General features: G+C 59.4%; 100 protein-coding genes, 1 tRNA gene, 1 other RNA gene and 2 pseudogenes (1 of these 104 running past the window's edge). 37 read left to right on the top strand and 67 right to left on the bottom strand.

Features of this window, described 5'->3' with window-relative positions; genetic code table 11:
- The 4 genes in view from BN874_RS01905 to BN874_RS01890 are tightly spaced (at most 55 nt apart) and all read right to left on the bottom strand, a layout consistent with a single transcriptional unit that may run on beyond the window.
- Positions 1–281, bottom strand: partial view of a UbiH/UbiF/VisC/COQ6 family ubiquinone biosynthesis hydroxylase gene (locus tag BN874_RS01905; protein ID WP_034430477.1) — the 5' end (the start) only. 946 nt of this gene lie to the left of the window's left edge; only the first 281 of its 1227 coding nucleotides appear in the window; its start codon is at positions 279–281; its stop codon lies beyond the left edge, outside the window.
- 55 nt (positions 282–336) lie between these two features.
- The gene (ubiH, locus tag BN874_RS01900) at positions 337–1572 is read right to left on the bottom strand and encodes a 2-octaprenyl-6-methoxyphenyl hydroxylase (RefSeq protein WP_034430476.1); all 1236 of its coding nucleotides are present in this window, start codon (positions 1570–1572) and stop codon (positions 337–339) included.
- A complete protein-coding gene (gene pepP / locus BN874_RS01895) occupies positions 1569–2942 on the bottom strand; it encodes a Xaa-Pro aminopeptidase (protein WP_195912079.1) in 1374 nt (457 codons plus the stop codon). Before pepP ends, ubiH begins: the two co-directional genes overlap by 4 nt.
- A gap of 17 nt (positions 2943–2959) precedes the next feature.
- Positions 2960–3517, bottom strand: coding sequence for a UPF0149 family protein (locus BN874_RS01890; RefSeq protein WP_034430475.1), 558 nt, complete (start codon positions 3515–3517; stop codon positions 2960–2962).
- A 132-nt stretch (positions 3518–3649) separates the two neighbouring features.
- Between BN874_RS01890 and BN874_RS01885 the strand changes: the two genes are divergently transcribed.
- The 15 genes from BN874_RS01885 to BN874_RS22035 all read left to right on the top strand — a co-directional run bounded on the left by BN874_RS01885 (position 3650) and on the right by BN874_RS22035 (position 14318).
- Entirely contained in the window at positions 3650–3925 is a 276-nt protein-coding gene (locus BN874_RS01885) for a TIGR02449 family protein (protein ID WP_230314300.1), read from the top strand.
- 20 nt (positions 3926–3945) lie between these two features.
- Entirely contained in the window at positions 3946–4242 is a 297-nt protein-coding gene (locus BN874_RS01880; protein ID WP_230314299.1) for a cell division protein ZapA, read from the top strand.
- A 28-nt stretch (positions 4243–4270) separates the two neighbouring features.
- Positions 4271–4461: non-coding RNA, 6S RNA (gene ssrS / locus BN874_RS23225), on the top strand.
- An 8-nt stretch (positions 4462–4469) separates the two neighbouring features.
- Positions 4470–5207 (top strand): 5-formyltetrahydrofolate cyclo-ligase, encoded by a 738-nt coding sequence (locus BN874_RS01875; protein ID WP_051497310.1) that lies wholly within the window; start codon positions 4470–4472, stop codon positions 5205–5207.
- A 92-nt stretch (positions 5208–5299) separates the two neighbouring features.
- Positions 5300–5692, top strand: coding sequence for a hypothetical protein (locus tag BN874_RS01870; protein ID WP_051497309.1), 393 nt, complete (start codon positions 5300–5302; stop codon positions 5690–5692).
- Between the two features lie 40 nt (positions 5693–5732).
- Positions 5733–6710, top strand: a complete 978-nt coding sequence (gene thiL / locus BN874_RS01865; protein WP_034430472.1) for a thiamine-phosphate kinase — start codon at positions 5733–5735, stop codon at positions 6708–6710.
- Between the two features lie 228 nt (positions 6711–6938).
- A complete protein-coding gene (locus tag BN874_RS01860; RefSeq protein WP_320411439.1) occupies positions 6939–7388 on the top strand; it encodes a GNAT family N-acetyltransferase in 450 nt (149 codons plus the stop codon).
- Between the two features lie 423 nt (positions 7389–7811).
- Positions 7812–8261 carry a type II 3-dehydroquinate dehydratase gene (aroQ, locus tag BN874_RS01855; RefSeq protein WP_034430470.1) on the top strand — a complete coding sequence of 150 codons (450 nt, stop codon included), beginning with the start codon at positions 7812–7814 and terminating at the stop codon, positions 8259–8261.
- Positions 8262–8272: 11 nt separating this feature from the next.
- Complete coding sequence (gene accB, locus BN874_RS01850) at positions 8273–8746, top strand: acetyl-CoA carboxylase biotin carboxyl carrier protein (protein WP_034430519.1); 474 nt, start codon at positions 8273–8275, stop codon at positions 8744–8746.
- A gap of 7 nt (positions 8747–8753) precedes the next feature.
- On the top strand, positions 8754–10100 hold the full coding sequence (accC, locus tag BN874_RS01845; RefSeq protein ID WP_034430468.1) for an acetyl-CoA carboxylase biotin carboxylase subunit: 1347 nt from the start codon (positions 8754–8756) through the stop codon (positions 10098–10100).
- Positions 10101–10184: 84 nt separating this feature from the next.
- Positions 10185–11090 carry a 50S ribosomal protein L11 methyltransferase gene (gene prmA / locus BN874_RS01840; RefSeq protein ID WP_034430467.1) on the top strand — a complete coding sequence of 302 codons (906 nt, stop codon included), beginning with the start codon at positions 10185–10187 and terminating at the stop codon, positions 11088–11090.
- Between the two features lie 70 nt (positions 11091–11160).
- Positions 11161–12147 (top strand): tRNA dihydrouridine synthase DusB, encoded by a 987-nt coding sequence (gene dusB / locus BN874_RS01835; protein ID WP_034430465.1) that lies wholly within the window; start codon positions 11161–11163, stop codon positions 12145–12147.
- Complete coding sequence (gene fis, locus BN874_RS01830) at positions 12144–12413, top strand: DNA-binding transcriptional regulator Fis (RefSeq protein WP_034430464.1); 270 nt, start codon at positions 12144–12146, stop codon at positions 12411–12413. Before dusB ends, fis begins: the two co-directional genes overlap by 4 nt.
- A gap of 37 nt (positions 12414–12450) precedes the next feature.
- Entirely contained in the window at positions 12451–13110 is a 660-nt protein-coding gene (locus BN874_RS01825; protein ID WP_034430462.1) for a histidinol-phosphatase, read from the top strand.
- A gap of 56 nt (positions 13111–13166) precedes the next feature.
- Positions 13167–14318 carry a glycosyltransferase gene (locus BN874_RS22035; protein ID WP_051497308.1) on the top strand — a complete coding sequence of 384 codons (1152 nt, stop codon included), beginning with the start codon at positions 13167–13169 and terminating at the stop codon, positions 14316–14318.
- 24 nt (positions 14319–14342) lie between these two features.
- Here the strand turns inward: BN874_RS22035 and BN874_RS01815 are convergent, their stop codons facing one another.
- On the bottom strand, positions 14343–17165 hold the full coding sequence (locus BN874_RS01815) for a rhamnan synthesis F family protein (RefSeq protein WP_034430460.1): 2823 nt from the start codon (positions 17163–17165) through the stop codon (positions 14343–14345).
- 147 nt (positions 17166–17312) lie between these two features.
- On the opposite strand from BN874_RS01815, the gene BN874_RS01810 reads away from it, so the two are divergent.
- Genes BN874_RS01810 through BN874_RS01790 form a run of 5 tightly spaced genes read left to right on the top strand, consistent with a single transcriptional unit; the run spans position 17313 to position 22834 of the window.
- Positions 17313–18287 (top strand): glycosyltransferase family 2 protein, encoded by a 975-nt coding sequence (locus BN874_RS01810; protein WP_034430459.1) that lies wholly within the window; start codon positions 17313–17315, stop codon positions 18285–18287.
- Entirely contained in the window at positions 18257–19099 is an 843-nt protein-coding gene (locus BN874_RS01805; RefSeq protein ID WP_034430458.1) for a glycosyltransferase family protein, read from the top strand. The genes BN874_RS01810 and BN874_RS01805 overlap by 31 nt, the downstream gene beginning before the upstream one ends.
- Complete coding sequence (locus BN874_RS01800) at positions 19093–20100, top strand: NAD-dependent epimerase/dehydratase family protein (protein ID WP_195912078.1); 1008 nt, start codon at positions 19093–19095, stop codon at positions 20098–20100. Before BN874_RS01805 ends, BN874_RS01800 begins: the two co-directional genes overlap by 7 nt.
- The gene (locus BN874_RS01795) at positions 20088–21293 is read left to right on the top strand and encodes a hypothetical protein (RefSeq protein WP_154724701.1); all 1206 of its coding nucleotides are present in this window, start codon (positions 20088–20090) and stop codon (positions 21291–21293) included. Before BN874_RS01800 ends, BN874_RS01795 begins: the two co-directional genes overlap by 13 nt.
- Positions 21293–22834, top strand: coding sequence for a hypothetical protein (locus tag BN874_RS01790; RefSeq protein WP_051497306.1), 1542 nt, complete (start codon positions 21293–21295; stop codon positions 22832–22834). The genes BN874_RS01795 and BN874_RS01790 overlap by 1 nt, the downstream gene beginning before the upstream one ends.
- Here BN874_RS01790 and BN874_RS01785 read toward each other — a convergent pair.
- From BN874_RS01785 to BN874_RS24935, 6 genes and pseudogenes are all read right to left on the bottom strand, one after another.
- A pseudogene (locus BN874_RS01785) lies at positions 22724–24139 on the bottom strand (methyl-accepting chemotaxis protein); the annotation flags it as partial. The gene BN874_RS01790 and the pseudogene BN874_RS01785 sit on opposite strands and share 111 nt — an antisense overlap.
- Before the next feature lie 194 nt (positions 24140–24333).
- The gene (locus BN874_RS01780; protein ID WP_051497305.1) at positions 24334–27792 is read right to left on the bottom strand and encodes a trifunctional glycoside hydrolase family 18/polysaccharide deacetylase/glycosyltransferase family 2 protein; all 3459 of its coding nucleotides are present in this window, start codon (positions 27790–27792) and stop codon (positions 24334–24336) included.
- A 71-nt stretch (positions 27793–27863) separates the two neighbouring features.
- The gene (locus BN874_RS01775) at positions 27864–30026 is read right to left on the bottom strand and encodes a discoidin domain-containing protein (protein WP_051497304.1); all 2163 of its coding nucleotides are present in this window, start codon (positions 30024–30026) and stop codon (positions 27864–27866) included.
- A 196-nt stretch (positions 30027–30222) separates the two neighbouring features.
- Positions 30223–30957, bottom strand: a complete 735-nt coding sequence (locus BN874_RS01770; protein ID WP_051497303.1) for an SDR family NAD(P)-dependent oxidoreductase — start codon at positions 30955–30957, stop codon at positions 30223–30225.
- Positions 30950–31501: a 6-pyruvoyl trahydropterin synthase family protein gene (locus tag BN874_RS01765; protein ID WP_081756068.1), complete on the bottom strand. Its 552-nt coding sequence runs from the start codon at positions 31499–31501 to the stop codon at positions 30950–30952. Before BN874_RS01765 ends, BN874_RS01770 begins: the two co-directional genes overlap by 8 nt.
- On the bottom strand, positions 31498–32565 hold the full coding sequence (locus tag BN874_RS24935; protein ID WP_034430454.1) for a glycosyltransferase: 1068 nt from the start codon (positions 32563–32565) through the stop codon (positions 31498–31500). Before BN874_RS24935 ends, BN874_RS01765 begins: the two co-directional genes overlap by 4 nt.
- Positions 32566–32697: 132 nt before the next feature.
- Between BN874_RS24935 and BN874_RS24930 the strand changes: the two genes are divergently transcribed.
- The 3 genes from BN874_RS24930 to BN874_RS01745 all read left to right on the top strand — a co-directional run bounded on the left by BN874_RS24930 (position 32698) and on the right by BN874_RS01745 (position 35752).
- The gene (locus BN874_RS24930; protein WP_051497302.1) at positions 32698–34170 is read left to right on the top strand and encodes a hypothetical protein; all 1473 of its coding nucleotides are present in this window, start codon (positions 32698–32700) and stop codon (positions 34168–34170) included.
- On the top strand, positions 34167–34814 hold the full coding sequence (locus BN874_RS01750) for a DUF3047 domain-containing protein (protein WP_034430453.1): 648 nt from the start codon (positions 34167–34169) through the stop codon (positions 34812–34814). The genes BN874_RS24930 and BN874_RS01750 overlap by 4 nt, the downstream gene beginning before the upstream one ends.
- Before the next feature lie 200 nt (positions 34815–35014).
- Complete coding sequence (locus BN874_RS01745; protein ID WP_034430451.1) at positions 35015–35752, top strand: SDR family oxidoreductase; 738 nt, start codon at positions 35015–35017, stop codon at positions 35750–35752.
- Positions 35753–35765: 13 nt separating this feature from the next.
- Here BN874_RS01745 and BN874_RS01740 read toward each other — a convergent pair whose 3' ends face one another.
- The 14 genes from BN874_RS01740 to glyA all read right to left on the bottom strand — a co-directional run bounded on the left by BN874_RS01740 (position 35766) and on the right by glyA (position 49398).
- Positions 35766–36479, bottom strand: a complete 714-nt coding sequence (locus BN874_RS01740) for an HAD family hydrolase (RefSeq protein ID WP_051497301.1) — start codon at positions 36477–36479, stop codon at positions 35766–35768.
- Positions 36461–37657 (bottom strand): O-succinylhomoserine sulfhydrylase, encoded by a 1197-nt coding sequence (locus BN874_RS01735; protein ID WP_034430450.1) that lies wholly within the window; start codon positions 37655–37657, stop codon positions 36461–36463. Before BN874_RS01735 ends, BN874_RS01740 begins: the two co-directional genes overlap by 19 nt.
- Before the next feature lie 48 nt (positions 37658–37705).
- Positions 37706–39217 (bottom strand): amidophosphoribosyltransferase, encoded by a 1512-nt coding sequence (gene purF, locus BN874_RS01730; RefSeq protein ID WP_034430449.1) that lies wholly within the window; start codon positions 39215–39217, stop codon positions 37706–37708.
- A gap of 50 nt (positions 39218–39267) precedes the next feature.
- Positions 39268–39759, bottom strand: a complete 492-nt coding sequence (locus tag BN874_RS01725) for a CvpA family protein (protein WP_034430447.1) — start codon at positions 39757–39759, stop codon at positions 39268–39270.
- A gap of 118 nt (positions 39760–39877) precedes the next feature.
- Complete coding sequence (locus BN874_RS25985) at positions 39878–40981, bottom strand: hypothetical protein (protein ID WP_195912077.1); 1104 nt, start codon at positions 40979–40981, stop codon at positions 39878–39880.
- 14 nt (positions 40982–40995) lie between these two features.
- On the bottom strand, positions 40996–42318 hold the full coding sequence (gene folC, locus BN874_RS01715; RefSeq protein WP_081756065.1) for a bifunctional tetrahydrofolate synthase/dihydrofolate synthase: 1323 nt from the start codon (positions 42316–42318) through the stop codon (positions 40996–40998).
- A complete protein-coding gene (gene accD / locus BN874_RS01710) occupies positions 42302–43168 on the bottom strand; it encodes an acetyl-CoA carboxylase, carboxyltransferase subunit beta (protein WP_034430445.1) in 867 nt (288 codons plus the stop codon). Before accD ends, folC begins: the two co-directional genes overlap by 17 nt.
- A 95-nt stretch (positions 43169–43263) precedes the next feature.
- Positions 43264–43716: a DUF29 domain-containing protein gene (locus tag BN874_RS01705; protein ID WP_034430444.1), complete on the bottom strand. Its 453-nt coding sequence runs from the start codon at positions 43714–43716 to the stop codon at positions 43264–43266.
- Positions 43717–43793: 77 nt separating this feature from the next.
- Complete coding sequence (trpA, locus tag BN874_RS01700) at positions 43794–44600, bottom strand: tryptophan synthase subunit alpha (protein ID WP_034430443.1); 807 nt, start codon at positions 44598–44600, stop codon at positions 43794–43796.
- A 13-nt stretch (positions 44601–44613) separates the two neighbouring features.
- The gene (trpB, locus tag BN874_RS01695) at positions 44614–45825 is read right to left on the bottom strand and encodes a tryptophan synthase subunit beta (RefSeq protein ID WP_034430442.1); all 1212 of its coding nucleotides are present in this window, start codon (positions 45823–45825) and stop codon (positions 44614–44616) included.
- Positions 45818–46459, bottom strand: a complete 642-nt coding sequence (locus tag BN874_RS01690) for a phosphoribosylanthranilate isomerase (protein WP_034430441.1) — start codon at positions 46457–46459, stop codon at positions 45818–45820. Before BN874_RS01690 ends, trpB begins: the two co-directional genes overlap by 8 nt.
- A gap of 93 nt (positions 46460–46552) precedes the next feature.
- A complete protein-coding gene (ribD, locus tag BN874_RS01685) occupies positions 46553–47644 on the bottom strand; it encodes a bifunctional diaminohydroxyphosphoribosylaminopyrimidine deaminase/5-amino-6-(5-phosphoribosylamino)uracil reductase RibD (RefSeq protein WP_230314298.1) in 1092 nt (363 codons plus the stop codon).
- Positions 47644–48117, bottom strand: coding sequence for a transcriptional regulator NrdR (gene nrdR, locus BN874_RS01680; RefSeq protein ID WP_034430439.1), 474 nt, complete (start codon positions 48115–48117; stop codon positions 47644–47646). The genes ribD and nrdR overlap by 1 nt, the downstream gene beginning before the upstream one ends.
- A 27-nt stretch (positions 48118–48144) precedes the next feature.
- Positions 48145–49398 (bottom strand): serine hydroxymethyltransferase, encoded by a 1254-nt coding sequence (glyA, locus tag BN874_RS01675; RefSeq protein ID WP_034430438.1) that lies wholly within the window; start codon positions 49396–49398, stop codon positions 48145–48147.
- 304 nt (positions 49399–49702) lie between these two features.
- On the opposite strand from glyA, the gene acnB reads away from it, so the two are divergent.
- Positions 49703–52285: a bifunctional aconitate hydratase 2/2-methylisocitrate dehydratase gene (acnB, locus tag BN874_RS01670; RefSeq protein WP_034430437.1), complete on the top strand. Its 2583-nt coding sequence runs from the start codon at positions 49703–49705 to the stop codon at positions 52283–52285.
- A gap of 66 nt (positions 52286–52351) precedes the next feature.
- Here acnB and recC read toward each other — a convergent pair whose 3' ends face one another.
- The 9 genes from recC to ybgC form a co-directional block, all read right to left on the bottom strand.
- Complete coding sequence (gene recC, locus BN874_RS01665) at positions 52352–55576, bottom strand: exodeoxyribonuclease V subunit gamma (protein ID WP_034430436.1); 3225 nt, start codon at positions 55574–55576, stop codon at positions 52352–52354.
- A gap of 147 nt (positions 55577–55723) precedes the next feature.
- Positions 55724–55799 (bottom strand) — tRNA-Lys (locus BN874_RS01660).
- Between the two features lie 55 nt (positions 55800–55854).
- Positions 55855–56580: a tol-pal system protein YbgF gene (gene ybgF, locus BN874_RS22030; RefSeq protein ID WP_051497298.1), complete on the bottom strand. Its 726-nt coding sequence runs from the start codon at positions 56578–56580 to the stop codon at positions 55855–55857.
- A 13-nt stretch (positions 56581–56593) separates the two neighbouring features.
- Entirely contained in the window at positions 56594–57190 is a 597-nt protein-coding gene (gene pal, locus BN874_RS01650; RefSeq protein ID WP_034430434.1) for a peptidoglycan-associated lipoprotein Pal, read from the bottom strand.
- Between the two features lie 36 nt (positions 57191–57226).
- On the bottom strand, positions 57227–58393 hold the full coding sequence (tolB, locus tag BN874_RS01645) for a Tol-Pal system beta propeller repeat protein TolB (RefSeq protein WP_034430433.1): 1167 nt from the start codon (positions 58391–58393) through the stop codon (positions 57227–57229).
- Positions 58394–58477: 84 nt separating this feature from the next.
- Positions 58478–60004 carry a cell envelope integrity protein TolA gene (gene tolA / locus BN874_RS22025; protein ID WP_195912076.1) on the bottom strand — a complete coding sequence of 509 codons (1527 nt, stop codon included), beginning with the start codon at positions 60002–60004 and terminating at the stop codon, positions 58478–58480.
- 45 nt (positions 60005–60049) lie between these two features.
- Positions 60050–60502, bottom strand: coding sequence for a protein TolR (gene tolR / locus BN874_RS01630; RefSeq protein ID WP_034430431.1), 453 nt, complete (start codon positions 60500–60502; stop codon positions 60050–60052).
- A gap of 3 nt (positions 60503–60505) precedes the next feature.
- Positions 60506–61228: a protein TolQ gene (gene tolQ, locus BN874_RS01625; protein WP_051497296.1), complete on the bottom strand. Its 723-nt coding sequence runs from the start codon at positions 61226–61228 to the stop codon at positions 60506–60508.
- Complete coding sequence (ybgC, locus tag BN874_RS01620) at positions 61218–61628, bottom strand: tol-pal system-associated acyl-CoA thioesterase (protein WP_034430430.1); 411 nt, start codon at positions 61626–61628, stop codon at positions 61218–61220. The genes tolQ and ybgC overlap by 11 nt, the downstream gene beginning before the upstream one ends.
- A gap of 96 nt (positions 61629–61724) precedes the next feature.
- On the opposite strand from ybgC, the gene BN874_RS01615 reads away from it, so the two are divergent.
- Positions 61725–62069, top strand: coding sequence for an EF-hand domain-containing protein (locus BN874_RS01615; RefSeq protein ID WP_034430429.1), 345 nt, complete (start codon positions 61725–61727; stop codon positions 62067–62069).
- A gap of 6 nt (positions 62070–62075) precedes the next feature.
- On the opposite strand, the gene ruvB is transcribed toward BN874_RS01615, so the two are convergent.
- From ruvB to BN874_RS01590, 5 genes are all read right to left on the bottom strand, one after another.
- Positions 62076–63119 carry a Holliday junction branch migration DNA helicase RuvB gene (gene ruvB, locus BN874_RS01610; protein WP_034430428.1) on the bottom strand — a complete coding sequence of 348 codons (1044 nt, stop codon included), beginning with the start codon at positions 63117–63119 and terminating at the stop codon, positions 62076–62078.
- A gap of 62 nt (positions 63120–63181) precedes the next feature.
- The gene (gene ruvA, locus BN874_RS01605; RefSeq protein WP_034430427.1) at positions 63182–63790 is read right to left on the bottom strand and encodes a Holliday junction branch migration protein RuvA; all 609 of its coding nucleotides are present in this window, start codon (positions 63788–63790) and stop codon (positions 63182–63184) included.
- A complete protein-coding gene (ruvC, locus tag BN874_RS01600) occupies positions 63787–64293 on the bottom strand; it encodes a crossover junction endodeoxyribonuclease RuvC (RefSeq protein ID WP_034430503.1) in 507 nt (168 codons plus the stop codon). The genes ruvA and ruvC overlap by 4 nt, the downstream gene beginning before the upstream one ends.
- Before the next feature lie 20 nt (positions 64294–64313).
- A complete protein-coding gene (locus tag BN874_RS01595; protein ID WP_034430426.1) occupies positions 64314–65057 on the bottom strand; it encodes a YebC/PmpR family DNA-binding transcriptional regulator in 744 nt (247 codons plus the stop codon).
- Positions 65058–65122: 65 nt separating this feature from the next.
- The gene (locus tag BN874_RS01590; protein ID WP_051497295.1) at positions 65123–65767 is read right to left on the bottom strand and encodes an esterase/lipase family protein; all 645 of its coding nucleotides are present in this window, start codon (positions 65765–65767) and stop codon (positions 65123–65125) included.
- A 262-nt stretch (positions 65768–66029) separates the two neighbouring features.
- Here BN874_RS01590 and nadA point away from each other — a divergent pair, with 262 nt between their 5' ends.
- The 3 genes from nadA to BN874_RS01575 are packed head-to-tail and all read left to right on the top strand — an operon-like array spanning position 66030 to position 67814.
- Positions 66030–67079 (top strand): quinolinate synthase NadA, encoded by a 1050-nt coding sequence (gene nadA, locus BN874_RS01585; RefSeq protein ID WP_051497314.1) that lies wholly within the window; start codon positions 66030–66032, stop codon positions 67077–67079.
- A 35-nt stretch (positions 67080–67114) separates the two neighbouring features.
- Positions 67115–67636, top strand: coding sequence for a tetratricopeptide repeat protein (locus tag BN874_RS01580; protein WP_034430425.1), 522 nt, complete (start codon positions 67115–67117; stop codon positions 67634–67636).
- Positions 67614–67814, top strand: coding sequence for a hypothetical protein (locus tag BN874_RS01575; protein ID WP_154724699.1), 201 nt, complete (start codon positions 67614–67616; stop codon positions 67812–67814). The genes BN874_RS01580 and BN874_RS01575 overlap by 23 nt, the downstream gene beginning before the upstream one ends.
- Here the strand turns inward: BN874_RS01575 and BN874_RS01570 are convergent.
- From BN874_RS01570 to BN874_RS01510, 13 genes are all read right to left on the bottom strand, one after another.
- Entirely contained in the window at positions 67803–68426 is a 624-nt protein-coding gene (locus tag BN874_RS01570) for a CoA pyrophosphatase (protein WP_034430424.1), read from the bottom strand. The genes BN874_RS01575 and BN874_RS01570 overlap by 12 nt on opposite strands.
- Positions 68423–69208, bottom strand: a complete 786-nt coding sequence (locus BN874_RS01565; RefSeq protein ID WP_034430422.1) for a TatD family hydrolase — start codon at positions 69206–69208, stop codon at positions 68423–68425. Before BN874_RS01565 ends, BN874_RS01570 begins: the two co-directional genes overlap by 4 nt.
- Positions 69209–69226: 18 nt before the next feature.
- The gene (locus BN874_RS01560; RefSeq protein WP_034430421.1) at positions 69227–69571 is read right to left on the bottom strand and encodes a PilZ domain-containing protein; all 345 of its coding nucleotides are present in this window, start codon (positions 69569–69571) and stop codon (positions 69227–69229) included.
- A 43-nt stretch (positions 69572–69614) separates the two neighbouring features.
- Positions 69615–70670, bottom strand: coding sequence for a DNA polymerase III subunit delta' (gene holB / locus BN874_RS01555; protein WP_051497294.1), 1056 nt, complete (start codon positions 70668–70670; stop codon positions 69615–69617).
- Positions 70670–71299, bottom strand: coding sequence for a dTMP kinase (gene tmk / locus BN874_RS01550; RefSeq protein WP_034430419.1), 630 nt, complete (start codon positions 71297–71299; stop codon positions 70670–70672). The genes holB and tmk overlap by 1 nt, the downstream gene beginning before the upstream one ends.
- 4 nt (positions 71300–71303) lie before the next feature.
- On the bottom strand, positions 71304–72329 hold the full coding sequence (mltG, locus tag BN874_RS01545; RefSeq protein WP_230314296.1) for an endolytic transglycosylase MltG: 1026 nt from the start codon (positions 72327–72329) through the stop codon (positions 71304–71306).
- Positions 72330–72401: 72 nt separating this feature from the next.
- Positions 72402–73643, bottom strand: a complete 1242-nt coding sequence (gene fabF / locus BN874_RS01540) for a beta-ketoacyl-ACP synthase II (RefSeq protein WP_081756061.1) — start codon at positions 73641–73643, stop codon at positions 72402–72404.
- A 96-nt stretch (positions 73644–73739) separates the two neighbouring features.
- Positions 73740–73985 carry an acyl carrier protein gene (gene acpP / locus BN874_RS01535; RefSeq protein WP_420886096.1) on the bottom strand — a complete coding sequence of 82 codons (246 nt, stop codon included), beginning with the start codon at positions 73983–73985 and terminating at the stop codon, positions 73740–73742.
- A 155-nt stretch (positions 73986–74140) separates the two neighbouring features.
- Positions 74141–74887 (bottom strand): 3-oxoacyl-ACP reductase FabG, encoded by a 747-nt coding sequence (fabG, locus tag BN874_RS01530; protein ID WP_195912075.1) that lies wholly within the window; start codon positions 74885–74887, stop codon positions 74141–74143.
- A 25-nt stretch (positions 74888–74912) separates the two neighbouring features.
- Positions 74913–75881 (bottom strand): beta-ketoacyl-ACP synthase III, encoded by a 969-nt coding sequence (locus BN874_RS01525; protein WP_034430417.1) that lies wholly within the window; start codon positions 75879–75881, stop codon positions 74913–74915.
- Positions 75878–76906 carry a phosphate acyltransferase PlsX gene (gene plsX / locus BN874_RS01520; RefSeq protein ID WP_034430416.1) on the bottom strand — a complete coding sequence of 343 codons (1029 nt, stop codon included), beginning with the start codon at positions 76904–76906 and terminating at the stop codon, positions 75878–75880. The genes BN874_RS01525 and plsX overlap by 4 nt, the downstream gene beginning before the upstream one ends.
- A 64-nt stretch (positions 76907–76970) precedes the next feature.
- A complete protein-coding gene (rpmF, locus tag BN874_RS23210) occupies positions 76971–77168 on the bottom strand; it encodes a 50S ribosomal protein L32 (RefSeq protein ID WP_081756060.1) in 198 nt (65 codons plus the stop codon).
- A 2-nt stretch (positions 77169–77170) separates the two neighbouring features.
- Positions 77171–77749 (bottom strand): YceD family protein, encoded by a 579-nt coding sequence (locus BN874_RS01510; RefSeq protein WP_195912074.1) that lies wholly within the window; start codon positions 77747–77749, stop codon positions 77171–77173.
- 58 nt (positions 77750–77807) lie between these two features.
- Between BN874_RS01510 and BN874_RS01505 the strand changes: the two genes are divergently transcribed.
- The gene (locus tag BN874_RS01505; protein ID WP_034430412.1) at positions 77808–78407 is read left to right on the top strand and encodes a Maf family protein; all 600 of its coding nucleotides are present in this window, start codon (positions 77808–77810) and stop codon (positions 78405–78407) included.
- 21 nt (positions 78408–78428) lie between these two features.
- Here the strand turns inward: BN874_RS01505 and tsaE are convergent, their stop codons facing one another.
- From tsaE to BN874_RS26305, 7 genes are all read right to left on the bottom strand, one after another.
- Entirely contained in the window at positions 78429–78878 is a 450-nt protein-coding gene (gene tsaE / locus BN874_RS01500; RefSeq protein WP_034430411.1) for a tRNA (adenosine(37)-N6)-threonylcarbamoyltransferase complex ATPase subunit type 1 TsaE, read from the bottom strand.
- Between the two features lie 3 nt (positions 78879–78881).
- Positions 78882–80372: an NAD(P)H-hydrate dehydratase gene (locus BN874_RS01495; RefSeq protein WP_320411438.1), complete on the bottom strand. Its 1491-nt coding sequence runs from the start codon at positions 80370–80372 to the stop codon at positions 78882–78884.
- A gap of 59 nt (positions 80373–80431) precedes the next feature.
- Positions 80432–80902: a ribosomal protein S18-alanine N-acetyltransferase gene (rimI, locus tag BN874_RS01490; protein WP_034430408.1), complete on the bottom strand. Its 471-nt coding sequence runs from the start codon at positions 80900–80902 to the stop codon at positions 80432–80434.
- The gene (locus BN874_RS01485) at positions 80899–81735 is read right to left on the bottom strand and encodes a uracil-DNA glycosylase (protein WP_034430407.1); all 837 of its coding nucleotides are present in this window, start codon (positions 81733–81735) and stop codon (positions 80899–80901) included. The genes rimI and BN874_RS01485 overlap by 4 nt, the downstream gene beginning before the upstream one ends.
- Before the next feature lie 7 nt (positions 81736–81742).
- The gene (locus BN874_RS01480) at positions 81743–83278 is read right to left on the bottom strand and encodes a 2-isopropylmalate synthase (RefSeq protein WP_034430405.1); all 1536 of its coding nucleotides are present in this window, start codon (positions 83276–83278) and stop codon (positions 81743–81745) included.
- 103 nt (positions 83279–83381) lie between these two features.
- A complete protein-coding gene (locus BN874_RS01475; RefSeq protein WP_420886095.1) occupies positions 83382–83978 on the bottom strand; it encodes a methylated-DNA--[protein]-cysteine S-methyltransferase in 597 nt (198 codons plus the stop codon).
- Positions 83942–84250 (bottom strand): hypothetical protein, encoded by a 309-nt coding sequence (locus tag BN874_RS26305; protein WP_420886094.1) that lies wholly within the window; start codon positions 84248–84250, stop codon positions 83942–83944. The genes BN874_RS01475 and BN874_RS26305 overlap by 37 nt, the downstream gene beginning before the upstream one ends.
- A gap of 142 nt (positions 84251–84392) precedes the next feature.
- Here BN874_RS26305 and treS point away from each other — a divergent pair, with 142 nt between their 5' ends.
- From treS to treY, 5 genes are all read left to right on the top strand, one after another.
- Positions 84393–87791 (top strand): maltose alpha-D-glucosyltransferase, encoded by a 3399-nt coding sequence (gene treS, locus BN874_RS01470; RefSeq protein WP_051497292.1) that lies wholly within the window; start codon positions 84393–84395, stop codon positions 87789–87791.
- 53 nt (positions 87792–87844) lie between these two features.
- On the top strand, positions 87845–89992 hold the full coding sequence (gene glgX, locus BN874_RS01465) for a glycogen debranching protein GlgX (RefSeq protein ID WP_034430404.1): 2148 nt from the start codon (positions 87845–87847) through the stop codon (positions 89990–89992).
- A gap of 174 nt (positions 89993–90166) precedes the next feature.
- Positions 90167–92005 carry a malto-oligosyltrehalose trehalohydrolase gene (gene treZ / locus BN874_RS01460; RefSeq protein WP_034430403.1) on the top strand — a complete coding sequence of 613 codons (1839 nt, stop codon included), beginning with the start codon at positions 90167–90169 and terminating at the stop codon, positions 92003–92005.
- A 70-nt stretch (positions 92006–92075) separates the two neighbouring features.
- Complete coding sequence (locus tag BN874_RS01455; RefSeq protein ID WP_051497291.1) at positions 92076–93989, top strand: DUF389 domain-containing protein; 1914 nt, start codon at positions 92076–92078, stop codon at positions 93987–93989.
- A 123-nt stretch (positions 93990–94112) separates the two neighbouring features.
- Positions 94113–96917 carry a malto-oligosyltrehalose synthase gene (gene treY, locus BN874_RS01450; RefSeq protein ID WP_034430492.1) on the top strand — a complete coding sequence of 935 codons (2805 nt, stop codon included), beginning with the start codon at positions 94113–94115 and terminating at the stop codon, positions 96915–96917.
- Here the strand turns inward: treY and pssA are convergent.
- Both pssA and BN874_RS01440 read right to left on the bottom strand, forming a co-directional pair.
- Positions 96908–97744 (bottom strand): CDP-diacylglycerol--serine O-phosphatidyltransferase, encoded by an 837-nt coding sequence (pssA, locus tag BN874_RS01445; RefSeq protein ID WP_051497313.1) that lies wholly within the window; start codon positions 97742–97744, stop codon positions 96908–96910. The genes treY and pssA overlap by 10 nt on opposite strands.
- A gap of 72 nt (positions 97745–97816) precedes the next feature.
- Positions 97817–98944 (bottom strand): RNA-guided endonuclease InsQ/TnpB family protein, encoded by a 1128-nt coding sequence (locus tag BN874_RS01440; RefSeq protein WP_034430402.1) that lies wholly within the window; start codon positions 98942–98944, stop codon positions 97817–97819.
- 292 nt (positions 98945–99236) lie between these two features.
- On the opposite strand from BN874_RS01440, the gene BN874_RS22020 reads away from it, so the two are divergent.
- Positions 99237–103853 carry a PAS domain S-box protein gene (locus BN874_RS22020; RefSeq protein ID WP_081756059.1) on the top strand — a complete coding sequence of 1539 codons (4617 nt, stop codon included), beginning with the start codon at positions 99237–99239 and terminating at the stop codon, positions 103851–103853.
- Positions 103854–103879: 26 nt separating this feature from the next.
- Positions 103880–104668: a prolipoprotein diacylglyceryl transferase gene (gene lgt, locus BN874_RS01430; protein WP_034430401.1), complete on the top strand. Its 789-nt coding sequence runs from the start codon at positions 103880–103882 to the stop codon at positions 104666–104668.
- A 3-nt stretch (positions 104669–104671) separates the two neighbouring features.
- Here the strand turns inward: lgt and BN874_RS01425 are convergent, their stop codons facing one another.
- From BN874_RS01425 to BN874_RS01410, 4 genes are all read right to left on the bottom strand, one after another.
- Positions 104672–106066 (bottom strand): GGDEF domain-containing response regulator, encoded by a 1395-nt coding sequence (locus BN874_RS01425; protein WP_051497289.1) that lies wholly within the window; start codon positions 106064–106066, stop codon positions 104672–104674.
- Positions 106032–107840 (bottom strand): ATP-binding protein, encoded by a 1809-nt coding sequence (locus tag BN874_RS01420; protein ID WP_051497288.1) that lies wholly within the window; start codon positions 107838–107840, stop codon positions 106032–106034. The genes BN874_RS01425 and BN874_RS01420 overlap by 35 nt, the downstream gene beginning before the upstream one ends.
- Before the next feature lie 192 nt (positions 107841–108032).
- A complete protein-coding gene (locus BN874_RS01415; protein WP_154724698.1) occupies positions 108033–108779 on the bottom strand; it encodes a hypothetical protein in 747 nt (248 codons plus the stop codon).
- A 58-nt stretch (positions 108780–108837) separates the two neighbouring features.
- The gene (locus BN874_RS01410; protein ID WP_034430398.1) at positions 108838–110307 is read right to left on the bottom strand and encodes a cryptochrome/photolyase family protein; all 1470 of its coding nucleotides are present in this window, start codon (positions 110305–110307) and stop codon (positions 108838–108840) included.
- 94 nt (positions 110308–110401) lie between these two features.
- Here BN874_RS01410 and BN874_RS01405 point away from each other — a divergent pair, with 94 nt between their 5' ends.
- Positions 110402–113611: a bifunctional diguanylate cyclase/phosphodiesterase gene (locus BN874_RS01405; RefSeq protein ID WP_051497287.1), complete on the top strand. Its 3210-nt coding sequence runs from the start codon at positions 110402–110404 to the stop codon at positions 113609–113611.
- Positions 113612–113630: 19 nt separating this feature from the next.
- Here the strand turns inward: BN874_RS01405 and BN874_RS01400 are convergent, their stop codons facing one another.
- Both BN874_RS01400 and BN874_RS25300 read right to left on the bottom strand, forming a co-directional pair.
- Positions 113631–114674, bottom strand: coding sequence for an acetyl-CoA carboxylase carboxyltransferase subunit alpha (locus tag BN874_RS01400; RefSeq protein WP_081756057.1), 1044 nt, complete (start codon positions 114672–114674; stop codon positions 113631–113633).
- Between the two features lie 27 nt (positions 114675–114701).
- Positions 114702–115231 (bottom strand): annotated as a pseudogene (locus BN874_RS25300) (RNA-guided endonuclease IscB); the annotation flags it as partial.
- Positions 115232–115343 lie beyond the last annotated feature (112 nt).

Here is a 115343-nt window from a genome sequence, read left to right as displayed (position 1 = left end):
CCGGAGCCGGTGGCGTCCCACACCCGCATCTCGCGGAAGGGACTGACCCGCCAGGCGGTCATCCCGTCCCAGGCACCGACTGCGGCGAAAATGCGTTGCGAGGCGCGGCTGATAGCGGACACTCGCGCATCGAGATTATCACCCGGTCGGATGCGTTCCAGTGGCAAGCCTTCCAGCAGAGCGATTTTCAAATCACTCTGCCCCAGCGCACAGGCCAGCGCTGAGCCAACCATGCCACCACCGGCAATAATAAGATCGTAATCCATGCTATTGGTATTCATTGATTTTTCTCTCCCTCACCCCCAGTCCATCGCCCAAAGAGCGCAAGGTCTGGATTCACGCCGTCAGCGCCAGGCCCCGCGCCAGTTTTGGCAAACGGCCGTCCAATCCCATGGTCTGGCGGGCAAGTTGTCGCTTGAGCGGTGGACAGAGGTCGAAGGCCAGCAGTCCTAAATTACGGGCGGCGCGCACTGGCCATAAGGGATTGGCGAATAGCCGGTTCAACGCATCGGTAAAGGCAATGGTCCGGCGCTGATCCCAGCGTCGCCAGTCAGCGTAACGACTCAGCACCCGCAGATCACCAATATCCTCACCTGAGCGCCGCGCCTCCGCAACCACCTCCGCCAGCGCCGCCACATCGCGGACGCCAAGATTGAAGCCTTGTCCGGCGATAGGGTGCAGGGTGTGCGCAGCATTGCCAATCACCGCGACTCGGGCGCGGGCGTGTTCGCGGGCTTTCAGCAGGAACAGCGGATACGACTGCCGCCGGCCTACCCGCACAAAAGGCCCCAGCCGGTCACCAAAGCGTTCCTGCACCAAACTGAGAAAATCGGCATCGTCCAGCGCCATCACTGCCGGCACTTCGGAATCATTCACGGTGCAGACTACTGCACAGCGCTGATCACTCATCGGCAGCAACGCGATAGGACCGGCAGCGGTGAAGCGTTCATAGGCGATGTTTTCATGCGGCAGGGTCGGGGTGATATTGGCGATCACTGCGTGTTGTCCATACTCCCAGCGCACGGCGGCGATGCCGAGTTGTTCCCGCACCGGTGACTGGGCGCCGTCAGCGGCAACCAGCAGTCCGGCGCGGATTTCGACGGTTCGATCCTCGTTAAAAAAATGAACGGTGGCATAAGCAGCTTCCGGTTTAATCACAACTTGTTCCAACCGGGCGGGGCACAGCAGATCGACACCGCTCAGGGTTGGCAATTGCGCCCGCAGCGCGGCGCCGATCAAGCGCGCTTCGGCCACATAACCCAGCGCGTCCACTCCCTGGTCGCGGCTGTCGAGATGAGCAAAACCGATTCCGCCACGCTCGGAAATGTGGATCTGCCGGATTGGGGTAGCGGTTAGCGCCAGCGCATCCCACAGTCCCAGCGTCTGGAAAATGCGCCGGGTACCTTGCGCGAGAGCGATGCTGCGGTCGTCATAGCCGGGATGCTCACTGACGTTGAGCGGCGCAGCTTCGACCAGGCCAATGCGTAAATCCTGACCCGCCAGCGCACAGGCCAGGCTGGCGCCGACCATGCCTCCGCCGATAATCAGCACATCGTAATTATTTTGAGTCATGTTCCCCGGCCTTCCCGCATCAGCGCTTCGATGTCGTCGATTTCCTTGGGCGCGGCGGCGCTCAATACTTCGTTGCCGTCGGCTGTCACCAGCACGTCGTCCTCGATCCGGATGCCGATTCGCCACCAACGCTCGTCCAATTCGGTTTCGAGCTGAACCCCAAGCCGCGCCCAACCTTCATCCACTATCTTGCCACCGGCGGGGAGGTAGAGACCGGGTTCGACGGTGGTGACCATGCCCGGTTCAAACACCCGCCAGTCTTCGCCGGTTTTGTAATCACCCACGTCGTGCACATCCATCCCCAGCCAATGGCCGGTGCGGTGCATGTAAAGCTGTTTGTGCTGTTCCGCCTTAATCAAGGCTTCCACCTCGCCGTGCAGCAGGCCGAGCGCCACCAGGCCCTCAGTCAGAGTACGCACCGCCGCGTCGTGCGGTTCATTGAAATGACAGCCGGGTCGAACCTTGGCAATGGCGGCGTATTGGGCGGCTAACACCAGCTCGTAGATTGCACGCTGCTCGCCGGAGAACCGACCATTGATCGGAAAACTGCGGGTAATGTCGGAAGCGTAACCGTCTACCTCGGCCCCGGCGTCAATCAGCAGGATGTCACCGTCGCGCAGCGCTGCATTATTTTCGGTGTAATGCAGGATGCAACTGTTGTCGCCGCCGCCGACAATGGATGGATACGCCCAACCAGCGCCATTGCGCAGAAAAGTGTGGAAAATTTCCGCTTCCAGTTCATATTCCGGCATCCCCGGACGGCACACCTGCATCGCCCGGCGGTGCGCAGTCGTGGTGATCCGGGCGGCTTCACGCATTACTGCCACTTCTTCCGGTTCCTTGCGTAAACGCATGGGATGAAGTTCTCGATCCAGGGTGATGAACTCGGTAGGCGCATGAACTCCGAGGCGAGCCTTGGCGCGAACCTGATTGATCCACGCCATCACCTGCCGATCAAAATCCGGATTGTAGCCAATGGCGTAAAACACCCGCTGGCGATTTTCCAGCAGCGGCGGCAAGTGCTGGTCAAGCTCGGCAATCGGATGCGCATTGTCCACCCCGTAGCGATCCATGGCGCCCTGAGGTCCGGCGCGGCGACCGTGCCAGATTTCCATCTGCGGATCGCGCTGACGACAGAACAGCAAAAATTCCTGCTTGCCGCCGGGTACCAGTACCGCTATTGCTTCCGGTTCCGGGAAACCGGTCAGGTAGTAAAAATCGCTGTCCTGGCGGAAAGGATAATGCACATCGCGATTGCGGGGCGCAGATGGCGCAGCAGGCAGCAGAGCGATGGAGTCTGGACCCATCCGTTCCATCAGGGCGCGGCGGCGACGGGCAAAAACGGCGGCGGGAATCGTGCGGGCGAGCATGAGCGGCGGTCCCGGAATCAGTGCAAGCGGACAGAATCAGGCGTAGCGGAAGAATGCAAGTCCGAATGGATCAGCAGCAGCCCGACTCGCAGATATTCAACCACTTCAACGTAGGCGGTCTCATCGGCCTCGCCGGTTTCGTCGGTATCAAAACCGACTTGAGCGATTTCGGTCGCATCGCGCAGGAATTCCTGGCTTTCCTCGGACAAAATCCCGTGCTGTTCCGCCTGACCCAACCCCAGTCCATACAGTAACCCTTGGCACCAGGCACCGAGCGCATCGGCGCGCTGATTCAGCGGCGCATCGTCGTCAGGCAACAGCGGAGTGATCGAACCGTCGGCATCTTGCATCTGGGCGATGCCGTATTGCAGTAATTTTTCGAGTACATCACGCACTGGATCAGACAGCTCTGCACCTTCGGCCAGTACCTCCCCGGCATGGTGCAACCACTGATCGCTACTCAGACCGTCATCGGCACATAGCAGGCCACACAGCAAACCGTGCAATTCAGCAGGACTCAACGGGGTGAGCAGGCCGGTCAAGTGTTCAAATAACGGCGAGTGGGCGGTAGACATGGGCTGAACTCCAGCGCCGGGAGTGGCGCAGCGATGGATTATCGTAGCATTTGACACCCAAACCCCGAAATCGCAGTCAAAATCTCACGGTTGAAATTGACCGGGCCGGAATGGCCGCTCTATAGTATTTCCATGAAAAACGATACTTTTTACCAAGACGAACCGACGGTCGAAGCGGATGCATTCGACCGGATGCCCGATACGGCCGCGACTGGTTTGGTTCTCCTCACCGAACGGGTGGAGCAACTGGCAAGGTTATGCGAGCGGCTGCTGCGGGAAAATCAGCTTTTACGCGAGCAACAGGCCGCGCTTCAGGTCGAACGCAATCTCCTGCACGAGAAAAACGAGCAGTCACGCACCCGCATTGATGCCATGATCGTGCGCCTGAAAGGGTTGGGACCAAGTTGATGAACCAGGAACCACTGAGTATGGCTGTTCAGTTGGCCGGCTGCGAATACCGTTTCGCCTGCCAGCCCTCGGAGCGGGAAGAATTGTTGGATGCGGCCCGCTATCTTGACCTGAAAATGCGGGAGATTCGGGATCACGGCGGCAACACCCTCAATGCACAAGCGATAGCGGTGATGGCGGCGCTGAATCTCAGTCATGAGTTGCTGCGGCAGCAATGCCAATGGACGGAAGCGGAGAGCCTCGTTAAAAATCAGGTGCGGGATTTATTGCAAAAAGTTGATGCTGCCCTGAGTCTGGACACGCCAACCAGCGTATAATCTCCCTACGAGCTGAATTCAGTTCGGGCGTTCTCTGCAGTGTTCGAGTAGTGGGTCGGGTAACCCCTTGATCCTAGTTAATCTTACCCAGGGTGAGCGGTCGTCGGCGTAAATGTGCATGTCCGCCTCGTTGTGGAAAGCCTGATACGCCGCGTTGTTCCCCCACTTGAGCCTCCCGGTTCAAGGGTAACGACCCGAGACGGCACCGGCGGAGGGCGCCCCCTTCCTTGACCACGACGTTCAATGCGTCGCTTTTGTTGTTTTTCCTCTCAACCATGCATGACACCCCGCATCAACTTCGCCAGCGGCTCCGTGCCCTGCGCAGCGCTTTGCCTCCCGCCTCACAACAACAGGCTGCGCTGGCGGTTGCTGGTTGGCTGGCAGATTGGCCGGTGTTTACGGCAGCACACCGGATTGCCGGCTACTGGGCGTGTGATGGCGAGCTGAACCCGATGCCGCTGCTGGAACGCGCCTGGGCTGCAAATCAGCAGGTCTATCTGCCGGTGCTGACGGATACTCCGCTGCAATCGCTTCAGTTCGCGCCGTACCAGCCCAATACGCCTTTGCGCCGTAATCGCTTCAATATCCCTGAGCCGGATGTGCCGCCGACAAGCTGGCTGGAACCGCCAGAATTGGATCTGGTGCTAATGCCATTGGTGGCGTTCGATAGTTGTGGCAACCGCCTGGGTATGGGCGGCGGATTTTACGACCGCAGTTTTGCCTTCCAACGTGATCCGGGTCTGCACGGCCATCGACCTTATCTGCTGGGATTAGGCTACACCCTGCAAAAAGTGGCTACCTTGTTCCGGCAACCGTGGGATGTGCCGCTGGATGGAGTGGTTACGGAGGTGGCACTGGAGATGTTTTCCGTTGGTGAATCTTCGGTACTTACCCCAACTCCTTTCCCGCAGGCGAGCGAGGAGATTTTCCGACTCCCGTCAAGCGGACGGGCGGCGGGGTATTAAGAAAAACGGTAAAGTAGCAAGCCGAGGCTCCAGACCGCCGAGATCCCGAAGAATGAACGACAACATAATGAATTCACAAGAGATCAATTAAAATGATAGCCAGTATTCCGCTGCTCGTATTTGTTGTGGCTGCCTATACCGCACTGGCGCTGGTTGTGCCAATCTGGCTGGACAGCGTGTTGTTTGTTCTGCCGCTGCTGTCCGGTGCAGTGCTACCGTTCCGAGGCGGTGATTTATTGTTGGTGATGGGTCTGCTCCTGTTGTGTGTTGAAATTTATCGCGCTACCAGCAGTTCGTCGGCTGCCATTCTCAATCATGTGTTGTCGCTGGTGGTCTTCATCATCGCGCTAATCGAATTACTGGTCACTCCAAAAATGGCCAGCATGACGTTCTTTCTGATCATGCTGATGACGCTGATCGATGTGATTACTGGCTTTACCGTGACCATTTCCAGCGCCCGCCGGGATTTACAACACTCTTCATGATGGCCCACCTGAATTCGGCAGATTCTGCCGGCCTCTTGCCATGACCCTGCCCACCTCCGAGTTTTCCCTGATCGACCGCTATTTCGCCGACCATGCTCCGAATCGTCACGATGTGGCGCTGGGTATCGGCGATGACTGTGCACTGCTGATCCCGCCGGTCGGCCAGCAGTTGGCGGTGACGCTGGATACCTTGGTAGCGGACGTGCATTTCTTCGCCGCCGCCGATCCGGAAGGCATCGGTCACAAAGCGCTGGCGGTGAATCTGAGCGATCTGGCGGCGATGGGCGCGACCCCGGCTTGGGCAACGCTGGCACTGACGCTGCCCAAGGTCGATGAGGTATGGCTTGCAGCGTTCTGCCGGGGCTTGTTCGCGCTGGCGGATCAGCATGGAGTGCAACTGGTTGGCGGCGATACCACTCATGGCCCAGTGACTGTCATCACCCTGCAAGCGCACGGTTTCGTACCGCCGGACTTGGCGCTGCGCCGCGATGGGGCGAAACCTGGCGATGGGGTTTATGTGACCGGAACCTTGGGCGATGCCGGGTTGGCATTGGCAGCGGCGCTCGGTAAAGCGACTATTGCGGTCGGGCAACACAGCTATGTCCAGGCCCGATTGGAGCGGCCGGAACCGCGTCTTGCCGAAGGCGTGGCATTGCGTGCCATCGCCAGTGCCGCGATAGATATTTCTGATGGGCTGGCTCAGGACCTGGGTCATATTCTGGAACGCAGCCAGGTGGGGGCGCAGGTGGAGGTGGAGCGGTTGCCGCTATCGCCAGCGTTCAACGCCAGCCTCGACCGCGAAACGGCACTCGTGACCGCCTTGAGCAGCGGCGACGATTACGAACTGTGCTTTACCGTGCCGCCGGAGCGGGTGGCGCGGCTGGAAACCGTCGCGGCGGCTTGGGAATGTCGTTGCACCCGCATCGGCGTGATTGAAGCCGAACCGGGCTTGCGCTTGTTCCGCGCTGACGGTTACGCCTTTCGTCTGGAACGGCAGGGCTATGACCACTTCGGCTGAGGGGTTCTGGATTACCTCTCAGCGAAGCCAACACTCGCGCTAAACTCACCGATCCCGTGTTGTGGGCACAGGGCTGGATCGAGGAGCTGATCCGCCGCAAGAAAACTGCCGCCGCGATTGAAATCATCAGCGACAAAAGGACTGCCCGGCGTTTGTTTGCACTTGCTGCACGATTAACGGCGCAAATTCCTTATCCAATCTGCTGAAAGAGAGACTCCCGTGTCGGACATGCTGGTTAAGCTATACGATTTACCGGAGAAAGCGCCCGTTCTGCACCGCATGGCCGCTCAGAACATTGTCATCCGACCGCCCACCGTTTGGGATCAGCGGATGCTTGTCCAGTGGGTGAAGCGCCATTTCGGCCACGGGTGGGTTCCCGAATGCGAATATGCGTTTCGAACCTTGCCACCATCGTGCTTCATCGCCGTTCGGGAACAGGCTCTGTTGGGTTTTGCCTGTTATGACTGTACCGCCAAGAACTTTTTTGGCCCGACCGGCGTGGCGGAATCCGCTCGCGGCAACGGTATCGGCACGGCGCTGCTGCTGACCGCGCTGGCCCGGATGAGAACTGATGGGTACGGCTATGCAATTATCGGTGGAGTGGGACCTACCGCGTTTTACACCCAGACTGTGGGGGCTTGCGTGATTGAGGGGTCGTCGCCGGGGATTTATCGTTAGAAGTTTCGTGCTTGTGGCTTTGAATCAGTTCGGCGTTCATACGCTAACCTACCGTTGCGTAAACCATGGTCTTTTATTCCATAGCTCACTTCTTGCTTCAACGAGGTTGCCCAAGGGTACGGCTTGGTTTTCGCCACTCAAATTCCCCACGGGTGGGGAACTTTACGCTGATGAGGCGACCGCATGTTCCCCCAGGTCTCACGCCCTCTCTGCAAGCGTTACTTTCCGCCCAACTGGCGGTAGGTTCCTGAGAACGGCCAAGATTCTTAAATGAAAGCCCATGAAAGTCAATAAAGTTTTCAGTAGCTGTCAACCCTGAACATGCCGCGATCAGTGGCGAACCGACTGCGTACCTGGCTGGACAGCGCGGTCATGTTCATGCAGAATCGCGCCCCTTGATTGACAAGGACTCCTGCTTGAGCTATGGCAAAATTGTTGCTGCTGAACGGCCCTAATCTGAACCTGCTGGGTACCCGCGAACCCGCCGTTTACGGCGCTATGACCCTCGCTAACATCGAACAGCGCTCCGTGGAATTGGCCCAGGAACTGGGGCCGCATGAACTGGCTTGTTTCCAGAGCAACGCCGAGCATGAACTCATCAACCGCATTCACGCCGCCCGCCAGGAAAGCATCGTTTTTATCGTCATCAACCCCGCTGCCTTCACCCACACCAGCGTGGCGCTGCGTGATGCCCTGCTCGGAGTCGGCATCCCGTTCATCGAGGTGCATCTGTCCAACGTGTTCGCCCGCGAACCGTTCCGTCACCATTCCTACCTGTCCGATATTGCCGTCGGAGTGATCAGCGGCTTGGGCGCGCAGGGCTATGAACTGGCACTGTGCGCCGCCGACCGTTACCTCGCCACGCCAAGATAGCCGCTATGCCAATGGATATCCGCAAGATCAAAAAGCTCATCGAGTTGCTCGAAACCTCGGGTATTTCCGAAATTGAAATCAAGGAAGGCGAAGACTCGGTTCGCATTAGCCGCCATCCGCACGGTGGAGCGATGCCCTCGCCGCCACCGTGGACCATGCCGACCTACTACGGTCCACCGCCACCTGCGCCGGGTTCAGCTCCGCTCGCCCCCATCACCGCCCCCGCCGCCCCCGCCGCAGACCCAATCAAGGGCCACCTCCTGCGCTCACCGATGGTCGGCACCTTCTACCGCTCCGCTGCGCCCGGCTCCAAACCGCTGGCGGAAATCGGCCAACAGGTCAACACCGGCGATGCGGTCTGCATCATCGAAGCGATGAAGATGTTCAACCAGATCGAGGCGGATCATACCGGCGTCATCATCCGCATTCTGGTTGAAAACGGCCAGCCGGTTGAATTCGATCAGCCGCTGCTGATCATTGAATAGCTGCGCCATGTTCGAGAAAGTGGTTATTGCCAATCGTGGGGAAATTGCCCTGCGCATCCTGCGCGCCTGCCGGGAGCTGGGCATCCGCACCGTCGCCGTCCATTCCACTGCCGACCGCGAACTCAAGCATGTGCGCCTGGCCGACGAAACCGTCTGCATTGGTCCGCCGTCCGCCGCTGAAAGCTACCTGAACATGCCGGCGATCATCAGCGCCGCCGAGGTCACTGACGCGGTGGCGATCCATCCGGGCTATGGCTTCCTGTCGGAAAATGCCGATTTCGCCGAGCGGGTCGAACAAAGCGGCTTTATCTTCATCGGCCCGAAACCGGAGACGATTCGGTTAATGGGCGACAAGGTATCGGCGATCCGGGCGATGAAGGAAGCGGGCGTGCCCTGTGTGCCAGGATCAGACGGTTCACTGGGCGACGACGCTCCGGAAACCCTGCGCATCGCCCGCGATATCGGCTATCCGATCATTATTAAGGCCTCCGGCGGTGGCGGCGGGCGCGGAATGCGGGTGGTGCATAGCGAGGCTGCATTGCTGAACAGCATTGATCTGACCCGCAGCGAGGCCAATGCGGCGTTCGGTAATCCGACCCTGTACATGGAGAAATATCTGGACCATCCGCGCCACATCGAAATCCAGGTGCTGGCCGACACCCACGGCAACGCTATCCATCTGGGCGAGCGCGACTGCTCGATGCAGCGCCGCCACCAGAAGGTCATCGAAGAAGCGCCCGCGCCGGGAATCACTGCCGAACAGCGTCGCCATATCGGCCAGGTTTGCGTGGAGGCCTGTCTGCGGATCGGCTACCGCGGCGCAGGCACTTTCGAGTTTCTGTATCAGGACGATGAGTTCTACTTTATCGAAATGAATACCCGGGTTCAGGTTGAACATCCGGTGACCGAACTGATTACCGGTGTAGACATCGTTAAGGAGCAATTGCTGATCGCTGCCGGCCAACCGCTCGGTTATCTCCAGAGCGATATTCGCATTACCGGCCATGCTCTCGAATGCCGATTGAATGCTGAAGATCCGGTCAGTTTTGTGCCCTCACCCGGTACGATTAGCCAGTATCACGCCCCCGGCGGGCCAGGCATTCGGGTGGATTCCCACCTTTACAACGGCTATCGGGTGCCGCCGAATTACGACTCGATGGTTGGCAAATTGATCGCCCACGGCGAAACTCGCGAAGTCGCCATTGCCCGGATGCGGGGGGCGCTGGCTGAACTGGTGATCGAAGGGATCAAGACCAATGCGCCGTTGCATCGGCGTATTCTCGGCGATGCCCGCTTTATCGGCGGCGGAACCGATATCCATTACCTGGAAAAGCAGTTGCTCGAAACCCGCTGACCGGGTCCGCGCCTTCAGGTCCATGGTGGTCTGGCGGCGAACCCGCTACGCTTTACCCTATACAACATCAACCCATAGCGACCCATGAGCGACGACGCGACCGCCCCCTGGCTGCAATTAACTCTCGAAGCCATCGATCACCCTCCTGATCAACTGGAAGACGCCCTGCTGCAAGCCGGCGCGCTGGCGGTTACCCTGGAAGACGCCGGCGATCAACCGGTGCTGGAACCGGCGCCCGGCGAAACCCCGCTGTGGGCGCATACCCGCATCACCGGGCTGTTCGACGCCCAGACCGATATCGAAGTGGTAAAACGTCTGTTGCGCCGGTTCCTGCACACGCCGGAACTGCCGGAATGCCGGCTGACTCAACTGGAGGAGCGTGACTGGGTACGGGCCTGGATGGACAACTTCCACCCGATGCGCTTCGGCCAGCGCTTGTGGATTTGTCCGTCCTGTCAAACCCCGCCCGATCCAGCGGCGGTCAATATCCGGTTAGATCCAGGGCTGGCGTTTGGTACTGGAACCCATCCAACCACGGCGCTGTGCCTGGAATGGCTGGACAGCGCAGATTTAGCCGATAAAACCGTGCTGGATTACGGCTGCGGTTCCGGGATTCTGGCGATTGCTGCGGCCCGGCTGGGAGCAAAACGGGTCTGGGCGGTGGACATTGACCCCCAGGCGCTGCTGGCCAGCGATAGCAACGCCTCGGAAAATGAGGTTGAAGACCGCATTGAACTGGCGGATCCGGCTGAGTTACCGGCAGTGTTGAGCGTGGACATTCTGCTGGCCAACATTCTGGCCGGAGTGCTGGTGCGACTGGCTCCTGAATTTGGCCAGCGGGTGAAAGCGAACGGTCGCCTGATTCTGTCCGGCATCCTTGAGCAACATACCGATGCAGTGCAGGCGGTGTTTAGCCGTGAATTTAGCTTCGGACCCTGCCAGCGGCGGGAAGATTGGGTGCTGCTGGAAGGCGTTCGGCGGGCTCGCTAATCCGACGCCTCGTAGCGCTTTCCGTTGATCGACCTAAAAGTGCGCACTTTTTCCCACCGACCTTAATTCCATGCAGATCGGTCCCTACTCGCTATTCCCACCCGTATTTCTGGCGCCGATGGTCGGCGTCAGCGACCGACCGTTTCGGCAACTGTGCCGACGGTTGGGTGCCGGGCTGGCGGTCTCGGAGATGGTGGGCGCTGATCCGCGCCTGTGGGAGAGCCACAAAACCCGGTTGCGGCGAGATCACGCTGGCGAAGCGGAACCGTGTAGCGTACAGATTCTCGGCGCTGATCCTCATGCTATGGCGGAAGCCGCCCGTTTCAATGCTGATCAGGGCGCGCAAATTATTGATCTCAACATGGGCTGTCCGGCTAAAAAGGTCTGCGGCGCGCTGGCCGGTTCAGCGCTGCTGCGCGATGAGGTGTTGGTCGGGCGCATTCTGGAGGCGGTGGTGGCGGCGGTGACTCTCCCGGTGACGCTGAAGATTCGCACTGGATGGGATCTCGCGCACCGTAATGGTGTCGTCATCGCCCGCATCGCCGAACAGGCCGGTATTCAGGCTTTGGCGGTGCATGGCCGCACCCGCGCCTGCGGCTACACCGGGCCGGTGGATTACGCCAGCATCCGCGCCATCAAACAGGCGGTGACGATCCCGGTCATCGCTAATGGCGATATTGACAGTCCGGCAAAGGCACGCTGGGTGCTGGATGAAACCGGCGCGGACGCCGTGATGATTGGGCGCGGCGCCCAGGGCCGACCGTGGATTTTCCGCGAGATCGGTCATTTTCTGGCTACCGGCGAACCGTGGCCGTCGCCGACTCCGGCGGATATCGGTGAATGGGTCGCGGCTCATCTGCAAAGCCTGTATGCGTTTTACGGCGAGATAGCCGGGGTGCGTATCGCCCGCAAACACTTGGCCTGGTATAGCCAGCCCTGGCCGGATAGCGCCGCATTCCGGGCGCGGGTCAACCCGGTTGAAACCCACCGCGAGCAACTGAGATTAGCCCGCGATTTCTTCGAGCGTCTGGCCGATAAGGAATTACTGGCTGCATGAGTACGCAAAATCCCGAACCTTCGGTTGATCTGCTGCCCGCCACTCCGTTACGCGATCACGTTGCTGAAACCTTGCGCATTTATTTTCACAACCTTGGCGGCCAAGCGCCCAGCAATCTGTACGATCTGGTGCTGCGGGAGGCGGAGCCACCACTGCTGGAGATTGTGATGAAGTTTACGGGTGGTAATCAGACCAAGGCCGCTGCCATTCTTGGCATCAATCGCGGTACCCTGCGCAAGAAACTCCGGCAATACGGTCTGAACTGAACGAGTGGAGAGCTAACAACGGCATGAGTTTAACCCTATGAGTCTGGCGATTTTTGATCTCGACAATACCCTGCTGGCCGACGACAGCGATTATTTGTGGGGCCAGTTTCTGATCGAGCAGGGTATCGTGGACAGTGTGTCCTACGAACGCGAAAACCAGCAGTTCTACGATGACTACCGAGCCGGTACGCTGGATATTCAGGAGTTTCTAGCTTTTATGCTGCGGCCACTGGCGGAGCATTCGCTGGAGCAATTGCTGGCGTGGCGGGCGCAATTCATCGAAGACAAAATCCGCCCGATCCTGCTGCCTAAAGCGATGGAGTTGCTGGCGCGGCATCGGACGGCGGGCGACACCCTGCTGATCATCACCGCCACCAACCGTTTCCTCACTGCGCCCATCGCCGAATTGCTGGAGGTGCCGGACCTGCTGGCGACGGAAGTGGAATTCACGGCGGGGCGCTATACCGGTCGCCCAATAGGCATCCCCTGTTTCCAGCATGGCAAGGTCGAACGGCTGAGCGCGTGGCTGGCGGAAACCGGCCACAATCTCGACGAAAGCTGGTTCTACAGCGATTCTCACAACGATCTTCCGCTACTCGGTCAGGTCAGCTACCCGGTCGCGGTAGACCCCGATGCCACCCTGGCCGAACACGCCCAAGAACACGGCTGGCCGATTATCAGTCTGCGCGGAGCGTGACTCCAGTACCGAACTTTCGCTCCATCCGTTCGCCCTGGGCTACAGGAGGACGATCTTTGTCTGAAACCGCAACTAATCCTAAAGCTGGATGCAATAGTTGCCTGCCACTGGTTTCTATCATCATCCGTAGCATGGGACGCCCCAGTTTGTTGGATACCCTCAATTCGGTAGCTTCCCAGACGTATGACACTATCGAAGTAGTGGTTGTGGACGCCAAAGGCAGCGGCCATCCAGAACTCGAAAGCGCCTGCGGCGAGTTCCCTTTGCGCATGATCGGCGCAGAGCGGCCTTTGGCTCGGGCAACGGCCGCCAATCTGGGCTTAAGCCATGCACAGGGCCGTTATTTACTGTTCCTGGATGACGATGACCTGCTCCTTCCAGACCACATCGGCAAGCTGGTCAACGCTTTTCTCGATGGGCATGACTCTCTCGCTGCTTACACCGGTGTCCGCTTGGAGAACGCTGCGGGCGCCACATTGAAAATACTCGATGATCCCTACGACCCAGCGCGACTGCGCGGCGCCAATTTCCTGCCCATCCACGCGGTGCTGTTCGACTGTGCCTTGGTGGAGATGGGCTGCCGTTTTGATGAGGAATTGGAGTGCCTGGAAGACTGGGACTTCTGGCTACAGGTATCGCAACACACTCTCCTGCATCATGTCCCTGGCGTTAGCGCTATCTATCGCTTTTCATTGGGAGATTCTGGACTGTCAGCTCAATCAGTACCGGAAAAACACCTGATTAACCGCGCTGCGGTATTTGCTAAATGGCAGAACCGGTTCATCCCACGGGAATGGGTGGAGGCGTTTTTCTGGTTTGAGCGGGCGCGAGATCATTACCTTCAGTGGGTTCGAGCCTTAGAGAATGAAGTGTGCGCCCGGGATGCCGGCCTCGCCCAACTGGAACAGGAAATTCGCGCCCGGGATGCCGGCCTCGCCCAATTGCAACAGGAAATTCGTGCCCGCGATGTTGGCCTCGCCCAACTGGAACAGGAAATTCGCGCCCGCGATATTGGTCTCGCCCAATTGGAAGATGAAATTCGGGTTCGGGATGTCGGCCTCGCCACGCTGGAGGCGGATATGGTCGTGCTGACAGCGGAGGTGAATCGTTACCGCCAACAGGTGCAGGCACTGTTATCGTCCACCTCATGGAAACTCACCGCGCCAATCCGCTGGATTCGTCAACGATTACCACATCGGAATGATTAGACGGGACGCCAAGCAGTCCGGTGCTTAACGAACCCCCATAGGTTGATCCAGGGTGACGATACCACGGCCACAATAGTGATCATCCAATACGAAACTGGCCATGGTGCCCCATTCCGCAGCAGACAGTCCGTCAATAAACTCCTCATAGAGCGCAACTGCCAGATCGCACGGCACCCTCACTCCGGGTAGCACCGCCTGGTCCAGAGCCAGAACATCATCGACAAAAGCCAGCACTCCCCGGCGGATGTCCGCCCGAACGGCAGCGGAATTCTGCTCTGCATCAGACAGTGGCTGAAAGACCGGAGCCACTGCGCCATCCGGCTGGGTTGCGTAATACATCACTTGGGCATCATCGGTACTCAGCAGCATTTCAAGCTCGAAGCTGCGTCGCCACAGGGGCGAGGCATCAGTTCCCGGAACCAGGGATTCGCCATAGCAACCCCACGCCAGCACCCTGTAATCATTGCAGATCCGCTGCGCTTTCGCCGAAGTCAGCAGGTAATAGCCATGAATGCATTTACCCAGGATTTTCGACAGCCGGCCCTGAATCGTGGCGGAATAGCCGACATCCACTACGGCGGAGGTTCCCGATTGATCGAGTCCCATTTGCTGCAAATAGGCCAAAAGACTGGGTCGCTCTACCGCAGCGCGGGCTTGGATACGGTCGGCGATAACCTCCAATACTGGTTGCAGGTGATGCGGATGGTCGCCTTTCACTTCGACCTTGCGATCGGTTGACCAGAGACCGTGCCGGGCCAGCTCCGCCCGTTCAGCGTGGTCCAGCTTGAGGCCAAAGCGATAGAACAGGAATTTCTCCAACTCGTTGGAGAAATAATCCGCGCTGGCGATGTTGAGCATGTCATCGAGGGTTTCGATCATCGGCACCGTCATCGCCCGCCGCGACACCACCAGGTACTGCGCCGCCGCCGCGCCCGGGGTGACTGCGGCCAGCCGATCGTAGACCTCCTTGAGCAGTTTCCCTTCCCGTGCCAGAAAATAGAGGGTGGTAATCCCGTCGGCCTTGGCGTGCGCCAAAAGCCACTGTGCAAACGCCACAATCAACGGACCAGCAATAGCGTAACCCACCCCCTCAGCGCCGCCGTGGATGAAGTCGGCGGGGTTGAAATCCTTGTAGAACACCGGATGAAAGAAGCGTTTCACCACCAGTCCCAGCACCAGTTGGCTGTTCACGTCGCTGTGGCGAAAGCGCTCCAGAATTCGAGAAAAACGAGGCGTGGCGGCGGCCATTGCTATCGGCCGCAGCACATGACCGGTGTGAATGCCCAGGTTCATGGGGATTTGCAGATCGGAATGTTCGTTATCCCCAATCATTAGCAAATTATCGGGCGCCACGCCCAACTGTTTCAGGACGTGGCGATATAACTCGCCACTGTCCTTGCGCACCCCCACATCGGAAGACAGATAAAGTTCGGCATAGCCGCCAATGCCCTGCTCCTCCAGCAGCATCTCGATGGTCTGACGGCAAAGAAACATATCGCTGATTAGCACCACCGGCTTTCCCGTCGTCAATGCATAACGGAACAGCGCGAGTCCATCGGGCCGTGGCGAAACCAGCGCGCGTTCCACCTGCTCTTCACAGTACTGGAATCGCTTTGCGTCCTCCGGCGACAGATCGGCGAGCGTGGCGTATTCGAGGTAAATATCGTCCAGATTCACGTCCTGGTGCTTGCGGGAACGGGCCAGATTCTCAGCCAGCGGCCGCAGGCGGATGAAATCAGCGCCTCCCGGCGCATCGGCCATGCGCGTCGCAATAATCAGCTTGGCTATTTCGGAGTGAAGCGAGGGTCGCACCACGAGAGTGTCGAAAATATCAAAAGCGATGATTTTGAGCTTGCTACTGCTCAGCATGGTCTCGACATGGGCGCGGGTACGAGCAAGGTAGTGGTCAAACCGCCATTTTGACCAGCTTGGGAACATCGGGTCCGCCACTATGGCGGTCCGCAGACCAGCCTGCCGTGTAGCCAGTGCGAGCAGGCGTTCCAGACCGTGTGCCAGGGTGCCATCGGTTTGCCCCGCTTCATCGGGGAAATCCGTTAAGAGAATGCCGGCATCGAACAAGGCCCGCAGTCCCGCCGGCCGCGCCCAGAACATCGAGCCGGCCGGATAGTCAAAATAGCCGTCCGGCAGGTCGGCAATGCCCAAGCGCTGACCCCATTCCCGCCCCAGGCTCTGGTTCGATAGCCAGGTATTTCCCCAGTACGGAAATTGCCGATAATTTTGGGGATACACCAGAGCCAGTTCCGGATCGGCAGTGAACAGCGCAAAAATCCGCCGGACCTGATCCTCACCACCGAGCAGTTGCCGTAACAGATATTCCCGCCATCCCAGCATCCCGCCCTCGGCATAGAGCGACTTTTTGGTATGAACATGCGCGATGAAGTCATAACCGGATAATTCAGATCCGAAAAGGCAGAACAGGGGGGCGATATCCCGTCCACGATTCGGTGTCACGCGCACCCACAATCGTTCCACCCGATGCAGGCTGCGAAAAATGGTCTCGCAAGTGGCTCTGGCGGCCTCGTCGGGGGTCGAAATAAATAGATCGAAGGCGAAAGGAATGTGGCGCAGATGCGCCGCGATCTCCTCGGCCAAATCCAGATAGAAAATATGGGCGTGTACGGCGATGCGTCTGTTTGGACCTGGATCGCCCAGCGGTACCACTCCCGCCAGATTCACCAAATCGGGAAACCGCGCGTCGCCAGCAGATCTTGCCCGATCATGGCTCAGACGCAGACGCAATTCGACAACAATCCGACGCAGCATGGCGCGCAGGCCCCAGCGACGGAAATACCTGTAGGTTTTGACGATTAGAAATTTAACAGACATGCTCGCTATTCAGAGCCATCGTGGAAGGGTAACAGGTGCCAAGTAATAACCGGGCGGCTATTCTAGGGCACCGCCGCACCGTATGAAACTTGAATGGAAACTTATACCGGTCTGGCCCGGAACCAGCTATACGTGGAATAGGACAGAATGGCTGGAATTGCGGTGATTATTGTCAATTTCAACAGCGGACCTCTGCTCGGTCAGTGTCTGCGTCATCTGCGCGCCCAGACCCACCGCCCACAACGGGTGATGGTGGTGGACAACGCCAGCCACGACGGTTCCACCGATGGGATCGAACGCGACTATCCCGAGGTGGAATGGGTGCGGCTGGAGCGTAACCTGGGTTTCGCGGCAGCCAACAATCTGGCGGCGCAGCGAGCAGACGGGGTGGAATGGCTGGCGCTGCTCAACCCCGATGCTTTCCCGAAGCCGGACTGGCTGGAGCGGTTACTGGCAGCGACGTTGGCTCATCCCGGCTGCACCAGTTTCGGTTCCCGGTTGCTGGACGCCGGCGATCCTGGCCGGCTGGATGGAACCGGTGACATCTACCATGTTAGCGGGCTGGCCTGGCGGCGCGATCATGGCCAGATTATGGTCGCTGGTGCGAGCGCCGACGGGGAGATTTTTGCCCCCTGTGCAGCAGCAGCGTTGTACCGCCGCTCGACCTTTCTCGAAGTCGGTGGCTTTGATCAAGACTACTTTTGCTATTTCGAGGATATCGATCTGGGATTTCGGCTGCGACTTCTCGGCTACCACTGCCGGTATGTGCCGGATGCCGTGGTTCTTCATGTGGGGTCGGCAGTGACTGGGCGGCGCAGCTCCTTCTCGCTCTATCACGGTCATCGCAATCTGGTTTGGACTTACTGCAAAAATATGCCCGCCCTGTTGTTCTGGATTTACCTGCCGCAACATCTGCTGCTGAATCTGGGCACGGTGGCGTGGTTCGCCCTGCGCGGCCAAGGCATCATTTTGCTGCGGGCCAAGTGGGACGCTCTGCGCGGGTTACCACGGTGCTGGCGACAACGGCGGGTGATTCAGGCCAGCCGCCGAATCTCATCCTGGTCGTTGCGGCAAATGATGAGTCATGGTTTATGGGCGCTCTGCCGGCGGGGTGGCGCGTGATCATCATTTCCATCGTCACCTATGCGCCCGATTTGGCACTGCTGGCCACGGTGCTGGATCATCTCGGGCGGGCGTTGCGCCATGCCAGCCGGCTAGAGTTGCCGACCGAAGCCCGGCTGATATTGGTGGACAACGGCCCTGGAACTACCTGGCGTCAGCCATTGCAGCAGATGTTGGATGCTGCTGCGCTACCCGCTCGCGTTGACCTGCTCAGCGGCCACGGCAACATCGGTTATGGCGCGGGCCATAACTTGGCGCTGCAAAACCGTGACAGCGATTATCATTTAATTCTTAACCCTGACGTACTGCTGGAAGAAAACGCGCTGAGCGAAGGGCTGGCGTTTCTGACCGTGTATCCCGATGTCGGATGGGTAGCGCCGGCGGCCTGGGACGAAGCCGGTCGGCGCCAGTATCTGTGCAAGCGCTATCCGACCGTTCTGGATTTGGCGTTGCGCGGCTTCGCCCCTGCCTGGCTGCGACAACGGTTTCAAACCCGGCTGGATCGCTACGAACTGCGCGACTGCACCGGTGACGCGGTATTTTGGGACCCCCCCATCGCCAGCGGCTGTTTCATGCTCTGCCGGCAGGCGGCGCTGAATCGAATAACAGGATTCAGTCCCGACTATTTCCTGTATTTCGAGGATTTCGATCTGAGTCTGCGGCTGGCAACTGTCAGCCGGATCGTCTATGTGCCGACGGTGCGCATCGTTCACTTCGGCGGTCATGCGGCCCGCAAGGGCATTCACCATATTGGCCTCTTTCTGCGGGCGGCGATGCTGTTCTTCAACCGGTACGGGTGGCGCTGGTGGTAGCACCGGATTTTTATCAGCATCGGCCAGTGCTGGTGACCGGTGGAACCGGCTTCATCGGCCGCCGCTTGGTTGCGGCATTGCAGGCGCGCGGCGCGCGGGTGCAGGTGCTGGTTCGACCAGGCTGCCTGATTCCGAGCGATTGGCATGGAGTGGAAACTATCGTCGGCGATTTGGCGGATGCCGCCAGTCTGGCGCGCGCCTGTGCCGGGATGGACAGCGTGATCCATGCCGCCGGTTTTGCTCATGCCGATGCCGGGAGCAGCGTTGATTTCGCCGATCAGCACTGGGCGGTCAATGCTCATGGAACCTGCCAACTGCTGGATGCAGCGGTCGCGGCCGGGGTTCGGCGCTTCGGATTTCTCAGCAGCATCAAGGCGGTTGGCGAGCCGGGGCCGCATGGTGTCGATGAGAGTTGGGATGCGCCGCCGGAAACCCCCTACGGTCTAGCCAAACGCGCTGCTGAGGAACGAGTGCTGGCGGTTGGCCGTGAATCGGGATTGCATGGGGTTAATGTGCGACCGGCACTGGTCTACGGACCGGAGATGAAGGGCAATCTGGCGCGGTTGATTACTGCGGTGCAACGCGGCGGGTTCCCACCGCTGCCGGAGACCGGCAATCGCCGCTCACTGGTGCATGTGGACGATGTGGTGCAGGCGGTGCTACTGGCCGTCGCACACCCCTCGGCAGCGGGCCAAAGCTATTTCGTAACCGACGGCCAGCCGTATTCGGGCCGGGAACTGTACGCCATGATTCGTCAAGCGTTAGGACTTTCGGTGCCACGTTGGTCGGTGCCCGCAAACGTCCTTTACGCCGTGGCTACGCTGGCCGATGGTGCACGGTGGCTGACCGGACACCGGGAGCGGCGAGTAGCGGCCGCCTTGGATAAACTGCTGGGCTGGGCCTGTTATGACGCCGCCCGCATCAGTCGGGAACTGGGTTATCGCCCCGCCTGGACCTTTCAACGCTATTGCGAAGCCGAATCACCGAAATGGCGCGAATAACGGAATCGCCGAGTTCCTGTCACCCGGCGCGGCACGGTTTACTTTGGATGCTGGCGGTGTCAGGCGGCGCTCTGCTGGCGGTGTTGGCGCTGCTGCTGTTTTATCTGAGCGGCGGTCTGGCGCAGGTGGCGCCCCCGGTGCTATTGACCGGTGCCAGCCTGCAACTGACCAGCGGCCAAGGCGCGCCGACTGCCGCCGGGCTGGAAATTCGCCAGCCCGGCCCGCTGGAGTTGGCAGTCGTTCGAGGCTCGATCCGGCGAGTCCAGGCGAATCTTTATCGCCATCTTTCCTGGCAGATCAGTGGACTGGAACCAGGCCGTGAAATAAGGCTGGTCTGGGCCACGCTCGATGATCCGCGCACCACTCGAGAACGGGTGTTGCCGCCCGGATCATCCGACGGCGGTACTCTCGATTTAAGCACGGAACCGGGCTGGCAAGGCCGGATCATCGCTATCGGTTTAGTGGTGCGTGGGCCGCTGGCACAACCGCTAGTGGTGCGTGGGCTGGAACTGCGACCGATGCTGCTGACCACCGGTCAATTGCTGCGCCAGATGGTTGAGGATTGGACCACGTTCGAGGATTGGAGCCAGCGTTCGATCAATTACACCGCTGGCGCATCGCTGAACGCCCTGTTTCCGCCGGTGCTGATGATGGCGTTGTGGGTCGGTTTCAGCGCGGTGCTATACGCCCTGTTTAACCCGCAGCGCCGCGCACCCGGAACACGGATGCCCTACGCTGCGCTATTCCTGCTCGGCTGGCTGGCGCTGGATTTGCGCTGGCAGTGGGATTTAGGCCAACGACTGGAACGAACGGCAGAGCGCTTCGCCGGCAAGGATGAAACGGGGCGGCGGTTGGCAGCGCTGGATGGCGAGCTTTATCAGTTCTTGCTGGAGGTGCGCCAGCGCTTGCCGGAACAGCCGGCGCGGCTGTTCATTGTCAGCAATGATCCCGGCGGCTTTTTGGCTGGACGCGCCCGTTATCATCTGCTGCCGCATAACGGTTATGCCGGTTTGTCGCGGCTGCCACATAACAGTGAGGCGCACGCTGGCGATTATGTGCTGATTCTGGCGCCGCTGAACGAGGTGCGCTACGACCGCGAACGCCAAATGCTGGAAAGCGCGGGGGTGCAGTTACCGGCAGAAATGCTGTATGCCGCTGCGTCGGGCACGCTGTTCCGGGTCAAGGGAGGTTAATGGCGATGGAGTGGTGGCGGGTGGGACTGGCGTTGGGATTACCCTGGCTGGCTGGCGCGCTTTGGCTGCGGGTTCTGTGGCGCGATGCGACGCCCGGGTGGCCGCTGGCGCTGGGTTACGGCTACATCCTGGGCCTGTTGGTAACAACCTTGTTGTTGCGTGCCCAAGCCACATTTGGTCTGCCGCTGAATTTCGTCGGCCCGATGGTCATATTGGCCGTGCTGGCGTTGGCCGGTGGTGGGTTAATGTGGTGGCGAGCCTCACTCGCTAACCTTCAGATCCTGCATGAACAGGAAGATTTCGACGTGGATGCGCAGTGGCGGCACATCCTGTTTGTGCTGTTACTGATTTGGCTAGGGGTGCGCCTGGCCGGGCTGGCGCTGGAAGTGTGGTGGCGGCCGCTCTATCCGTGGGATGCGTGGACTACCTGGACCGTCCGGCCACGGGTATGGTCGGAGTTGCATCAGCTCATCCCGTTCGTGGATCCGCAGCGCTGGCTGGCGAATACCACCGCTTCGGCTTACCTCCTTGAGGCTTGGACCTATCCCTGCACGGTGCCGCTGCTGGCGCTGTGGCCGACGCTGGCGTTCGGCGCCTGGAACGAAACCGCCGCCAATCTGCCCTGGATAGGGTGCGTACTGGCGTTGGGGCTGGGATTTTATGGCCAGGCACGGCAGTGGGGCGCATCGGCGCTGACCGCGCTGATTTTCACCTGGCTGCTACTATCGCTGCCGTTACTGAATACCCATGTGGCCTTGGCCGGATATGCTGATCTGTGGATGGCTGCGGTGTTCAGCCTGGCCGTGATCGCGTTTTTGCAATGGGCGCGGAATGGCGACCGCCGACAGGTGGTCTTGGCCGTGCTGCTGGCTCTGGCCTGTCCGCTAATCAAGCTCGAAGGCACGGTGTGGTTGCTGCTGTTCCTGCCCATGCTGCTGGCGGCCCGGCTACGGGGAAGGTGGCTGTTGGCGTTGGCCGGATTGGCGATAGTGGCAGGCGCAGGCGGGTGGCTGACGGGTGGGGTGGCGTTCAACATTCCGGGGCTTGGCGAGGTTCGATTAACGCCAGAACTGATTCAAGTGCCCTATCTAGGCCAGTTCACACTGGGCTATCGGGGTCGTTGGAATCCGTTGATGATGAATTTTCTGGTGCTGGCGAACTGGCATCTGCTCTGGTATCTGGCGCTGGTGGCGGCGAGCGTAGCGTTGACTGGGGTGGTCAGGCGCGGCGCGACGCGCTGGCAACGGGTAGAACTGGTCTTTATCGTGACCAGCCTGTTGGCGTTGTTCATCCTGTTTTTCATGACCGATGCTCAGTACTGGGCCGAGCAATACACCAGTATCAACCGGGTGTTTCTGGATTTCGTGCCGGCATTTCTGTTCTGCATCTTGACGGTGTTTGTAGCCCCACGGAACGCAGCGCCCTCCGCGTCAAGCCAGCGCGTAGCCGATCCGGAAGCCGCCCCAGTGTTCAGCGCCGACGAAAATCGGCACCGACAAATCAAACATGATCTCGCCGGTATCGCGCCGATAGACCTGTAGCCGGTAAGGATCGGTATGGGCACCCACGCTGTGCCCAACCCGGTCGTCGAAAATCCGCTTGGTCCGGTTGCCAACCAGATCCTTGGCCGGATCACCGGTCAAGGGTTGGGCAAACCGCTGGTTGTGGGTGGGCACGTAGCCATCACGATTGGCGCAAATGGCGAACACGATCCACGGCTGCGCCACCGCCGCCGGTTCCTGGATGGAAGGCAGCAGTTGGTCGCAAAGGCGGTCGAACGCGGTGTGGTACTTTTGTGGCTGGGTTCCGCTGATCGGCTGGTACTCCCGTGCGAACAGCGCGGTATCGGTGATCGCGCCCGAACGCAAGGCCGTTGCCAAAGCCGCGCCAACCGTTTTAGCTGCGGCGGTCGCCAGTGCGAAAGCGGCGGCGTGCCGGGTCTCGCGCAACGGGTCTTCGGATAGCCGGAACAGGCCAACGCAGTCGCGCAGAGTGTCAGTGGCCTGTTGGAGTGCTTCGCTGCGCTCGGCGATTCTCCCGGCGTTTTCAAGATTATTCCGGCCAAGGGTCAAGACCTGGTTGAGCGAATGATCGATGGAGACAATCTCCTCCCCTTGCCCGGTAACGCGCTTCGCCACCGATTCCATCGCCACGCCCGCCCGCGCCATCAGTTCGCCCAGACCGGTCAGGACCTGCTGCGTTTCCGCAGCGGAACGGGCGCCACTGCTCATGGCAGTACTCGTCTCGCCGATGATCACCCGCACGTCTCGTGCTGCGGTGGCGGTGCGCGCCGCGAGCTGGCGGATTTCCTGCGCGACCACCGCGAAACCCCGCCCAAGTTCACCCGCACGAGCGGCTTCGATGCTGGCATTGATCGACAGGATGTTGGTCTGGAAAGCAACAGTGTCAATGACTTCGACGATCTCATGCGCCCGCGCCGAACGCGACTCTACCTCCACCATCGCTTCTGCCAGTTCCCGCGCTGCGCTACCGCCTTCCTGTGCGCAACGGTTGGCCTCCTTGGACAGATCGATCACTTCTCGCAGTTCGTCACGCGCCCCCCGCAAACCTTCCAGCAGCCGTTGGGTCGCCGTGAAAACTTCGGTCAGCGCACCCAACTGGGCGTGGGATTGAGTGACCAATTCCCCGTTTTCAGCGGTGATAGGGGGGACTGCTTCGGCAATCTGCACCGATAGAGCGACGGCTTGCCGAATCGCTTCGGAGAGGTTCCCAAAGCCGGCCGTCAACCGTCGTGCCAGAATACTTTCCTGCTCATCCGAAGGTGCAACGAAATTAAGATCGCAACCCTTCAATCGATCTGCAACCTGATCGAGCAGGACGCGTTCGCCGCCACCGGTGATCTTGTACAGAAAATCCAACCAAAGATTGACCATGCTTAGCTTACTTCCCTCAGTTTTATCGTAGGGCGCCCGGAGGATTACCCAGACGCCGAAATCATACGGTTTATATAAGGTATAGCACTACGGGTACTCTAATTCATGGGCATATCCGGTTGAACCGCTATCCATGCTGATCTTTGCTAGGTGACCTTGACAGTGGCCTTGCGCTCCAGCGTACCCCAGCCCACCAGCACCCCCCGCAGAGATGCCAATGTGCTTTTAATCGCCACGTAATACATCAGTTGGCGATAGAAAAAGCGCTGCCAGAACAGCCCGATGAGCAGCCATTTATTCTCGTTGCGTTCCAGGGCGAAGGCCAGCGCCGCAGCCAAGTAGTCTACCGTGACGAACAGGGCGTAATAAAACAACACCCGCCCCAGGGCATCGGTGGAATACCCGGCCGGATGTTGCCAGCGATCAAGGGCCGCCGACGCCAGCGAGCCAATGAGCAGCAAATCCATCACCGGCGAAATCAGGGGAAACAGCACTTGGAAAATGATGACGTTGGGCAAAGCAACAAAGCCGAGCGCGCCGTAACGCGGTCGAAACAGGACATCGGCGTGTTTCCAGGCCGCCTGCATGGTGCCGAACATCCAGCGGAAGCGCTGATTAACGAAACCTCGCACGGTATCGGGGGCCTCGGTGAGAGCTACCGCCTCGTCTTCATAGACGATGGCATAACCCCGCTTGCGGATGGACAGGGTAAGGTCAGCATCCTCCGCCAGGGTGAGGTCGTTGAAGCCGCCGGCCTGCTCCACCGCTTCGCGCCGCCACGCGCCCACCGCTCCCGGCACTACGGTGATGCAATTGAGCACGTCGAAAGCGCGGCGATCCAGATTCTGGCTGGTGATGTATTCCAGCGCCTGCCAGCAGGTCAATAGATTGGTGCGGTTACCCACCTTGGCGTTGCCCGCCACCGCGCCAACCCGAGGATTGGCGAAATGGCGAACCAGTTTGGTAATGGTGTCGCGAGTGAAGACCGTATCGGCATCGAGGGCCACGATAATCTCGGCCTGAGTCTGCGCCCAGCCAAAGTTGAGCGCCGCCGGCTTGCCGCCGTTGGACTTGGTGTAGACCCGCACTCGTGGCTCGTCGACGAAGGTGTCGCGCACCAGGCGATAGGTGGCGTCCCTGGAACCGTCATCCACCACGATAATCTCGAAGCGCTCAGGCTGATCACAGGCCAGCAGCGAGGCGATGGTCTGCACAATCACCTTTTCCTCGTTATAGGCGGGCACCACCACCGCCACTGCGGGAGAATATGCTGGATCGAAGGTGAGGCGGCGCTTGCGCCAGCGCTGGTAGACCGCGAGGGTGCCGATAAACAGCAGGCGGGCGATCCCCAGGACGATGCCGATCAGGAACAGCCAGTGGACGATCACCGCCGCCAGGTTGAGTACGCCAAAAGCGGCTCCGTCCAGCCAGGTTTGCCACAGACTCTCGGGGGTCACGAGCGGCATCACATCGTCGCGACTCCGATTCAGCAGGTCGGCGACCGTGACAAACTGGAAGCCCCGGCCGCGCAGCGCTTCGATCAGCTTGGGCAGGGCCTGCACGGTTTGGCTACGGTCGCCGCCGGCATCGTGCAGCAGGACTACGTTGCCGTCACCCCGTTCCGCAGCCTCCACGGTGCGGCGCACGATCTCGTCCACCCCCGGTCGTTGCCAGTCATCCGGGTCGATCTGCATCCCGACGGCGAGATAGCCCAAGCTGCTGGCCCTATCAATAGGGCGCGCCTGATCCACTGTTTCCGGCTCGGAGTCCTCAGCGTAGGGCGCACGGAACAGCAGTGAATGTCGTCCCACCACGCTGGCCAGCAGGCGTTGGGTGGCCGACAGTTCGAGTTCAAACTGGGTAGGCGAAATGACCGAGATATTCGGATGGGTGAAGGTGTGGTTACCGATTTCGTGGCCTTCATCCACCGTGCGACGCAACAAATCCGGGTGCAGTTCAGCATTAGCCCCGATGATGAAAAAGGTGGCATGCACCCCGGCCTGGCGCAGGGCATCGAGAATCTGGGGCGTGTACTGAGGATCAGGGCCATCATCGAAGGTCAAGACGATCTTGCGCTCCTGGCTACCCTGCCGGGTCAGGATGTAGGGAGATGGAAATGTCGTGAACTGTTCGGAGGTAATCAGGTTGCGTTTCGGATCGAAGTTGAGATCGCGACTGCCGGAATGCGGCTGAGCGGTGACGCGCAAAATCTCGCCTTGCCCCTCGTAATCCAGCCCATAGGCAAAGCGAATGTCCCGCAACTGGGCGGCCTGTGCCGCGTCCAGCGGCCCGTGTTTGCCGAACACCTGCCACAGCGATGGATCTTCACCTCCTAGGCGCCATAAAGCGAAACCGCGCGGCTGGATCGGACGGGCGATCACCATCTGGTTGAACGCCGTCACGGCGTCCAGCAGCCACACATGGTGAATGTGGCCATCGTCATCGGCGTAATCGAAGGTTGGGTTGAGCGAAACCGGGTCGAGGCGAATGTTGCCCTCCGATTCCTTGGCGGTAAGCACCGCCTCTTCAAAGGTCATTTCTTCGGCATGGTGGCTGTCCTTGATCCAGTCGTAGCCATAATTGCCGATAGCGACGATCATTTTTTGGGCTGGCACGTCACGCTGGCGCTGGCGTAGAACATCGGCAAACCAATGCAGGCTGGCAATGGGACCCGCCGTGCCGGTCGCCCAGTGTTCGTCGTAAGCCATCAGGATCAGGTAGTCGGCATGGCGGGCCAGTTCACTGTAGTTGAAAGCCGGATCGCTGGCCGGCACATTGATCGACAGTTGCAAATTTTTGGGATGCAGCACCGCGTACAACTCGGCGATAAAGCGGCGAAAATCAGGCTGAGCCTTGACCGGGATGGATTCAAAGTCGATGCTGATTCCGGCAAAACCGTTGCGATCCGCATAAGCGACCAATTGCTCGATAACGCGGGCGCGAGCAGCCGGGTTCATCAGCATGCGGCCCAGCTTGGCGCCCTCCCATTCGCTACCGCTCCAGTTGTTCACCAACGGCATGATCCGCAAATCAGGACGGCGGGTGCGAATATACTGGACGACCTGCGCCGTCCGGTTGGGATCATCCTCTCGAACCGATCCATCCTCGCCCGCGAGGTGCAGCCATTCGGGAATCACCAGATCCAGGCTGTCCAGATTTTCCTTAAGGGAACTCATGCTGGCGTCGTCCCAGTTCACGAAGAATCCGATAGTGAGCGGTTGATCATTAGGAATGCGGTTGGTCTTTGGGAACTGCGTCAACAGGTGGCGCAGGCTGCGTTCCTTCTCTTGCATCAGCTTGGCTTCGGTATCGCGCAGGGCGCGTTCGCGGCGCGTCAGCGCTCGCTCGGTGGACAGCGTGGGCACGGGCGGCGCCAGGTGGGCGCCGTGAGGCACAATACTGGCACTGGGCAGACTGAGCGCCGGCAGTATCGGACTGACCAGGATGCTAAGAACCAGCGCCCCTAGCAGCAGGGATAACGTCAAGCCGAGGATCACCATTCCCAGCCGCATGCGCGGCCAGCGTTTGCGGCTGGGATCGAAGAAAACGGGTTGGGCGGGGGACTCGCCTTGCCCGTTGGCTGGGGAGTCATTTGGAGTGGACATTCAATTCAACCTATACCTTTTGTTTTATTCAATGAGGCTGTGGCGTTGTCTGCGAGATGAGAAAAACCCAGTCAGTCTGGAAGATGAACCAGAATGACTGAGAGCGAATACGGCGGCAACGCCACTTGATCCAAAGGGATTGTTTTATGCACTGGAAGATCGCTTTTGCTAGGGCGCCCATGCTCCCCATTAGATTTCCATTGGTACTGATCACGAGAATATTGGAAAAGTTCAATATCACCCTTCGCAATAGTCATTTTTCTTGTGGTCTTATCATGAAACTCCAGATTTATTGGATAACTATTTATGGGGTCTTTATTGATAATGAGAATACTCCAGAGTTGATCAGGTCTCCGCAACGCATACGCAGAAATGAGAGGTTGACCAATCTTATTGAGAAGGCTGGAAGTGGCTTCATAAACCTCGTGAGGTTGATCCCCCGGCTTAACCCAATTTTCATTGATCATCTTCGCCCCAAAATAGGTGGCTGTCCGATATCTAATCTTTAAGTCGTCATCAGCTAGAAATATCATGTTGTTGCCCCACGAGTTGCAGGAAAGTTCATCCATAAGATTTCCTGGTTCGTAGCCGTACAGATAAACGCGATCTCCGCCAAGTGATAAAAAGAGCGCTACCGCATCGGCATTGAAAAGCGCCCCCTCAATGTCAACCTCGGCACGGCAGGAAAAAGCTGAATAACCGTATTCAGTCATCATCCATGGAATGGACGGAGAGAGTCCATCGCGTTGCAGGCGCTCAATAACACCACGCAAAAGATCAGGGTGCGCAGCCAATTGAGGCGCTGTGCTTATGCAACCCTGGTCAAAGGGATACCACTCGAACGAAAAGAATGAGTAGTCTTTTTCGTGATTACGCTCCTTCAAATAACTTAAAAACCGAGTCATCCAGGTTCTCTTTTCATTGCCAATCGGCCAAACCTTGTATTCGTTAATGGTCGTTTGAAAACACGGTCCCCCCAACTTCAGTTCAGGATCAATCGCATGAATGGCATCAGCCACCTGGATATAAAGAGCGCCGTAATCTTCTGGGGTGACGTATTGTCCATCAGGTTCTTCTCCCATTTCAATCTGAGTAACAGGATAACTGTGGGATTTAAGATATCGAATTGCCGCCGCCGCATTTTCTGGGGTGTCATATAGAACGCCTACCGGCAAAAGCATCGGCTGGCTGTTCGTGAGGCCACTATTGTAAACTCTATCGAAGCCAGGCTGTTCTGTATTTGGATTTCTATCGTGGATCGAATGCCATGGGTCGGTGGATGATACATACATCGGTGTCTGTTTCACGTTGCCTTTTGCATGGCGAACCCGGTCCTGGAATTTGCCACCTGCGTTGATTGTTCCCAACTTAATCTCTTGAATTGCATAACCAAGATGATCACGAACATCGGAGACCTTCTTGGGGATAGTACCAGAGCTTTTCTTGAGCATGATCCGCACAAAACGGGTTGAGATCGGCGTTGGGGAAAGCTGCTTTAATTGAGACGTCCCTTTCTCATTGTCAAACGTTCCCCATGGAAAGGTATGCCACTCAGTCGGCACTTCATCTTCAATGTCATTGGGCTTGGTCGTGGTGCAATATTCAACGGTATATTCAGTAGCGTAGGGGCGAACCCAATCAATACGCAATGCGTTTATTGGAGTAGACTTGGTAAAGTCCACGACCACCCACTGAGGATGACGCGCATTATCTTCGCCGGTAAAATGCTGATCCAGATAGGGATTGCTCTTCCAGAAGGTGTGCTGATCGCCATCATCAAGCCGTGAATACCCATCATTATTAGCCTGATCAATGGTATTGCCTCGGCGCGGTAATCGGTAGCCATAAGACTGCTCAATGGGCTTGGATGACTCAGCCCTCGACACCCAATAGCCACGCTGATGAACCGGGTCACTCCATTGTCCTGCATTATTCCAATGCCATGTTTCTATTCCCAGCTCAGTCCTTAGCCGATAACTGAGTGGGCCAAAGCCCACCGACTTCATCGCCGCAATATTCTTCTCGGTGAAGATTTTCTTGGTGTCGCCATATTCGTGACCGTCAATACCGGCGCCGAAGGTTTGAGAAGGAATGAAATGGTTAAGAGGATTTCCAATCGCAACAGAAATCGTAACGCTCTGATCTTGTGCAAGGCAGATGGAAAGAGCCAGGCATTCTGATAAACAACAAATAATTAACCGTATAAATAATCGATAAGATATAGCGCGTTCCACAAAATTCCTCCGGTAAATTTTGCCATAATGGCAATAGTTCTCGGCGCAGGCTAGAGTGTTGATTTTATCCAGTCATCTTGATTCTATTAGATGGGGTGCATCGGGATCCCCGACTGATGGTTGAGATCGCAGGAAAATTTACAGTACCAAATAAAAAGCCATGGTTGATGTAATGATCAATCAGTGGCGGTGAAGTTCACTCATTGCTATTGATCACCAGAGTCGCGCCGCTCATGCAGCCGGATTCGGCGGAATCGCACAGAAAAGCGATGACTTTGGCGACGTCAGCGGGACCGGTGTGAGTCCGTAAATGCGGTGCGGCCTTACGCAACATTTCGGTATCTACAGCGCCCGGCGCCACGCCATTCACCCGAATGCCCTGCGCTTTACCCTCAGCGGCCAGTGCCTCGGTCAAGCCGGTCAGGGCAAATTTACTGACCGTGTAGGCGGCATAGCCGGGGAATTTCTCAGTGCCCGGCACCCCGCCCAGCGAAGACACATTGACAATGCTGCCGCTGCCCTCCCGCATCCACTGAAATGCCTGCTGTGCGCACAGCACGGCTCCACGCAGATTGATCGCCATCAGCCGATCCCAATCGCTCATTGCCATCCCGGTAAATGGCCCGCTCAGCAGAATAGCAGCATTGTTGACCAGAACATCCAGCCGGCCAAACTCGGCGGCAATATCGGCAAATGCAATTTTCACCGCCCTATCGTCGGCGACATCCAAGACCCGTGACGAGGCGCTGAAACCTTTGGCGTGTAGTTGCGCGACCGTGGTGGTCAATTCCACTTGGCTACGGCTGGCGACAATGACGTGCGCACCTTTGTGCGCCAGCGCCTCCGCTGTAGCCGCACCGATGCCCCGAGCTCCGCCAGTGATCAAAGCAACTTGGTGTCGCAACGGCAAGGAATTTGCTAGGTTATTCACTAACGATCTCCGATGATCGGTTGCCAAAGCCCATGCGATAGGTCGCGCCCTGACCCCGCGATTCGTCGATCCGCACGCTCACTGCGGTGATCCGTTCGGGCCAGAAAATCGAGTGGTCGCGGGCCAGTTGCTCCCAGAATCGCTCGCATAACAGCCGGGCCAGGTTTTCGGCAGTAATATTGTCTACCGCCAGCACCACCACTTCATCAGTGGGCAGCACATAACGCTTGCCGCACAGCCGGAAGGCGTATTCACCATCGGCAGCGGCCAGCATTTCCAGCCATGGATTATCCGCAGCGATCAGCACCTTCTCATCCCATTCATTGCAGGCCGCCCGCAACGCCTGTTTGAACACCTCATAGCTGAGCATGTGCGCCAGTGCTGGCGGTTCCGCCAGTTCCACCGCCAGTTCGACCTGATAATTATGGCCGTGCAGGTTTTCCTTGCCGCCGTCGGGAAATACGGTCATGTGGGCGGCGGAGAATTTGAGCGCATCCTTGCGGATATGAAGGGTACAACTCCGCTGTCGATCCGGCATGGTCATCCGATTGTCCCCGTCGTCAATGCTTGCAACCAATCGGCTAATGCTGCGCCGTAATGCGCTACGGTATAGTGATTTTCCACCAGCGCCCGGCAACGCGCCCGGTCAATGGTATCGATCTGTTCGGCTGCCGCGCATAATCCTTCGAGATCATCGGGTTGCACCAGCCAACCGGTTTCTCCATCGCGGACATACTCGCTGACGCCACCGCGCTGATACGCGATGACCGGGGTGCCACAGGCCAGCGCCTCGATACCTACAATGCCGAAGGCTTCCAGCCATTTTGGCGTCATCAGCAACGCCCGAAAGTCCCGCACCGCTGCGGCCAGCGCCGGCATCGTTAGAAAGCCGCCGTAGCGTACTGTAGCGTTGGGATAGCCTTTCATCAGTCGATCCCAATAGCTGGGCTGCTGCATCACACCGAATACCATGACGGTGATTCCGGTACGGGCTGATAGGGCGAAGATATCTTCCAGGCCCTTTTCCGGCGCGATTCGCCCCAACCAGCCCACGGCGTGACCGGGGTGAGCATTGTAGGGGTATTGCGCCAGTTCCAATCCTGGCGCGATCAACCGGATCGGGTTACTCATATCGAAACTGGCGGCTTGGGCAGCGCTGAGAAAAGCGACATGTTCTGGGTGACGGGCGGCGCAGCGGTGGATTTCCAAATCCATCGAGCGGTTCAATGGCCCCATGCTGATCAAGGTTGCCAGCGGGCAGGGCAGATAATCGCCCAGGAATAACGGGAGCCAGTCATAGGAAAAGTTCAGGATCACATCGTCGGACTGTACCCGTGCTGTCAACCAGCGCAGTGCTGTGATTAGAAAGGCATCGGCCTCGATAGGAAGGGGCAGGTCACGCCCGTAGGTCACTGCTGTTGGCGCCAGCCGGCCAGGCAAAATGATCAGATCCGGTAGGCCGGACACTGAACCCATGGGAGCGATGATCGACACGCGGTGACCGAGCTTTTGCAACTGGCAGGCGGCGGTGACAACCATGTGTTCTACCCCACCGCCCATTCCAGAACCCAGCGGTGCAACCGCCGTCGAGAGCAAATAAACGCGCATGGCATCTCCCCCGGTTGGAAATATCGCGATTATAGCCGGCACCCGGGTCGGGTCGGTGAAATCATACCGGGGAACACCCGAACCAATGCGGAGTCCCTGAAAAAGCAGGCCATGAAAATGGAGATACACGGGATGAGACTGAGACGCGAGCTGGCGATTTTGCCGTGGGCAGTCCTGCTTGTTGCGTGCGCTGTGAATCCGCCTCGACTGCTTCATAATCCCGCCGCCGACCACTGTCTGGAACTGTATGCTGCCTTGGATGCAGTCATGGTCGAGCATGGCGTCACACCCTCCTCGTCGGCCCGGATTCCTGATTTTCCCTATCTGCGGGTGGACCGGTTTTTGAGCAGTTACCGCGAGCAGGCGCTGAATCCTGCTGAAACTGCGGCCTGGCTGGCGCGCCTGAATGGACTGGATCGAGAAGCCCGGCGGATCGAATGGGATTCGTTGCCGGATTCGGTTCAAACCCCGCTCAATCGCCGTCATGCGCCGACTAGCGAGGTTCCCGCTGTTCTGGAACGCTGCGCCACCACACTGCGAATCATTGATCTGGCTGATGCCGAACGACTCGCGCTGATCCGGCAACGGGCGCAGGTTGCGGACGATTACCACACGGTGCATCAGGTACTGGGGCTGTATCCGTTGACTGCGCTGCCGGTGGATTTCGGTATTTACCGCGCTCAGGAGGAAACTCGGGCGCTGTTCGCTCAACCGCTGGCGACCTTGCCGGTGCAAGGTGCGTTGCGCCGGTTTGGGCTGGACCCCGCGCTGCCGGTTCCGATGAATCCGGCCGACATTGCCCGCGACGCGCTCAACGTTCCCGAACCAACGCCGGCCCAGATTGAAGCGCTGTTCACGGCTCATGCTCCCCTCTGGGAGATCGATGTCGCCACCGATGCCGACCGACCCGGTACTCCCTACTGGCGGGTGGATGGCATCCCAACGGTCAATCCCGCCGATCCGACGGTCTATCGCTATGTCTCTTATGCTCGTTGGCGAGGCGAGCCGTTGCTGCAACTCAACTATCTCATCTGGTTCGCCGCCCGGCCACGAACCGGTGCGTTCGACCTGCTGGGCGGGCCGCTGGATGGTGTTTTATGGCGGGTAACGCTGGATCGATCAGGCCAAGCGCTGCTGTACGACAGCATCCACGCCTGCGGCTGTTATCACCAGCTTTTTCCCAGCCCGGCGCTGCGACTGCAACCGGAAACGGCGCAATGGGCCGAACCGCCGCTGGCGCCGCAACCGGCGCCTACTCTCGGCCATGGTGAACGGCTGATCCTTCGGCTGTCCGCCGGCAGTCACGCTTTGCAACGGATTTATGCCGACCGGCCCGGTGAGACGATAGCGCTGGACGGGCGCGATTACACCGCGCTTTATACCGTTCCAGTGGAAAACGGTGCTCCACGCAGCTTGTTCGGGCCGGACGGATTAGTCGCAGGCAGCGAACGGGCCGAGCGCTGGTGGTTATGGCCGATGGGCGTACTCTCAGCCGGCGCGATGCGCGAGCGTGGACGCCATGCCATTGCTTTTGTGGGCCGACGGCATTTCGACGACGCCGATTTACTGGATCGGCTGTTTCAACCGACGCAGGAGGAACCATGAGATTCAGAATAATGCTGGGCGCGGGGCTATTGGCGGTTTCGACCTTAGTGGTTGCAGCGAACGAGGAATTAATGATCGGACGGTTTTCCGCCGGTGACCTGAACGACTGGCAAACCAAATCCTTTCAGGGTGAAACCCGCTATCGCTTGATGGCACAGGACGGTCGGCGGGTTCTATTCGCCGAGAGTCAGGGTACGGCTTCAGGACTCTATCGAGAAATTCCGGTGGATTTGAACCGCACCCCCTGGCTTAACTGGTCGTGGCGAGTGGATCGGGTATTGAGCGGGGTGGATGAGCGCAGCAAAGCAGGCGATGACTATCCAGCCCGGGTTTACGTCGTAGTATCGGGCGGCGCGGCGTTTTGGAAAACGCGCTCACTGATTTATGTCTGGTCCAGCAATCAGGCGGTGGGTGCTACCTGGAACAATGCGTTCACTGGCAACGCCCGGGTGATGGCGTTACGTTCGGGGATGAAAGACGCCAGCAGATGGGTGAGTGAAAAGCGCAATATCCGCGCTGATTTCCAGCAATTGTTCGGTGAGGACATTCATCAAATTGATGCGGTCGCGTTAATGACCGATACCGACAATAGCGGCCAGAACGCCACGGCTTGGTACGGCGATATTTATTTCACGGTGCAATGATTCCCGACATAAAAAATTCTGACTCCTCTCCACGATGTGCCGTACCGCGTTGGGATTTCGGGTGTAGTTCTATGCAACCACATCGAAGAGTTTTGTTTTTTGTAGCTATGATGCTACTATTTAGTATGAATAAAACAACACACGGTTAATCACTGAGGCCGTGGCAATAACGGCGGCGATGACCGGAGGGGAGCAAGATCATGTTGAGTGGAAAAAGCAGCAAACCGGTCGCGGTGGTCACGGGCGCCAACCGTGGATTAGGGTTGGAAACGGCTCGGCAACTGGCCAAGCGCGACCTCCGGGTGATCCTCACCAGCCGCAACCCTGGTAAGGGCGAAATGGCGTTGGAGAAGCTGCTGGCTGAGGGACTGGATGTCCTGTTTCAGCCGCTGGATGTGGCCTTGGAAAGCAGCGTGGCGGATCTGGGGGCGTTCATTCATAGCCGCTGCGGTCGGGTAGATATCCTGGTCAATAATGCTGGCGTGTTTCTCGACAGTCACGGCACCGAGGACGTGGGCATCACCAGCGTCCTCACCGCCAGCCTGGACACCTTGACCGCGACGCTAAAAACCAATCTGTACGGTCCACTGCTGCTGGCGCAGGAATTGGTGCCGCTGATGAAACAACAGCACTATGGCCGCATTGTCAATGTTTCCAGCGGCATGGGCCAGTTGAGCGAGATGGAAGGCCGATCACCAGCCTACCGGATTTCCAAGACGGCACTGAATGCGTTGACCCGCATTCTGGCGGCGGAAACCCAGGGCTATAACATCCTGGTTAACTCGGTTTGCCCTGGCTGGGTACGCACCGACATCGGTGGACCTAACGCTGAACGCAGCGTGGAACAAGGTACTTTCGGCATTGTCTGGGCGGCCATGCTGCCGGACGATGGGCCGAACGGCGGCTTCTTCCGCGACGGCAAGCCCATTCCGTGGTAGCCGCTCACCCGTTTCAGGCGGAGTGGCTTTTCCAATCCGCCAGCACCCCTTCCAATTCTGCCAGATTGCCAATCTCCGCATCCGCTCTGGCGCCGCCCGGCCACTCCTGACGGCTGCGGTTCACCCATACGGTACCAAAGCCGGCGTCCCGACCGCCCTGCACATCGTGGATCGGATCATCGCCAACATGGATGATCTCAGTGGGCCACAGCCCTAACCGGCGGCGGGCGGTCTCGAACATCAGCGGTTCTGGCTTGGCCGATCCCACCTCAATCGCATTGATTGAAAACGCAAACAGATTATCCAGACCGATGATCCGCAGGTCCGCATTGCCGTTGGACAATGACGCCAGCGTGTAGTGTTGAGCCAGTCGCTCCAGCGTGGGCCGCACGTCTTCGAACAACTCCACCGCATTGCGGGCGGCAAAAAATACTGCGAAGGCCGCATCACTGTCGAACGCGGTATAACCAACCCGTGCCGCTGCCCAGCGCAAGGCTTCCTTACGCAGCAAGGTACGGTCATGGGCAATATCGGGTTGAACGTCGGCGACCTCGCTGCACAGTTCGCGCAAATCCAGTGGCGTGAACTGCTCCGGGATGCCGGGATAGCGCTCAGCCAGCCAGTCGTGTAATAACTGTTCAGCCCGAATCACCACCGGCCACACATCCCACAGCGTGTCATCCAGATCAAAAGTGATGGCTTTGATCATCATCCGTTCAACCGGCATAAACCGTGTTCCAAATCACGTTGAATATCCGCCACGTCCTCTAATCCCACCGAAATCCGCACCAACCCCTCGCGAATACCGGCGCGTTCCCGCTCCGATGGAGTCAGCCGACCGTGGGTGGTGGTGGCAGGATGCGTAATAGTAGATTTGGTGTCGCCCAGATTGGCGGTAATCGAGATTAACCGGGTGGCGTCAATCAGGGACCAGGCGGCGGGCTGGCCACCACGCAACTCAAAGGAAACGATGCCACCGAAGCCGCTTTGTTGCCGCTTTGCCAGTTCGTGCTGCGGGTGTGAGCGCAGGCCCGGATAGTAAACCCGTTCCACCGCCGCTTGCGTTTCCAACCACTGCGCCAGTTGCAAAGCCGCCTCACTGTGGGCGCGCATCCGCAGGTGCAAGGTTTCCAGCCCCTTGAGGAAAACCCAGGCGTTGAACGGACTCAGGCTGGGACCGGCGGTGCGCAGAAAACCGTAGATGTCGGTACCCACTCGTTGGTGATCGCCCACCACCGCGCCGCCGACGCAGCGGCCCTGACCGTCCAGATACTTGGTGCCGGAGTGAATGACTAAATCCGCACCCAGCTTGAACGGTTGTTGCAGCGCCGGGGTGCAGAAACAGTTGTCTACCACCAGCAAAATATCGTGGGCATGGGCCAGGTCAGCCAGTGCTTGAATATCGGCCAGTTCCATCAGCGGATTGGACGGCGTTTCCAGATAAAACAGCCGGGTTTCTGGCCGAATCGCCGCTTCCCAGGCCGCGAGATCGCTGAGCTGCACATAACTGACGGTGATGCCAAACTTGCTCAAGTACTGGTTAAATAAGGAAATCGTGGTACCGAATACGGCGCTGGCCGAGACAATGTGATCGCCGCTCTTCAGCAAGGCCATGCAGGTCGCCAGGATCGCCGCCATCCCGGAGCCGGTAGCGATGCAGGATTCGCCGCCCTCCAGCGCCGCCAGCCGTTCCTGAAACATGCGTACCGTCGGATTGGTAAACCGGGAATAGATATTGCCCGTAGCGGTGCTAAAGCGGGCAGCCGCTTCGGCAGCGTTGGCGAACACGAAGCTGGAGGTGAGGAAAATCGGCTCAGCGTGTTCGCCCTCGTGAGTGCGGGTCTGGCCGGCGCGTACCGCCAGACTGGCAAAACCGGGTTCGACAACATCGTCAAAAGGATTCATGGCGGGTGTCTCCATGCCAAGAGCGCCAGCAAAAAGCCGGCATAGCGCTTAGTCGTGGTTGTGCAGATCGAGGATGGCGTTGTCGGCGTTGTCACGGGCGTTTTTGATGGCATCAGTCCGATTGCGGGCCAGACAGTCCAAATAGTCCTGGTCAATATCGCCGGTCACATAGTCGCCGGTAAAACAGGAGGCATCAAAGCGCTGGAGCGCAGCATTGCCACGCCGCACCGCCTCTTCCAAATCAGCCAGATCCTGAAAGATCAAATAATCGGCGCCGATAGCGTGCGCAATTTCTGCCTCGGAACGGTCATGGGCGATCAGTTCATGGGCGGCGGGCATGTCAATCCCATAGACGTTGGGATAGCGTACCGGCGGCGCGGCGGAGGCGAAATAGACCTTGCGGGCGCCGGCCTCGCGGGCCATGCGGATAATCTCTTCCGAGGTGGTGCCGCGCACGATGGAGTCGTCCACCAGCAGCACATTTTTGCCCCGGAATTCCAGATCGATGGCATTCAGCTTCTGGCGCACCGATTTCTTGCGGGTTTTCTGCCCCGGCATAATGAAGGTGCGGGCGATGTAGCGGTTCTTGATGAAACCTTCCCGGTATTTGATGCCCAGAATCGAGGCCATTTGCAGGGCAGCGGTACGGCTGGTGTCGGGAATCGGGATGACCACGTCAATATCCTGATCCGGCCACACCCGCAGAATTTTCTCGGCCAGATATTCGCCCATCCGCAACCGCGCCTTGTGTACCGACACTTGATCCATGATTGAATCCGGCCGCGCTAGGTAAACGAACTCGAAGATGCACGGCGAATACTGCGGATTTTCAGCACACTGGCGGGTGTGTATCCGCCCTCCCAGATCGAACAGCACCGCCTCGCCGGGGGCTACGTCGCGAATCCGCCGGAAATCCAGCGCATCGAGGGCGACGCTTTCCGAAGCCACCATGTACTCCATGCCGCTTCCGGTCTCGCGGCCCCCGAACACCAGCGGACGGATGCCATGCGGATCACGGAACGCCACTAGTCCGAAGCCAACGATAAGCACGACCGCTGCGTAGGCACCCCGCACCCGTCGATGCACTGCCGCCACTGCCGCAAAAATATCCTCGGCGTCCAGCGCCAGTTTGCTGCGCTGTTGCAACTCGTGGGCGAATACGTTGAGCAGAATTTCCGAATCCGAATTAGTGTTGATGTGGCGCAGATCGGCGCGGAACAGTTCATCCTTGAGCTGGGGGGTATTGGTCAAATTGCCGTTGTGCGCCAGGGTGATGCCGAACGGCGAGTTGACGTAAAACGGCTGGGCCTCGGCGGAATCAGCACTGCCCGCAGTGGGATAGCGGACATGGCCGATACCGATGTTGCCGTGCAGATTGCGCATGTGGCGGGTGCGGATCACATCGCGGACCAGACCGTTATCCTTGCGCAGAAACAGGCGACCCTGGTCACAGGTCACAATTCCCGCTGCGTCCTGTCCCCGATGTTGCAACACGGTCAGGCCGTCGAACAGACTCTGATTGACCGCACCACGCCCCGCAATACCGATGATTCCGCACATTCTGCTCTTACCCATCACAATGGACGGTCGTGACCGTCATAGGAAACGTATCAAGGGAAGCGAAAGTGCTGGGCCAGTTCCGGCGGCAGGAAGTCCCGCAGCCAGATCGCGCCTTGCTGAAAATGGGGCAACAGTTTTGCCTGTTGCCACCACGGATCTTTGGGCAGGGGCGTCAATCCCGCTGCCAGCACCAGCAAAGCGATAATGGCGGCACCCCGCGCCAGCCCAAACACCATGCCCAGCACCCGGTCAGTGCCAGTCAAACCGGTGTAGTCCACCAGATACGAGGCGAGGATGCCCACCAGTCCGCCCAGCAGCAGAGTGGTCAGGAACAGGCCGCCGAAGGCCGCCGCGATCCGCAGCGATGGAAGTTCGATGTAGGGAGCCAGATGTGCAGCGCCATCCTCAGCGAACAGGAACGCGATGGCGATGGCGGCGATCCAGGTTGCCAGCGAGATGACCTCGCGCAATAGCCCGCGCCACAGACCTATCAACGCCGACAGGGTGATGAGGATGAGAATGAAGTAGTCCGCCCAGTTCATGCGCTGCTGCGTACTGCTCTGAATCGTGCGCCCATGTCCGCGATGCCTGCTGATGGTCTGTGAAAAAGCATCTTAGCAGAATCGCACCCCGGCGAAAAATGCAGGAATTGGTGCAGGATCACCGCCAAATTCGCACCCGGTACATGGGTCGGCCATTGACCATGATCGTCTCAATGGCGGCTCGAATATTCTGGCTGCGGTAGTAGTCACGCAGGGCATTGGCGTTCTCCTGTAGCGCATAGCTACCCGCTACGGTACCACCACTGGCCGGTGTCGATGCCGGCGGCGCAGGTTGCGGTTGAGAGGGTGCATTCGCCGTGGGTGGCCGGGTAGAGGATCGCGCGGGTGCTGTGGATTCGGCGCGAGAAACCAGTTGAATCTTGGGCAAGCTGTTTCCGGGTTGGGCGGGAGCCGCGCCGGTTTGAGTGGGTTCCCCGGATTTTGCTGTGGTACGGGCGGCTTCGGCTTGAGCCACTTTACGGGCGGCGTCAGCGCGCACCGCTTCGCGGCGGGCGGTTTCGGCCTGCGCCGTTTTCTGGGCAGCATCCGCCTGAGCCGTTCTCCGAGCAGCCTCAGCCCGAGCGGCTTCGGCCAGAGCAGCTTTGGCAGCACGGCTATTTTCGGCCTGCGCGGCCTGGGTTTCGGCCTGATCAGCAGCCGTGTGCGTCGAATCCAGCGGACGGGATCCGGCTTGGGCGGCTTCCAGTCGCCCGGCTTCCGCCCGGGCAGCAGCGCTGCGCACTGCCTCGGCACGGGCGCGTTTTTTAGCCGCTTCAGCCTGTGCTGCACGGTGATCGGCCTCTGATCGCGCCTTGGCGGCGGCGATGCGTTCCTCCTCGGCTTTAGCCTTGGCTTCCTGTGCCACCTTAGCGCGGGCGGCTTCCTCGCGTATGGCCTTGGCCGGGTCATTTGAGGGTGGAGCCGTCGGAGTCTGAGAGGGTAGTGGGTGCGGCGCGTCAGTTACAGCGGGCGCTGGTAGCGATGCTGAATCCGGCTGGACCGGTGCAGGGGCAACAGCCGGTGGGATTTCGACCGGAGCCGGCGGCGCGGGCTGGGAAAAGGTCAGCGCCGGCGGATTGGAGGCAGGCGGCGGTTGCCCCACCGGCGGCGGACTGACCGTAGTCGGGGTAACCAGCCGCTTGTCTCCCTGTTTCAGCAGTCCCGGCACGAAAATGACCGCCAGCGCCGCGACAACAGCGGCGCCGACCAGGCGTTGGGTCAAACGGTTTTCCAAAATCAAGTCTCCCGTGATTGCGGCAGAGGGCAAGGAGTCAGCCATGGCTGGGTGGCCAGTATCGGAGCCACCGTGTGGAACGAGCCGAGGACAACGATGCGGTCACCGGCGCAGGCGACCTGCACGGCAGCCTGGCAGGCGCTGGCGATATCATCGTGTGCGGCGACCGCCTGAATTCCGGCTGAACCTAATAGCACGGCCAGTTCAGCACCGGTGCGCCCACGCGCTCCTGCGAGCGAGATCGGACGCCATTCATCCACCACGCCAGCCAATGCCTCGATCACGCCTTGGGCATCCTTGTCGGCCAGCAGACCGACGATGGCGTGGGTTCGTCCGAAACAGGGTCGCGACCGTAACTGAGCGGCCAAAACGGCAGCGGCGGGCGGATTATGAGCAACATCGAGAATCCACTCAACCGGGCCGGGGATAATCTGAAATCGCCCCGGCAATTGGACTTGCATCAAGCCGGTATGGATGGCCTCAGCAGTGACCGGCAAACAGTCGCGCACACTGTTTAACGTCGCTAATACTGCGGCGGCGTTGCCGATTTGATGTTCGCCTTGTAGCGCCGGCAGCGGCAGATCGTTGAATTGCAACGGGCCTGAACACCAGCGCCACCGGTTACCGACGCGGGAGTAAGCGTAATCGTGGTTCACTTGGATCAATCGTGCGCCGATGGTGCGGGCGTGTTCGATCAGCCGGTGCGGAGGATCGGGATCTGCGCAGATCGCTGATCGTTCGTGGCGATAAATGCCGGCTTTTTCGTAGCCAATGCTGTCGCGATCCGTACCCAGCCAGTCGGTATGATCGATGCCGATGCTGACCACCAGCGCCGCGTCGGCGTCCACGATGTTGACCGCGTCCAGCCGCCCGCCGAGTCCAACTTCCAGTACGGCGACGTCCACCCCGGCCTCGTCAAACAGCTCCAGCGCCGCCAGCGTCCCGAACTCAAAGTAGGTCAGGGAAAGATCACCACGCGCTGCGTCAATGCAGGCGAATGCCCGGCACAGCGAGACATCATTCGCCGCTACGCCATTCACCTGGATGCGTTCGTTATAGCGCAGCAAATGCGGCGAGGTGTAAGCACCGACCCGATAGCCGGCGGCGCGCAAAATAGCGTCCAGCATCGCAACACAAGAGCCTTTGCCGTTGGTGCCACCGACGGTGATCACCGGATACGCGCACGGATCCGGTCGTAGCCGCCGCAGTACGGTTCGCACCCGATCCAAATTCAGATCGATAGCCTTGGGATGCAGGGTTTCCTGCCAGCGCAGCCAGTCATCCAGCGTCGCAAAGCGCATTGCATCCTCACGCCGCGAGCGCATCGCGGCCAGTTAACATCGCCAGCAGCAGCGCCAGCCGGTCGCGCAGCTCGCGGCGATCCACGATCAGGTCGATCACACCATGTTCCAGCAGAAACTCACTGCGTTGAAAACCTTCCGGCAGCTTTTCCCGCACCGTCTGCTCGATCACCCTCGGCCCGGCGAAGCCAATCAGCGCCTTGGGTTCCGCGATATTGATGTCGCCCAGCATCGCCAGACTGGCGGATACCCCACCGGTGGTGGGATGGGTCATCACCGAAATATAGGGGATGCCGTGGTCGGCCAAGCGGGCCAGCGCGGCGCTGGTCTTGGCCATTTGCATCAGCGAGACCAGCGCCTCCTGCATCCGCGCTCCGCCGCTGGCCGAAAAGCAGATGAACGGAATGTGTTCGTTCAGGGCGATTTGGGCTGCACGAACAAAGCGTTCGCCGACCACCGAACCCATTGAACCCGCCATAAATCCGAACTCAAACGCCGCCGCCACCACCGGCATTCCCTTGAGCAGGCCGCGCAAGGCAACGAGAGCATCCTTTTCGTCGCTGGTCTTCTGCGCCTGCACCAGCCGGTCTTTGTACTTCTTGCCGTCCTTGAACCGGAGAAAATCAATCGGTTCGATATCGTCACCGATTTCCACGCAGTCCTGCTCATCGAGAAAACGGTGCAAGCGAGTGCGCGCACTCAGCGCCATGTGGTGGCTGCACTTGGGGCAGACCTGTAGATTGCGCTCCAGTTCGGCGCCGTACAGCACCGCGCCGCACTCTTCGCACTTGCTCCACAGCCCTTCGGGCATCTGGTGTTTGTTGCGACCGTCGGTGCGAATACGCGAGGGAACCAGTTTTTCGTACCAGCTCATCAGTGAGTATCCTGCAAGATGGGAAATTTTCTCTCCCGCTGGGAGAAAAGTTATTTGGCTTTCTCTCAGGCGCGCTTGAGAAGAAGCTGTGGAGATTATTCCGGCCAATAATCACTGATAATTTGTTCAACTGTGAATGGACATTGCTCAGGGAAGGTTGCCTGCGACAAGCCGGGTTCACCCGCAGTGTTCCGACGGACACTTGGATAAACATCATCAATGAACGCCGACAACTGCGGGCGTAAGCTTGGACTATCTTTGATCTGCCAAGCGATTTGATCCCGCCCATTGTGGATGGATAATTCCCAACTGGTTCCGCGCCGATCCGGCTGATACTGCCATTTCAGCAGATGCATCATCACATTAAATAGGTAGCTTCGGATGGAATGTTTTTCACGGCGTCCCATGCTCTCAATTTCTTCAGCGATATTCTCAACATCCAAATCCACCCGGTTAAATTGCCGTTGCCGAAGCAGGTCGGCCTGCTGTTGCGTCCACAGATAGAAGTCGTGGTCATAGTTTGCTACGCCCGGTTCTGCGGTTGTCATGCTTGATAGTCTCTCAATCTCTTGCCGCCGCTGAAGTCCATTCCGGCAACGCCGGATTAAGTTACGGGAACTGGCGTTCAGGCTTGATCCATCGCCTGACGCATGGCAGCGACCAACTGGGCGACTTCGTGGCGCATCCGCTCCGGATCATCCGCCAGTTCGGCCATTTTGGCGACCAGCGTACTACCTACCACCACCGCATCGGCGACTTTGGCAACAGCGGCAGCGGTCGGCGGATCTTTGATGCCGAAACCGACGCCCACCGGTAAATCGGTGCAGGTGCGAATCATTGCCAGTTTTTCGGCCACCTCAGCGACATTGATTGCCGCCGATCCGGTCACGCCCTTGAGCGAGACGTAGTAGAGATAGCCTTGCGCCAGTTCAGCGGTATGGCAGATGCGCTCGCGGGAACTGGTGGGAGCCAGCAGGAAAATCGTGGCGATCCCGGCGGCCTTGAGCGGTTCGGCCAGCTCGGCGGCTTCCTCCGGCGGCAGGTCCACGGTCAATACTCCGTCCACCCCGGCATCACGGGCGCCAGCGACAAAAGCGTCATAACCCAGGCTCTCGACAGGATTGAGATAGCCCATCAGCACCAACGGCGTCTCGCTATCGGTCTGGCGAAACTCGCGCACCAGGCTCAACACCCCTCGCAACGACATTCCGTGAGTCAACGCCCGCTCGCAGGCTTTCTGGATGACGGGGCCATCGGCCATCGGATCGGAGAACGGGACGCCCAGTTCAATAATATCGGCGCCGGCTGCGACCAGCGTATGCAACATCGGTACGGTCAGTTCCGGGCGCGGATCGCCGGCAGTGATGTACGGAATCAGGGCCTTGCGGCCGGTGCGGCTTAATTCCTGAAAACGGCGGGTAATGCGGTTCATACGGCGAAACTCGTTAAAGTTGAATGCCTTCCAACCGGGCAACGGTATAAATATCCTTGTCGCCGCGCCCGGAGAGATTAACCACGATGGATTGGTCGGGACCCATCGTTGGAGCCAGTTTAGTCACATAGGCCAAGGCGTGACTGCTTTCCAGCGCCGGGATGATGCCCTCGATCCGGGTCAGATCGTGGAAGCCTCGCAGCGCTTCATCATCAGTGACCGCGACGTAGTGCGCCCGGCCCATGTCTTTCAGCCAAGCGTGTTCCGGCCCAACCCCAGGATAATCCAGCCCCGCTGATACCGAGTGGGTTTCAATGATTTGGCCGTCGGCATCGTTGAGCAGATAGGTACGGTTACCGTGCAACACGCCGGGGCGACCGGCGCAGAGGGTGGCGGCGTGATGACCGGTTTCGATACCCGAACCGGCGGCTTCAACTCCATACATCACGACTTCGGCATCGTTCAGGAACGGGTGGAACAGACCGATAGCGTTGGAGCCGCCGCCGACGCAGGCGACCAGCGCATCCGGCAGGCAGCCGTAATCGGTCAACATCTGTTCACGCGCCTCGCGCCCGATCACCGCCTGGAACTCGCGCACCATCAGCGGGTACGGATGCGGGCCGGCCACCGTGCCGATCATGTAAAAGGTGTCATCAACATTGGCGACCCAATCGCGCAAAGCTTCGTTGAGCGCATCCTTGAGGGTGCGGGAGCCGGAGGTGACCGGTTGAACCGTCGCGCCCAGCAGCCGCATCCGATAGACGTTCAACGCCTGGCGCTGGATGTCTTCGGCGCCCATATAGACCACACATTCCATGCCGAGGCGGGCAGCGACGGTCGCCGAGGCCACTCCATGCTGACCGGCCCCGGTTTCAGCGATCAGCCGGGTTTTTCCCATCCGTTTCGCCAGTAGCGCTTGGCCGATGGTGTTGTTGATCTTGTGCGCGCCGGTGTGGTTGAGGTCTTCGCGCTTGAGGTAGATCTGCGCGCCGCCCAACCGTTGACTCCAATGTTCAGCGTGATAAAGCGGGGTGGGACGACCGACGTAATGCGCCGAATCGGCATCCAGTTCCGCCAGAAATTCGGGGTCGTTGCGATAGTTCTGCCAGGCTTCGTCCAGTTCGTGCAACGCTTCCATCAGCGTTTCGGCGACGAACCGCCCGCCGTAACGACCAAAATGGCCGCGCTGATCGGGAAATTGGCTGAAATCTACCTTGTTATGCATCGCTGTCACCCTCGTTCACCCCTCGTAGAAATGCGCGCATTCGTTCAGCGTCTTTAATGCCCTTGGCGGATTCTACTCCGCTGCTGACATCCACCGCGTAGGGCTGCACTTGCTGGATCGCCGCCGTGACGTTGCCGGGATGGAGACCACCAGCCAGGATTAGCGGCTGATTACGTTCAGTCGGAATCCGCGTCCAATCAAAGCCTTGCCCTGATCCACCCGGTTGGTTGCCGCCGTGGCTATCCAGTAGCAGTCCGGTGGCGGTGGTGAAGCGCCGCTCGTAGTCCCGAATATCGGCATTCGCCCCCATCGGCACCGCTTTAATATACGGCAGATTGAAAGCGGTGCAGTCGTCGGGTTCCTCATCGCCGTGGAATTGCAGCAGATGCAACGGAACTTGCGCCAGGATGGCCCGCACTGCCGCCGGGTCGGCGTTCATGAACAGGCCAACGACGGTGATGAAGGGTGGCAGGGCGGCGACGATCTGCCGTGCGGCGTCCAGGTTCACAAACCGGGGACTGGGCGGATAGAACACCAGTCCAATGGCATCGGCGCCGAGACGGGCCGCAGTCACCCCATCATCGGGACGGGTGATGCCGCAGATTTTGACGCGGGTGCGGGAAATCGGAGTCATGGGGTGGGTAGGCAAGGGGCAGGGACAGCCAACGGGAAGGAAAGACTACCAGAAATGCTGAGTCGCCGCCGGGCGGATTGGTGACGGTCATCCCTAAATTTTCACAGATCTCGTTATCACCCGCCAATCCTTTCCCACTGCTCGCATATCCAGTATTTCCAATTCCGTCCGCTCATTCATCCGGGCCAATTCCGGCAACTGAAACAGACCCCGCGCCTTATCACCTAATAGTAGCGGTGCTATATAAATCACCAACTCATCCACTAGCCCTGCCTGCAACAACGCACCCGCCAGCGTTGGACCGGATTCCACATGGATTTCGTTGCACTCGCGGCGGGCGAGTTCCGCCATAACGGCGCGCAAATCCAAACCCTGTCCGGTGCGCGGCACCACGATGATTTCCGCGCCCACGGCTTGCAACAGCGCTTGGCTTGCGGAGTCGGCAACCGCAGTGAAGATCAGCACCGAACCGGGTAGTCGCAAAATCTGAGCAGTTGGCGGGGTACGCAACCCGGAGTCGAGAATCACCCGCAGCGGTTGCCGAGTTGCTGCGGGCAAGCGGACGTTGAGAGCGGGATCATCGGCGAGTACCGTGCCGATGCCGCTCAGGATTGCCGAGCTGCGCGCCCGTAATCGTTGCACATCCTGCCGTGCAGCCTCGCCAGTGATCCACTGGCTTTCACCCGAGGCCAGCGCGGTGCGCCCGTCCAAACTCATCGCCAGCTTGACGCGGACAAAGGGCCGGTTCATGGTCATCCGCTGAATGAAGCCGGGATTCAGCGCCTGCGCCTCCGCTTCCAGCAGGCCACAGTCCACCGTGATGCCAGCATCTCGCAGAATTGCCAAGCCACGACCCGCCACTTGCGGATTTGGATCGGGCATCGCCGCCACCAGCCGGGAGATGCCGGCATTCAGCAGTGCATCGGTGCAGGGCGGAGTACGGCCATGATGGCAACAGGGTTCCAGCGTGACATAGACGGTCGCCCCACCCGCCAGCGCCCCGGCGGCGTTCAGTGCGTTGACCTCAGCGTGCGGTTCGCCGGCGCGTTGGTGCCAGCCTTCCCCGACAATTGCACCCTCTCGGACCAGGACGCAACCGACCCGTGGATTGGGATCAGTGCTGTACAGACCGCGCCGGGCCAGTGTCAGCGCACGGGCCATGAAGCGGTAATCAGCAGGGGACATCACCCGGCATCCGCTGCATCGGGCGCTTGTTGCAGTCGCTCGATTTCCTCGCGGAAGGCGTTCACGTCCTGGAAACTGCGATAGACCGAGGCGAAGCGGACATAGGCGACCTGATCCAGATTGCGCAATTCATCCATGACCCATTCGCCGATGCGCTGACTGCTCAGCTCCCGCTCGCCGCTGGCGCGGGCACGGTTTTTGATGCGGAGTATGGCTTCTTCGATCCGCTCGGCGCCAACAGGACGTTTCTCCAGCGCCCGCAATAAGCCAGTGCGCAGCTTTTCCTCCCGAAATGATTCACGGCGACCGTCGCGTTTCAGCACCGGCGCAATCACCAATTCCGCGATTTCGTAAGTGGTGAAGCGGGCATTGCACTGTGGACATTCGCGGCGACGGCGCACCTTGTCACCCTCAACGGATAAACGCGAGTCAATAACCCGGGTGTCGGGTGCGCCGCAAAACGGGCAATGCATCGTCGCCGCCTCGGATATGAGGCAGGGTTAACCGTACACCGGGAACCGGGCGCACAGTTCAGCTACCTGGCTACGTACCCGGGCGATCACCGTCTCGTTCGCCAGATCATCAAGGATGTCGCAGATCCAGCCGGTCAGTTCCCGGCACTCACGTTCCTTGAATCCGCGCGTGGTAATCGCCGGCGAGCCGATACGAACGCCGCTGGTCACGAACGGTGATTGCGGGTCATTGGGTACAGCGTTCTTATTGACAGTGATATGGGCGCGACCCAGCGCGGCGTCGGCAGCCTTGCCGGTGAGACCCTTGTTAATCAAATCCACCAGAAACAAATGATTGTCAGTGCCGCCGGAGACGATTTTATAGTCACGTTCGATGAAGGCTCCGGCCATGGCGCGGGCGTTGGCGACCACCTGCCGCTGATAGTCAGTGAATTCCGGCTCCTGCGCTTCCTTGAAGGCCACCGCTTTGGCGGCGATCACATGCATCAGCGGACCGCCCTGAGTGCCGGGAAATACCAGCGAATTCAGCTTCTTTTCAATGTCGGGATTGGAACGGGCCAGGATCAGGCCGCCGCGCGGGCCGCGCAGGGTCTTGTGAGTCGTAGTCGTCACTACGTCGGAAACCGGGATCGGATTGGGATAGACGCCTGCCGCCACCAATCCGGCAACGTGCGCCATATCCACGAACAGATAGGCGCCAACCTGATCAGCAATCGTGCGAAATCGCGGCCAGTCCACGACCCGCGAATAGGCCGAGAAGCCGGCGACAATCATCTTGGGCTTGCATTCCAGCGCCAGCCGTTCCACCTGTTCGTAATCAATCTCACCGGTGGCTTCGTTCAGGCCGTATTGCACCGCCCGATACAGTCGCCCAGAGAAATTGACCTTGGCACCATGGGTGAGATGGCCGCCATGAGCCAGGCTCATGCCCAGGATGGTTTCACCCGGATCGACCAGCGCCATGTAAACAGCGGCGTTGGCCTGCGAGCCGGAATGCGGCTGTACATTGGCGTAATCAGCCTTGAACAACTGCTTGGCGCGGTCGATAGCCAGTTGCTCGGCGATGTCCACGAACTCGCAGCCGCCGTAGTAGCGTTTGCCTGGATAACCTTCGGCGTACTTGTTGGTCAGCACCGAACCCTGGGCTTCAAGCACGCGCGGGCTGGCGTAGTTTTCCGAAGCAATCAGCTCGATGTGGGCTTCCTGGCGCTGCTTCTCGCTCTGCAAGGCGGCCCACAACTCATTGTCAAACCCGGCAATCCGCATCTCTCGACTGAACATTTGCGACCTCTGCAAAGGCGAGCGCCCGCTACTTCGGATGAAAAAGCGGGCGAATCATGGAAGCAAAAAATTGTACTCCAAAAAGCTGACGATGGGGCGCGTGCGGAACGGCTGCCAGAGCAATCGTAGGTGACGCGGTCGCTGCAAAGTTCATCGGCAATGCAATCCATTTTGCACCGATCGCCGTGCCCTATCGGTGTAATTACCCCGTCGCGAATGATTGTCGGTATAATTTTCAACCGCCTATCCGCGCACTGCGGGAAAGCCGCCATCACCACGTCCACATCCTTAAAAGGGTTTCTCCATGCTCGAAAACTACCGCCAACAAGCCGCCGAACGGACTGCGCAAGGCATCCCGGCGCTGCCGCTGACCGCGCAGCAAACCGCCGATCTGGTCGCATTGCTCAAAAATCCACCCCAGGGCGAAGAAGATTTCCTGCTGAATCTCATTATTCATCGAGTGCCCGCAGGTGTGGACCAGGCGGCTTACGTCAAGGCTGCTTTTTTAACCGCCGTCGCCAAGGGTGAGGCGATTTCGCCGCTGCTTAATCGAGTACGCGCCACTGAACTGCTGGGCACCATGCTCGGCGGCTATAATATCCAACCGCTGATTGATCTGCTGGATGATGCCGAATGCGCACCCGCTGCGGCCAAGGCGCTGGCGGTGACCCTGCTGATGTTTGACTACAAGCACGGGGTGAAGGAAAAAGCTGACGCCGGCAATGCCTTCGCCAAACAGGTTATGCAAGCCTGGGCCGAGGCGGAATGGTTTACCCGGCGTGACAAAGTGCCGGAAAAAGTCACCGTCACCGTATTCAAGGTCGCTGGTGAAACCAATACCGATGACCTCTCGCCCGCGCCCGATGCCTGGAGTCGCCCCGATATTCCATTGCACGGGCTGGCGATGCTGAAAATGGCCCGCCCCGGTATCGAACCGGACGAGCCGGGCAAAATCGGCCCGCTGAAGCTGATTGAAACGCTGAAAGCCAAGGGCCATCCGGTCGCCTATGTCGGCGATGTGGTCGGCACCGGTTCCAGCCGCAAATCCGCCACCAACTCGGTGCTGTGGTGGACCGGCGATGACATTCCCTTCGTGCCCAACAAGCGTTATGGCGGCTATTGTCTGGGCGGCAAGATCGCGCCAATCTTCTTTAATACCCAGGAAGACGCGGGCGCGCTGCCGATTGAATGCGATGTGACCCAGATGCAGATGGGCGATGTCATCGACATTTACCCCTATGCGGGCAAAATCGAGAAGAACGGCGCAGTCATCGCCACCTTCAGCTACAAATCCGAGGTGCTGCTGGACGAAGTGCAGGCCGGCGGGCGCATTAACCTGATTATCGGGCGCGGCCTGACCGATTGGGCGCGGGAAGTCATGGGTCTCGCTCCTTCCGCTATTTTCCGCCGCCCGGTGGTCCCTCAGGTTTCCAGCAAAGGCTTCACGTTGGCGCAGAAGATGGTCGGCAAGGCCTGTGGCGTAGTCGGTATTCGCCCCGGTACTTACTGCGAACCGAAGATGACCACGGTTGGCTCGCAGGACACCACCGGGCCGATGACCCGCGACGAGTTGAAAGACCTCGCCTGTCTGGGGTTCTCTGCTGATCTGGTGATGCAGTCGTTCTGCCACACCGCTGCCTATCCCAAGCCGGTGGATGTGCAGACCCATCACGATCTGCCCGATTTTATTTCCAGCCGGGGCGGGGTGGCGCTGCGGCCCGGTGACGGCATCATCCATAGCTGGCTGAACCGGATGCTGCTGCCCGACACGGTCGGCACCGGCGGCGATTCGCACACCCGTTTCCCGATTGGCATCAGCTTCCCGGCCGGTTCCGGGCTGGTGGCGTTCGCGGCGGCAACCGGCTCGATGCCGCTGGATATGCCGGAATCGGTGCTGGTGCGGTTCAAAGGCACGATGCAGCCGGGTATCACCCTGCGCGATCTGGTCAACGCCATTCCCTATGCGGCGATTCAGTCCGGCCTGCTAACAGTGGCGAAAGAAGGCAAGAAGAACGCCTTCTCCGGGCGGATTCTGGAGATCGAAGGTCTGCCGGATTTGAAGATTGAACAGGCGTTTGAATTGTCCGACGCTTCCGCCGAACGCTCCGCCGCCGGTTGCACCGTGCGCTTGAATAAAGAACCGATCATTGAATACCTGAACAGCAATATCACCCTGCTCAAGTGGATGATTGCCAACGGTTATCAGGACGTTAAGTCCATGCAGCGCCGGATTCAGGGCATGGAAGAGTGGCTGAAAAACCCGGTGCTGATGGAGGCCGACGCCGACGCCGAATATGCCGAGATCATTGAAATTGACATCAGCGCGATCAAGGAACCGCTGCTGGCTTGCCCCAATGATCCCGATGATGTCAAGCCGCTGTCCGCCGTCGCCGGGGACAAGATTGACGAAGTGTTCATTGGCTCGTGCATGACCAACATTGGACATTACCGCGCGGCGGGCAAGGTGCTGACCGGCCAGTCCAACATCCCGACCCGGCTGTGGATTTCGCCGCCGACCAAGATGGACGCCCATCAGCTGAGCGAGGAAGGCTATTACGCCATTTACGGCGCGTCCGGGGCGCGGATGGAAATGCCGGGTTGTTCGCTGTGCATGGGCAATCAGGCGCGGGTGGCCGACGGCGCCACGGTGGTGTCCACTTCGACCCGCAACTTCCCCAACCGGCTGGGCAAGGGCGCCAATGTGTACCTGAGTTCGGCGGAACTGGCGGCAGTCTGCGCCTTGCTGGGCAAAATTCCGACCTTTGACGAATATATGCAGTACATGGGCGACATCACCACCAAGGCCAGCGAGATTTACCGCTATCTCAACTTTGATCAGGTGCCGGAATATCAGCAGTTAGCCGATTCGGTGAAGCTGGCGGCGTAAACTGCTCCAGACCGGCTGTTAAACTGCAATCCCCGTGAGCTGCAAAGCGCACGGGGATTTTTTAGGTCAGGTTTCAGGGTGTTGCGGGATGCAGCCGAAAATCGGCATAAAAACCATCTGGGCCACGTCCATAAATTCTGCATCCAGCGGATCGGTGTCCTGAAACGCCAGTTGATAATAGGTATTGGTGGATTCGGGCGGAAAGGATTGAAAATCGTTGCCCTCCCATATCAACCGCGCCGCTCGCAACGCCTCTTCCCCGGTTTTGCCCTGTTGGAGCCTTTCGACATAGGCCAGTGCGCTTTTTGGAAAGAAATGCAGCAAGCGTCGGGTTCCCTGCCAGTACAGATCCAGTAACGCCCGCAACAGCATCGTCGGGTTCTCAACCGGTTCCAGAATCACGTCCTTGTCCTCGGCGACCCAGTGACTTTGCAGCGCGACGCCTTCCGGCGCCATGCTGTTCAGCACCAGATGGCACAGCCACAGATTGAGATAGTCATTGGCTTTCATCGCCGCCAGCCGGTAGCCAACTCGACCGGTCAAGGTCATTCCAGTCAGCCGTCCGGTCAACCGAAATTCACCCAGGGTTAAATCCACCTCCAGCGCTTCCCGTTCCTGGCGCGGCAACACCCGCCCCAAACGCCCGGCAAACCGCGTCACCCGTTCCCGCGCCTCAATGAACACGCATTCACCAACTTGGCCGTGCGGCAGTGATCCACTGCTCCGCGCCACCGCCTGAATCTCCACCGGCGCCCGCCCCTCCCGATGCAGTTCCAGCATTCGTTGCAACAAGCCATGATTCGCCAGCCCGTCCAGCATGAAGGGTTCGCGGGTTTCCAGCGCCTCTTCGCCCTCATCGGGCCGAATGCCAAGCCGCTCCCGCAACAGCCATTGCGCCGGGTTGCGAAAGAATCGCAGCAATCCCTCCAGCGTCACTATGCGCAAGGTGGCTTCGGGTTCCGGCAATTCGGTGGTCAACAGGGACGCGGCTTCGCGCTCGCCCCGTCCGGCATGACGGCTGGCCTCGGCCAGTTCCCGCGAGTAGCTGAATAAGCGTTGATCTCCCACAAAATAGCGAGGGCTGAACGCCTGGAGAGGATGACGCACGATGATCTGCTCGCTGACCGGGCCGCCGTTGGCGCCCTGGAAACCGCGATTCACTGTATCCAGCAGTTCACCCACCAGCACCGAGGGCGGCAGCGTGGTATTGTCACGGATGCTCTGGCCGACATAGCTGAGATACAAACAGCGGCGGGCCGAGAGCAAGGTCTCCAGAAACAGATAACGGTCGTCCTGCCGGCGGGAACGGTCGCCACGTCGGAATGAATTCGCCATCAAATCAAAACCGACCGGACGGTGCGAACGCGGATAGGCATCGTCGCTCATCCCGATCAGGCCTACGATTTCAAATGGAATGCTGCGCATCGGCACCATGGCGCAAAAGGTCACGCCGCCACTCAAAAACCGCCCTGCGACGCTCTCGCCGGCGTTCATCTGGTTGCGCAGCACCGATTTGACTACATCCAGCCCCACCGGATCGGTGAAATGCGCCAAATCCGCATTCGCTCGTAGCGTCTCCAACGCCGTGCGGATGAGATGAAGCTCGTTTTCCTCACGCTCGCGAGGCGCGAAGAATTGATCCAGCACCGTGTGCAAACTTTCCGCCCACTCCGCCGGCGTCCGGCGTTCCTGCAACCGTGCATCCAGACCGAACAATACCTCGGTGAAGCTCTGTAACTGCCCCAGCACCTGTGCTTCACCACCCTCCACCTCGTCATAGGGCAGAATGCCGCCGTACAAATCCTGACCGTTCCCCGGCAGCGCGTAACCGAGTAGCAGGCGATCCAGACCGGCCCGCCAGGTGTGCCCGGCGGTGGCTGGTAACTCCCACTGGGTTTTCGCCTCAGCATCCTTGCCCCAGCGAATACCGACCTCCCGCGTCCAGCGGCGGATGCGTTCCAAATCCGCCTCGTCCAGATCGAACCGGCGTTGCACTGCGGGCGACTCCAGCAGGCTCAATACCTGATTGGCGTCGAACCGCCCGCCACCCAGATCCAGCAACTCGAAGAACACTTCCACCAACGGATTCTCGGCATGGAGGCCCTGATCGGCTATTGCGAACGGAATTCGCCGGTCACGCGGTGCGGAGTCGAATACGGCATCAATCAGTGGCCCATAAGTGGCGATATCCGGCGTCATCACGATCACATCGGACGGACGCAAATCCCGCTGGCTTTCAAACAAGGCCAGCAGTTGATCATGCAGCACCTCGACCTCGCGCATCGGCCCATGGCAGACATGAATTTGAATGGAGCGGTCGGTGGGTTGCAACGGCAGCGGCGGATGTTCAGCGCTGCCCCGCTCCCGCAAATGCAGGATGTCGCTTTGCAGACGATGCAGTAGATCGGCGCCCTCCGGTTCGGCGAATCCGTCCCACTCGGCACGGGGATAGCTTTGCAGCAGGTCAATAAAATCCCGTCCCTGCTTGCCGAGCGAAGCCAGCAGCGGATTACCGACCGTCAGGTAGGCTTGCTCCGGGCTGGTGTCCTCACCCAGGCGCGCCAGATCGCGTTCGGCCTGAATGTCGCCCCAGTATTCCTGGCAGGGATTGAGTATGAACAAATGGATTTCAACGTAGCGCGCCAGCCCCGCCAGCACTTCCAGAACCAACGGCGGCAACGCGGCCACGCCGATGATGGCGACCCGTTCCGGCAAGCGGCGGCGGTCGAAATCGCCATTGGCCAGCAGGGTGTGGAACTGTTCCTGCACCTGAACCCGATGCGCCGTGCCGTCATGCGCCAACCATCGCCACAATTCCGCCTGCCAGTGATCCTCGCCACCCGCTTCCCATTGCTGAATCCAGTCGGGGCGATACACCAGATACTGATCGAAGCAGTCGGCAATCCGGCAGGCCAGTTGGTAGCGGCGGAAATCATCGGGGTCATCGCCGAGCCAAGCCCGCACCGGCGCGAAGCGGGGTGATTCATCCACTTCCCGCAGCAACGCCATGATCCGCCAACTCAACACCGGTTTATCGAAGCTCGAAGTCGGTGGCAGATGACGCAAGACGGCTCGCGTCATTTCCCAAAGAAAGGTCGCCGGGAACTGGAACCCGAGGTTGGCGCAAACCCCAAGCCGGTCGGCCAGCCGCAACGCCAGCCAACGGGCCATGCCGTTGCTTTGCGCTACTACGATCTCCCGCGCCAGTGGCGAACGCAGCGGTTGATTCAGCAGTTCGGCCAGGTGATCGGCCAGGATTTCGAGGCGGTTGCTTTGATGGCAATGAAACACAGCGAATTAGTCCTGAATCGGTGCTGCGCCTTCAGTGGAAACGGTGCAGGCGTTGTGAGGGCATCAAGCATTTTGCGCCCACTGCTTACCCTGTGCTTACACGAAAAAAAGGCTTACCGGATTGAGTTCGGTAAGCCTTGCATTTTATGGTGGGCCGTGTGCGGTTCGAACGCACGACCAACAGATTAAAAGTCTGCTGCTCTACCGGCTGAGCTAACGGCCCTTAAGAGGGCAGCAATGTTACAACAATTTGCCAGAATCGCAAGTTTTGGCCGAAGTTAGCGCAACGATTGCAACCGCCGTTCGGCTAGGCTAGCCGCCTGACTGTTGGGATAAACCTGTATCAGTTTTTGCAGCACCTCCCGCGCCCGGGGGATATCACCCAGTTCCCCATAGATGTAACCGAGCTTCAGCAGGGCATCCGGTAGCCGCGTACTTTGCGGATCATTCAGGCCAAGATTGATGAAAGCCTCCTTGGCCGCGTTGTAATCCCGACTAACGTAGTACGCTTCACCCAGCCAGTATTGGGCATCCCCCGCCCTTGGGCTGTTTGGGTGTGAGTTCAAAAAGCGTTGCCACGCCCTAATCGCTGCGGGATAACGTCCCTCCCGCCATTCCACCAAGGCGGCATCAAAATCCATCTGTTCCGTTCCATCCCCCACTTGGGGCGCTGATGACGACGGCGTAGCGGGAGTTCGCTCCGGGAGCGGCGGCGGTGGAGCCGATGCAGTGAGCGGCTGGATTGGAGTCACTGGAGCCACCGCTCCCGGTGGCGATGCCGGATATTCAGTCGCAGCTCGCTCCTGTTGCGGCTTCTCGAACTGATAGCGCTGGATTTCCAATTCCCCGCGAATCTGTCGAACCTCCGCTTCCAGTCGTTCAATCCGCTGGAGTAATTCCAGAGTCAGCGCCTGACCCGGAGGATTTTGGGCGTACCCAATGCTGGGCGGTAGCCCACTGCCCAGCAGTAGCATGATCAGCCAGGAAGCACGGTGTGGGGTCATGTGCTGATGTCCGTCAGTAGACGATTTCCACCCGCCGGTTCAGCGCGTAGCTTTGCTCATCCTGCCCACCGGCGGCAGGCCGCTCCTCGCCGTAGCTGACAACACGAACCTGCTGAGGTGAAACGCCCATCACGATCATGGTCTGGCGCACCGCATTGGCGCGGCGTTCGCCCAAGGCGATGTTGTATTCACGACTGCCGCGCTCGTCAGTATGCCCTTCCAACTGAGTGATGATCCGCCGGTTGCTGGCCAGGGAACGGGCATTGGATTCGATAACTGGCTTGCTTTCGGGGCGAATTTCGACGCTATCGAAATCGAAGTACACCACGCGATCCGCCGAAACTGCACCGCCTGCACCGGCCACCGCCTGACCGCCGGGCCGTCCTCCGGCTTGCCCACCGCTGGCATCGTAAGTGTCATAGCCACTGGGAGCCTGACCGTAGGCATAACTGTAAGCATCCTGTCCGGGCTGTGCGGTGATGCCGGGTTGAGCCGCAGCATCCGGTTGAACGCCAGTCTGATCGGTGTCGGTATTTTCGCCGGTTGCGGCACAGCCCACCATCAGCGCGAGTACCGCAGAGGCCATCAGGTTTCGAGCGAAATGTTGCATAACGATTTTCCCCTCAAGGTGAAGTTGCAAATGAGATCAGCGGCTGTAAGGCGCCCAAACCGGGTCACGGCCATTGCCGCGCAAGGCAAAATCCTGCTTGATACTCCCGTCTACCGACACGGCCGTCAACCGTTGGCCGTTGGAGTAAATAATCATTTTGCTGTTCGGCGCGAAGCTGGGCGACTCGTCCAAACCACCTGCGGTCAAAACCCGGAACTGGCGAGTTTGCAGGTCCAGCACTGCGATGTGGAACCGTCCACCGCGCCGATGAACCATGGCGATATAGCGGCCATCCGGTGAAACCGAAGGGCGGGCATTGTAGTCGCCCTCAAAGGTCAGCCGTTGCGCCGCACCCCCTCCAGAGCCGATCCGGTACAACTGCGGCGATCCGCCCCGATCCGAGGTAAACACGATACTGCCATCCGGTAGCCAGACCGGCTCGGTGTCGATAGAACTGCTATTGGTCAGGCGAACCGGAGTTTGTGCCGCCAGATCGAGCACATAGATTTCTGGATTACCGTCCTTGGATAGAGTGAATGCCAACCGGCGACCATCCGGCGACCAAGCCGGAGCGCCGTTGATGCCGGGAGCAGCGGATACCACCCGCCGCCCCCCGTTGTAGACATCCTGCACTACGATCTGTGGTCGGCGACCTTCGAACGAGACATAGGCCAGTTTGGCGCCATCCGGTGACCAGGCCGGTGACATGATCGGTTGTCCAGAGCGCAGAATCATCCGGGGATTTTGGCCGTCGGCATCGGCGACGACGAGATACCAGGAGCCGCCACCACCCGCGACATAGGCGATGCGGGTTCCAGACAGTCCCCGCTCACCGGTAATTTTTTCGTAGATTAGATCGCTGATACGGTGCGCTACGGGCCGCAACTGGTTCGCTGGCACATCGAACGACAGGTTGAGCAACTGGCTGCCTTGGGCACCGTTGAGCTGGAACTGCACGACGTAACCCCGGGAACCGCCAGATTGAGCTTGTCCGGTGACGGAGTAATCCGCCGGCGATCCTGCGGATTGAGGCGCAAATTTGCCGGTGCGTTGCAGATCAGTGGCAATGGTGCCAGCGATGTCTTCCGGTGCGCCGCCACCAAAAGGCGCGATGGCAATGGGAATCCCGCCGCCTTCAATGCCCTTGGTCACATCAATCGTCAATTCGGCGTGGGCGAACGATCCGACTCCAAGGAGGAGCATCAACGCTCCAATGATTTTTACAGACGATTTCAAAGACTAGTCTCCTTCGATAAAGCCAGCTCTGGTGTAGTTGATATCTGTAGCTTACTTCGGTCTGAATCTTAAGATAAAGGTAGGGCGCAGCGCTTCTGCCACGGCTGACTCAGTAGGCATTGGCAACGGCGACGCACGATGGGCTGCTGCGAGCGCAGAGTTATCGAACAGGCTATCACCACTGCCCTTCACAATTTGAACATTGGTAACCTGACCAGATGCTGTTACCGTTATTCTTAGCAAACAAACCAGTCCTCCCTGGCCGGTAGCGATAGGATTCCATCGCTGCTCCACATATGAGCTAATTACGCTTTCGGCATAACGCTTGGCGGTTTCCTGAGCCGCTAGTTCCTGAGCCAATTTACGCGCTTCCTCCGCCTGGCGTTTAGCTTCTTCTTCAGCTTTGCGTTTTGTCTCCTCGGCGGCTTTGCGTTTGGTTTCTTCTGCAATCTTCCGGCTTTCTTCAGCTTGTCGGGCTTCTTCAGCCTTGCGTTTTGCCTCGGCGTCAGCTTCCGCTTTGCGTTTAGCTTCCGCTGCCGCCAGCCGTTTCGCCTCTTGAGCGGCCTGACGCTTGGCTTCTTGAGCGGCCTGACGCTTGGCTTCTTGAGCGGCCTGACGCTTGGCTTCTTGAGCGGCCTGACGCTTGGCTTCCTCGGCGGCTTCGCGTTTCGCTTCTTGAGCGGCCTGACGCTTGGCTTCCTCGGCGGCTTCGCGTTTCGCCTCTTGAGCGGCCTGACGCTTGGCTTCCTCGGCGGCTTCGCGTTTCGCCTCTTGAGCGGCTTGGCGCTTGGCTTCCTCGGCGGCTTCGCGTTTCGCCTCTTGAGCGGCCTGGCGCTTGGCTTCCTCGGCGGCTTCAAGTTTCGCTTCTTGAGCGGCCTGACGCTTGGCTTCTTGAACCGCTTGACGCTTGGCTTCCTCGGCGGCTTCGCGTTTCGCTTCTTGAGTCGCTTGACGCTTGGCTTCTTGAGCGGCCTGACGCTTGGCTTCTTGAGCCGCTTGACGCTTGGCTTCCTCGGCGGCTTCGCGTTTCGCCTCTTCCGCCGCCTGCCGTTTGGTTTCCGCTACGGCTTCGCGTTTCGCCTCTTCCGCCGCCTGCCGTTTGGTTTCCGCTACGGCTTCGCGTTTCGCTTCTTGAACCGCTTGACGCTTGGCTTCCTCGGCGGCTTCGCGTTTCGCTTCTTGAGCGGCCTGCCGCTTGGCTTCCTCGGCGGCTTCGCGTTTCGCCTCTTCCGCAGCTTCACGCTTCGCTTCTTCGGCGGCTTCACGTCTTGCTTGATCAGCGGCTTGGCGGCGAGTTTCCTCTTCCCGCTGGTGACGAATTTCTGCTTGGCGTCGTGATTCTGCTTCCCGCTCTGCCTGCGCCAGCCGGGCCTGTCGTTCCATTTGCTCACGTTGCCGGCGACGTTCCTCTTGCGCCTGTCGCTCCAGTTCAGCCCGGATTGCAGCCTCGTCCACAACCTCGGCTGCAATAGATTCAACTTCATTCGGTGCAGGATGAAACGAAGCCGTGAGGTTCAGGTTGAGCAACAAAAAAATGATCACCGTGGTGTGTACGGCGATGGTAGCTACCGTCGCCACAATATCTTGGGATTTCGTCCCGCGCCCAGGTTGCATCGCTATTCTTTACCGACGAGGCGGATCGTCCGGAGGCGCAGTGGACAATCCTACCTTGGTTGCGCCCACCTCTTTCAGCGCCGCCATCGCCTGGATGACCTGCTCATATCTCACATCTTTGTCAGCGCGGACCAGCACCGGCGGTTGGGGGGTGCGCTTCAACTGTTCCTCGATTTCCACCCGGCGCGGCGCGATCAACTTGCAGTCCACTGGCTGCGCTTTTTCCGAGCCGACATTCAGATAGCAGGAACCGTCCTTGCGCACCGACATCACGATTACCTGGTTCTCCTGTTGGGGGGTATCCAAGGTCTCTGCTGGCGCCTTGGGCAAATCCACTTCGACGCCTTGATTGATCAGCGGCGCTGTGACCATGAAGATCACCAGTAACACCAGCATCACGTCGATATACGGGACGATATTGATTTCCGCCTTCAGGCGGCCGTGCGAGCTGCGCCGGGCCATGATTTATCCTTGAGCCACCGGGGTGCGGGCGGCCTCAACATAACTCTTGCGTAGATTGTAAGACTGGCGCTGGAGGATATTGGAAAACTCCTCCATGAAGGTTTCATACCGGTTGGCCAGCCGGTCCACCTCATGCGCATAGCGGTTATAGAAAATCACCGCCGGGATCGCCGCAAACAGGCCCATTGCCGTCGCGATTAACGCTTCAGCGATGCCCGGCGCCACTTGCGCCAACGTGGCCTGTTGCACCAGTCCCAGCGCCCGAAAGGCGTTCATGATGCCCCAAACCGTGCCGAGCAGGCCGATGTAAGGACTGGTGGAGCCGGTGGTCGCCAGTAGCGATAGATACATCTCCAGTTCGTCCAGCTCCCGTGAACCGGTCGCCCGCATCGCCCGCTGCGCACCGCTGACTACCGATTCCGGATCCATGGTCGGCTGAGAACGCAACCGTAAAAATTCCTGAAAACCCGCCAGGAAAATCGCCTCCATTCCCCCGACCGGTTCTTTCTGGCGATTGATCCGTGCATACAGCGAAGCCAGATCAGTCCCCGACCAGAAGTCGTCCTCGAACTGGTCGGTCGCCTGCTTCGCGGAATTCAGCACCAGATGCTTCTTGACGATCACCCACCACGAACTCAGCGAAATCAGCACCAGTCCCAGCATGATCAATTGTACGATCAGGCTGGCGTTGGTGAGCAGGGTCCAGAATGACAAATCATGTGTCACCAATCATCTCCCTCATTAATTCCCGGGGCATCCGACAGGGTTGGAAGTGGCTTGCGCCGATACAGGCCACTTTGATCCGCGCACTACATAACACTTCGGCAGAACCGGCTCGCTGGATGGTCTGGGCGAAGGTGAGGCTGGCGCCACCCGTCGTTGCCACCTGACTGATGACCTCCAACTGGTCATTGAACCGGGCCGGACGATGATAATCCACGCTCAATGACCGCACCGCAAACAGCACCCGCTGATCACGCAATAGCTCGTCCTGCTCGAAGCCATGAGCGCGCAGCCACTCGGTGCGGGCGCGCTCCATAAATTTAAGATAATTGGCGTAATAGACTACACCGCCGCTATCGGTATCCTCGTAATAAACCCGTACCGGCCAGACAAAGGTTTCCATGTTCCGTTAAAATTCCATCTTGGCAAATCGAAAAATCAAGCAGTCGCCACTGAGTTTAATAAACCGGATCATCCCAATCCTGCCGAGGACTCCCTGATGCGCATTATCCTTCTGTCAATCTTGTTGCTGGTCGCCTTTTCCGCCTTCGCAGCAACCCCTTTAACCTTCGAGGAAGTTGACACCGACGGCGACGGTCTGGTCAGCGCCGACGAAGCTGCCAGCGTGGAAGGGCTGGATTTTAACGCAGCCGATGGCGATAACGACGGTACGCTGAGCGTGGATGAATACGACATTGCCATTGAAACCCTACATCCACCGGCTACGACCCTGCCGCCCGCAGAACCCGCCCTGATCATTCCATCGTCCCCTGCTGCACCCACACCGTCCGTGCCACCGACGGTTTCCACACCTGTACCATCCCCCAACGCGCCCAAACCATGAATGCAGTCAGGGTGCGGCGCTAAATAGATCACCGCCGACCATTGCAGGGGTCGTCGCCAGCCCAAAATGGCGGTAGGCATGAGCAGTGGCCACCCGCCCGCGTGGAGTTCGCATCAAAAAACCCTGCTGAATCAGAAACGGCTCCAATATATCTTCAATCGTATCGCGCTCCTCGCCCAGCGCCGCCGCCAAAGTATCCAAGCCCACCGGCCCGCCACCGAACTTGTCAATCATCAGCCAGAGCAGCCGCCGGTCCATCTCGTCGAAGCCGCGCTCATCCACCTTGAGCATGTCCAGTGCCTGTTGCGCGACCTCAACCGTGATCCGCCCGTCCGCCCGCACTTGGGCAAAATCGCGGACTCGGCGCAGCAGGCGGTTGGCGATGCGCGGCGTACCCCGCGACCGCCGCCCGATCTCCGCCGCGCCGGCGGGAACATCGGTGTCGACGCCAAGAATCCGCGCTGTCCGCGCCACGATCTCGGTCAATTCCTCCGGGGTATAAAATTCCAGCCGGTGGACGATGCCGAAGCGATCCCGCAGCGGAGAGGTAAGCAGTCCCGCTCGCGTGGTGGCACCGACCAAGGTAAACGGCGGCAAATCCAGTTTGATCGACCGCGCCGCCGGTCCTTCGCCGATCAGAATATCGATCTGATAATCCTCCATCGCCGGATACAGCACTTCCTCCACCACCGGACTCAACCGATGAATCTCATCAATGAACAGCACATCGTGCGGTTCCAGATTGGTCAGCAGGGCGGCTACATCACCGGGCCGTTCCAGCACCGGCCCCGAAGTCTGGCGCAGGTTGACGCCCATCTCGACCGCGATGATATGCGCCAGCGTGGTTTTACCCAGCCCCGGCGGGCCGAACAGCAGCACATGATCCAGCGCCTCGCTACGGGCGCGGGCGGCATGAATGAAAATTTCCAACTGTTCACGCATGGCCTGCTGGCCGATGTACTCCTCCAGCCGCCGGGGCCGCACTGCCCGGTCCAGCGAAGTATCTTCGCTGCTGGCGGCGGGAGCAATCAGACGGTCGGATGAATTCATGCGGGCGGTTTCAAGGGTTTTAATGGGGCAGAGAGTGTACGGATCGAACGATGAAATCTTGCTTAACGCCGCACACTGGTTTGCAACGCCAGTCGGATAATCGCTTCACTGCTTAGTCCCTCGGTTTCCAGCGATTGCACCATGCGCGAGGCTTCGGGCAGTTTATAGCCTAGTGCGACCAGCGCACTGATCGCATCGTCTATCGGGTTGATCTCCGGCGCGACGGCGCGTTCCCCCGGCAGCACGATTACGGTGGGGTCCGAGCCGAGGCTACCAATCCGGTCGCGCATTTCAATAATCAAGCGTTCGGCGGTTTTTTTACCGACGCCCGGCAGATGAAGCAAGGTAGTGGCATCGCCTTCCCGCACGCAGCGCCCGAACCGTTCCACACTCATCCCCGATAGAATCAGCAACGCCAGCCGCGGGCCGATACCCGTCACCCGGATCAGGTTGCGGAACAGACTGCGTTCTGCCGTACTGGCAAAGCCGTACAGGGTATGAGCATCTTCGCGCACCGCCAGATGAGTCAGCAGCGTCACCTCTGCGCCCAACTCCGGCAGGGTTTGGAAGGTGGTCAGCGACGCCTCCAGTTCGTAGCCGACTCCGTGAGCGTCGATCAGCAGATAGGGCGGTTGCTTCCAGGCCAGCAGTCCGCGTAGCCGGCCAATCATCGCCGTCTCCGGGCCAGCACCGCTGCCGTGCCGAAGCGTTGCAGCGTTTGCCGGGTGTGACCGTGGCAAATCGCCACCGCCAGCGCATCCGCCGCATCCGCTTGCAGCGGTTCCGGCAGATGGAGAAGCAGAGCCACCATTTTTTGTACCTGGGTTTTATCTGCTGCGCCATTGCCCACCACGGCCTGTTTGATGGATCGCGCCGCGTACTCGCTCACCGGCAATCCAGCGACCACCACCGCGCAAATGGCCGCGCCCCGCGCCTGACCCAGTTTGAGCGCTGAATCGGGGTTGCGATGCATGAACACCTGCTCAACTGCGACTTCCGTCGGCTGGTGAAGACGAACAATCTCGGCCACTGCTTCAAAAATGGTCTTTAGCCGCTCTGGCAGAGCTTGGCTACTATCGGTCCGAATGCCCCCGCTGGCAACGTAGAGGCTGCGCGGCCCGTCCATATCAATGATGCCGTAGCCGGTGATGCGTGAACCGGGATCGATGCCCATCAGCCGAACCGTGGTCACATTCAAAGTTTCGCCAGAATATCGTCGGCGATGTCGGCGTTGGAATAGACATTCTGGGTATCGTCCAAATCTTCGAGCATCTCCAACAGCTTGACCATTTTCTGGGCATCCTCGAAACCCAGGCTGACGCTGGAACCGGCGCGCAGGGTGATTTCAGCTTCGTCCGGCGTCAGACCAGCGCTGGTCATCGCCTGCTTAACGGTCTGGAATGCCGCCGGGTCGGTCAACACGTCTATCGAACCGTCGTCGTAATTCAGCACATCATCGGCACCCGCTTCGATAGCATTTTCCATAATCCGGTCTTCGTTGCTGCCCGCCGGATAGCTCAATACTCCACACTCAGTGAACTGGAACGCCACCGAGCCGCTGGTGCCGAGATTGCCGCCACATTTACTGAAAGCATGGCGGACCTCTGCAACCGTGCGATTACGATTGTCGGTCATGGTGTCCACCAGCACCGCCACTCCGCCAGGGCCATAACCCTCATAACGGATTTCCTCGTATTCCATCCCGTCCAGCGCCCCAGTACCACGCTTGATGGCCCGTTCGATGGTGTCTCTGGGCATATTGGCGGCCAGCGCCTTGTCCACAACCAGCCGCAGCCTTGAATTAGCACCGGGATCGGCGCCGCCCATCCGTGCCGCTACCGTAATTTCCCGAATCATCCGGGTAAACAGTTTGCCGCGTTTGGCATCCTGGGTGTTCTTCCGGTGTTGGATATTCGCCCATTTACTATGTCCAGCCATGCAAAACCTCGTGCCTGAATACCGTGCGGGGAGGGTGAGTGGTTTCAGTCTACCATCTTGTCGGCTCAGCGCTGGTGGGAGGGATGGCGAAACCGGCCGGTGGCGAAGAAAGCGCAGGCTTGGGTCACTGCCGCTGGATCCACCAGCATCTGCATATGCGATACCGGCAGGCAGATATGATCGCTCATGCCCGGCAACTGAGTTTCGACCACTGCGATCATGCCATCGGAAGGCTCTGGCATCCCCGGAAAGAGCAGGCACAGCCCGACGTTCAACGTACCGGCGATAGATCCAAGTTGGCGGGAGGCATCCCAGATCGGCGCATCGCCCAACAGCCCATCCTCCAGTCCCCGACCGACAAAGTAGCCCATCCCGGTGTTGTGCATAATCCGGGCGGCGTAACTGCCCTGATGGGGGGTACCCATGGTCACTACCCGGCCCGGCCGCTGCTTGGGGTAATGGTGGAAAAGGTGGCGTACTACCAGCCCGCCCATGCTGTGAGCCAAAAAATGCACGACTGATGTATCCAGCCGTTCCAGCATCGTGTGCAGATCCTCGGCATTTTCGGCCGGCGAGCGGGTGATGGAGGGATACGAATAATTCACCGTCTGGTAGCCGGCCTCCTCCAACCAGTATTCAAGCAACTGCATCCACAATCCATGCACATATAGGCCATGCACCAACACTACCGTTTCCCGCTGGGCCACCATTGCCAATTTCTCCTCGGATTTTTGTTACAAAAAGGGATTTTAACGAAATTCGCCACGCTCTGATCTTAATCTTGCGAAAATCACGTCATCATCTTGTAATAGTTTCAAAACGAAACTAAGATAGTCAAATTCGTTCAAACGATAGATAAAACCATCATCACCCCGGTTGCTGGAGAACAATATGAGCGCAGTCGCTTCCGAGAGGATCATGCGGGACCGTCGCCCAGTGCAGGCACCACCGCTCGTAGTTGATGAGCGGATCATGCGGGATCGCCGCCTGCTGCAAGTGCCGCCTACCGTAGTTGAGATGCTGGATGCTGATGAACAGGTCGCACTGATCGCCCGGATCAAACGGCTGCTGGTCGAGCGGGACGCTACGCTGGTGGCGCATTACTATACCTCGCCCGAATTGCAGGAGCTGGCCGAAGCCACCGGTGGTTATGTGTCGGATTCGCTGGACATGGCTCGCTTTGGTACCGACTGTACCTCCAGCACCCTGGTGGTAGCTGGAGTACGCTTCATGGGCGAAACCGCCAAGATTCTCAACCCGGAAAAGCGGGTGCTGATGCCGGATCTACAGGCCGAATGCTCGCTGGATCTGGGTTGCCCGGCGGATGAATTTACCGCGTTCTGCGACCAGCATCCTGAGCGAACGGTGGTGGTTTACGCCAATACCAGCGCCGCAGTCAAAGCCCGTGCCGACTGGGTGGTGACTTCGGGCATTGCCCTGGATCTGGTGCGGCATCTGGCGGAACGCGGCGAAAAGCTGATTTGGGCGCCGGATCGCCATCTGGGCGCCTATGTCCAGCGCGAAACCGGAGTGGACATGCTGCTGTGGAGCGCGGCCTGCGTGGTGCATGAGGCGTTCAAGGCCGATGGGCTGCGCAAGCTGCGCGCCGCGCATCCCGACGCCAAGGTGCTGGTTCATCCAGAATCACCGCTGGATGTGATCGCCCTGGCTGATGTGGTGGGTTCAACCACGGCGCTGGTCGAGGCGGCCCGCAACCTGCCGGCGCACACCTTCATCGTCGCCACCGATAACGGTCTGTTCCACAAGATGAAGCAGGTGGCGCCCGATAAAATTTTTCTGGAAGCGCCCATCGCCGGCAAGAGCGCGACCTGTGTCAGTTGCGCCCACTGTCCATGGATGGCAATGAATGGCCTGCGTAATCTCGCCCAGGTGCTGGAAACCGGCGACAACGAAATCGTCATTGATGCAGCGATCCGCGAACGAGCGGCGTTACCGATCCGCCGGTTGCTGCAATTCGCCCAGCAGCGCAAGCAAGCGGTGCTGGGTAATAATGATGCCTGACCTAAACCGGCGCCCGTTTTTGAGGAAAGCTACTGATGGATTTATTGTCTTTCGATGCCGAACCGCTGTTTTTCGATAACCCTCCTGCTGAAGAAGTGGTTCAGTTGTTACAGCAGGCCGCAGAAAATTACGGTGATGGACAGGCGGAGGCTGATTTGCAACGCGCCTACCACTTGGCGCCGGACCATCTCATGGTGCTGGTCGCGCTGTTTCGTTATTACGTTTATCAACAGCGCTTTGCTCAGGCCATTGATATCAGCCAGCAGGCGCGTGAAGTCATTCGGCAAAAACTGGGATTGCCCCAGGATTGGCGCACTCTCAGCGAAGCACAGCTTGTTTCAGGCCAGGAAAACAACAGGGTGATGGTTCGATTCTATTTGCTGTGCCTGAAAGGCGAAGCCTATTTGTATGCCCGACTCGGCGAATTGGAGAAGGGGATCGCTTTACTGGAAAAGATCATCGAAATGGACTCCAAGGACTATCTGGGGGCTGCCGCCTTGTTGGCGGTGGTCAACGGGAATGAGGCGGCCCGCCATGTTGAGTCCACTGATTCCTGAAGGCGAAGCCCTGCGCCGGGCGTTTCAGTGGATCGTCGAGCAGGGGCATTGCACCTCCAAGACGGTCGAACAAGCCAGTCTGCGCTTCGATCTGGCGCCCCGTGACGAAGAATTCCTGCTGCGGCAATTTGTTGACCACCGGGGCGCGGCCAGCGATGCCCCTGGTTCAGAGCGATAGCGGGTTGCCCGTCAGCCGCCGGGCGAAACCGACCAGCATGGCGGCGGTCGCCCCCCAGATGTAGCGATCCTGGTAGGGAATCACATAATAACGCCGCTGCTGACCCTTGTAGAACATACTGCGATGTTCGTGATTAACCGGATCAAGAATAAACTCCAGCGGTACTTCAAACGCCTCGGCGACCTCGAAAGCGTCCAGACTCAACTCAAACGGCGGCTCGACGAAACCCACCACCGGCGTGACCAGAAAGCCGGTCACGGTCTGATACAAATCCAGAAAGCCGGCGATTTCCACTACATGCCGGCGTTGCAATCCGATCTCTTCTTCTGCCTCGCGCAAGGCGGTATGCACCGGGCTGGCGTCCTCATCCTCGGCGCGACCACCGGGAAAGCTGATTTGCCCGCCGTGATGCTCCAGATGAGCGGTGCGCTGAGTCAACAGCACTGTATAGTCCTCGGTCCGCTCGACCAGCGGCACCAACACCGCTGCCGGCATTAGGGTCCGCTCCTCGCGTTCCATCCCGGCCACCGCAAAATCGCCGGTGATCGCCTCCAGATCATGCGTCGGATGCAAACAGCGGCGAATCTGCTCGCGCAGTTCCGAACGGTTCATGGCGCCGCCTGCACGCCGAATAGCCGGCAATAGTTGGCGGTGGTGACCATCGCGACCTGCTCCAGCGACTCGCCACGCAACTGAGCCACAAATTCCGCCACATGCCGCACCCAGGCCGGGTGGTTGGGTTTGCCGCGATGCGGAGTCGGCGCCAGATAGGGCGAGTCAGTTTCTACCAGCAGCCGCTCCGCCGGTACCCGCCGAGCTGCGTCCTGAATCTGCTTGGCGTTTTTGAAGGTCACGATACCGGAAAAAGAGAGGTGAAAATTCAGCGCCAGCGCCCGCTCCGCCATCGCCCAATCCTCCGTGAAGCAATGCAGCACCCCGCCGACTTCAGCCGCGCCCTCTTGTTCCAGAATCCGCAAAGTATCTTCACGAGCATCACGGGTATGCACGATCAGTGGCTTGCCCAGTTCACGGGCGGCGGCGATGTGAATGCGGAATCCATCTTGCTGGTGGGCGATACGGTCGCGACCGTAGTAATAATCCAGCCCGGTTTCACCGAGGGCAACCACCCGGGGTTCGGCGCGGCTTAATGCCACCAGTTCCGCCACCGTAGGCGCTCGACCGCTGTCCTCACCGGGATGAACTCCTACCGATAGCGCAATTTGGGGATACGGCTCGGTCATCCGGGCCAGCGCCGGCCAGCTTTCCAAATCTACCGCCACGCTGAGCAGGCGGGTGACGCCATGGGCCGCAGCGGTTTCCAGCACCCCGGCTAAACTGCCCCCAAAGGACGCGAGATCTATCCGATCCAGATGGCAGTGGGAATCAATCAGCATGGCGCTTCCAGTCGAAAATTACATGGTATTCGTGGGTTGATCGGTGCGGTTGTAGCCGGCTACCAGCGATTCAATTTTTTTCTGGAGGTTGGCGCCTTCGATGCCGCCAAACTGAATGCCGACGCCCATCGCCCGGCCGCCGGGCGTAGTCCGGCCATTGATCCAGACCACCTTGCCGGTAATCGCGAACCGCTCCGGATCTTCCAGCAACGTCAGCAACAAAAACACCTCATCACCCAGCTCGAACGTTTTCTCAGTTGGAATGAAAATTCCACCCCCCTTGATGAAGGGCATGTGATTGGCGTGCAACATGGCCTTGTCCTTGATGGCCAGGGAAATGACGCCTTGCCGTGGAGCTGCCATAGGGTTCAACCTGTTGTGATGTCAGTCTGTGGTGAAAGCGGATTTATCGCTCATCCGCGCCGTCGCTAAAAAATACTTCCAGCAACCACTGCGTATTGACCTGGGTGGTGGTACAGAGCGTATGCAGCCGAACTGCCGCATCCAAGCGCTTAAACAGAGTGTGCGCCGCTCGCCGGTCAGCCCAGCGCCATAGCATCGAACCCAGATCAGGATTGCTCAGGCGGGAGGGATTGGAATTCATCTTAAGCCGGATCAGGTCGGTATGCCAACCGATGAGCCAGCGCAGGTTCTCGGCCAGATCGCCCTGCATCCAGTCCTCCGCCACCCGCACTGGATCAGTTTGTCCAGCCAACACTTGATCGTAGCGTTCGACCAGTTCCCGGCGACGACGCCAGCGCTCGCCATCCGCATAGGTCAAAGCAATCAGCGGGGACCCACCGGCGTTATTCAGCAGCACCTCTGGTTCCACATCGTCCTTCGATTGCGTGATGTGCGCAGCCAGCCAGGGAACAGCAACGGCTATCGGAGGCCGCTCAAAGCTGATCCGCTGACAGCGGCTACGCACTGTGGCGGGCAAACGCGCCGGTTGGGCGGTCACTAGCAGCAGCAGACTGTTACCGGGTGGCTCCTCTAGCGTTTTCAGCAGGCTGTTGGCAGCGTTGAGGTTAAGACGATCCGCCGGTTCCAGCAGCGCGATTTTGTAGCCGCCGTATTGCGGGGTGTAGCTGAGGAAGGTACAAAGATCACGGATTTGCTCAATCTTGATGACCTTACTCTTCTTCCTTTTTCCACTGGTTTCCCCCGCATCGCCGGCCAGCGGGGCACTCTCGCCGAGCTTTTTGTCTTCTTCCGGTTGCACCACCCGGTAATCAGGGTGAGTGCTGGCCTGAAACAGTTGACAACTTCGACATTGGCCGCAGGCCTCGCCTTCAGCAGTCGGCGTTTCACACAGCAGCGCACGCGCCAAGCGCCGGGCGAACAAGCCTTTGCCCAGCCCCGCAGGTCCCGCCAGCAGCAGGGCATGCGGCATCCGGTCGGCGTTCCGACGCTGCTGAAATTGTTGCCACAGGTTTTGATGCCAGGGTAAGCGCTCGTCCATTAACGACGCTCTAGCCATTCGGCAAGAAGGAGTTCTACCTCGGCCTGAACCTGCGCTATGGGGCGGGCCGCGTCCACCCTCCGGTAGCGGTCGGGATGTTGCTGGGCGCGTTGCAGATAGGTGGCGCGTACCCGCTCGAAGAAGGCTTTCTCCTCCCGCTCGAAGCGATCCGCCGTACTCCGTCGCGCCGCCCGTTCCAGCCCTATTTCGACCGGAACATCCAATAGCAGGGTGAGATCAGGTCGCAAATCACCCTGCACCCAATTTTCCAAGGTCGCGATCTGTTCCAGTGACAAGCCGCGTCCACCGCCCTGATAGGCGTAAGTCGCATCGGTGAAACGGTCACAAAGCACCCAATGACCTGCCGCCAGCACCGGACGAATGACCCGTTCCAGATGTTCGGCGCGGGCGGCAAACATCAACAGGGTTTCGGTCGTCAGCGCCATACCCTCGTGGTGATGACTGAGGAGCAGAGTGCGAATTTCCTCACCCAGCGCGGTGCCCCCCGGTTCGCGGGTCAATACCACCGGCAAGCCACGCCGTTGCAGCGCATCGCGCATGAACGCGATCTGGGTGGTTTTGCCGGCGCCTTCGCCGCCTTCGACGGTGATAAAACGACCCGACGCCACGCTATTACTCCTTGGACTGATACTGTCTGACTGCTTGATGATGTTGATCAAGCGTCTGGGAAAAGATATGGCCGCCCGCACCGTTCGCCACGAAATACAGCGCATCGCCTGATGCGGGATTGACCGCCGCTTTCAGCGCCGCCGCACCAGGCAAGGCAATCGGCGTTGGCGGCAAGCCCTTGCGGGTATAGGTGTTGTATGGGGTATCGGCGATCAAATCCTGTTTGCGCAGATTGCCGTCAAAGGCTTGGCCCAGCCCGTAGATCACCGTCGGATCAGTTTGCAACAGCATCCCGTTGCGCAAGCGCCGCACTAATACGCCGGCAATGTCCGCCCGCTCCGCTGCCAGTCCGGTTTCCTTTTCCACTATCGAGGCCAGAATCAGCGCCTGATAGGGATCGCTCAATGGCAGATTCGGAGAACGGTCGCCCCAGGCTTCAGCCAGTCGCTGATCCATCACTACCAACGCCCGCTTCAAAAAAGCCTCATCAGGGGTGCCGGCGGGAAAATGATAGGTATCCGGGAAAAACCGCCCTTCAGGATGTTGGTTGGGTCGGCCCAACCGCGCCATAATTTCAGCATCGCTGGCCTCTCGCAGGGTCTGCGCGATTTTGGGATGCGCTGCCAGTGCTTGCCGCAACTGCCGGAAGGTCCAGCCTTCTACCACGGTTAGCGCATGTTGGAGGACGCGACCCGCGACGATCTGCTCGATCAGACTGCGCGGCGTAGTCCCCGGCACGATGGCATATTCGCCGGCTTTGATTCGGGGCGCCCACCCGTTCAACCGGGCGTAGGTTTGCAGATACAGTGCTGATCGCAATACACCCGGTGATCGCTGCAACTCCCTGGTCAGATCGGCGATGCCCATGCCGGGTTTGATTGCCAGCACCAGACCGCTGGCGGGCACGTCGATAGGAGTATCGAGGAAACGCTGGTAATCAACGTAGACGATATACAGCGCTGGTCCGAACATCAGCGCGAGCGCCACTAATGCCAGTAGCAACCGTCGAAACTGCATCAGAACTACCATTCCTTACTTCCAACCCCTCTCCCGCCCACGGCTGAGGGGAGCGAACGGGACCGCCATGTTCAGTGTTCGATTTCAGTCCAAGGCGCGGAAAATCACCGAGCCGTTGGTGCCGCCGAAACCAAAAGAATTGGATAGCGCCACCTTGATCCGCCGTTCCTGAGCCGTATGTGGCACATAATTGAGATCGCAACCCGATTCCGGCTGATCCAGATTAATCGTCGGCGGCGCGACCTGATCACGGATCGCCAGCACCGAGAAAATGGCTTCGACTCCACCAGCCGCGCCTAGCAAATGGCCGGTCATGGACTTGGTTGAACTCATTGCCAACTGGTAGGCATGATCACCAAACACGGTTTTGGCTGCCTCGCTCTCAATTTTGTCGCCGGCCGGGGTAGAGGTACCGTGGGCATTGATGTAATCCATGGCATCGGGATTGATTTTCGCGTCACGCAGTGCGTTCAGCATCGCCCGGCGTGCGCCGTCGCCGTCTGGCGATGGCAAAGTCATGTGGTAGGCATCGCCGCTCATGCCGAAGCCGATCAGTTCGGCGTAAATCCGTGCACCGCGCTGTTTGGCGCACTCGTATTCTTCCAGCACCAGGACTCCGGCCCCGTCGCTCAGCACGAAACCATCGCGGTCCCGATCCCACGGCCGGCTGGCCTTCTCTGGATCATCATTACGGGTAGACAATGCCCGTGCCGCCGCGAAACCGCATAGCCCAGTGGGAGTGGTCGCCATTTCCGCGCCGCCGGCGATCATGACATCGGCGTCACCGTAGGCGATCAATCGGCCCGCCAGCCCGATGCTATGAGTGCCGGTGGTGCAGGCCGTGACCACCGACAGATTCGGGCCTTTAATGCCGTACATCACCGATAGATTGCCGGACACCATGTTAATGATACTGCGCGGCACGAAGAATGGCGTCAGCTTGCGCGGTCCGCCTTTCAGGAACGCCGAATGACCTTCCTCGATGCCCGGTAAGCCGCCGATGCCGGAACCGATGAAACTCCCGATCCGCTCGGCATTGGCGTCGGTGATCGCCAATCCGGAATCCTGGATCGCCTGCACCGCTGCGCCGATACCGTAATGGATAAAGGTATCCATTTTCTTGGCTTCCTTCGGATTCAGGTACTGCTCGACCTGAAAATCCTTTACCGATCCACCGATGCGCACTGGAAAATTGCCGACGTCGAAAGCGGTGATCGGCCTGATCCCGCTGCGGCCAGCCAGAATGTGAGTCCAGGCAGTCTCCACGGTGCTGCCCACCGGGGACACGATGCCCATGCCCGTCACTACCACTCGCCGCTTGACCACGCGACTACCCTCATTTGCATTACGCTGAAAAAACAAGGCCGCGGCCCCCGGCGGCGGTCGCGGCGATTAACCCTGAACTGAGCAGGACTGACGCTTTCACCCCGAATGCGACATGATGTAATCAATCGCCTGTTGCACCGTGGTGATTTTTTCGGCGTCTTCGTCAGGAATTTCCAGCTCGAACTCTTCTTCCAGGGCCATCACCAGTTCCACGGTGTCCAGGGAATCAGCGCCAAGGTCCTCAACAAAAGAGGATTCGTTGGTGACCTGTTCTTCCTTTACACCCAACTGCTCGATGATGATTTTCTTGACACGGGCTTCGATGTTACTGATATCTTTCATGATGGTTTGCTTCCTCGTTGTGTTTCAATCCGCACCCGCTTTTCACGGCGGGCGAAACTTAATTACGGTACTACAAACGTGGCGCGGTTTCCGACCCCCGGCGCCGACCACCGGCATACCCGCGCGGACCTTTTCAATTTTAGCCTTAGTTGTTATCAGGCCATATACATCCCGCCATTGACGTGCAAAGTTTCGCCAGTGATATAGGCTGCCGCCGGCGAGACCAGAAAAGCGACAGCATGAGCGATATCCTGCACCTCGCCCAGCCGTTGCAAGGGAATCGCCCCGATCAGAGCCTGGCGTTGCGCTTCCGGTAACTCACGGGTCATGTCGGTGGCGATCAAACCGGGCGCTACGGCATTAACGGTGATGTTGCGCGAACCGATTTCACGCGCCAGGGATTTGGTGAAGCCGATGATACCGGCCTTGGCCGCTGCGTAGTTGGCTTGACCGGGGTTGCCAGTCGCGCCGACCACCGAGGTGATACTGACGATGCGCCCGCGTTGGGCCTTCATCATTCCCCGCAATACGGCCTTGCTCAACCGGAAGACCGAAGACAGATTGGTGTTGAGGATCGTCAGCCATTCCTCTTCTTTCATCCGTAACAGCAGGTTGTCACGGGTGATCCCGGCGTTGTTGATCAAAATGGTCGGCGCACCGAACTCTTGAGTCACCACCTTGACCGCCGTGTCCACCGCAACGGGATCGGTCACGTCCAGCCGCAGACCGCGTCCCTTGGACTCACGGTGGTGCAAATCCTGGGTAATCGCCTCGGCGCCAGCATCGGTGGTCGCAGTGCCGATCACGGTTGCGTTCCACCGCGCCAATTCGCGGGCAATGGCTTGACCAATACCGCGACTGGCCCCGGTTACCAGGGCGATTTCGCCGTCCAGCGTTATCATCGTGAAATCTCCTCCGCCTTCAATCTTAATACTTCAGCAGCACCGCACCCCAGGTGAAACCGCCGCCAAAGCCCACTAGCAACAGCGTGTCGCCGCGCTGGATGCGACCATCGCGCACCGCTACATCCAGAGCCAGTGGCACCGACGCCGCCGAAGTGTTGCCGTGAATCCGTACACAATCAACCATTTTTACTTCCGGCAGGCCGAGCCGCTTGGCAGTGGCGGCGAGAATCCGCCGATTGGCCTGGTGCGGGATCAGCCAGTCCACGTCGGCAACCGTCAGATGGTTTGCAGCCAGAATCTGCTCGGAAATCTCTTTGAGCGTGGTCACCGCAACCTTGAACACTTCGCTGCCACGCATTTCCACGAAAGCGGCATTTTGCTGGGTCTGGTCGTAGCCGCTGGACACCCCGGCTGGCACCCACAGCAGTTCCTTGTAACGGCCATCGGCGTGCAGGCGGCTGTCAATGATGCCCGGCGCATCTGCCGCCTCCAGCACTACTGCACCGGCGCCGTCGCCAAACAGGATGCAGGTGCCGCGATCCTGCCAATTGATGATGCGGGTAAAAGTATCAGCGCCCACCACCAGCGCCCGGCGAGAGGCACCGGTGCGAATGAAACGACTGGCGATATCCATGGCATAAACGAAGCCGGTGCAGACCGCCTGCACGTCGAAGGCCGGGCCACCATGGCAGCCCAGACGATGTTGCAACTGAGTGGCAACACTGGGAAATACATGGTCGGGCGTGGTGGTGCCGATGATGATCAGATCGATATCACCCGGTTCGAGGCCCGCTGCTGCCAACGCCCGCCGAGACGCCTGTTCGGCCAGATCACAGGTGGTTTCGCCGGGCGCGGCAATGTGGCGTTCCTCGACTCCAGTCCGCTCGACGATCCAGTCCGCCGTAGTCTCGATCCGCTGTTCAAGTTCGGCGTTGGTCAACACGTTCTCCGGCAGATAGCCGCCGGTTCCGATGATTCGGGCATAGTTCAAAGCGCTTGCCTCGCGGCGTGAAGGACGGCCAAATGGGCATCAATGCGTTGGGTCACCGCCTGCTCGACTTCCAGCATCGCGACCTGAATCGCATTCGCGAAGGCTAGAGCGTCGGCGCCGCCGTGGCTTTTAACCACGATGCCCTGTAACCCTAGCAGGCTGGCGCCGTTGTAGCGGCGAGGATCAATCCGGCGACTGAAGGCGCGCAGCACCGGCAACGCGATCAGCCCGGCAACGCGAGTCAGCAGATTCCGCTTGAATTCCTGAGTCATGTAATGGCGGACCAGTTTGGCCACGCCCTCGCTGCTCTTGAGAGCGACGTTGCCGACGAAGCCGTCGCAGACCACGACATCAACGTCGTCCAGGTAGATCCCGTCGCCTTCGACGAAACCAATGTAGTTGAGGTCGCTGGAAGCCAGCAGGCGGGCGGCGTCCTTGACCTGTTCGTTGCCCTTGATGTCTTCCTCGCCGATATTGAGCAGGCCGACTCGGGGCCGTTGGATACCGTTGACCTCCGCCAGCACCGACCCCATCACCGCGAACTGCAACAGATGCGCGCCCTTGCTGTCCACGTTGGCGCCCAAATCCAGGATGCGGGTCTGTCCACGCACGGTCGGCAATGTGGTGCAGATAGCGGGTCGATCAATGCCCGGCAAGGTTTTGAGTACGAAGCGGGAAGTGGCCATCAGTGCGCCGGTGTTGCCCGCACTGACACAGGCATCGGCTTCACCCTGCTTGATCAGGTTGATCGCCACCCGCATTGATGAATCCTTTTTGACCCGCAGCGCCTGCGCCGGCGACTCGTCCATATTGACCAGTTGCGAGGCATGGCGGATCAGGATTTGCGGGTGCCCCTTGGCTTTGAGCTTGGTGAGTTGGGCCGACAGCACGTCCTCCTGACCGACCAGGATCAAGCGCACAGCATCGCCGGTGGCTTTTAGTACCCGCAGTGCGGCGGGTACAACCACAGGGGGGCCGATATCGCCACCCATGCCATCCACAGCGATGGTGAGTGGCTTGGTCATGCGGGCGGGAAATAGCTCATGGCGGGGTCAGAACGGCGGATGAATGCAGGGCGACAGGGGACAATTAATCCTCGCTGTTGTCGTCGGCTACCGGCCTGGTAATGACTTGACGACCGCGATAGAAGCCATTCGGCGTGACATGGTGGCGCAGGTGCAGCTCACCAGAAACGCTGTCGGTGGACAAGGTGGGGCCAGTCAGACTGTCGTGGGCACGGCGCATATCACGCTTGGAGGGACTTTTGCGGCTTTTTTGTACAGCCATGTTCAATGACTCCTTTTGCTAGGTAACAGGGAGGCCAGCGTCGCGAAGGGCTGGACAGGCTCGGTATTGGGCGCTGGCTCGCTGGACGGCGCTCGATAATCATTGGCTTCGCATTCCTGCACATCAACGTGCCGGGGAATCTGCGGCAAGGCCAGCAATAGTTCGTCTTCCACTAAATCAGCAACGCGGATGAAGCCCTCAGCAACCAGCAGCGGTTCATACTCATCGGGCAGACGATGGGCTGCGGCCTCATTGCGAACCAGTCCCAGATTAACCGTTACGTCCAGCGGCCATGGCAACGGCTCCAAACAACGCTGGCAAGTGAGTTCGATCACGGTTCGCAACCCGCCGGTAATGGATCGGATGCCTTGGTGGTCAATTCCGGCCACCAGTGAAACGCTGACCGCGCCATTGAGATGATCCAATACTGCGGCTAATCGTGGCAACGCCGCTAACGCCAACGTACCCTCCAACCGTCCGCTTTCAGCGGCCAGTCGCCAAGGATCAATTTTGTCAGGGAGTGGGAGCGACGGAGTCTGCATAAGGCGCGGAATAATATAGGCCCGTCGGATTGCTGTCAAAATAAAGCCAAATTCCGCACAATTACCGCTATTTCCAACTATTCAGCGAGTGTTTGCCATGTCCGCAACCCTGCCTGATGGTCGCCGTCTGGTGCTGGCCTCGACTTCGCCGTTCCGCCGCGAACTGCTGGCGCGGCTGGGACTGCCGTTTACGGTACAAGCGTCTGATGCCGATGAATCCCGCCTACCCGGCGAAGACGCGACGACTTTGGTGGCGCGACTGGCGAAACGGAAAGCTCAGGCCGTCGCCCGCTACGATTCGACGGCGCTTATCATCGGTTCGGATCAGACCGCAGTGCTGGATGATGAGATCATCGGCAAGCCCGGTAATCACGAACGAGCGGTGGCGCAATTGCTGCGGGCTTCAGGCCGAACCGTTATTTTTTATACCGGATTGTGCCTGCTGGACCATGCTAGTCAACGGTGTCAGGTGGTCGTGGAACCGTTTCGGGTCGTCTTTCGCCCATTGACGTCAGCGATGATCGAAAATTATCTGCGGCGGGAACAACCCTACAACTGCGCGGGAAGCTTCAAATCCGAAGGTTTGGGCATCGCGCTGTTTGAGCGACTGGAGGGCGACGATCCCAGCAGTTTGATCGGTTTGCCGCTGATTCAGCTCACCCGGATGTTGGAAGCAGCAGGGGTGACGGTACTGTAATGAGCTGGGTATGACCGCCGTTCAGAGCCGCGCCAGCAGCCGCGTTCCCACGGTGGAAGCAGCGGCCAGCCGGCAGCCGCGACCCTCGCCAGCATAATCAAGCGTGACCTCCAGATCCGCTGCCGGCAGTTCGCCATAGCCGCGTTCCGGCCATTCAATCAGCAGCACCGCCTCGCCGTCAAGTTGCTCGCGCAGCCCCAGATACTCCAGTTCCTCCGAGTCGGCCAACCGATACAAATCCCAGTGAAACAGTCGCCACTTCCCGATCAGATACGGCTCCACCAAGGTGTAGGTCGGGCTTTTCACGATGCCGGAGTAGCCGAGGCCATGCAGTAGACCGCGCACCAGCGTGGTCTTGCCGGCGCCCAGATCGCCGCGCAGGTAAAGGAGGCAGCCGGGCGTCAGAACGTGGGCCAGCCGCGCACCGAGAGTTTCGGTAGCGGTAGCGGAATCAAGAATGAAATCCAGCATGGCTTAGGCGTTGATCAGTTGCCGCAGGAAGGGCAGTAAATCGGTGGCGAGCAGCCCGCGTTCGCCACCGGCTTGTGCTGCCCGATCACCGGCCCGACCGTGCAGATAAACCCCCGCTTTGGCTGCCGCAAACAGCGGTAAACCCTGCGCCACGAGAGCGGCAATCACTCCGGTCAGTACATCGCCCATCCCGCCGCTGGCCATGCCCGGATTGCCAGTGGTACACAGCGCTACCAATCCGTCCGCTTTACCGGCAATGAGCGAACCGGCGCCTTTCAGCACCGCCACGCCGCCGAAGCGCAGCGCCAGATCCTCAACCGCGATGAAACGGTCAGCCTCGACTTGAGCCGGGGTCATCTTCAGCAAGCGAGCCGCTTCACCGGGATGCGGGGTCAGAATCCAGTCATCGCGATAGCTCGGTCCCGCTGCCAGCAGGTTCAGCGCATCGGCGTCCAGCACCAGCGGTTTATCACTGGCGAGCGCGACGTGCAGCATAGTCCGGCCCCAGTCGCCGCGCCCCAGACCGGGGCCAATCGCGATCACCGTGGCCCGGTTCAGCAAAGGAGCGAGTTGGTCCGGGGTTTCGATACCGTGGAACATCAACTCCGGTCGAACGGCTGCCTGCAAACCGGCGTGGACGCTTCGGGTCGCAACGCTTACCAGGCCGGCACCGCAGCGAGCGGCAGCTTCAGCGCTCATCCGCGCTGCGCCGGCCATTCCCAGATCGCCGCCGATGACCAGGACATGACCGAAGTGGCCTTTGTGGGCACTGCGCGAGCGGTGCGGTAGCAGCGTCGGCAGATCGTCGCCGACATAACGCCAGGATGCCGGATGCAACGCTGGGTAGATGTCAGGAGGTACGCCGAGAGAGGTGAAATGGATCTCGCCGCAGCAGGCCGGTCCTTGGCCGGTGAATAGCCCTTGTTTAAGGCCGATAAAAGTGAGGGTGACCTCTGCCTGAATCGTTGCCCCCAGTACCGCGCCCGTATCGGCGTGCAGGCCGGAAGGAATATCGAGCGCAAGAACAGCGGTGGGATGGGCGTTCATGGCGGCTATCGCTTCCCGCCATGCACCGCTGACTTCCCGCTCCAGGCCAGTGCCTAGAATGGCGTCCACCAGTAGATCAGCCTCGGTCAGATCGGCAACATTGAAGGCGGTGATCGGCACCTCAGCAGCGCGGGCCTCCTGCGCAGCGCTCAGCGCGTCGCCGTGCAAGCTCTCCGGGTCGGCGAGGGTCATGATCCGCGCATCCAACCCGGCTTGACGAGCCAGGCGCGCCACCACATAGCCATCGCCGCCGTTGTTACCACCGCCGCAAACCACTTCGATCCGCCACGCTTTCGGCCAGCGTTGTCGCAGCAGTTGAAACGCTGCCGCGCCAGCCTGATTCATCAGGGTATGGCCGGGGATGCCGCGCTCCTCAATGGCGATGCGGTCCAATTCCCGCACTTGGGCCGCACGGTACAGCTCAACCGGCAGGGTACGCATAGGCATGGAAATTCTCCTTCACCACGATGATTACAGGCACAACCAGAAGCGAAAGTCCTGGAGACTTATAACTCTTTAGCCATCACCAGTGCATCTTCCCGCCCTCTGGCGGCGGGATAGTAGCCGAGCCGCAGGCCAATCTCGCAGAAACCCGCTGAAGTATAGAGTCGCACGGCGCGACCGTTGGAGGGGCGAACCTCCAGAAACACGGTTTGCACCTCGGCGGCGCGGGCCAGTTCCAGCAGGTGATCCAGCATCCGCCGCGCCAGTCCGCGCCCCTGCAATTCTGGCCGCACACTGAGGTTGAGAATGTGGGCTTCGCCGGCTGCCGCCGACATCACCCCATAGGCTTGAATAAAACTGTGCGGGTTTTCCAGCACCCGGCAGCGATAGCTGGCCCGGATGCAGTCGCGCAGGATGCTGTCGGTCCAGGCGAATGCATGAGCGCGTTTTTCGATGGACAGGATTTCGCCCAGATCGGCATACAGCATGGTGCGGAATCGGCCGACGCCGCATTCATGCAGAGCGGCGTTCATGGCGGGGGCGATTCGAGGGTCAGAACGCGCCGTGCCAGCCGCAAATCGTCCCAAGCCCGGCGCTTCTCACGCGGTGAGCGCAGCAGGTAAGCGGGATGGTAAGTGACCACCAGCGGGATGCGCGTCGGCCCGAAGCGATGCACCTGACCGCGTAATTTGCCGATGGGGGTATCGGTTGCCAGCAGGTTCTGGGCGGCGATGCGGCCCACTGCGAGAATGATGCGGGGTCGAATCAGCGCGATCTGCCGGTTCAGGAAGGGACGGCATTGCGTAGCTTCTTCGGGAGCCGGGTCACGATTATCGGGCGGGCGGCATTTCAAAACATTCGCAATAAACACCTGCTCGCGGTTCAGACCGACGGCCAGCAGCATCGGATTCAGCAACTTGCCGGCCCGCCCTACGAACGGTTCGCCCAGTCGGTCTTCATCGGCGCCAGGCGCTTCACCAATGATCAGCCAGTCGGCCTGGTGATTGCCAACGCCAAATACGGTCTGGGTGCGGGAGGTGCACAGCCCGCACGCTGTGCATTCTTGAACGGCCACCGCCAGCGGTTCCCAGTCCATGCCGGCAATCATCACCGCCCGGTGGTTGGGTGCCAGGATGACCGGGGACCCATCAGCGGCGGCGTTTTCAGTCCGTGGTGGCGGTGCGTCGTTCATCGGTCGCGTGGAATCGTCGGTGAATGGATTTTGCGCGCCATCTTCGGCCCTCACCCCCGACCCCTCTCCCACTGGGAGAGGGGAGAAAGCCGGTTGCAGTGCCAGCGGGTAGCGCGGCACCCACAGCGGAATGCCCAGCGCGGCGAGGTATTGGCGACGGAGATCGTGATTCATACCAAAGTTATAGCAGTTGCGGATGTTCCCGCTCACTCGGCTGCAACACTTTATTCAGCGCGTTGATGTACGCCTTGGCCGAGGCGATCACGATGTCAGTATCCGCGCCTTGCCCGTTGACGATCCGCCCGCCTTTAGCGACACGAACCGTGACTTCGCCCTGCGAATCGGTACCGCTGGTGATGTTGTTGACTGAATACAGCAGCAGATCAGTGCCGGTTTGCAGAATGCTTTCGATGGCCTTGAATGCCGCATCCACCGGGCCGCCACCCTGCGCAGCGGCGTTGTGTTCCACCCCATCCAGCGCCAGCGTCACCTGTGCGTTCGGAGTTTCGCCCGTTTCCGAGCAGACCCGCAGATAACGCAGTTTCACCCGCTCGTTGACTGCCGCCAGATTGGCGTCGGTGACCAGCGCCTGCAAATCCTCGTCGTAAATCTCGTGCTTCTTGTCGGCCAGCGCCTTGAAGCGGGCAAAAGCGTCGTTCAACTCTTCTTCGGAACTGAAGCTGACGCCCAATTCGTCCATCCGGGTGCGGAAGGCATTGCGCCCGGAATGCTTGCCTAACACCATCCGGTTAGTATTCCAACCCACATCCTCGGCGCGCATGATTTCATAGGTTTCGCGATGTTTAAGCACCCCATCCTGATGAATGCCGGATTCATGGGCGAAGGCGTTAGCGCCGACAATGGCCTTGTTGGGCTGCACCGGGAAGCCGGTGATGTTGGAGACCAGCCGCGAGGCCGGGACAATTTGCGTAGTGTCAATTCCGGTTTCGAGCTGGAACACGTCGCGGCGAGTCCGTACCGTCATCACGATCTCTTCCAGTGAAGCATTGCCAGCCCGCTCGCCGAGACCATTGATGGTGCATTCTACCTGCCGCGCTCCCGCCAGCACCGCCGCCAATGAGTTGGCGACCGCCAGCCCCAGATCATTGTGGCAATGGACTGAGAAGATGGCCTTATCGGCGTTCGGCACCCGCTCGATCAAATTGCGGATAGTGTGGGCGAACTGATCGGGAACGTTGTAGCCGACCGTATCGGGAATATTGATAGTCCGCGCCCCGGCGGCAATAACGGCTTCGGTGATCCGGCACAGGAAATCCAGTTCCGAGCGACCGGCGTCTTCGGCGGAAAATTCTACATCATCAGTCCAGCGCCGGGCGCGATGCACCGCCTCCACCGCCCGCTCCAGCACCTGATCCGGTTCCATCCGCAGCTTCATTTTCATGTGGATCGGCGAAGTGGCGATGAAGGTGTGGATGCGGCCCGCCGCCGCTTCCTTCAGGGCTTCGCCAGCGCGATCAATGTCGGCGTCGGCGGCGCGGGCCAACCCGCAAACGATGCTGTCCTTGACCGCCCGCGCCACCGCTCGCACCGCCTCGAAATCGCCGGGGCTGGCGATGGGAAAACCGGCCTCGATCACGTCGACCCGCATCCGCTCCAGCATCTTGGCGATGCGGACCTTTTCGTCCTTGGTCATGGAAGCGCCGGGACTCTGTTCGCCGTCGCGCAGGGTGGTGTCAAAGATAATGAGCTGGTTCATGCGGGTTGCTCCGGGGTCTGAACGCGGTAGTGGCTGATCCCGGCCAGAGGGCGGGAGGTGTTTCTTAAAAATATACCAGACTGGCCCGATGCAATCCGCTGAATCAGGATCGAGCCGCAGTGTGAGCCGCTTCCCAACCGATCAGCGCGGCCTTGCGTTCCAATCCCCAGCGATAATCGCCCAACTCGCCCGATTCCCGTAAGACGCGATGACAGGGAATCAGATAGGCCACCGGATTGTGGGCGACCGCATGACCAACCGCACGGGCGGCGGTGGGACGACCCAGGGTCGCGGCGAGCCTCTGGTAGCTGGTGATCCCGCCGTATGGAATTCGCAACAACGCCCGCCAGGTCTGAAGCTGGAAGTTGCTGCCCTTGATGTGCAGCGTGAGCAGTTGCTGGGCGGACGGAGCCGCATTGAAAATCGAGTCGATCAGCGGCTGAGTGGTTGACGGATCGCAGCGAAGTTTCGCATTGGGCCACTCTCGCCGCAGCGCCGCTTCGGCGTTGGGGCCGTCCGCCCGATCCAGGAAATGCAGGTTGCAAATGCCTCGGGCAGTCGTTGCAATCAGCGCCGCGCCTACCGGCGTGTCATGGACCCCGTAACGAAGGGCTAGACCGGCGCCGCCGGCCTGATATTCACCCGGCGACATCGCCTCGAAGGTCACGAACAGGTCGTGCAACCGCCCCGGACTGGACAAGCCGGCATCGAAGGTAAATCCAGCAGATTTCGGCTATCGGCGATGCTGGCCTTGGCGTACTCAACGGTTAAAAACTGCAAAAATCGCTTGGGGCTAATCCCCGCCCAAGCAGTGAAAAGACGCTGAAAATGGCATTCGCTGAGATGCAAGTGACGCGCAACCGTCGTCAAATCCGGCTGCTCAGCCCGGTGATCGCGGATGAAACGAATCGCCTGAGCGACCCGTGCGTAATTGCGGCGCACGTCGCTATTTGCCGCTGACAGACTGTGCATAGGGATTGCCTCCGTGGGGTATCGAGATTACCTTAGTGGCCTACACAGCGTGGGCGCCACCCAATTCTTGCGCGATTTGCTTCAGTGGCGACAGCCTTGAAGGCTGTTATTCAACACAATATCGAGGATAGAGGAGATAGGCATGGTTCGTAACCCGAACAAAGGCTGGATCGGTGTGGAAGATCCCCTCTGGTACAAGGACGCCATTGTTTATCAACTGCACGTCAAAGCATTCGGCGACAGCAGCCAGGATGGCTTCGGTGATTTCCTGGGCTTGATCCAGCGGCTGGATTATCTCCAGGAACTGGGAGTGGATACGCTGTGGCTGATGCCTTTTTATCCCTCGCCGATGCGCGATGACGGCTACGACATTTCCGATTACCAGAACGTCCATCCCGATTATGGCACGCTGGCCGACTTTCGGGCCTTCGTCCGCGCCGCCCACGCCCGGGGGCTTAAAATCATCACCGAACTGGTCATCAACCACACCTCCGACCAGCATCCCTGGTTTCAGGCCGCGCGCCGCGCCCCGCGTGGTTCGCCGGAACGGAATTTCTACGTCTGGAGCGACGACGACCAGAAATTCCCGGAAACCCGGATCATCTTCACCGATACTGAAACTTCCAACTGGGCCTGGGATCCAGTAGCCCAGCAATATTACTGGCACCGATTTTTCTCCCACCAGCCGGATTTGAATCACAACAATCCAGCGGTGGTGAAGGCGGTGATCAAAATCATGCGATTCTGGCTGGATTTGGGAGTAGACGGGCTGCGGCTGGACGCCATTCCCTACCTGTGCGTGCGCGAGGGCACCGCCAACGAGAATTTGCTCGAAACCCACACGGTGATCAAACAAATGCGGGCGGTGGTGGACGCCCATTACCGTAGCCGAATGTTCCTGGCCGAGGCCAATCAATGGCCGGAAGACGTGAGCGACTATTTCGGCGATGGCGATGAGTGCCACATGGCCTATCACTTCCCGTTGATGCCGCGCATGTTCATGGCCATTGCCCAGGAAGATCGCCACCCGGTGGTGGATATTCTCGAGCAGACCCCGAGCATTCCCGACCCCTGCCAATGGGCGATCTTTCTGCGTAACCACGACGAACTGACGCTGGAAATGGTCACCGACCGGGAGCGGGACTACATGTACCGCACCTACGCCGCCGATCCACGAATGCGGGTCAATGTCGGCATCCGCCGGCGGCTGGCGCCGCTGCTGGATAACGATCCAGCCAAAATCAAGCTGATGAACAGCCTGTTGTTGTCGATGCCGGGCACGCCCATCCTCTATTACGGCGACGAAATCGGCATGGGCGACAACATCTATCTCGGCGACCGCAACGGGGTGCGCACTCCGATGCAGTGGAGTCCTGACCGCAACGCCGGCTTCTCCAACGCTGACCCGCAGCGCCTGTACCTGCCGCCGATCATGGACCCGATCTACGGCTACGAAGCAGTCAACGTCGAGGCGCAGCAGCGCGAACCGGCCTCGCTGCTCAACTGGACCCGGCGGTTGCTGGCGGTGCGCCGATCCTGTCAGGCGTTTGGCCGTGGCCGACTGGAACTGCTGCGCCCCGGCAACCGCAAGATCCTGGTCTATACCCGGAGCTACGCCGACGAGGTCGTGTTGTGCGTTGCCAACCTGTCGCGGGCGGCGCAGCCGGTGGAACTCGACCTTAAACAATATAAAGGCTTGGTTCCGGTGGAAATGCTTGGTCAGACTCCCTTTCCGCCCATTGGCGAATTGCCCTATCTGCTCACGCTGTCCCGTCAAGGATTTTACTGGTTCCGACTGACCAAGGCCGCGCCACCGGTCTGGCATGAAGGCACACTGCCGGGCCTGGAATTGCGGGTGCTGGTGCTGTTCCAGGGCTGGAAGAGCTTTTTCGTCGACGAGGTCGAGCCACGTCGACGGGCGATGGCGGCGACCCTGCACGAGCGGCTGATCCGACGAATCTTGCCGGACTTCCTCCCGACCCAGCGCTGGTTCGCCGGTAAGGGTGGAAAGATCGAACGGGTGGAGTTCGAGAAATATGCGATCTGGGCCGACCGCAGCGAGTGGTTACTGGCGCGGGCGCGGGTCTGGATGGTCGGGCGGGCGGAGCCCCAGGATTACGCCTTACCGCTGGCACTGGCCTGGGAGGAGGACGGCGATGAAAAATTGCGGCCTCTGTGGCCCTACACGCTGGCCAGGGTGAGATCCAAGGCCCGGACGGGTCTGCTGTACGGCGCTTTTGCCGACGAACTGTTTTGCCAAACCCTGATCAAGATGATCGCGCGTGGCGCCCGGGTTCCCCTGGGTCAAGGCTGGTTGAGATTCTCCGTCACCCCGGCGTTCGCCGAACTGGCCGGCGATGCGCCGGAAGTGCTGCCGGTCAAGCGGCTGGCGCTGGACAGCAGCAACACCACCCTTGCTATCGGCGAGCGGTTGCTGATGAAAGGCTACCGCCGCTTGCAGTCCGGTATCAGCCCTGAGTTGGAGATGGGCCGGTTTCTCACCGAAATCGCTTTTCCGAATATCGCGCCGCTGGCTGGCGCGCTCGAGTATGAGGACGAGGCGGGCGATAGCATCACTCTGGTGTTGTTGCAAGGCTTCGTAGCCAATCAAGGCGATGCCTGGGGTTATACCCAGGATTATCTGAAACGCTTTCTGACGGACTGTCTCGAACAGCCGGATAGAATCCGGGAAGCTGGTGGAAACACCCATACGGTCTATTTGCTATTTGCCACGACTCTGGGCCAGCGCACCGGCGAATTGCACCGGGCGCTGGCGCAAACCACCGGCGATCCAGCGTTCGATCCAGAACCGATTACGGCGGTTGATCTGAGCGACTGGATGGACCAAATCCGTGGGGAAGTGAAGACGACGTTTGAACAACTGGAGCAGTCCCGGCATCGGCTCCCGGAGCTGGCGCGGTCGCTGGCCGAACGGGTACTCACGGCCCAAATCGGCCTACCGCAGGCGGGCCGCTATGCCTCGCTGGCGACCCAAGTGCTGGAATCCAGAGGCACGGTGGAGGCCCGATCCGCGCAAATCGAAACGCTGACTCCCCAGGCCGCCAAGACGCGCTATCACGGGGATTACCATCTCGGCCAGGTGCTGGTGGCCAGGGACGATGTGATCATTATCGACTTCGAGGGCGAGCCGTCGCGGTCGCTGGCGGAGCGACGCGCCAAACATTCGCCACTGCGAGACGTAGTGGGGATGTTGCGCTCGTTCAACTATGCGGCTCATGCCGCTCTGCGGCAGGCCACCGCTGATGGAACCTGCCACTGGACGGAGCTTTGGCCGTATCTCAGCGCTTGGGAACAGCAAACCCGCGCCGCGTTTCTGAACGCCTATGTTGAAGCGGTGGGGGACAGTCCGGGATATCCCACCGATCCCGATCAGGTAAAGATACTGCTGGAACTGTTTACCTTGGAGAAAGCCTGTTACGAACTGCGTTACGAATTGGACAACCGCCCCGATTGGGTCGCCATTCCGCTCGGGGGATTGTGTGAACTCTTCTCACTCGAAGCGAAGGATGGGCCAAGATGAAACCATCCAAGAATTTTAATTTAACCTTGTGAAAGCTGTGCTAAGGAGGTTTTATGTCTCATCCGCTTTGGCCTGGCAAACCTTATCCGTTGGGCGCTTCTTGGGATGGCAAGGGTACTAATTTCGCGCTGTTTTCGGAAAACGCCACCCAGGTTGAGCTCTGCCTGTTTGACGAGAAAAACAAAGAAACCCGGCTGGAACTGAAGGAGGTCAACAAGTTCATTTGGCACGGCTACGTACCGGAAATCGGGCCGGGGCAGCGCTATGGCTTTCGGGTGCATGGCCCGTTCGCGCCGCACGAGGGTCATCGCTTCAACCCCAACAAGCTGCTGATTGATCCCTATGCCAAAGCGCTCGACGGCGATGTTCGCTTCGGTAAGAGAATTTTCGGTTACCCGTGGCATCAACCCGAAGACGATCTGGCCTTTTCTAAAAGCAACAGCGCGCCGCTGATGCCGAAGGCCGTGGTGATCGATCCCCGTTTCGACTGGGAAGGCGACGAATTGCTGCGCACACCCTGGCATGAGACGGTGATCTATGAACTGCACGTTCGGGGATTCACCCGCCTGCACCCGGACATTCCGCCGGAACTGCGCGGCACCTACGCGGGCCTGGCGCATCCCGCCGCGATTGCCCATCTGCGCTCCATTGATGTCACCGCGGTCGAGTTGATGCCGGTGCATCACTACCTGGCCCATCCCGGTCATCTGGCCGCTACCGGGCTGCGCAATTACTGGGGTTACGACTCGCTGAATTTCTTTGCTCCGTATTCCGGCTACAGCGCCAGCGGCCACTACGGCGAACAGGTGCGCGAGTTCAAGGAAATGGTCAAGTCGCTGCACCGAGCCGGCATCGAGGTGATTCTGGACGTGGTCTACAACCACACCGGCGAAGGCAACCAGATGGGACCGACCCTGACCCTGCGCGGGATCGACAACGCCGCCTATTATCGGCTGGTCGAGGACAATCCGCGCTACTACATGGATTTTACTGGCTGCGGCAACTCGCTCAATGTCCGCCATCCACAGGTGCTCAAGCTGATCATGGATAGCCTGCGCTACTGGGTGCTGGAGATGCACGTCGACGGCTTCCGTTTCGACCTGGCCTCGGCGCTGGCGCGGGAACTGTACGCGGTTGATCGGCTGGCCGCGTTCTTCGACATCATTCATCAGGACCCGGTGCTGTCCGATGTAAAACTGATCGCCGAACCATGGGATGTGGGCGAAGGCGGCTATCATGTGGGCGGCTTTCCGCTACTCTGGTCGGAATGGAATGGCCGCTATCGGGATACGGTGCGCGACTTCTGGCGCGGTGAACCGAGTCGGTTGGCCGATTTCTCCTTCCGCTTCACCGGCAGCTCCGATCTGTATCAGCCCAACGGGCGCAATCCCAGCGCCAGCATCAATTTCATCATCGCCCACGACGGTTTCACCCTGCGCGATCTGGTCAGCTACCACGAAAAGCGCAATGAAGCCAACGGCGAGGGCAACCGCGACGGGGAAAGCCACAACCGCTCCTGGAATTGCGGCGCTGAAGGCGAGACTGACGATTCGGAGATTTTGCAACTGCGCTTGCGTCAGCAGCGCAATTTTCTGGCAACCCTGTTCCTGTCGCAGGGCGTCCCGATGCTGCTGGCCGGCGACGAGATGGGCCGCAGCCAGGGCGGCAATAACAATGCCTATTGTCAGGATAACAAGATTTCCTGGCTGAACTGGGATTTGCCGGAAGAAAACGCGGCGCTGCTGGAATTTGTCCGCGAGCTGATGGCGTTTCGCTACGACCATCCGGTGCTGCGCCGGCGCAAATGGTTCCAGGGGCGCTCAATTCACGGTTCCGGCGTGAACGACATCCTCTGGTTCAATCCCGATGGCGGCGAGATGACCGAGGAACAATGGCATGATGGGTTGACCAAGGTCATCGGCATCTTTCTCAACGGTGAGGAGATCGCCACTCCCAACCGGCGTGGCGAGCGGATCATTGACGACGACTTCATTTTGCTGTTCAACGCCCACCATGAGGCGGTGGAATTCGCCTTGCCCGAAACCTTGCAACAAGGGCAATGGCGGACGGTGATGGACACCGCCCAGCCCCGCTTTTTGCAACGTGGCCGCAGCTACGATGCCGAAGCGCCCACCGTGCCGGTGGCTGGCCGGGCGCTGGTGGTTCTGCAACGACCGTCCAGTGTCGCGGCTTCAGAATAACCCTCTTTTCCATATTGGCTGGGCCTGACGCCAGCCGATCCAACTGGTCTCACCCTCACCAAGTCCGTTTCAGTTTTCCAAATTCATGTTGGGTTGCCAAAAAGATGGCGATCCGCTCCTGCTTATTAAGCATTAAAACGGTATCTACTGACTGGACAAGGAGACTTGATTTCCATGAACCCTTTCAAATTGGGCGCTCATTATCGCGGCGATCAGCACTGTGTCTTCACCTTGTGGGCGCCCTTGCTCAAGCAAGCGGCGGTTCATCTGATCGCGCCCGCTGATCGACTGATTCCCATGATCCGCGATGAGCGGGGCTACTGGCATGCCACTATCACCGGCATCGAACCCGGTGCACTCTACTTTTACCAGTGGGATGGCGAAACTGACCGCCCCGATCCCGCCTCCTACAGCCAGCCGCAAGGAGTGCATGGTCCATCGCGAGTGGTTGATCATGCCTTTGCCTGGACCGATGGCGGCTGGCAACCACCGCCGCTGCCACAGTGGGTGATGTATGAGCTGCATGTCGGAACCTTCACTGCTGAGGGTACGTTCGACGCCATCATTCCCCGCCTGCCCGAATTGCGGGAACTGGGAGTGAATGCGTTGGAACTACTGCCGGTCGCCCAATTCCCCGGCGAGCGCAATTGGGGTTACGACGGCGTTTACCCTTATGCGGCCCAACACTCTTACGGTGGGGTCGAGGGATTGAAGCGGCTGGTGGCCGCCTGCCACCGCGAAGGATTGGCGGTCATCATGGACGTGGTCTACAACCACCTCGGCCCCGAAGGTAATTACCTGTGGGGGCTGGGAACGTATTTCACCAGTCAGTACCGCACCCCCTGGGGCGATGCGGTCAATTACGACGGCCCGCATAGTCCCGGTGTGCGCGAGTATATGGTCGGCAATGCGCGTTACTGGTTCGAGACCTGCCACTGCGACGCGCTGCGGCTGGATGCCGTCCACGCTATTTACGACTTCGGCGCCCGCCATATTCTGGCGGAACTGGCTGAAGTCGCTGCGGATTGCGGACAACGCCAGGGTCGGCCCTGCTATCTCATCGCCGAAAGCGATCTCAATGATCCGCGTATCGTTCGCACCCCAGCCACCGGCGGTTACGGGCTGGACGGGCAATGGAGCGACGATTTCCACCACGCTTTGCATACGGTGCTGACCGGCGAGCGGCATGGCTATTACGCGGATTTCGGCGCTTTGGAACAGTTGGCGCAGGCCTATCGTCGGCCATTCGTTTACGCTTGGGACTATTCCCCGCACCGCCAGCGTTTCCACGGCGACGATCCCGGCGACTGTCCGGCCTGGCGGTTCGTGGTGTGCAGCCAGAATCACGATCAGGTCGGCAACCGGGCGCTGGGTGAGCGGCTGTCCGGTCTGCTGCCGTTTCCGGCGCTGAAACTGGTAGCAGCGGCAGTGCTGCTGTCGCCCTATCTGCCGTTGCTATTCATGGGCGAGGAGTACGGCGAACCCCGACCGTTCCTGTATTTCATCAGCCACGGCGATCCGGCCTTGATTGAAGGGGTGCGCGAAGGCCGGAAAAAAGAATTCGCGGCGTTCCATGCCAAAGGCGAAGCGCCCGATCCGCAGGCAGAGACCACGTTCGAGGACTCAAAGCTGCAATGGGAACTGGGCAAAAGAGGTCGGCAGGGTCAATTACGCGCTTTTTACCGCGAGTTGTTGCGACTGCGGCGGGAACTGCCCGCGCTGGCTCATCTCGATAACGCCAGCCTGACCGCAACCATAATTGCACCAGGCGTACTGGAATTGCGGCGCTGGCGCGACGGCAACCGGATAGTCGCCTGGATGAATTTCGCCGCTGACTCGGCGACTGTGACCGTCGAACCCGGTGTCGGCGCATGGCGTAAAGTAATCGACTCCGCCGATACAACGTGGGGCGGCGAAAATTCTGGCCTGCTACCGCAACTCCCCGATGGGAGCCTGCCGGATACCATAACGCTTTCGCCTTACGCGGTGGTGGTCTACACCACTGAAATTTAGAATCGGCTGGCCACCGCCGTAACGGGCTGGAAGCCCGTTCCACACTTTTTCCTACTGATGATGGCGATCAATGACCCATGTTCCGGACGATCCCGCCGACCAACTCCCTGACCTCTCACTCGGTCTGCTGTTCGATCCCGCTGCCGAAATCGAGGTGCGGGACACGCTCCTGCCCTTGTTGGCGGATCGTCCGGCGCAAGTAGTCTCTTACCGGCTCAACACACTGCCAGATTGGCCAGCAGGGATGACCGTGCTGACTTACCTGAATGACGACCAGTTTGCCGAATTAGCGCCAGAAGCGGTCGCCCGGCAATGGATCATCGGGTTGTTGCCGCATCCGGGCTTGAACCAGGCGCGGCGATGCTTTGGTGTCGCGCCCCGCCTGGAACACGCACTGGACGATGCGTTGAATGGCGCCAAGGAAGGGCGCGTTGACCTGCTGTACGCCAACTCCCGCCCTGTTTTCAACTCGGTGGTGATTGGCGAAATGTTCTCACTGAGCGGAGGCGGTCAGTCCCCTGGCTTTCGCACCCGACTCCAGCGGTTTCTGAGCATCCTGCGATCAGGATTTGGCATTCAGCAACTGCATCCCTACACCCTCACCACCGGCAAGGACAAGAGCCTGGTGACGGTCGCGCTGGGCATCGTGATCGTCAAAAAGGGCCATGCTTCGCTGTTATTTCGGTGGATCATTGACGACAGCGGCGGCAACGACGGGATGCTCCATGCGCTGATCCTGGCGCCGCGCAGCCGCATGGAGATATTGCGCTTCCTGCTGGCGGCGCTGATTCTGGGCGGTCAACGTGAAAAACTGCCGCCGTTCGTTGGACACATCAAAACGGCGGCGCTGACGGTGACCAGTTCCCGTCCACTGGATTATTCGCAGGATGGAGCCTGGATCAGCGCCCGCCAACTGGAGTTGACGGTAGCGCCCAAAACCTTGCGGCTACTGCCGGGTCGGCGGCTGGACCTGCAGGAAGGATCGCCGCAAGCCAAGGAAATCTATAAGGTGCAAGGCCTGCCGGTCGGTGAGTCCAGAACCGCGCTGGACAGCCAACCTCTGCCCTGGCTGCACCGAGCCAGCACCGAAGAGTTTAAGGATCTGTATCTGGCGTTGCGCGATAACGCCCATCCTTCATCGGCCTATTTGACGCTGATGGTGTTGTCCACCCTGCTGGCCTGCCTCGGCCTGTTCGCCAATTCGGCTCCCGTGATCATCGGGGCCATGATTCTGGCGCCGCTGATGGCGCCGATCATCTCGCTGGCGATGGCGGTGGTGCGCCAGGATGGCAATCTGTTGGCTGATAGCCTGAAGACCTTGATCCTGGGTCTGCTGCTGGCGTTGAGTTGCGCGGCAGCCATGACCTGGGTCATCCCCTTGCATTCGGTGACCAGCGAAATCGCCGCCCGTCTTAACCCGACCCTGCTGGATTTGGGTATCGCTCTGGTGTCCGGAGTGGTCGGTGCCTACGCTCATGCCCGCGAGGAAATCGCCCGTAGCCTGGCCGGCGTGGCGATTGCGGTGGCTTTAGTGCCTCCACTCGCCGTTGCTGGCATTGGCCTTGGCTGGGGCGAGTGGATGGTGTTCCGAAATTCCTTCCTGCTGTTCCTGACCAATCTGTTCGGTATCTTGCTGGCCGGCAACCTGACGTTTCTGCTGCTCGGATTTGGCCCGTTTCGGTTGGCGCAACGAGGATTGCTGACGGCGCTGGCGCTGGTCGGAGTGGTGAGCGTACCGCTGAGCGTGGGTTTCACCCGGATGGTCGAACAAAACGCCATCGTTCGGGCTTTGGAGGGCCAGGAGATCGCCGGGGTGATTTTGCGTGAGGCGGCATTGCTTCCGGGCGACCGGTTGCATTTGTCGATACGGTTGCTATCGCCCACCACCCTGGACCGAGCAGACGTGGAGCGGGTCAAGCGGGCCATTGAATCCCGGCTCGGCCGCCCGGTGACGCTGGAGGCCACTATCGTGGTCATCCTCTGATCAAGAACGTCCCAACATCATCCGACGACCGCCAACCGGTGCATGGCTCGTTGCGAGCCGATTTGACGGGCTGGAACAAAGCCCGTTCCACATTCTCTCCCTACTGCTGAGGGTCATTCCATGATGCACATCCCTGTTGCCACCTATCGCCTGCAATTCACCCCCGATTTCGGCTTCGACGCCGCAGCTCTTATCGCACCGTATCTGGCGGATTTGGGAATCTCCGATATTTATGCTTCGCCAATCCTGACGCCGCGCCACGGCAGCCAACATGGTTATGACGTGGTGGATGCGCACGCTATCAATCCTGAACTGGGTGGCCTGAAGCGGTTCGAATCGCTTCTTCAGTTTCTAAAAACAAAGAATATCGGCTGGGTGCAGGACATCGTGCCCAACCACATGGCTTTCAACAGCCAAAATCAGTTATTGGTGGACGTGCTGGAAAATGGCCCCGATTCACCCTATCACGAATTTTTCGATATCAACTGGAATCATCTCTACGAAGGGATTCGCGGTCGAGTGCTGGCACCTTTTCTGGGCAAGTTCTATGGCGAGTGTCTGGAAAGCGGTGAGTTGCAGTTGCGCTATAGCGAACAGGGTCTCGCCGTCCACTATTATGATTTTCGGTTTCCGATCCGGATCGAGTCCTACTACCGGCTATTGACCTACGATCTGGGGCGGTTACGCGCCACGCTTGAGCGCAATCATCCGCATTTTGTCAAGTTTCTGGGGGTACTTTACCTGCTCAAGTACATTCCGTCCGGCAAGGAGGGACGGGAGCGCTACGATCAGATTTCCTTCACCAAGCAGATGTTGTGGGAGTTATGGAACGGCAGTTCCGAAGTGCATGCGTTCATCGAGGAAAATATCCGCATCTTCAATGGCGAAGCCGGCAAGCCCGAAAGCTTTGACCTGCTGGACAGTCTGCTCAATGAGCAGTTTTTCCGGCTGTCCTACTGGAAAGTGGGTAACGAGGAACTGAATTATCGGCGGTTTTTTACCATCAATGATTTGATTTCGCTACGGATTGAGGATCAAAAAGTCTTTGATTTCACTCATGAGCTGATCCTGAAGCTGGTGGCCGAGGAGAAGATCAGCGGTTTACGGATTGACCATATCGATGGTCTGTACGACCCGGCGCAGTATCTGCATCGCCTGCGCGAACAGGCACCCTATGTTTATCTGGTGGTGGAGAAAATCCTCGAACACGGCGAACAATTGCCGGTGAACTGGCCGTGCCAGGGCACCAGCGGCTACGATTTTCTCGGCATTATCAATGGCCTGTTCTGCCAGTCGGCCGCTGAAGCGGAATTTACCCGGCTCTATCACTCGTTTATTGGCAACACCACGTCGTGCGAGGCACTGATCGATTGCAACAAGCGGATGATCGTAGACAAGCATCTGGCTGGCGACATCGACAATCTGGCGCATCTACTCAAGCGGATTTCCGAGCGTTACCGCTACGCCAGCGATTTCACCTTGTACGGACTCCAGGTGGCGCTGATCGAGATTATGGTGCTGTTCCCGATTTATCGCAGCTACATCGGCCGCAGTGGCGCCAGTCGGGTCGATCAGGAATGTATCCGACAGATCATTGCCCAGGCCCGGATCAACATTCCTAATTTTCGCAATGAACTGGCCTTCATCGAACGCTTCATGCGCCTGGACTTTGATGAACACATGGCGGCTGAGGACAAAGACCAGTGGCTGCATTTTATGATGCGTTTGCAGCAATTCACCGGGCCGTTGATGGCCAAGGGCGTTGAAGATACAGTGTTTTATGTCTATAACCGGTTGCTGTCGCTGAACGAGGTGGGAGCGGGACCGTTGCAATTCGGCATCGATCTCGATGAATTCCACGCCTTCAATCAGCATCGCGTGGGCTGCTGGCCTCATGCCATGAACGCCAGCGCAACGCACGACACCAAGCGGGGCGAGGATGTCCGCGCCCGGCTGAACGTGCTGTCGGAAATGCCGGCAGAGTGGGAACGCCAGTTGCGGCAATGGCACGCGATCAATCTGGAGCGCAAGACGCCCATCGGCGAGCGGCTGGCGCCCGAAACCGACGATGAATACCTGCTGTACCAGACGCTGCTGGGCGCATATCCCTTCGATCTGGCTGAGTACCCCGCCTTTATCGAGCGGGTCAAAGCGTATCTGATCAAGGCGATCCGCGAGGCGAAGATTCATACCAATTGGCTGGAGCCGGACAGTCGCTACGAGAACGCCTTGATTGCCTTCGCCGAACGGGTCATGGAACCGGGCAAGGACAATCCCTTTCTCCAGGCGTTTCTGCCGTTTCAACGGCGGATTCAGCACTACGGCATTCTCAACTCGCTCAGTCAGACCTTGCTCAAACTCACCACGCCCGGCTTGCCTGATTTCTACCAGGGTACTGAATTATGGGATTTGAGCCTGGTCGATCCCGATAACCGGCGACCGGTCAACTTTGAGCGGCGCGGCGCTTTGCTCCAGGCGCTCCAAAGCCGTGCGAACGATAACATCCTCCAGTTGATCGCGGAATTACTGGCGGCGCCCGAGGATGGACAGATTAAGCTTTTCCTGATTTTTCGAGCTTTGCGGGCGCGCCAGACGGCGGCGGATTTATTTCAGCACGGCGCCTACCAGAAACTCACCGTCATCGGTAGCCTCAAGTCGCATGTCGTGGCGTTCGCCCGGACGCTAGGCGAGCAACAGGCGCTGGTGGTGGTGCCGCGTTTCCCGAACAGCCTGGTCAAGGATGGTGAGTATCCATTGGGCGAGGCGGTCTGGCATGAAACCCGCGTGTTACCCCCTGTCGGCTCTCGCCTGCGCTGGTACGACGCCCTGAGTGGGCAGACTGTGCAGGGTGAGGAGGCGTTGTGGCTGCGTGAGGTATTCCAGCATTTCCCGGTGGCGCTGCTGATCAACGAATCGGGTCAGGGTTGATCGGAGCGACCTCCGGCCTGGGAGTTGGACGGATCGCCCGGTCCTTGGGCACGGCGGCGGATGCGCTGGCGCCAGCGCCACAGCAACAGCACCGGTCCCGACAGTCCATACAGCAGGAAGCCGATGAACAACACCTTGGGCGGGTCAATCGAGGTGAATACGAAGAGCAGCACAATGATCAGAACCGCGATGAACGGTACCCGCCCGCGCAAATCCACTTTTTTGAAACTGAAGTAAAGAATGTTGCTGAACATCAGCGCTCCGGCGCTGATCGTCACGATCAGCGCCGGCCACAGCACTTGGGCGCCGCTCAGGCCCAGATCGGTGCTGAACCAGACCAACCCGGCCATCACTGCCGCCGCTGATGGACTGGGCAACCCGATGAAATAGCGCTTGTCGGTACTGCCGATTTGCACATTGAAGCGGGCCAGTCGCAGCGCCGCCATCACGGTATAGAAGAACGCTGCCAGCCAGCCCAGTTTGGACAGGAAAGGTCCCATTTCCGCCATGGTGCCCAGCGCCCAGATGTACATGATCAGTGCCGGAGCCAAACCGAACGACACTAAATCAGCCAGGCTGTCATATTGGGCACCAAATTCACTTTCGGTGTGGGTCATTCGCGCTACTCGCCCGTCCAGCCCGTCCAGCACCATCGCGATAAACACCGCAATAGCCGCAGGTTCAAAGCGGTGGTTCAAGGCGGCGATGATGGCGTAGAAACCGCAAAACAGCGCGGCGGTCGTGAACAGATTCGGCAGTAGATACACACCGCGCGAACGGCGAACTTCGGGGGGGGCCTGGGTGGCAGGCTTGAGAGGCTCGGCCATTTCAATCTCCATTTTGCGGGTCGTGGGCGGCATAGAGCGCGGAATTGCGTTGCCATCATTCAGAAGGGTCAATTACCCCGCCCTAAAGGATGGGGCTTGTGGCTGCACTCGAAACCCTCCGTTGTTGTCATCGTGCGCCACGATAGGCTCATTGACATGAGCCGGTGCAGCGATATTAATCGCCGCGTTTTTATCCGCATTCGCCACCTGTCCACAGGAGACACAGTGAAAACGGGATTGGGTTTTGCGATTGGCTTTTTCAGTATGCCCACAAATCGCGCATCGGCGCGAAGTATTGCGGGGGTCAACATACTGAACGACAACGCCTTCCCGCTTCGCTTTGTAGTCGATAAAGGATTGAAGCTGAAAGAACGACCAACCGCTGTGTTTGGCTCTATCAGATTTCCGTACCGTCGTCCGTTCACGGATATGCTTGAGATTCTCAAGCTTGATTCCGCGCCCGGTGTCTTTGGCTTTCTCGACGAGCTTCTTGGAAATAACGTGATTCTGATTTCTCCTGAACCTGGATTCTTTGCGCCGGATCCGCTGCACGTGGCGACGCGCCGACCGCGATCCACGGGCTTGCAAGGCTTTTCTCAGTTCGTGGTAGCGACGGCGGGTATTCTCAACCGTTTCGCCAGAGAACGATTCGCCGTCCGAATCACTGGCGATTTGAACGATGCCAAGGTCAACCCCGATAAAATCTTTCGGGTCAATCGGCGGTGCTGTGGGTGTTTCAATGACCAGCAACAAATAGAACACCCCGTCAACCAGAACCAAATCAGCTTGTCCATGCCCACGGCCCATTTTAAGGCGCTGGTATTCTCCCATGTGCATGGGAATGGTCAACCGACCCTGCAAGGTCAGGATACTGGCCGCTTCCAGTCCCTTGAAACTCAGAATGCGCTGATCGTAAACGACCGCGCCCGTAGGTCTGAAAAAGCAGTGTTTCGACTTGTCGCGCTTATAAGCTTCAACCACCTTGGCAATGGCGCGAATCGTCAGTTGTGCCGACAACCCAAACTGTTTCCTTACATCGTCATAAACCCGTTTCTGCAAGACAAACTTGGACGCGCATTGCTCCCGAAACGCCACTTCGGCAATGAAGTTACACGCTTCATTGAAGACACGCATAGTGTCTTTCAACGCTGCGTGTTGGATTTCATCTGGGAGCAATTTGATTTGCAGTACGACTTTCATATTGAAAATTATACTCACAAAGAAGCATGGAGATCAAATCAACCGGTATTTGACCGTACTTCGCACGGTGCGCTCTCCCTCCCCGCCCTAAAGGACGGGGCCTCTCGCCCAAGAAGGGTGAGAGGCTGAGATTATGGCTCCCACGCTCCCACACTCCGGCGTGGGAACGAGAAAGAGTTATTGACGTAGCACGGGCATCTTACCCGTGCTACAACTTGTTTAGGATTGCCCTATATCCAGTATATTTTTACGGAAATTTTCCAGATAGCCACCTTGCACATGGACCCTGCTTATGCCCTCATCATCGCGCCGCCCTCTGACTGTCGGTAGTGTCGCACTGCTTTACATGGCGTTTGCGGCATTGTGGATCATCGCTTCGGATGGGCTGTTAAGCCTGGTGATCGCTGATCCAGCCTTGCTGACGTGGCTGAGCATCATCAAGGGTTTGACTTTCGTCACTGTCACCGCCGGCTTGCTCTTTTTGCTGTTGCGTGGCTGGCGTGAGTCGCTGATCACGACCGGCGTAGAAGATGCGGCGCCGCCTGAACCGCGCCGCCGTTATTGGGCGCTGACCTTTTTCAGTCTCGCTTTGCTGCCGCCGCTGCTCGGTTTTGGCATCGTGCAACTGCATGGTCCGCAACTTGAACGCGAAGCCTATGCCAACCTTCAGGCCATTGCCGATCTCAAGGCCAATCAGATTATTCAATGGCTGGGCGAACGCCAGGGCGATAGTGAAATACAGACCCGCAGCGCCAGTTTTGCCGCACAGGTCGAACAGTGGTTGCGCCAGGACGACGCGATGCAGCGGGCGGAGATTGTGGGACGCCTGGAAAGTCTGCGCAGCGCCTATGGCTATGAAGGAGTGATGCTGCTGGATACCCAAGGGCAAATCCGGATCAATCTGGGCGGTCATGCCGGAGTTCCTATGCCGTTACAGCCGCTATTGACCCAGGCGCTCGCCACGGGCCAGGTGCAGCGCAGCGACCTTTACCGCGATGAAGCCGGACAGATTCACCTGGATTGGGTGGCGCCGCTCATGGTGGCGGAGCGGGAAGGCCAGCGCCCGGTCGCCGTGGTGGTGCTGCATATCGGGCCAAAAAACCTGCTGTTTCCGGTGATCCGGCGCTGGCCGACCGCCAGCCCCAGCGCCGAAACGCTGCTGGTGCGCCGCGACGGCGAATCAGTGTTATTCCTCAATGAACTGCGTCATCGCCCGGATGCGGCGCTGAGTCTTCGCCAGCCGCTCAACAGCCCTGATCTCCCGGCCGCAGTCGCGGTGCGCACCGGCGAGACTGGCGTCCAACACGGGATTGATTATCGCGGCGAACCGGTTCTGGCCGCCTTCCGTCCGGTGGGGGATACCGGCTGGCATCTGGTGGCGAAAATTGATCACGCTGAAGTCATGGCGCCGCTGGACCGCCTGGTGTTCTGGGTTAGCGTGGTGGCGCTGTTCGCCGTTGCCGCCGTAACTGCGGCAGCGCTGGCGCTCTGGAGCCAGCAGCAACGCGCTCACCGGTTCGAGTTGCTGGCTCAGGCCGCCCACCATGACCGGTTGCTGCGCCAGTTCTACGACCTGCCCTTTGTCGGGATGGCGATCACTTCGCCGGAAAGCAAACGCTGGCTGCAATTCAATGACCGGCTCTGCGAAATTCTGGGCTATCCACGAGCAGAGCTGGCGGACATGACCTGGGCTGAAATCACCCATCCTGACGATCTGGAAGCCAATGTCGCCGAATTTGAGCGGGTGCTGCGCGGTGATTCCGAAGGCTACCGGATGGACAAGCGGTTTATCCGCAAGGATGGCGCGGTCGTGTTTGCGGCGATTGATGTCAAATGCTTGCGCCGCAAGGACGGTCAAGTGGAGACTTTCATTGCCACGATCAATGACATTACCGAACGGCAGCGGGCCACCGAGCAAATTCGCAAACTTAACCGGCTTTACCGGGTGCTGTCCAACATCAACCAAACCATCGTGCGCCGCAAGGAACCGGAATGGATGTTCCGCGAAGCCTGCCATATTGCGGTGCGCGATGGTGGCTTTCGCATGGCCTGGATCGGGCTGCTCAACCCGCAGACCGGCTGGGTGCGGCCAGTCGCTCAAGCTGGACAGGTCGGTGATTATGTCAATGAGGCTCACATCACCCTGGTCGGTCCGCGCAGCGAGGGGCCGGCCGGCGTTGCCCTGCGCACCGGTCAAACCACCGTCTGCAACAACATTGAACACGATTCGGCGATGGGGCCGTGGCGGGAAAAAGCCTTGGCGCTGGGTTATCGTGCTTTGATTGCGTTGCCGCTGACGGTGCAGGGTGCAATCCGCGGCGCGATCAGTCTTTATGCCGATGAAGCGGATTTCTTTGATGCGGAAGAGATCACGCTAATGGAGGAACTGGCGGGCGATATTGCCTATGCCCTGGAAATTGCCGAGGCCGACGCCGCTCATCTGGAAGCTGAACAGGCGTTGCGGGAAAGTCAGGAGCGGTTCCGCCGGGCAATAGACGAAGCGCCGTTTCCGATCATGATTCACGCTGAAAATGGCGAAGTGCTGGCCTTGAGCCGAACCTGGACCGAGATCAGCGGCTATGCCCGCGCCGACATCCCCACCATTGCCGACTGGACCGGACTGGCCTACGGCGAGCGGCAACAGGCGGTGCGGGTTGTGATTAATCAGCTCTACGATTTGCAGCAACGGGTAGCGCAGGGAGAATATCGAATCACTTGCAAAGACGGCTCACAGCGCGACTGGGAGTTCAGTTCGGTGGCGCTGGGCAGTCTGGCCGATGGCCGTCGCCTGGCGATGAGCATGGCCGCTGATGTCACCGAGCGCAACTGGGCGCTGGTGGCGTTGCGCCAGCGCGAGCTGCAATATCGCCACCTGTTTGAAGCGCACCCACTGCCGATGTGGGTTTATGACCTGGAAACCCTGAGCTTTCTGGCGGTGAATGATGCCGCCATTCAGCACTACGGCTTCAGCCGGGACCAGTTCCTGAACATGACCATTGCCGATATTCGTCCGCCCGAAGCGGTGCCGCGCCTGCTGGACAATATCGCCCAGGTGCAAAACCACCACATTGATGAAGCCGGAATCTGGAAACATCGTAAAAAGGACGGTTCATTGATTGAGGTCGAGATTACTTCCCATATTCTCGAATTCGCCGGGCGGCGGGCTGAAGTGGTGCTGGCACACGATGTCACTGAGCGGCTGCGCGCCGAGGAGCGATTGCGTCAGGCCGCTACCGTGTTCGAGAACACCCGCGAAGGCATCACTATCACCGATGCCGACGAGCGGATTTTGCGGGTCAACCGGGCCTTTTGCGACCTAACGGGTTACACCGAGGCCGAGGTGCAGGGCCAGACCCCGCGCCTGCTGCATTCCGGTCGGCAAACCCCGGCGTTCTACGCCGCAATGTGGGTCAGCCTGCGCGCGACTGGGCATTGGCAGGGCGAGATCTGGAACCGGCGCAAGGACGGCAAGGAATTTCCTGAGCTGCTCAGCATCAGCGCGGTCAAGAATGCCACCGGCGTCGTGACCCACTATGTGGGCGTATTTACCGATCTGTCCTCGCTCAAGGCGTCTGAACAACGGTTGGATTTTCTGGCTCACTACGATCCGCTGACTGGTCTGCCCAATCGCCTGCTGCTGTCCGCTCAGTTGCAACACGGCATTGACATTGCCCGCCGTGACGACGAGGCGCTTGCCCTGCTGGTGATGGATCTGGATCGCTTCAAGGATGTGAATGACAGTTATGGGCATTCTGCGGGCGATGCGCTGTTGCAACAGGTGGCGGAGCGGCTGACCAGCCGCTTGCGCAGCGCGGATACCGTCACCCGGCTGGGCGGCGATGAATTCGCGGTGCTGCTGGAGAATTTGGTCCAGCCGCAGGACGCGGCGCGGGTAGCAATGGAGATTATCAGCCTGCTCAGCGAACCCTGGCAGTTAGCCAATGGCGCTGAATTGCGACTCGGTGCCAGCGTCGGCATCAGTCTGTTCCCGGCCCACGGCCACAGCGCGGAAGAACTGTTGCAACAGGCCGACGCCGCGCTGTATCAGGCCAAAAATGAAGGGCGCGGGCGCTTTCAGTATTTCTCCGCCGATTTGACCGAGGCCACCCGCCAGCGGATTGAACTGGAAGCCCGCTTGCGCCACGCGATCAATGATCAGCAGTTGCGGGTTTACTATCAACCGCAAGTGGATATCGCCACTGGGCGGATTGTCGGCGCGGAAGCCCTGGTGCGCTGGCAAGACCCGGAACAGGGCTTGATCTCGCCGGCCCGCTTTATTCCGCTGGCGGAAGAAACCGGGCTGATCAGCGTCATCGGTGAATGGGTGCTGCGGGAAACCTGCCGTCAGGGCAAAGTCTGGCTGGATGCGGGTCTGCCGCCGCTGACCCTGGCGGTCAATCTTTCCGCCCGCCAGATTCATCAAGGCGACATTGCCGCCACCGTCATGCAGATTTTGAGCGACACCGGTTTCCCTGCTGAGTGGCTGGAGCTGGAATTGACCGAAAGCGCCTTGATGCAGCGTGAGACGGAAGCGGTGACGATTCTGGAACGGCTGCGCGGTCTGGGACTGCATCTGGCGATGGACGACTTCGGCACCGGCTATTCGTCGCTGGCCTATCTCAAGCGGTTCCCACTCGATGTGCTGAAGATTGACAAGAGCTTTGTGGATGACATCCCGCATCAACGCGATGATATGGAGATTGCCGCCACCATTATTGCGATGGGCCATATCCTGGGCTTCAAGGTGCTGGCCGAAGGGGTGGAAACCGCTGAGCAACTGGCGTTCTTGCAGCTCAAGGGCTGCGACCAGTATCAGGGCTATTTAACCAGTCCGCCGGTCCCCGCCGACGCCTTCGTGACTTTGTTACGCAACCCGATATATAGCGCGGGCGACCCGATGGTTCGTTGATTTGGCTATTTTCCACGGAGTTTTCCATGTTGATTCATCCTGATTTCGACCCGGTGGCGTTCAGTCTGGGGCCGCTGCAAGTACGCTGGTACGGCCTGATGTATTTGCTCGGCTTTCTGATCGGCTGGGCCTTGGGCCGTTACCGGGTCAAACAACCCGGTTCCGGCTGGACCGCCGCACAGATGGATGATCTGGTGTTCTACATCGCCCTGGGCGTCATCCTCGGGGGCCGGGTCGGCTATATCCTGTTCTATGGCTTCGACGGGTTTCTGCACCATCCGCTGATCCTGTTCCGGGTCTGGGAAGGCGGGATGTCGTTTCACGGCGGTTTTCTTGGGGTGCTGCTGGCGATGGCGCTGTTCGCCCGCAAATATCAACAAGGATTTTGGCAGACCGTTGATTTCATCGCGCCGCTGATTCCACCGGGGCTGTTCTTTGGGCGGATCGGCAATTTCATCAATGGCGAACTGTGGGGAAAAGTGACCGACCTGCCGTGGGGCATGGTGTTTCGTCAGACCGGCGATTCGTTACCGCGTCATCCCTCGCAGTTGTACCAAATGGCGTTGGAAGGGGTAGCACTGTTTGTGATTGTGTGGCTGTTCTCGGCCAAGCCGCGCCCGACCATGGCGGTGTCGGGGGTGTTTGCGCTCGGCTACGGCGGGTTCCGGTTTCTGGTGGAATTCGTCCGTCAGCCGGATGCACAACTCGGTTATCTGGCCTTCGGTTGGCTGACCATGGGTCAAGTGTTATCGCTGCCGATGGTCGCGGTGGGGTTGATTCTGCTGGGGCTGGCGTATCGGCACCGGGGCGGCTGAGATTCAGGGAACGGCGACATAGAAGCGCAGCGCGTTGCGGCCTGCCATCTTGGCTTCATACATGGCCAAGTCGGCCCGTTTGAACAGTTGCTCGACCGTTTCCCGATGGTCGCTGAACAGGGCGACGCCGATGCTTGGGGTACTGTGGTGTTCGTAGCTGGACAGCCAGTAGGGCTGGTTAAGGGTAGCCAGAATTTTCTCGCCGACAATCCGGGCCTGAGCAGCAGCTTCTTGGGGATTCCCGCTCAGGTCTTCCAGCATCACCACAAACTCGTCGCCGCCCAAACGAGCCACAGTGTCGCCTTCGCGCACGCAGGTGATCAGCCGGGCGGCGACCTGTTGCAGCAGCAGGTCGCCATAGTGATGGCCGAGGGTGTCGTTGAGGATTTTGAAATGATCCAGGTCGATGAACAGCAGCGCCCCCTCTCGCCCGTTGCGGGCGCTGGCCGCCATCGCCTGATGCAGCCGATCCAGCAGCAGTCGCCGGTTCGGCAACTGGGTCAGGAGATCATGGAAAGCCAGATGTTTGATCTCGTCTTCGGCGGCCTTGCGCGCAGTGATGTCCTGGTTAACGACGATAGCGCCTTTGATGCGCCCATCGCTGCCGCGAATGGGCAAGGCCGAATTGAGGATGATCTTGTGGGTACCATCAAAACACTCGATCTCGATTTCCTCGCCCAGCGAGGTTTCGCCTTTTTCGACGGCCCGTGCGCCGGCCCATTCACGGGCTTCTATCTGCTTGTTGCTGTCAAGTCGCCACGCCTTGTATTCCTCCAGATGATCGATATCGACGGAACGGATTCCGGCCCAAATCTGTTGCCCCGCCGGGTTGGCTGAAACAACGGTTCCTTGGGCGTCCATGAGCCATACCCCTACCGGCAGGGTGTCAATGATCAATTTCAAGAGCTGTTCACTCTCGTGTAGCGCGTTCTCTGAGCGCTTGCGCTCGGCCAGTTCTGCAATCAGCAGGCGTTCGTTTATCGACTGCAACTCGGCGGCCCGTTGTTCGAGTTGAGTGCGCAAACGGAACAGTTCCAAGTGGGTCTGGACTCGGGCCAGCAATTCATCCCGCTGGAAGGGTTTGGACACAAAATCTACGGCACCCAGTTTGAAACCGGCGACCCGGTGTTCGGTTTCGGTGGCGGCGCTGAGGAAGATTACCGGGATCGCGCGACTTTTCTCACGAGCTTTAATGCGCCGCAACACCTCAAAACCGTCCATGCCCGGCATTAAAAGGTCGAGCAGGATCAGTGTTGGCGGCTGCGCCTCGACTGCTGCCAGCGCCAGTTCTCCGCTGTCGGCGGGACGCACTTGGTAGCCTTCCGCAGTCAGAATCTCCATCAACAACCTGAGCGACGCTAAATCATCGTCGACAATCAAGATCGTTTCGGTGTTCATCAATGCGCTTTCCAGTGGTATCGGGCGGGTCAGCATTCAGCGACCGCAGCAGGGTCGTGTAAGCCAGCCGGTCTGCATGATACGCCAGTGTATCTCCAAGTGATTTATTTATATCAGTAATTTGGTGAATAATCGCAGTGACTTGCGCCGGATCGAGGCGGATCAGGGCGGCGCTCAAGAGCTGCCGGAGTTGTTGCGGCAGGTCTGCCAGATCTTCAAGCGATATATTGGCAGTCGGCGCTAAAACATCAGCATTCGCCTCCGGCTCCTCATGGAGAAAACGAACGCCCAAGTGGCGGGTCAGGCAATCAAAAATCTCCTGCATCTGATAAGGCTTGCGGATGAAGTCGTCCATGCCCGCCGCCATAATCCGGTCGCGTTCTTCCTTGAACACCGAGGCAGTCAATGCGGCGATTTTCACCGTGGCCCCATCTTTCAGCGCCCGGATCTGCCGCGCCGCTTCCAGACCATCCATGACCGGCATCCGCACGTCCATCCAGATGAAATGCGGTTGCCAGACTTGAAACGCTTCGACGCCGAGCAAACCGTTCTCGGCCACGCGCACCGTGAAGCCGGCCCCTTCCAGAAGCCGTTGTAACAGCAGCCAGTTTTCTTCTTGATCTTCAACAATCAGGATGCGGAATTCCGGCTGGCCCGGCTCCAACCCGATGACTCGCGCAGGACGACGGCTGACGGCATCGATGATTGCGGCGTCCACCCGACCGACCGGTATTTCCATGCGGAAACGCGAGCCTTGTCCTGGAACGCTGTCAACCGTGATCGAACCGCCTATCAACTCGATATACCGGCGGGTGATGGTCAATCCCAAGCCGGTGCCTTTCTGCAAGGTGTACTGGCTGAGCTGGACGAACGGTTCAAAAATCCGCGCTTGGTCAGGCGCCGCAATGCCGACGCCGGTGTCTTCCACAACAAAAATCAACCACAGACGTTGCGGGTCATCATCGGGGCGGGTGCTGACATGCAGAATCACTTGGCCCTGAGCGGTGTATTTAATCGCGTTGCCGACCAGATTGATCAGCGACTGGCGAAGTTTGGCGGCATCGCCGTCCACCAGGCGCGGTAAATCCGCCGGCTGATCCAGGAGCAATTGCAGTCCTTTTTCTTCAACCCGCACCCGGTTCAGATCGATCACGTCCTGCGTCAACTCCCGCAAGTTGAAGGGCGCATTGTCCACACTGATGCGTCCAGCTTCGACCTTGGCCATATCCAGCACATCGTTAATCAGACTCAGCAGGTGTTCGCCGCTGCGGTTGATCAGGTCGAGGGTTTGGCGCTGATCGTCGGAAAGGCCGGCGCTATAGCGCATCAGGTTGGAGAAACCCAGGATGGCGTTCAATGGCGTGCGCAATTCGTGGCTCATATTGGCCAGAAAAGTGCTTTTGGCCTTGTTCGAAGCCTCAGCTTGCTCCTGCGCCCGTTTGGCCCGGGCATTGGCGCGGAGCATGGCCTCGGCCACGCTGGAGATCAGCATCCCAGTCAGGACGAAAATCGCCAAGCCCAGCCAATCAGCAAGGCTTTTAATGAAGGGTTGAGTAACGAGCAATGGCCACAGGAAAATCACCGTCAGGCAGGCTAACCCGGTGGACAGCAAACCGGACGAAAGTCCGCCGTAGATCGCTGCGACCATGACGGCTGGGTAAAATGTCAACCAGACTAGGATCGATCCCAGAACCTGCAAGGGCCAGATGCGCAGCACCGCCGCCAAGGCGACCAGCGCTGTGGCAACGATAAAACGATGGATTTTCCAAGGCATTGATCTATCCCTCAGCAATGCGTTGGAACCGGTGGGTTATTCCCAAGCCATAAGCGCCAACGGGCTTGATCTTATACCGTTTCTTGGAACATGAGGCGTGGCACGAGCTTCCAGCTCGTGAACTGAACACGGCTGGAAGCTCGTGCTACAAGCCGGTTCTACCGGAGGGATATGCGAGGAACGGACAGCGGTTTAATTGGGATAGCGGTAAGTGATGGTGACGTTCTGCACATCTTGATCGGCGTTGAGCAGGTTGGATGCGCCGCGATAGGACAGGAGCCGGCGGGTCTCGCGGTCGTAGCGGACTTCCAGCTTGGGCGCCACCAGTCGCAACAACCAGCTATCCGCTTCGATATTGAGCCCAACTGTTCCGGGTTCGCTGGCGGTATCCAGCCGGCGGATGCGAAACATGAAGTCGCGGCCTTCCAGCGGCACCAGGAAGCGCACCTGCTGGATATCGTCACTTTTCGAGAGTTGCTCCATGTGGTCGCGCAAGTACAGATGCAGGCCCTGACCGGTGACCATGTTTTCCTCCAGCCGTACTCGCTCCTGCTGAACCGGCGCGTTCTGATCGGCGCGACCGTAAATTTTGACCCAAGCGCCATCTACAAAGGTGCCATCTTGCCGGCCAAAGCGGCGATCCTCGAAGGAATAGCTGGGTACATAGGGGTGCGTGGTGAAATTGGAGTTCAATACCGCAATTTCCTGGCCCTGGGCGTCCCGGTAGCGGGTTTCGTTGCGCTGGGGGCGACCGTCCTGATAAATCATGCGGTGTTCTTCGGTATAGGCGATCTCGCCGCGCTCGTCGCGGGCGACGCCCTGGAAGACCTCCTCTTGCCGGTTGCTGGTGGTAGCCCAGGTGGGCAGAACGGCATCGGCCAGCAACAACATGCCGAAGGTAGCGGCGTTCAGGTATTTCGTCATCTTGGGAAGCGGCACCGTTTTGTCCTCCGTGGTCATGCAAAAATAGCTACCGCAACAGACCCGCAGCGGCTGCTTAGGTTCGGAAAGCGTTACCTTCATCCGCCGGCGTTCCGGCTTTAATGCGTTCATAACCGGCTAAAGCCTCAGTGCGACTGGCGGCAAAATCCACCACTGGATGCGGATAATGCCTGCCTAGTGTGAACGCTGTTGCAGCGGGTTCAGCCGGCGGCATCGTCCAGGGTTGATGCAGGAACGAGGCCGGCAGTGACGCCAGTTCCGGCAGCCAGCGCCGGACATAAGCGCCGTCCGGGTCGAATTTTTCACCTTGAAGCATCGGGTTGAAGACGCGGAAGTAGGGCGCGGCATCGACGCCACAGCCGGCAGTCCATTGCCAGCCGAGGGTGTTGCTGGCCAGATCGGCATCCACCAGCGTATCCCAGAACCAGCGGGCGCCTTCCTGCCAGGGAATACGGCAGTTCTTGACCAAAAATGAGGCCACCAGCATCCGTACCCGATTGTGCATCCAGCCGGTCTGCCACAGTTGCCGCATTCCTGCGTCCACTAGCGGATAGCCGGTCTGGCCTTGCTGCCAGGCGCACAACAAATCGGCGTAATCCTCGCGCCACGGATAGGCGGTGAAGCGAGCCTGCAATGGCTGCTCCGGGGTGTGCGGCCAGTGGTAGAGGACGTAATGGGCAAATTCCCGCCAGCCGATTTCCCGCAGATAGGTTGCCGCGCCCTTGTTGGCCAACGGATCGCCACTCGTCGCCAGTGCCGCCGCCGCCCAGATTTGGCGGGGGCTGAGTTCACCGAAATGCAGATGCGGTGACAACCGCGATACCCCCTCCTGCCCCGGCCAGTCGCGCCACTGGGCATAGCCGGTCAACGCGGTTGCACAGAAGCGCTCCAGTTGCCTCAGCGCCCCGGTTTCGCCCGGTTGCCACGCCGCAGCCAAACCTGCATCCCAACCGATGCGCGGCAGCAACTCCAGAGTTTCGAGCGGCACTGCTGCTGGCCAGAGTGCGGAACCGGCCAGCAGCGGCACCGGCAATGGCGCAGCGGGCGGTAGTTTCAGCAGGCAGGCTTTCCAGAACGGGGTAAAGACCTGATAAGGCGTTGCATCCGCTTTCAACACCGTCCACGGCTCAATCAGCAGCGCCGCTGGACGGCTTTCAGCGATGATGCCGTCGGCGCGCAACGCGGCCTTGATCACGCGGTCGCGAGCGATGGTCGCCGGTTCATAGAGCCGGTTCCAGTACACGGCGGTTGCGCCAGTTTCACCAATGAGTTCACGCAGCGTTGCCAGGCTGTCGCCTTGGCGGATGACCAGATGGGATCCGTGTTGTTCGAGCGCGACATTGAGCGCCCTCAGACTGTAATGCAGCCACCAGCGCGCCGCCGCGCCGGGTGACCACGGCGCGTCTTCCTGCGGAGCGTGAATGTAAACTGGAATCACCCGTTGATGCGCCAGCGCGGCGTGGTGTAGGGCAGGATGATCAGCGAGCCGCAAGTCGCGGCGGAACCAGACCAGTGCGGTGGACATGGCGATCTCCCTCAAGACCGTTAGGTGACTCATTTTTGGATTATGCTTTACAGACTCCATCAAGCAAACGCCACGTTGATTGGTTAACACGCTCATGCGAATTGCCGAATCCCGCCCCATGGTTTCAAGCTGGTTCAGCGTACCGCTGACCCTTGTGCTGGGTTTGGGCCTGACCAGTGCATTGTTTTTGATCGAACAGCAGAGCATCGCCCGGTATGGGTTGATTTTACCGATAGGGCTGCTCGGAACCGCACTGCTGGCTTGGACCCTGCGCCAGGCGCTGGTGCGGGAGGCCGCTGCCGAGGTGTTAGCGCATGAACGTGCGGCAGCGCTCCACGAGAGTGAGCTGAAATTCCGCCGTATGCTGGAGGAGATTCCGAACATCTCGGTGCAGGGTTACGATCAGAATCGCCGGGTTATTTTCTGGAACACCGCCAGCGAGCGGCTATACGGCTATTGCCGGGATGAGGCGCTGGGCCGGTTGCTAGAGGATTTGATCATCCCGCCGCCCATGCGGGATGTTGTCATCCAGGCGGTTGGTGAATGGGTCGCGGGAGGCCAACCGATCCCGTGCAGCGAACTCGAACTGCTGCGCAAAGACGGTTCGCTGGTGCCGGTGTTTTCCAGCCATATCATGCTGACTACCGACCAGAACCAGCAGGAAATGTACTGCCTGGATCTTGATCTGTCGGAGCGCAAGCGGATCGAGACGGCGCTGACCCAGCGCGATGCCCTGCTGGAAGTGGCCGCACTGACGGCGGCCCGGTTGTTGCGGGAACCCGATCCGGTGTTGGCGATTGCAAGCTGTTTTGCGCAGTTGGGGGAAATCACTGACGTGGATCGAATTTACCTGTTCGAAAATCACTGCTGCCCGCACACCGGCGATTTGCGGATGAGCCAGCGCCATGAATGGTGCGCCGAGCGGGTGAGTACACAGATCGATAATCCGGAACTTCAGAATCTGTCCTATGAAGCCGCCGGTTTTTCACACTGGCGGGAGGTACTGGCTGCGAATGCCCCCATTGCCGGTCTGGTGCGGGATTTGCCGGCATCCGTGCGGGCGATGATGGAATCGCAAGAGATCCTTTCTCTGCTGATCGTGCCGATTAGTGTCCACGGCGAATTCTGGGGCTTCATCGGCTTGGATGATTGTCGCCGCGAACGCCAATGGACCTCAGCCGAACAGCGCATTCTGCAAAACATTGCTGGCAATGTTGGGGAAGCCATCGCCCGACAGTATGCGGAGACGGCGTTGCAGAACAGCGAAGATCAATTTCGCCGCCTGGCCGATAACATGCGCGACCTGGTGTGTCAGATCGACATTACCGGCACGATTCTGTATGCCAGCCCTTCCTATCGCGCCGTGCTGGGCTATGACCCGCAAGCACTGCTGGGCCGTTCGATATTCGCCGGAGTCCATCCTGAAGACCGCGAAACGGCGATTAAAACTTGCCAGGCGTCACTCACCCAGCGTGAGGCCGGACGGACTGAGATCCGTCATCAGCACGCCAACGGTGATTACCTCTGGCTGGAAGTCGTCGGTAATCCGCTGTGCAATCCTGCTGGCGCGGTCATCGGCGCGGTGATCAGCAGCCGCGACATCACCGAGCGCAAGCAGGCCGAGGCAGACCTCCGGCTGGCAACCCAAGTGTTCGAGAGCAGCCGGGAAGCGATTACGGTCACCGCTGCCGACACCCGCATCTTGTGGGTGAATCGTGCGTTTAGCGACATCACCGGTTATTCCGCTGCCGAGGCGGTCGGTCAAACCCCGCGCCTGCTGGCTTCGGGCCGGCACGGCCGCGATTTTTACCAGGAGATGTGGCGCGCACTGACCGTCACTGGACGTTGGCAGGGAGAAATCTGGAATCGGTGCAAGACTGGAGAAATTTATCCCGAATGGCTGGGCATCAGTGCAGTACACGATCCCCAAGGCCATCTGACCCATTATGTCGGCATTTTCAGCGACCTCAGCGAGCACAAGGCCCGCGTTGACCAGATCGAATTCCTCGCCCACCACGATCCTCTAACCGCGCTGCCCAATCGGCTGTTGTTGCAAGACCGGCTGGATCAGGCGCTGTCCCAGGCGGAGCGAAGCCAGTCGTCGGTAGCGCTGCTGCTTCTCGACCTGGATCGCTTTAAGCTGGTCAATGACTCGCTCGGCCATGCGCTGGGCGATCAGTTGCTGCAAAAAGTCGCCATGCGGCTGCATCAGATGTTGCGCGACACCGACACCCTCAGTCGGCAGGGCAGCGACGAATTCATGATTGTGTTGCCGGATACCGGTCACGAAGGCGCAGGCCATGTAGCGCGTCATCTGCTTGAATGCCTCGACCGCCAGCCGGTGCAAATCGCCGATCACAGCATTGGGGTCACCGCCGGCATCGGTATTAGTCTTTATCCCGACCACGGCCAGGATCGCGATAGCCTGTTCAAGCAGGCCGGCGCCGCATTGCGCTACGCCAAAAACGGCGGTGGAAACACCTATCGGTTTTTCACCGCCAGCATGAACGTCAACACCCTCGAACGCTTGCAACTGGAAACCGATTTACGTCATGCGCTGGAGCGCAATGAACTTCTGCTGCACTACCAGCCACAGATCGATCTGAGGATTGACCGGATCGTGGGCGTCGAGGCGCTGCTACGCTGGCAACATCCTGAACGGGGATTGGTGTCGCCCGGACAATTCATCCCTATCGCCGAGGACAGCGGTCTCATCGTTCCGATAGGCGAATGGGTGATGCGGGAAGCTTGCCGACAAATCCACGCTTGGCAGCAGGCCGGGTTGCCGCGAATCACCGTTGCGGTCAATCTGTCCGCTCTGCAATTCCAGCGCACTGATCTGCTGGATGCCGTCAATCAGGCATTGACAGAATGCGGCTTGGCGCCGGAATGGCTGGAATTGGAGCTGACCGAATCCATCCTGATCCAGGACACCGACAATGCGCTGCGAACAGTGCGGCAGTTGCGGGCGATGGGGTTGCGACTGTCCATTGACGACTTCGGCACCGGCTACTCCAGCCTGAGTTATTTGCAAAAGCTGGCGGTGCATACCCTCAAGATCGACCAATCCTTCGTGCGCGGCCTGGCCAGCGACGCGGACAGCGCGGCGATTGTCCGTGCGGTGGTGCAACTGGCGCACAGCTTGAAACTCAACACGATTGCCGAAGGGGTGGAAACCGATTTCCAGCTTGCGTTTCTGCGCAATCAAGGTTGCGATCAGGTCCAGGGCTATTACTTTAGCCGTCCGTTGCCCGCCGTCGAATTCGCCCGGTTGTTGGCGCAAAACACGCTGCCGGTGGCGTAGCCAGCGGTTAGAGCCGCGCCTAGTCCTTGCCCAACAAGCTGTCTTTCCCCAATAACGCCACCACACTACTGGACCAGGACGATTGCGCCGGCGTGACCGGGGCAGCTTCCCGGAATACCCCATACGCCATCAATCGCCGGTAGCGCTGTTCCAGCAGCTCGTCCACCGCCAGCGCTGCCAACGGCTGCAATTGCTCGCAGAGCGCCGTGCGTAGGTTGTCTGCCATCCGCTCCAAGTCACGATGAGCCCCGCCTGGGGGTTCAGGAATAATGCCGTCAATCAGATGGAGCTTGAGCAACCGCCCGGCCGTCAGCCCCATCGCTTCGGCAGCTTCGGGCGCCCGGTCGGCGCTCTTCCACAGGATCGTGGCGCAGCCTTCCGGAGAAATCACTGAATAGGTGCCATATTGCAGCATCAACACCCGGTCGCCTACTCCAATCGCCAACGCACCGCCGGAGCCGCCCTCGCCGATGACCACGCAGAGGATCGGCACCCGCAGCCGACTCATTTCAAACAGATTACGGGCAATGGCTTCGCTCTGGCCGCGTTCCTCGGCACCGATGCCCGGATAGGCGCCGGGCGTGTCAATAAAGGTGATCACCGGCAACCGGAAGCGCTCCGCCAGTTTCATCAGCCGTAACGCTTTGCGGTAGCCCTCCGGGCGCGGCATGCCGAAATTGCGATAAATCTTCTCCTTGGTGTCGCGCCCCTTCTGGTGGCCGATGACCAGCACCGGTCGACCTTCCAACCGCGCCAGCCCCCCGATAATCGCGTGATCGTCCGCGAAGGCGCGGTCGCCGTGCAGTTCCACAAAATCGGTGAACAGTCGCTCTACATAATCCAGGGTGTAGGGTCGCAGCGGGTGACGGGCGATCTGGGAAATCTGCCATGGAGTCAGACTGGCGAAGATGGAGTCGGTCAGCGCCTTGCTCTTGGCTTCCAGTCGGGCGATTTCGTCACCGATATTGAGATCCTGATCGGCGCAGAGATGCCGCAATTCCTTCACCATCGCCTCCAGTTCGGCGATGGGTTTCTCGAAATCCAGACAATCATTCGGGTTCATCAGAATCTCCGCGAGAGACCCCGGCCTTTATGCCGGGGAGGGATAGCGGGCCGAACGAAGTTCGGCTTCTTTTGGGTTAAGTGGTTGCGAATAGCCATAACCATCCGCGCGCTGAATGACTTTACAGTACCGATAGCCCATCCCTTGGATCACCCCTTGAGCGGTTTGAAGATTGAAACTTCCCGATGCGCGAATCGCTACCCGCCCAAGATAGGAGCCTATTTTCCTGCCTTGGGTGACTTCGGCTTTCACCCTATCCCCGGTCTGGAAACCTTTAATGCGTTTCTGTCGCGCGGGAATCCATAGGCATTGAGTCGGGTTCGCTGATAACTACCGCGTCCAGTCGCTTTAATCGCTAAAGTCGGTTTATTCCAATCTCTGATTTCGTCCATATCGCCCACACAAGCCGCATCCAGCGCATGGGTCTTCGGAATTTCTAACCGCATCCGATTGAATTTCGTCCTTCCGCCTGAGCCGGTGGTGACCGGTAATCCCATGGTCTTGAGGGTATTGAAGAGTACCCATCGGGTCGAATTGACCGCCGCCGCATCCTTTAATAGCAATGGTTCGGACAGTTTTTGGTTTCGGCCTCGTGGACGGAAAATACCTCAGTGTATGGAACCTCTTGAACAATCAGAGCTTCAAGCATCCCTCATAGGTCAAGCAAAA

It is taken from the genome of Candidatus Contendobacter odensis Run_B_J11, from assembly GCF_000531125.1.
Classification (GTDB): domain Bacteria; phylum Pseudomonadota; class Gammaproteobacteria; order Competibacterales; family Competibacteraceae; genus Contendibacter; species Contendibacter odensensis.
Note: the sequence above shows the minus strand (reverse complement) of the source record. Positions and strands in the feature narration are given on the sequence as shown.

Excerpts from the sequence above, each read along its gene's own strand:
- ybgC (WP_034430430.1), bottom strand. The coding sequence starts at position 61,628 with ATGGAAACCTTTGTCTGGCCGGTACGGGTTTATTACGAGGATACCGAT.
- nadA (WP_051497314.1), top strand. The coding sequence starts at position 66,030 with ATGCGGGATCGCCGCCTGCTGCAAGTGCCGCCTACCGTAGTTGAGATG.
- BN874_RS01885 (WP_230314300.1), top strand. The coding sequence starts at position 3,650 with ATGAAAAACGATACTTTTTACCAAGACGAACCGACGGTCGAAGCGGAT.
- mltG (WP_230314296.1), bottom strand. The coding sequence starts at position 72,329 with ATGGTAGTTCTGATGCAGTTTCGACGGTTGCTACTGGCATTAGTGGCG.
- fis (WP_034430464.1), top strand. The coding sequence starts at position 12,144 with ATGAGTACGCAAAATCCCGAACCTTCGGTTGATCTGCTGCCCGCCACT.
- BN874_RS01890 (WP_034430475.1), bottom strand. The coding sequence starts at position 3,517 with ATGTCTACCGCCCACTCGCCGTTATTTGAACACTTGACCGGCCTGCTC.
- BN874_RS01690 (WP_034430441.1), bottom strand. The coding sequence starts at position 46,459 with ATGACTCCGATTTCCCGCACCCGCGTCAAAATCTGCGGCATCACCCGT.
- nrdR (WP_034430439.1), bottom strand. The coding sequence starts at position 48,117 with ATGCATTGCCCGTTTTGCGGCGCACCCGACACCCGGGTTATTGACTCG.
- rimI (WP_034430408.1), bottom strand. The coding sequence starts at position 80,902 with ATGAACGCCGCTCTGCATGAATGCGGCGTCGGCCGATTCCGCACCATG.
- BN874_RS01860 (WP_320411439.1), top strand. The coding sequence starts at position 6,939 with ATGCTGGTTAAGCTATACGATTTACCGGAGAAAGCGCCCGTTCTGCAC.
- BN874_RS01815 (WP_034430460.1), bottom strand. The coding sequence starts at position 17,165 with ATGTCTGTTAAATTTCTAATCGTCAAAACCTACAGGTATTTCCGTCGC.
- BN874_RS01440 (WP_034430402.1), bottom strand. The coding sequence starts at position 98,944 with ATGAAAGTCGTACTGCAAATCAAATTGCTCCCAGATGAAATCCAACAC.
- BN874_RS01425 (WP_051497289.1), bottom strand. The coding sequence starts at position 106,066 with ATGAACACCGAAACGATCTTGATTGTCGACGATGATTTAGCGTCGCTC.
- BN874_RS22020 (WP_081756059.1), top strand. The coding sequence starts at position 99,237 with ATGCCCTCATCATCGCGCCGCCCTCTGACTGTCGGTAGTGTCGCACTG.
- BN874_RS01485 (WP_034430407.1), bottom strand. The coding sequence starts at position 81,735 with ATGAATCACGATCTCCGTCGCCAATACCTCGCCGCGCTGGGCATTCCG.
- BN874_RS01410 (WP_034430398.1), bottom strand. The coding sequence starts at position 110,307 with ATGTCCACCGCACTGGTCTGGTTCCGCCGCGACTTGCGGCTCGCTGAT.
- ruvB (WP_034430428.1), bottom strand. The coding sequence starts at position 63,119 with ATGAATTCATCCGACCGTCTGATTGCTCCCGCCGCCAGCAGCGAAGAT.
- BN874_RS01765 (WP_081756068.1), bottom strand. The coding sequence starts at position 31,501 with ATGACCATGCCGGATCGACAGCGGAGTTGTACCCTTCATATCCGCAAG.
- trpB (WP_034430442.1), bottom strand. The coding sequence starts at position 45,825 with ATGCATAACAAGGTAGATTTCAGCCAATTTCCCGATCAGCGCGGCCAT.
- tolB (WP_034430433.1), bottom strand. The coding sequence starts at position 58,393 with ATGCTCCTCCTTGGAGTCGGATCGTTCGCCCACGCCGAATTGACGATT.
- tolR (WP_034430431.1), bottom strand. The coding sequence starts at position 60,502 with ATGGCCCGGCGCAGCTCGCACGGCCGCCTGAAGGCGGAAATCAATATC.
- holB (WP_051497294.1), bottom strand. The coding sequence starts at position 70,670 with ATGGACGAGCGCTTACCCTGGCATCAAAACCTGTGGCAACAATTTCAG.
- ybgF (WP_051497298.1), bottom strand. The coding sequence starts at position 56,580 with ATGACCCCACACCGTGCTTCCTGGCTGATCATGCTACTGCTGGGCAGT.
- accB (WP_034430519.1), top strand. The coding sequence starts at position 8,273 with ATGGATATCCGCAAGATCAAAAAGCTCATCGAGTTGCTCGAAACCTCG.
- BN874_RS01405 (WP_051497287.1), top strand. The coding sequence starts at position 110,402 with ATGCGAATTGCCGAATCCCGCCCCATGGTTTCAAGCTGGTTCAGCGTA.
- lgt (WP_034430401.1), top strand. The coding sequence starts at position 103,880 with ATGTTGATTCATCCTGATTTCGACCCGGTGGCGTTCAGTCTGGGGCCG.
- folC (WP_081756065.1), bottom strand. The coding sequence starts at position 42,318 with ATGCGCTCGCGGCGTGAGGATGCAATGCGCTTTGCGACGCTGGATGAC.
- BN874_RS01790 (WP_051497306.1), top strand. The coding sequence starts at position 21,293 with ATGGCGATGGAGTGGTGGCGGGTGGGACTGGCGTTGGGATTACCCTGG.
- pepP (WP_195912079.1), bottom strand. The coding sequence starts at position 2,942 with ATGCTCGCCCGCACGATTCCCGCCGCCGTTTTTGCCCGTCGCCGCCGC.
- BN874_RS01570 (WP_034430424.1), bottom strand. The coding sequence starts at position 68,426 with ATGAACCGTTCGGAACTGCGCGAGCAGATTCGCCGCTGTTTGCATCCG.
- BN874_RS01750 (WP_034430453.1), top strand. The coding sequence starts at position 34,167 with ATGAGATTCAGAATAATGCTGGGCGCGGGGCTATTGGCGGTTTCGACC.
- BN874_RS01825 (WP_034430462.1), top strand. The coding sequence starts at position 12,451 with ATGAGTCTGGCGATTTTTGATCTCGACAATACCCTGCTGGCCGACGAC.
- BN874_RS01420 (WP_051497288.1), bottom strand. The coding sequence starts at position 107,840 with ATGCCTTGGAAAATCCATCGTTTTATCGTTGCCACAGCGCTGGTCGCC.
- BN874_RS01590 (WP_051497295.1), bottom strand. The coding sequence starts at position 65,767 with ATGGTGGCCCAGCGGGAAACGGTAGTGTTGGTGCATGGCCTATATGTG.
- BN874_RS01495 (WP_320411438.1), bottom strand. The coding sequence starts at position 80,372 with ATGCCTATGCGTACCCTGCCGGTTGAGCTGTACCGTGCGGCCCAAGTG.
- BN874_RS01565 (WP_034430422.1), bottom strand. The coding sequence starts at position 69,208 with ATGCTGATTGATTCCCACTGCCATCTGGATCGGATAGATCTCGCGTCC.
- glgX (WP_034430404.1), top strand. The coding sequence starts at position 87,845 with ATGTCTCATCCGCTTTGGCCTGGCAAACCTTATCCGTTGGGCGCTTCT.
- treY (WP_034430492.1), top strand. The coding sequence starts at position 94,113 with ATGCACATCCCTGTTGCCACCTATCGCCTGCAATTCACCCCCGATTTC.
- tsaE (WP_034430411.1), bottom strand. The coding sequence starts at position 78,878 with ATGCTGGATTTCATTCTTGATTCCGCTACCGCTACCGAAACTCTCGGT.
- BN874_RS24930 (WP_051497302.1), top strand. The coding sequence starts at position 32,698 with ATGAGACTGAGACGCGAGCTGGCGATTTTGCCGTGGGCAGTCCTGCTT.
- plsX (WP_034430416.1), bottom strand. The coding sequence starts at position 76,906 with ATGACCAAGCCACTCACCATCGCTGTGGATGGCATGGGTGGCGATATC.
- BN874_RS01575 (WP_154724699.1), top strand. The coding sequence starts at position 67,614 with ATGTTGAGTCCACTGATTCCTGAAGGCGAAGCCCTGCGCCGGGCGTTT.
- thiL (WP_034430472.1), top strand. The coding sequence starts at position 5,733 with ATGACCCTGCCCACCTCCGAGTTTTCCCTGATCGACCGCTATTTCGCC.
- pssA (WP_051497313.1), bottom strand. The coding sequence starts at position 97,744 with ATGGCCGAGCCTCTCAAGCCTGCCACCCAGGCCCCCCCCGAAGTTCGC.
- BN874_RS01870 (WP_051497309.1), top strand. The coding sequence starts at position 5,300 with ATGATAGCCAGTATTCCGCTGCTCGTATTTGTTGTGGCTGCCTATACC.
- BN874_RS26305 (WP_420886094.1), bottom strand. The coding sequence starts at position 84,250 with ATGCACAGTCTGTCAGCGGCAAATAGCGACGTGCGCCGCAATTACGCA.
- BN874_RS01505 (WP_034430412.1), top strand. The coding sequence starts at position 77,808 with ATGTCCGCAACCCTGCCTGATGGTCGCCGTCTGGTGCTGGCCTCGACT.
- BN874_RS01795 (WP_154724701.1), top strand. The coding sequence starts at position 20,088 with ATGGCGCGAATAACGGAATCGCCGAGTTCCTGTCACCCGGCGCGGCAC.
- trpA (WP_034430443.1), bottom strand. The coding sequence starts at position 44,600 with ATGAACCGCATTACCCGCCGTTTTCAGGAATTAAGCCGCACCGGCCGC.
- treZ (WP_034430403.1), top strand. The coding sequence starts at position 90,167 with ATGAACCCTTTCAAATTGGGCGCTCATTATCGCGGCGATCAGCACTGT.
- BN874_RS01880 (WP_230314299.1), top strand. The coding sequence starts at position 3,946 with ATGGCTGTTCAGTTGGCCGGCTGCGAATACCGTTTCGCCTGCCAGCCC.
- BN874_RS01480 (WP_034430405.1), bottom strand. The coding sequence starts at position 83,278 with ATGAACCAGCTCATTATCTTTGACACCACCCTGCGCGACGGCGAACAG.
- fabG (WP_195912075.1), bottom strand. The coding sequence starts at position 74,887 with ATGATAACGCTGGACGGCGAAATCGCCCTGGTAACCGGGGCCAGTCGC.
- BN874_RS01735 (WP_034430450.1), bottom strand. The coding sequence starts at position 37,657 with ATGAATCCTTTTGACGATGTTGTCGAACCCGGTTTTGCCAGTCTGGCG.
- BN874_RS01725 (WP_034430447.1), bottom strand. The coding sequence starts at position 39,759 with ATGAACTGGGCGGACTACTTCATTCTCATCCTCATCACCCTGTCGGCG.
- acpP (WP_420886096.1), bottom strand. The coding sequence starts at position 73,985 with ATGAAAGATATCAGTAACATCGAAGCCCGTGTCAAGAAAATCATCATC.
- BN874_RS01560 (WP_034430421.1), bottom strand. The coding sequence starts at position 69,571 with ATGGCAGCTCCACGGCAAGGCGTCATTTCCCTGGCCATCAAGGACAAG.
- accD (WP_034430445.1), bottom strand. The coding sequence starts at position 43,168 with ATGAGCTGGTACGAAAAACTGGTTCCCTCGCGTATTCGCACCGACGGT.
- BN874_RS24935 (WP_034430454.1), bottom strand. The coding sequence starts at position 32,565 with ATGCGCGTTTATTTGCTCTCGACGGCGGTTGCACCGCTGGGTTCTGGA.
- BN874_RS01615 (WP_034430429.1), top strand. The coding sequence starts at position 61,725 with ATGCGCATTATCCTTCTGTCAATCTTGTTGCTGGTCGCCTTTTCCGCC.
- treS (WP_051497292.1), top strand. The coding sequence starts at position 84,393 with ATGGTTCGTAACCCGAACAAAGGCTGGATCGGTGTGGAAGATCCCCTC.
- aroQ (WP_034430470.1), top strand. The coding sequence starts at position 7,812 with ATGGCAAAATTGTTGCTGCTGAACGGCCCTAATCTGAACCTGCTGGGT.
- rpmF (WP_081756060.1), bottom strand. The coding sequence starts at position 77,168 with ATGGCTGTACAAAAAAGCCGCAAAAGTCCCTCCAAGCGTGATATGCGC.
- BN874_RS01455 (WP_051497291.1), top strand. The coding sequence starts at position 92,076 with ATGACCCATGTTCCGGACGATCCCGCCGACCAACTCCCTGACCTCTCA.
- BN874_RS01595 (WP_034430426.1), bottom strand. The coding sequence starts at position 65,057 with ATGGCTGGACATAGTAAATGGGCGAATATCCAACACCGGAAGAACACC.
- ruvC (WP_034430503.1), bottom strand. The coding sequence starts at position 64,293 with ATGGGCATCGATCCCGGTTCACGCATCACCGGCTACGGCATCATTGAT.
- BN874_RS01400 (WP_081756057.1), bottom strand. The coding sequence starts at position 114,674 with ATGAACCCGAATGATTGTCTGGATTTCGAGAAACCCATCGCCGAACTG.
- ubiH (WP_034430476.1), bottom strand. The coding sequence starts at position 1,572 with ATGACTCAAAATAATTACGATGTGCTGATTATCGGCGGAGGCATGGTC.
- purF (WP_034430449.1), bottom strand. The coding sequence starts at position 39,217 with ATGTGCGGAATCATCGGTATTGCGGGGCGTGGTGCGGTCAATCAGAGT.
- BN874_RS01580 (WP_034430425.1), top strand. The coding sequence starts at position 67,115 with ATGGATTTATTGTCTTTCGATGCCGAACCGCTGTTTTTCGATAACCCT.
- prmA (WP_034430467.1), top strand. The coding sequence starts at position 10,185 with ATGAGCGACGACGCGACCGCCCCCTGGCTGCAATTAACTCTCGAAGCC.
- BN874_RS01740 (WP_051497301.1), bottom strand. The coding sequence starts at position 36,479 with ATGCCGGTTGAACGGATGATGATCAAAGCCATCACTTTTGATCTGGAT.
- ruvA (WP_034430427.1), bottom strand. The coding sequence starts at position 63,790 with ATGATTGGCCGGCTACGCGGACTGCTGGCCTGGAAGCAACCGCCCTAT.
- BN874_RS01805 (WP_034430458.1), top strand. The coding sequence starts at position 18,257 with ATGGGCGCTCTGCCGGCGGGGTGGCGCGTGATCATCATTTCCATCGTC.
- BN874_RS01745 (WP_034430451.1), top strand. The coding sequence starts at position 35,015 with ATGTTGAGTGGAAAAAGCAGCAAACCGGTCGCGGTGGTCACGGGCGCC.
- acnB (WP_034430437.1), top strand. The coding sequence starts at position 49,703 with ATGCTCGAAAACTACCGCCAACAAGCCGCCGAACGGACTGCGCAAGGC.
- dusB (WP_034430465.1), top strand. The coding sequence starts at position 11,161 with ATGCAGATCGGTCCCTACTCGCTATTCCCACCCGTATTTCTGGCGCCG.
- BN874_RS01780 (WP_051497305.1), bottom strand. The coding sequence starts at position 27,792 with ATGTCCACTCCAAATGACTCCCCAGCCAACGGGCAAGGCGAGTCCCCC.
- pal (WP_034430434.1), bottom strand. The coding sequence starts at position 57,190 with ATGCAACATTTCGCTCGAAACCTGATGGCCTCTGCGGTACTCGCGCTG.
- ribD (WP_230314298.1), bottom strand. The coding sequence starts at position 47,644 with ATGTCCCCTGCTGATTACCGCTTCATGGCCCGTGCGCTGACACTGGCC.
- BN874_RS01810 (WP_034430459.1), top strand. The coding sequence starts at position 17,313 with ATGGCTGGAATTGCGGTGATTATTGTCAATTTCAACAGCGGACCTCTG.
- accC (WP_034430468.1), top strand. The coding sequence starts at position 8,754 with ATGTTCGAGAAAGTGGTTATTGCCAATCGTGGGGAAATTGCCCTGCGC.
- BN874_RS01705 (WP_034430444.1), bottom strand. The coding sequence starts at position 43,716 with ATGACAACCGCAGAACCGGGCGTAGCAAACTATGACCACGACTTCTAT.
- glyA (WP_034430438.1), bottom strand. The coding sequence starts at position 49,398 with ATGTTCAGTCGAGAGATGCGGATTGCCGGGTTTGACAATGAGTTGTGG.